At 67.2% G+C, this 108,171-nt stretch carries 103 protein-coding genes, 1 tRNA gene, 1 other RNA gene, 1 pseudogene and 1 riboswitch (1 of these 107 only partly in view); of the genes and pseudogenes, 56 read left to right on the top strand and 50 right to left on the bottom strand.

What is annotated here, in order from left to right; all coding sequences use genetic code 11:
* The 6 genes from ABIC51_RS40850 to ABIC51_RS21230 all read right to left on the bottom strand — a co-directional run.
* On the bottom strand, positions 1-325 hold a 325-nt coding region (locus tag ABIC51_RS40850), incomplete at its 3' end, for a hypothetical protein (RefSeq protein ID WP_502916218.1).
* A gap of 701 nt (positions 326-1,026) precedes the next feature.
* Entirely contained in the window at positions 1,027-2,043 is a 1,017-nt protein-coding gene (locus ABIC51_RS21250; protein ID WP_027786655.1) for a HoxN/HupN/NixA family nickel/cobalt transporter, read from the bottom strand.
* A gap of 162 nt (positions 2,044-2,205) precedes the next feature.
* Positions 2,206-4,317 (bottom strand): elongation factor G, encoded by a 2,112-nt coding sequence (fusA, locus tag ABIC51_RS21245; protein ID WP_027786656.1) that lies wholly within the window; start codon positions 4,315-4,317, stop codon positions 2,206-2,208.
* Positions 4,318-4,600: 283 nt separating this feature from the next.
* The gene (locus ABIC51_RS21240) at positions 4,601-5,101 is read right to left on the bottom strand and encodes a DUF192 domain-containing protein (protein ID WP_175861859.1); all 501 of its coding nucleotides are present in this window, start codon (positions 5,099-5,101) and stop codon (positions 4,601-4,603) included.
* 160 nt (positions 5,102-5,261) lie between these two features.
* The gene (locus ABIC51_RS21235; protein ID WP_011352970.1) at positions 5,262-5,477 is read right to left on the bottom strand and encodes a hypothetical protein; all 216 of its coding nucleotides are present in this window, start codon (positions 5,475-5,477) and stop codon (positions 5,262-5,264) included.
* A 280-nt stretch (positions 5,478-5,757) separates the two neighbouring features.
* Complete coding sequence (locus ABIC51_RS21230) at positions 5,758-6,336, bottom strand: pseudouridine synthase (RefSeq protein ID WP_021163328.1); 579 nt, start codon at positions 6,334-6,336, stop codon at positions 5,758-5,760.
* Positions 6,337-6,613: 277 nt separating this feature from the next.
* On the opposite strand from ABIC51_RS21230, the gene icd reads away from it, so the two are divergent.
* Both icd and ABIC51_RS21220 read left to right on the top strand, forming a co-directional pair.
* Positions 6,614-7,870: an NADP-dependent isocitrate dehydrogenase gene (gene icd, locus ABIC51_RS21225; protein WP_006478026.1), complete on the top strand. Its 1,257-nt coding sequence runs from the start codon at positions 6,614-6,616 to the stop codon at positions 7,868-7,870.
* Between the two features lie 279 nt (positions 7,871-8,149).
* Positions 8,150-10,378, top strand: coding sequence for an NADP-dependent isocitrate dehydrogenase (locus ABIC51_RS21220; protein WP_354006618.1), 2,229 nt, complete (start codon positions 8,150-8,152; stop codon positions 10,376-10,378).
* A 123-nt stretch (positions 10,379-10,501) separates the two neighbouring features.
* Here the strand turns inward: ABIC51_RS21220 and ABIC51_RS21215 are convergent, their stop codons facing one another.
* Entirely contained in the window at positions 10,502-10,726 is a 225-nt protein-coding gene (locus ABIC51_RS21215; protein WP_006490888.1) for a hypothetical protein, read from the bottom strand.
* Between the two features lie 672 nt (positions 10,727-11,398).
* Between ABIC51_RS21215 and ABIC51_RS21210 the strand changes: the two genes are divergently transcribed.
* A complete protein-coding gene (locus ABIC51_RS21210; RefSeq protein ID WP_354006617.1) occupies positions 11,399-13,006 on the top strand; it encodes a multicopper oxidase family protein in 1,608 nt (535 codons plus the stop codon).
* A gap of 182 nt (positions 13,007-13,188) precedes the next feature.
* Here ABIC51_RS21210 and ABIC51_RS21205 read toward each other — a convergent pair whose 3' ends face one another.
* Positions 13,189-13,392 carry a cold-shock protein gene (locus ABIC51_RS21205; RefSeq protein WP_006488945.1) on the bottom strand — a complete coding sequence of 68 codons (204 nt, stop codon included), beginning with the start codon at positions 13,390-13,392 and terminating at the stop codon, positions 13,189-13,191.
* 545 nt (positions 13,393-13,937) lie between these two features.
* On the opposite strand from ABIC51_RS21205, the gene clpS reads away from it, so the two are divergent.
* From clpS to ABIC51_RS21185, 4 genes are all read left to right on the top strand, one after another.
* Positions 13,938-14,252 (top strand): ATP-dependent Clp protease adapter ClpS, encoded by a 315-nt coding sequence (clpS, locus tag ABIC51_RS21200; protein ID WP_006398529.1) that lies wholly within the window; start codon positions 13,938-13,940, stop codon positions 14,250-14,252.
* Entirely contained in the window at positions 14,249-16,549 is a 2,301-nt protein-coding gene (gene clpA / locus ABIC51_RS21195) for an ATP-dependent Clp protease ATP-binding subunit ClpA (protein ID WP_027786662.1), read from the top strand. The genes clpS and clpA overlap by 4 nt, the downstream gene beginning before the upstream one ends.
* Before the next feature lie 103 nt (positions 16,550-16,652).
* A complete protein-coding gene (locus ABIC51_RS21190; protein WP_027786663.1) occupies positions 16,653-18,032 on the top strand; it encodes an amino acid permease in 1,380 nt (459 codons plus the stop codon).
* A gap of 138 nt (positions 18,033-18,170) precedes the next feature.
* Positions 18,171-18,941, top strand: coding sequence for a COG4705 family protein (locus ABIC51_RS21185; protein ID WP_146253559.1), 771 nt, complete (start codon positions 18,171-18,173; stop codon positions 18,939-18,941).
* A gap of 51 nt (positions 18,942-18,992) precedes the next feature.
* On the opposite strand, the gene dut is transcribed toward ABIC51_RS21185, so the two are convergent.
* From dut to ABIC51_RS21160, 5 genes are all read right to left on the bottom strand, one after another.
* On the bottom strand, positions 18,993-19,439 hold the full coding sequence (gene dut, locus ABIC51_RS21180; protein WP_021160741.1) for a dUTP diphosphatase: 447 nt from the start codon (positions 19,437-19,439) through the stop codon (positions 18,993-18,995).
* A 52-nt stretch (positions 19,440-19,491) separates the two neighbouring features.
* Positions 19,492-20,703 carry a bifunctional phosphopantothenoylcysteine decarboxylase/phosphopantothenate--cysteine ligase CoaBC gene (gene coaBC / locus ABIC51_RS21175; RefSeq protein WP_027786665.1) on the bottom strand — a complete coding sequence of 404 codons (1,212 nt, stop codon included), beginning with the start codon at positions 20,701-20,703 and terminating at the stop codon, positions 19,492-19,494.
* Positions 20,704-20,770: 67 nt separating this feature from the next.
* A complete protein-coding gene (gene lspA / locus ABIC51_RS21170; protein ID WP_021160743.1) occupies positions 20,771-21,271 on the bottom strand; it encodes a signal peptidase II in 501 nt (166 codons plus the stop codon).
* Between the two features lie 2 nt (positions 21,272-21,273).
* Positions 21,274-24,111 (bottom strand): isoleucine--tRNA ligase, encoded by a 2,838-nt coding sequence (gene ileS, locus ABIC51_RS21165; RefSeq protein ID WP_354006616.1) that lies wholly within the window; start codon positions 24,109-24,111, stop codon positions 21,274-21,276.
* A gap of 102 nt (positions 24,112-24,213) precedes the next feature.
* A complete protein-coding gene (locus ABIC51_RS21160; protein ID WP_059686577.1) occupies positions 24,214-25,206 on the bottom strand; it encodes a bifunctional riboflavin kinase/FAD synthetase in 993 nt (330 codons plus the stop codon).
* Positions 25,207-25,328: 122 nt separating this feature from the next.
* Between ABIC51_RS21160 and purN the strand changes: the two genes are divergently transcribed.
* The 7 genes from purN to nadC all read left to right on the top strand — a co-directional run bounded on the left by purN (position 25,329) and on the right by nadC (position 32,466).
* The gene (gene purN, locus ABIC51_RS21155) at positions 25,329-25,991 is read left to right on the top strand and encodes a phosphoribosylglycinamide formyltransferase (RefSeq protein WP_021160746.1); all 663 of its coding nucleotides are present in this window, start codon (positions 25,329-25,331) and stop codon (positions 25,989-25,991) included.
* Positions 25,988-27,253: an RsmB/NOP family class I SAM-dependent RNA methyltransferase gene (locus ABIC51_RS21150; protein WP_021160747.1), complete on the top strand. Its 1,266-nt coding sequence runs from the start codon at positions 25,988-25,990 to the stop codon at positions 27,251-27,253. Before purN ends, ABIC51_RS21150 begins: the two co-directional genes overlap by 4 nt.
* Before the next feature lie 18 nt (positions 27,254-27,271).
* Positions 27,272-28,636 carry a mechanosensitive ion channel family protein gene (locus tag ABIC51_RS21145; protein ID WP_060206965.1) on the top strand — a complete coding sequence of 455 codons (1,365 nt, stop codon included), beginning with the start codon at positions 27,272-27,274 and terminating at the stop codon, positions 28,634-28,636.
* A 221-nt stretch (positions 28,637-28,857) separates the two neighbouring features.
* Positions 28,858-30,051: a DesA family fatty acid desaturase gene (locus ABIC51_RS21140; RefSeq protein WP_027786669.1), complete on the top strand. Its 1,194-nt coding sequence runs from the start codon at positions 28,858-28,860 to the stop codon at positions 30,049-30,051.
* A 179-nt stretch (positions 30,052-30,230) separates the two neighbouring features.
* Positions 30,231-30,416, top strand: a complete 186-nt coding sequence (locus ABIC51_RS21135) for a hypothetical protein (RefSeq protein ID WP_354006615.1) — start codon at positions 30,231-30,233, stop codon at positions 30,414-30,416.
* Positions 30,417-30,448: 32 nt separating this feature from the next.
* Complete coding sequence (gene nadA, locus ABIC51_RS21130) at positions 30,449-31,585, top strand: quinolinate synthase NadA (protein ID WP_354006614.1); 1,137 nt, start codon at positions 30,449-30,451, stop codon at positions 31,583-31,585.
* Entirely contained in the window at positions 31,582-32,466 is an 885-nt protein-coding gene (gene nadC / locus ABIC51_RS21125; RefSeq protein WP_354006613.1) for a carboxylating nicotinate-nucleotide diphosphorylase, read from the top strand. Before nadA ends, nadC begins: the two co-directional genes overlap by 4 nt.
* Before the next feature lie 90 nt (positions 32,467-32,556).
* Here the strand turns inward: nadC and nadB are convergent, their stop codons facing one another.
* The 4 genes from nadB to radC form a co-directional block, all read right to left on the bottom strand.
* Entirely contained in the window at positions 32,557-34,143 is a 1,587-nt protein-coding gene (gene nadB / locus ABIC51_RS21120; RefSeq protein WP_059697749.1) for an L-aspartate oxidase, read from the bottom strand.
* A 160-nt stretch (positions 34,144-34,303) separates the two neighbouring features.
* Positions 34,304-34,471, bottom strand: coding sequence for a 50S ribosomal protein L33 (gene rpmG, locus ABIC51_RS21115; protein WP_006478046.1), 168 nt, complete (start codon positions 34,469-34,471; stop codon positions 34,304-34,306).
* Positions 34,472-34,488: 17 nt separating this feature from the next.
* Complete coding sequence (rpmB, locus tag ABIC51_RS21110) at positions 34,489-34,722, bottom strand: 50S ribosomal protein L28 (RefSeq protein WP_004186391.1); 234 nt, start codon at positions 34,720-34,722, stop codon at positions 34,489-34,491.
* Positions 34,723-34,959: 237 nt separating this feature from the next.
* Positions 34,960-35,733 carry a RadC family protein gene (radC, locus tag ABIC51_RS21105; RefSeq protein WP_027786672.1) on the bottom strand — a complete coding sequence of 258 codons (774 nt, stop codon included), beginning with the start codon at positions 35,731-35,733 and terminating at the stop codon, positions 34,960-34,962.
* Positions 35,734-35,867: 134 nt separating this feature from the next.
* On the opposite strand from radC, the gene ABIC51_RS21100 reads away from it, so the two are divergent.
* From ABIC51_RS21100 to ABIC51_RS21065, 8 genes are all read left to right on the top strand, one after another.
* Positions 35,868-36,323, top strand: coding sequence for an FKBP-type peptidyl-prolyl cis-trans isomerase (locus ABIC51_RS21100; RefSeq protein WP_027786673.1), 456 nt, complete (start codon positions 35,868-35,870; stop codon positions 36,321-36,323).
* A 2-nt stretch (positions 36,324-36,325) separates the two neighbouring features.
* Positions 36,326-37,306 carry a 4-hydroxy-3-methylbut-2-enyl diphosphate reductase gene (ispH, locus tag ABIC51_RS21095; protein ID WP_021160756.1) on the top strand — a complete coding sequence of 327 codons (981 nt, stop codon included), beginning with the start codon at positions 36,326-36,328 and terminating at the stop codon, positions 37,304-37,306.
* Between the two features lie 204 nt (positions 37,307-37,510).
* On the top strand, positions 37,511-38,254 hold the full coding sequence (locus ABIC51_RS21090) for an amino acid-binding protein (RefSeq protein ID WP_226127842.1): 744 nt from the start codon (positions 37,511-37,513) through the stop codon (positions 38,252-38,254).
* A 211-nt stretch (positions 38,255-38,465) separates the two neighbouring features.
* Entirely contained in the window at positions 38,466-39,416 is a 951-nt protein-coding gene (locus tag ABIC51_RS21085) for a branched-chain amino acid ABC transporter permease (protein WP_006478051.1), read from the top strand.
* 18 nt (positions 39,417-39,434) lie between these two features.
* Positions 39,435-40,604 (top strand): ABC transporter permease subunit, encoded by a 1,170-nt coding sequence (locus ABIC51_RS21080; RefSeq protein WP_027786675.1) that lies wholly within the window; start codon positions 39,435-39,437, stop codon positions 40,602-40,604.
* A 24-nt stretch (positions 40,605-40,628) separates the two neighbouring features.
* Entirely contained in the window at positions 40,629-41,405 is a 777-nt protein-coding gene (locus ABIC51_RS21075; protein ID WP_021160760.1) for an ABC transporter ATP-binding protein, read from the top strand.
* The gene (locus ABIC51_RS21070; protein ID WP_027786676.1) at positions 41,405-42,121 is read left to right on the top strand and encodes an ABC transporter ATP-binding protein; all 717 of its coding nucleotides are present in this window, start codon (positions 41,405-41,407) and stop codon (positions 42,119-42,121) included. Before ABIC51_RS21075 ends, ABIC51_RS21070 begins: the two co-directional genes overlap by 1 nt.
* 316 nt (positions 42,122-42,437) lie before the next feature.
* On the top strand, positions 42,438-43,109 hold the full coding sequence (locus ABIC51_RS21065; RefSeq protein WP_059686583.1) for a DUF2278 family protein: 672 nt from the start codon (positions 42,438-42,440) through the stop codon (positions 43,107-43,109).
* 24 nt (positions 43,110-43,133) lie between these two features.
* Here ABIC51_RS21065 and ABIC51_RS21060 read toward each other — a convergent pair whose 3' ends face one another.
* The 3 genes from ABIC51_RS21060 to ABIC51_RS21050 all read right to left on the bottom strand — a co-directional run bounded on the left by ABIC51_RS21060 (position 43,134) and on the right by ABIC51_RS21050 (position 46,112).
* Positions 43,134-43,589, bottom strand: coding sequence for a GNAT family acetyltransferase (locus ABIC51_RS21060; protein ID WP_027786678.1), 456 nt, complete (start codon positions 43,587-43,589; stop codon positions 43,134-43,136).
* 13 nt (positions 43,590-43,602) lie between these two features.
* Positions 43,603-44,787 carry an acetylornithine transaminase gene (locus tag ABIC51_RS21055; RefSeq protein ID WP_027786679.1) on the bottom strand — a complete coding sequence of 395 codons (1,185 nt, stop codon included), beginning with the start codon at positions 44,785-44,787 and terminating at the stop codon, positions 43,603-43,605.
* A gap of 293 nt (positions 44,788-45,080) precedes the next feature.
* Positions 45,081-46,112: a CDP-6-deoxy-delta-3,4-glucoseen reductase gene (locus ABIC51_RS21050; RefSeq protein ID WP_021160764.1), complete on the bottom strand. Its 1,032-nt coding sequence runs from the start codon at positions 46,110-46,112 to the stop codon at positions 45,081-45,083.
* Between the two features lie 107 nt (positions 46,113-46,219).
* On the opposite strand from ABIC51_RS21050, the gene ABIC51_RS21045 reads away from it, so the two are divergent.
* Positions 46,220-47,257, top strand: a complete 1,038-nt coding sequence (locus ABIC51_RS21045; protein WP_059686585.1) for an NAD-dependent epimerase/dehydratase family protein — start codon at positions 46,220-46,222, stop codon at positions 47,255-47,257.
* Here the strand turns inward: ABIC51_RS21045 and ABIC51_RS21040 are convergent.
* Entirely contained in the window at positions 47,240-47,428 is a 189-nt protein-coding gene (locus ABIC51_RS21040; RefSeq protein ID WP_027786681.1) for a hypothetical protein, read from the bottom strand. The genes ABIC51_RS21045 and ABIC51_RS21040 overlap by 18 nt on opposite strands.
* Before the next feature lie 105 nt (positions 47,429-47,533).
* On the bottom strand, positions 47,534-48,250 hold the full coding sequence (locus ABIC51_RS21035; protein WP_027786682.1) for a pseudouridine synthase: 717 nt from the start codon (positions 48,248-48,250) through the stop codon (positions 47,534-47,536).
* Between the two features lie 114 nt (positions 48,251-48,364).
* Here ABIC51_RS21035 and copC point away from each other — a divergent pair, with 114 nt between their 5' ends.
* The 4 genes from copC (at position 48,365) to ABIC51_RS21015 (ending at position 51,408) form a co-directional block, all read left to right on the top strand.
* On the top strand, positions 48,365-48,739 hold the full coding sequence (gene copC / locus ABIC51_RS21030) for a copper homeostasis periplasmic binding protein CopC (RefSeq protein WP_146253563.1): 375 nt from the start codon (positions 48,365-48,367) through the stop codon (positions 48,737-48,739).
* A 68-nt stretch (positions 48,740-48,807) separates the two neighbouring features.
* Positions 48,808-49,308 (top strand): DinB family protein, encoded by a 501-nt coding sequence (locus ABIC51_RS21025; protein WP_027786684.1) that lies wholly within the window; start codon positions 48,808-48,810, stop codon positions 49,306-49,308.
* A 179-nt stretch (positions 49,309-49,487) separates the two neighbouring features.
* On the top strand, positions 49,488-50,261 hold the full coding sequence (locus tag ABIC51_RS21020; protein ID WP_021160770.1) for an SDR family oxidoreductase: 774 nt from the start codon (positions 49,488-49,490) through the stop codon (positions 50,259-50,261).
* Positions 50,262-50,460: 199 nt separating this feature from the next.
* On the top strand, positions 50,461-51,408 hold the full coding sequence (locus ABIC51_RS21015; RefSeq protein ID WP_060195209.1) for a LysR family transcriptional regulator: 948 nt from the start codon (positions 50,461-50,463) through the stop codon (positions 51,406-51,408).
* 38 nt (positions 51,409-51,446) lie between these two features.
* Here the strand turns inward: ABIC51_RS21015 and ABIC51_RS21010 are convergent, their stop codons facing one another.
* Entirely contained in the window at positions 51,447-52,343 is an 897-nt protein-coding gene (locus ABIC51_RS21010) for a LysR family transcriptional regulator (RefSeq protein WP_175898217.1), read from the bottom strand.
* 106 nt (positions 52,344-52,449) lie between these two features.
* On the opposite strand from ABIC51_RS21010, the pseudogene ABIC51_RS21005 reads away from it, so the two are divergent.
* Positions 52,450-53,340: pseudogene (locus tag ABIC51_RS21005) on the top strand (alpha/beta fold hydrolase).
* A gap of 37 nt (positions 53,341-53,377) precedes the next feature.
* On the opposite strand, the gene ABIC51_RS21000 reads toward ABIC51_RS21005, so the two are convergent.
* Together ABIC51_RS21000 and ABIC51_RS20995 are read right to left on the bottom strand one after the other, a co-directional pair.
* Positions 53,378-54,277 carry an SDR family oxidoreductase gene (locus ABIC51_RS21000; RefSeq protein ID WP_119336926.1) on the bottom strand — a complete coding sequence of 300 codons (900 nt, stop codon included), beginning with the start codon at positions 54,275-54,277 and terminating at the stop codon, positions 53,378-53,380.
* A 39-nt stretch (positions 54,278-54,316) separates the two neighbouring features.
* Positions 54,317-55,054, bottom strand: a complete 738-nt coding sequence (locus ABIC51_RS20995; protein WP_060206978.1) for an SDR family oxidoreductase — start codon at positions 55,052-55,054, stop codon at positions 54,317-54,319.
* A 117-nt stretch (positions 55,055-55,171) separates the two neighbouring features.
* Between ABIC51_RS20995 and ABIC51_RS20990 the strand changes: the two genes are divergently transcribed.
* Positions 55,172-56,074, top strand: a complete 903-nt coding sequence (locus tag ABIC51_RS20990) for a LysR family transcriptional regulator (protein ID WP_027786691.1) — start codon at positions 55,172-55,174, stop codon at positions 56,072-56,074.
* A 36-nt stretch (positions 56,075-56,110) separates the two neighbouring features.
* On the opposite strand, the gene ABIC51_RS20985 is transcribed toward ABIC51_RS20990, so the two are convergent.
* The 4 genes from ABIC51_RS20985 to ABIC51_RS20970 form a co-directional block, all read right to left on the bottom strand.
* On the bottom strand, positions 56,111-56,278 hold the full coding sequence (locus ABIC51_RS20985) for a hypothetical protein (protein WP_175898218.1): 168 nt from the start codon (positions 56,276-56,278) through the stop codon (positions 56,111-56,113).
* 147 nt (positions 56,279-56,425) lie between these two features.
* Positions 56,426-56,510 (bottom strand) — tRNA-Leu (locus ABIC51_RS20980).
* A 96-nt stretch (positions 56,511-56,606) separates the two neighbouring features.
* Entirely contained in the window at positions 56,607-57,764 is a 1,158-nt protein-coding gene (locus ABIC51_RS20975; protein ID WP_175898226.1) for an ABC transporter substrate-binding protein, read from the bottom strand.
* A 70-nt stretch (positions 57,765-57,834) separates the two neighbouring features.
* Entirely contained in the window at positions 57,835-58,776 is a 942-nt protein-coding gene (locus tag ABIC51_RS20970) for a CysB family HTH-type transcriptional regulator (RefSeq protein WP_014896306.1), read from the bottom strand.
* A 214-nt stretch (positions 58,777-58,990) separates the two neighbouring features.
* Here ABIC51_RS20970 and ABIC51_RS20965 point away from each other — a divergent pair, with 214 nt between their 5' ends.
* The 6 genes from ABIC51_RS20965 to cobA all read left to right on the top strand — a co-directional run bounded on the left by ABIC51_RS20965 (position 58,991) and on the right by cobA (position 65,207).
* A complete protein-coding gene (locus tag ABIC51_RS20965; protein ID WP_027786705.1) occupies positions 58,991-60,670 on the top strand; it encodes a nitrite/sulfite reductase in 1,680 nt (559 codons plus the stop codon).
* Between the two features lie 25 nt (positions 60,671-60,695).
* Complete coding sequence (locus tag ABIC51_RS20960) at positions 60,696-61,247, top strand: DUF934 domain-containing protein (protein ID WP_027786706.1); 552 nt, start codon at positions 60,696-60,698, stop codon at positions 61,245-61,247.
* A complete protein-coding gene (locus ABIC51_RS20955; RefSeq protein WP_027786707.1) occupies positions 61,244-61,993 on the top strand; it encodes a phosphoadenylyl-sulfate reductase in 750 nt (249 codons plus the stop codon). The genes ABIC51_RS20960 and ABIC51_RS20955 overlap by 4 nt, the downstream gene beginning before the upstream one ends.
* A gap of 76 nt (positions 61,994-62,069) precedes the next feature.
* Positions 62,070-63,032: a sulfate adenylyltransferase subunit CysD gene (gene cysD / locus ABIC51_RS20950; protein ID WP_027786708.1), complete on the top strand. Its 963-nt coding sequence runs from the start codon at positions 62,070-62,072 to the stop codon at positions 63,030-63,032.
* A 22-nt stretch (positions 63,033-63,054) separates the two neighbouring features.
* A complete protein-coding gene (locus tag ABIC51_RS20945; protein ID WP_027786709.1) occupies positions 63,055-64,371 on the top strand; it encodes a sulfate adenylyltransferase subunit 1 in 1,317 nt (438 codons plus the stop codon).
* Between the two features lie 86 nt (positions 64,372-64,457).
* Complete coding sequence (gene cobA, locus ABIC51_RS20940) at positions 64,458-65,207, top strand: uroporphyrinogen-III C-methyltransferase (RefSeq protein WP_027786710.1); 750 nt, start codon at positions 64,458-64,460, stop codon at positions 65,205-65,207.
* A 103-nt stretch (positions 65,208-65,310) separates the two neighbouring features.
* Here cobA and ABIC51_RS20935 read toward each other — a convergent pair whose 3' ends face one another.
* The 3 genes from ABIC51_RS20935 to lptF are packed head-to-tail and all read right to left on the bottom strand — an operon-like array spanning position 65,311 to position 67,965.
* Complete coding sequence (locus ABIC51_RS20935; protein WP_048022584.1) at positions 65,311-65,694, bottom strand: sirohydrochlorin chelatase; 384 nt, start codon at positions 65,692-65,694, stop codon at positions 65,311-65,313.
* Positions 65,695-65,721: 27 nt separating this feature from the next.
* Positions 65,722-66,870, bottom strand: a complete 1,149-nt coding sequence (gene lptG / locus ABIC51_RS20930) for an LPS export ABC transporter permease LptG (protein ID WP_027786712.1) — start codon at positions 66,868-66,870, stop codon at positions 65,722-65,724.
* Positions 66,871-66,873: 3 nt separating this feature from the next.
* Positions 66,874-67,965: an LPS export ABC transporter permease LptF gene (gene lptF, locus ABIC51_RS20925; protein ID WP_175898227.1), complete on the bottom strand. Its 1,092-nt coding sequence runs from the start codon at positions 67,963-67,965 to the stop codon at positions 66,874-66,876.
* 122 nt (positions 67,966-68,087) lie between these two features.
* Between lptF and ABIC51_RS20920 the strand changes: the two genes are divergently transcribed.
* The 3 genes from ABIC51_RS20920 to ABIC51_RS20910 are packed head-to-tail and all read left to right on the top strand — an operon-like array spanning position 68,088 to position 70,858.
* Positions 68,088-69,599 carry a leucyl aminopeptidase gene (locus tag ABIC51_RS20920; RefSeq protein WP_021160786.1) on the top strand — a complete coding sequence of 504 codons (1,512 nt, stop codon included), beginning with the start codon at positions 68,088-68,090 and terminating at the stop codon, positions 69,597-69,599.
* Between the two features lie 34 nt (positions 69,600-69,633).
* Complete coding sequence (locus ABIC51_RS20915) at positions 69,634-70,050, top strand: DNA polymerase III subunit chi (protein WP_021160787.1); 417 nt, start codon at positions 69,634-69,636, stop codon at positions 70,048-70,050.
* A 25-nt stretch (positions 70,051-70,075) separates the two neighbouring features.
* The gene (locus ABIC51_RS20910; RefSeq protein WP_175898228.1) at positions 70,076-70,858 is read left to right on the top strand and encodes a DUF2486 family protein; all 783 of its coding nucleotides are present in this window, start codon (positions 70,076-70,078) and stop codon (positions 70,856-70,858) included.
* Between the two features lie 141 nt (positions 70,859-70,999).
* On the opposite strand, the gene ABIC51_RS20905 is transcribed toward ABIC51_RS20910, so the two are convergent.
* Both ABIC51_RS20905 and ilvD read right to left on the bottom strand, forming a co-directional pair.
* Positions 71,000-71,326: a c-type cytochrome gene (locus ABIC51_RS20905; RefSeq protein WP_027786715.1), complete on the bottom strand. Its 327-nt coding sequence runs from the start codon at positions 71,324-71,326 to the stop codon at positions 71,000-71,002.
* A gap of 127 nt (positions 71,327-71,453) precedes the next feature.
* Positions 71,454-73,127, bottom strand: a complete 1,674-nt coding sequence (ilvD, locus tag ABIC51_RS20900) for a dihydroxy-acid dehydratase (protein WP_060359502.1) — start codon at positions 73,125-73,127, stop codon at positions 71,454-71,456.
* Positions 73,128-73,262: 135 nt separating this feature from the next.
* On the opposite strand from ilvD, the gene ABIC51_RS20895 reads away from it, so the two are divergent.
* Together ABIC51_RS20895 and lgt are read left to right on the top strand one after the other, a co-directional pair.
* Positions 73,263-74,177 (top strand): LysR family transcriptional regulator, encoded by a 915-nt coding sequence (locus tag ABIC51_RS20895; protein WP_027786717.1) that lies wholly within the window; start codon positions 73,263-73,265, stop codon positions 74,175-74,177.
* A gap of 89 nt (positions 74,178-74,266) precedes the next feature.
* Entirely contained in the window at positions 74,267-75,157 is an 891-nt protein-coding gene (lgt, locus tag ABIC51_RS20890) for a prolipoprotein diacylglyceryl transferase (protein WP_060359501.1), read from the top strand.
* A gap of 109 nt (positions 75,158-75,266) precedes the next feature.
* On the opposite strand, the gene ABIC51_RS20885 is transcribed toward lgt, so the two are convergent.
* From ABIC51_RS20885 to ABIC51_RS20865, 5 genes are all read right to left on the bottom strand, one after another.
* Positions 75,267-76,007: an SIMPL domain-containing protein gene (locus ABIC51_RS20885; protein WP_048022579.1), complete on the bottom strand. Its 741-nt coding sequence runs from the start codon at positions 76,005-76,007 to the stop codon at positions 75,267-75,269.
* A 180-nt stretch (positions 76,008-76,187) separates the two neighbouring features.
* A complete protein-coding gene (locus ABIC51_RS20880) occupies positions 76,188-76,649 on the bottom strand; it encodes an EVE domain-containing protein (RefSeq protein ID WP_021160795.1) in 462 nt (153 codons plus the stop codon).
* Between the two features lie 71 nt (positions 76,650-76,720).
* Positions 76,721-76,902, bottom strand: a non-coding RNA gene (gene ssrS, locus ABIC51_RS20875) — 6S RNA.
* A gap of 81 nt (positions 76,903-76,983) precedes the next feature.
* Positions 76,984-77,298, bottom strand: a complete 315-nt coding sequence (locus ABIC51_RS20870) for a cell division protein ZapA (RefSeq protein WP_011352906.1) — start codon at positions 77,296-77,298, stop codon at positions 76,984-76,986.
* Positions 77,295-77,645, bottom strand: a complete 351-nt coding sequence (locus tag ABIC51_RS20865; protein WP_021160796.1) for a hypothetical protein — start codon at positions 77,643-77,645, stop codon at positions 77,295-77,297. The genes ABIC51_RS20870 and ABIC51_RS20865 overlap by 4 nt, the downstream gene beginning before the upstream one ends.
* Before the next feature lie 154 nt (positions 77,646-77,799).
* A riboswitch (cobalamin riboswitch) is annotated at positions 77,800-78,053 on the top strand.
* A 283-nt stretch (positions 78,054-78,336) separates the two neighbouring features.
* Between ABIC51_RS20865 and ABIC51_RS20860 the strand changes: the two genes are divergently transcribed.
* The 5 genes from ABIC51_RS20860 to cobC are packed head-to-tail and all read left to right on the top strand — an operon-like array spanning position 78,337 to position 82,590.
* Positions 78,337-79,335 carry a FecCD family ABC transporter permease gene (locus tag ABIC51_RS20860; RefSeq protein ID WP_146253570.1) on the top strand — a complete coding sequence of 333 codons (999 nt, stop codon included), beginning with the start codon at positions 78,337-78,339 and terminating at the stop codon, positions 79,333-79,335.
* Entirely contained in the window at positions 79,332-80,147 is an 816-nt protein-coding gene (locus tag ABIC51_RS20855; protein WP_027786721.1) for an ABC transporter ATP-binding protein, read from the top strand. Before ABIC51_RS20860 ends, ABIC51_RS20855 begins: the two co-directional genes overlap by 4 nt.
* Positions 80,148-80,199: 52 nt before the next feature.
* Positions 80,200-81,255 (top strand): nicotinate-nucleotide--dimethylbenzimidazole phosphoribosyltransferase, encoded by a 1,056-nt coding sequence (cobT, locus tag ABIC51_RS20850; protein ID WP_027786722.1) that lies wholly within the window; start codon positions 80,200-80,202, stop codon positions 81,253-81,255.
* A complete protein-coding gene (locus ABIC51_RS20845; RefSeq protein WP_042975792.1) occupies positions 81,245-82,021 on the top strand; it encodes an adenosylcobinamide-GDP ribazoletransferase in 777 nt (258 codons plus the stop codon). The genes cobT and ABIC51_RS20845 overlap by 11 nt, the downstream gene beginning before the upstream one ends.
* Complete coding sequence (gene cobC / locus ABIC51_RS20840; RefSeq protein ID WP_175898229.1) at positions 82,006-82,590, top strand: alpha-ribazole phosphatase; 585 nt, start codon at positions 82,006-82,008, stop codon at positions 82,588-82,590. The genes ABIC51_RS20845 and cobC overlap by 16 nt, the downstream gene beginning before the upstream one ends.
* Positions 82,591-82,682: 92 nt before the next feature.
* On the opposite strand, the gene ABIC51_RS20835 is transcribed toward cobC, so the two are convergent.
* Genes ABIC51_RS20835 through cobU form a run of 4 tightly spaced genes read right to left on the bottom strand, consistent with a single transcriptional unit; the run spans position 82,683 to position 86,101 of the window.
* Positions 82,683-83,600 carry a cobalamin-binding protein gene (locus tag ABIC51_RS20835; RefSeq protein WP_175898230.1) on the bottom strand — a complete coding sequence of 306 codons (918 nt, stop codon included), beginning with the start codon at positions 83,598-83,600 and terminating at the stop codon, positions 82,683-82,685.
* The gene (gene cobD / locus ABIC51_RS20830) at positions 83,597-84,616 is read right to left on the bottom strand and encodes a threonine-phosphate decarboxylase CobD (RefSeq protein WP_175810172.1); all 1,020 of its coding nucleotides are present in this window, start codon (positions 84,614-84,616) and stop codon (positions 83,597-83,599) included. Before cobD ends, ABIC51_RS20835 begins: the two co-directional genes overlap by 4 nt.
* Positions 84,609-85,553, bottom strand: coding sequence for an adenosylcobinamide-phosphate synthase CbiB (cbiB, locus tag ABIC51_RS20825; RefSeq protein WP_175855079.1), 945 nt, complete (start codon positions 85,551-85,553; stop codon positions 84,609-84,611). The genes cobD and cbiB overlap by 8 nt, the downstream gene beginning before the upstream one ends.
* Positions 85,547-86,101, bottom strand: a complete 555-nt coding sequence (gene cobU / locus ABIC51_RS20820; RefSeq protein WP_027786728.1) for a bifunctional adenosylcobinamide kinase/adenosylcobinamide-phosphate guanylyltransferase — start codon at positions 86,099-86,101, stop codon at positions 85,547-85,549. Before cobU ends, cbiB begins: the two co-directional genes overlap by 7 nt.
* A gap of 74 nt (positions 86,102-86,175) precedes the next feature.
* Between cobU and ABIC51_RS20815 the strand changes: the two genes are divergently transcribed.
* The 4 genes from ABIC51_RS20815 to ABIC51_RS20800 all read left to right on the top strand — a co-directional run bounded on the left by ABIC51_RS20815 (position 86,176) and on the right by ABIC51_RS20800 (position 89,286).
* Entirely contained in the window at positions 86,176-87,696 is a 1,521-nt protein-coding gene (locus tag ABIC51_RS20815; RefSeq protein WP_175898231.1) for a cobyric acid synthase, read from the top strand.
* Between the two features lie 81 nt (positions 87,697-87,777).
* Positions 87,778-87,918, top strand: a complete 141-nt coding sequence (locus ABIC51_RS20810) for a hypothetical protein (RefSeq protein WP_166741928.1) — start codon at positions 87,778-87,780, stop codon at positions 87,916-87,918.
* 149 nt (positions 87,919-88,067) lie between these two features.
* Positions 88,068-88,481: a DoxX family protein gene (locus ABIC51_RS20805; RefSeq protein WP_027786730.1), complete on the top strand. Its 414-nt coding sequence runs from the start codon at positions 88,068-88,070 to the stop codon at positions 88,479-88,481.
* A 136-nt stretch (positions 88,482-88,617) separates the two neighbouring features.
* Positions 88,618-89,286: a ParA family protein gene (locus ABIC51_RS20800; protein WP_175898232.1), complete on the top strand. Its 669-nt coding sequence runs from the start codon at positions 88,618-88,620 to the stop codon at positions 89,284-89,286.
* 143 nt (positions 89,287-89,429) lie between these two features.
* Here ABIC51_RS20800 and panD read toward each other — a convergent pair whose 3' ends face one another.
* The 4 genes from panD to ABIC51_RS20780 all read right to left on the bottom strand — a co-directional run bounded on the left by panD (position 89,430) and on the right by ABIC51_RS20780 (position 92,039).
* Complete coding sequence (gene panD, locus ABIC51_RS20795; protein WP_021164250.1) at positions 89,430-89,816, bottom strand: aspartate 1-decarboxylase; 387 nt, start codon at positions 89,814-89,816, stop codon at positions 89,430-89,432.
* Between the two features lie 44 nt (positions 89,817-89,860).
* Entirely contained in the window at positions 89,861-90,700 is an 840-nt protein-coding gene (panC, locus tag ABIC51_RS20790; RefSeq protein ID WP_175898233.1) for a pantoate--beta-alanine ligase, read from the bottom strand.
* Positions 90,701-90,973: 273 nt separating this feature from the next.
* On the bottom strand, positions 90,974-91,846 hold the full coding sequence (locus ABIC51_RS20785; RefSeq protein ID WP_021164248.1) for a segregation and condensation protein A: 873 nt from the start codon (positions 91,844-91,846) through the stop codon (positions 90,974-90,976).
* A gap of 4 nt (positions 91,847-91,850) precedes the next feature.
* Positions 91,851-92,039, bottom strand: coding sequence for a DUF3460 family protein (locus tag ABIC51_RS20780; protein WP_006478107.1), 189 nt, complete (start codon positions 92,037-92,039; stop codon positions 91,851-91,853).
* A gap of 266 nt (positions 92,040-92,305) precedes the next feature.
* Here ABIC51_RS20780 and ABIC51_RS20775 point away from each other — a divergent pair, with 266 nt between their 5' ends.
* Together ABIC51_RS20775 and ABIC51_RS20770 are read left to right on the top strand one after the other, a co-directional pair.
* The gene (locus ABIC51_RS20775; protein WP_060083238.1) at positions 92,306-94,120 is read left to right on the top strand and encodes an autotransporter assembly complex protein TamA; all 1,815 of its coding nucleotides are present in this window, start codon (positions 92,306-92,308) and stop codon (positions 94,118-94,120) included.
* Positions 94,121-94,145: 25 nt separating this feature from the next.
* Positions 94,146-98,237: a translocation/assembly module TamB domain-containing protein gene (locus ABIC51_RS20770; RefSeq protein WP_354006612.1), complete on the top strand. Its 4,092-nt coding sequence runs from the start codon at positions 94,146-94,148 to the stop codon at positions 98,235-98,237.
* Between the two features lie 67 nt (positions 98,238-98,304).
* Here the strand turns inward: ABIC51_RS20770 and metG are convergent, their stop codons facing one another.
* Both metG and ABIC51_RS20760 read right to left on the bottom strand, forming a co-directional pair.
* Positions 98,305-100,458: a methionine--tRNA ligase gene (metG, locus tag ABIC51_RS20765; protein ID WP_048022566.1), complete on the bottom strand. Its 2,154-nt coding sequence runs from the start codon at positions 100,456-100,458 to the stop codon at positions 98,305-98,307.
* A gap of 376 nt (positions 100,459-100,834) precedes the next feature.
* On the bottom strand, positions 100,835-101,479 hold the full coding sequence (locus tag ABIC51_RS20760; protein ID WP_021163796.1) for a YiaD family glycine zipper/OmpA-like lipoprotein: 645 nt from the start codon (positions 101,477-101,479) through the stop codon (positions 100,835-100,837).
* A gap of 351 nt (positions 101,480-101,830) precedes the next feature.
* On the opposite strand from ABIC51_RS20760, the gene apbC reads away from it, so the two are divergent.
* From apbC to ABIC51_RS20735, 5 genes are all read left to right on the top strand, one after another.
* The gene (apbC, locus tag ABIC51_RS20755) at positions 101,831-102,922 is read left to right on the top strand and encodes an iron-sulfur cluster carrier protein ApbC (protein ID WP_175898235.1); all 1,092 of its coding nucleotides are present in this window, start codon (positions 101,831-101,833) and stop codon (positions 102,920-102,922) included.
* A 133-nt stretch (positions 102,923-103,055) separates the two neighbouring features.
* Positions 103,056-103,592: a superoxide dismutase [Cu-Zn] gene (sodC, locus tag ABIC51_RS20750; RefSeq protein WP_027786736.1), complete on the top strand. Its 537-nt coding sequence runs from the start codon at positions 103,056-103,058 to the stop codon at positions 103,590-103,592.
* A 112-nt stretch (positions 103,593-103,704) separates the two neighbouring features.
* On the top strand, positions 103,705-104,274 hold the full coding sequence (gene dcd / locus ABIC51_RS20745; protein WP_006398615.1) for a dCTP deaminase: 570 nt from the start codon (positions 103,705-103,707) through the stop codon (positions 104,272-104,274).
* Between the two features lie 81 nt (positions 104,275-104,355).
* Positions 104,356-106,635: an arginine/lysine/ornithine decarboxylase gene (locus ABIC51_RS20740; protein ID WP_021163792.1), complete on the top strand. Its 2,280-nt coding sequence runs from the start codon at positions 104,356-104,358 to the stop codon at positions 106,633-106,635.
* Positions 106,635-107,462, top strand: coding sequence for a lysozyme inhibitor LprI family protein (locus tag ABIC51_RS20735; protein ID WP_059590462.1), 828 nt, complete (start codon positions 106,635-106,637; stop codon positions 107,460-107,462). The genes ABIC51_RS20740 and ABIC51_RS20735 overlap by 1 nt, the downstream gene beginning before the upstream one ends.
* An 82-nt stretch (positions 107,463-107,544) precedes the next feature.
* Here the strand turns inward: ABIC51_RS20735 and ABIC51_RS20730 are convergent, their stop codons facing one another.
* Positions 107,545-108,171 carry the 3' portion of an HAD family hydrolase gene (locus ABIC51_RS20730; RefSeq protein ID WP_124815311.1) on the bottom strand. Its footprint extends 57 nt past the window's final position, so the window shows 627 of its 684 coding nt (coding positions 58-684); its start codon lies beyond the right edge, outside the window — the gene reads right to left on this strand; its stop codon occupies positions 107,545-107,547.

Below are 108,171 nucleotides of genomic sequence, written 5' to 3'. Positions count from 1 at the left end.
GAAGAACCGCCGCCGGAAGAACCGCCGCCGGAAGAACCGCCGCCGGAAGAACCGCCGCCGGAAGAACCGCCGCCGGAAGAACCGCCGCCGGAAGAACCGCCGCCGGAAGAGCCACCACCGGAAGAGCCACCGCTGGAAGAACCCCCGCCGGAAGAACCAGCACCGGAAGAACCACCACCGGAAGAACCACCACCGGAAGAACCACCACCGGAAGAACCACCACCGGAAGAACCACCGCCGGAAGACCCACCGCCGGAAGAGCCACCGCCGGAAGAACCCCCACCGGAAGACCCTCCCGAACCACCGTTACCAGACGCGTTGCCACCGCGGCCCGAGCCACCCGTACCGCTCGTACCGCTGGATGTTCCGCTCGTCGTTCCGCCGACGCCGGCAGGTCCGACGGTACCGTTCCCGTTGTTGCCGCTGCCGCCGCCATTGCCATTTCCGCTACCGGGGCTGCTGCCGCTGCCATTGCCGGTCGCACCAGCGCCATTCCCGCCGGCGCGCCCACCGGCGAAGACGTGCACCGAGCACGCAGCCGGATTCGCTGCGCACGGCGAAGCGTCGTCGACCAGCATCATGACGGCGTCCGCGCCGGCAACGGCATCGGGCGCGGAGTCCGGTGTCGCGTCCTGTGCGACGGCATACGAGCAGCAGCACGCGAACGCGGCTGCGGCGAACAAGGTTGCGCGATGGCACCGTCCCGTCGTGCGGAACGGTCGTTTCGTCTTGAGCATCATGGCCTCCCCATGCGCGCGATGCCTCGTCGCCGCGCGGCAATCTACGTGTAGTGCAGGGGGCCGGTAAAGGTTCGTAGTCCTGTCGGCAGCCGATCGCCTTCGGGCCGGCGCTGGACGCCAGCCTCGATCGCGGAGCGGCATGCGGGCCCGCCGTGCGAAGCCCTATCTGCCAGATCCGTGCCATCGGCCGCTTGAGCCCGTGGCTCAAGGCGCGCGCAGCGCGCGACGGCGCATGCAACGTCTTTGGTAGGAGTTTTGTTTCCGGAATGAAACGTCTGAGCTAAGTTCAGCGCGCGGGCGCATCGGCCGCGCGCTGCCAGCGGTGGAACAGGATCGATGCGATCCAGCAGACGAGGAACAGGGCGACGATGCCGTAGCCAATCGAGCCGAAGCGCTCGCCGACCGCATCGAGCGCGTCGCGCACGGGGCCCGTCAGCGACAGCTTATCGGCCAGCAGGCCGGCTGCCTCGATCCCGCCGATCGCCAGCGCGACGGCCGCCGACACGAACGTGATGCTCGCGTTGTAGAGCAGCTTGCGCTGCGGATCGTCCATCGCCCAGCCATACGCGTGAATCATCAGCACGTTATCGGTCGAGTCGATCAGCGTCATGCCGGCGGTGAAAAGCGCGGGAAACAGCATGACCGTATAGACCGGCAGCCCCTGGCTCGCCTGTGTGGCCGCGATCGCGAGCAGGCCGATTTCGGTTGCAGTATCGAAACCGAGCCCGAACAGCACGCCGACCGGATACATGTGCCAGCTCTTCGACACGAACCGGAACAGCGGACGCAGCAGCCGGGACACGAGCCCGGCCGGGCGGTGTACATGCGCCGCATCGTGCGCGTGCCCATGCCCGTGCGCGCCGCGATAGCGCCGCCACACGTCGCGCAGGATCGCCAGGTTCACGCACGCGAGCACGAGCAGGAAGGTGGCCGACACCGCCGTGCCGATCGTGCCGCCGATCTCGCGGAACGCATCGAACCGGTCGCGCAGCGCGAATGCCGTCAGCGCGATGCCGAGCGTCGCGGCGATCACGATCGTCGAATGGCCGAGCGAGAAGAACAGCCCGACGCTCACCGGACGCTGGCCGTCCTGCATCAGCTTGCGCGTCGCAACGTCGATCGCGGCGATGTGATCGGCGTCGACCGCGTGACGCAGCCCGAGCCCGTAAGCGATCGCCGCGGTGCCGAGCAGCAGCGGATGATCGCGCAACACGGCGAGCGCCCACAGCCAGACGGCGGCGTTCGCGGCGATCAGGCCGGCATAGAGGATCAGCAGGCGGCGCAGGGCAGGGGTGGGCGGCATCGGGACGTTCCATCTGACGATTCGCGCTGCATTGTGGCACGCGAAAAAAATACCGGTCGTGCCGATCAAAAAAGCCGCGTGCACGGTGTGCACGAATGAAAAAAGGCCCGTCCGGTTCCGGACGGGCCTTGCTGCGTGCGACAGCGCGAGATCGCGCCGCGCTTACTTCACTTTCGCGCTGATCACGCCTTCCGATACGTTGGCCGGCGTTTCCGCGTACTGCTTGAACTCCATCGTGTAGGTCGCGCGGCCCTGCGTGGCCGAACGCAGCGACGTCGAATAGCCGAACATCTCCGCGAGCGGCACCTCGGCGCGCACGAGCTTGCCGCCGCCGCCCGCGATGTCTTCCATCCCCTGCACGATGCCGCGACGGCTCGACAGGTCGCCCATCACGTTGCCCATGAACTCCTCGGGCGTCTCGACCTCGACCGCCATCATCGGCTCGAGCAGCACCGGCTTCGCGCGGCGCATCGCTTCCTTGAACGCCATCGAGCCGGCCATCCGGAACGCGTTTTCGTTCGAGTCGACGTCGTGGTACGAGCCGAACGTCAGGTGCACCTTCACGTCGACGACCGGGTAGCCCGCGAGCACGCCGCTCTTCAGCGTTTCGGTGATGCCCTTGTCGACGGCCGGGATGAATTCACGCGGAATCACGCCGCCCTTGATCTCGTCGAGGAACTCGTAGCCCTTGCCGGGGTTCGGCTCGAGCGTGATCACCGCATGGCCGTACTGACCGCGGCCACCCGACTGCTTGACGAACTTGCCCTCGACGTCGGACGCCGTCGTGCGCACCGTCTCGCGATACGCGACCTGCGGCTTGCCGACCGTCGCTTCGACGCCGAATTCACGCTTCATCCGGTCGACCAGGATTTCGAGGTGAAGCTCGCCCATCCCTGAAATGATCGTCTGGCCGGACTCTTCGTCGGTCTGCACGCGGAACGACGGATCTTCCTGCGCGAGACGGTTCAGCGCGAGGCCCATCTTTTCCTGGTCGGCCTTCGTCTTCGGCTCGACGGCCTGCGAGATCACCGGTTCCGGGAATTCCATCTTCTCGAGGATGATCGGCTTCGCCGGATCGCACAGCGTGTCGCCGGTGGTCGCTTCCTTCAGGCCGACGGCCGCCGCGATGTCGCCCGCGCGCACTTCCTTGATTTCCTTGCGCTCGTTCGCGTGCATCTGCAGGATCCGGCCGAGCCGTTCCTTCTTGTCCTTGGTCGCGTTCAGCACCGTGTCGCCCGATTCGACGACGCCCGAATACACACGGAAGAAGATCAGCTGGCCGACGAACGGGTCGGTCATGATCTTGAACGCGAGCGACGAGAACGGCTCGTCGTCGCTCGGATGACGTTCCGCCGGCTTTTCCGGATCGTGGAAGTCGTGGCCGAGGATCGCGGGCACGTCGACGGGCGACGGCAGGTAGTCGATCACCGCGTCGAGCATCGCCTGCACGCCCTTATTCTTGAACGCGCTGCCGCACAGCATCGGCACGATCTCGTTCGCGATCGTGCGCTTGCGCAGCGCGGCCTTGATCTCGTCCTCGGTCAGCGATTCATGGTCGTGCAGGTACTTCTCGAGCAGTTCCTCGCTCGCTTCCGCCGCGGCCTCGACCATCTTCTCGCGCCATTCGTGCGCGAGCTCGACGAGGTTCGCGGGGATGTCCTCGTACGTGAACTTCACGCCCTGGCTTTCGTCGTCCCACACGATCGCCTTCATCTTCACGAGGTCGACGACGCCCTGGAAATGATCCTCCGCGCCGATCGGAATCTGGATCGGCACGGCGACGCCTTTCAGGCGCTCGCCGATCTGCCGCTGCACGCGGAAGAAATCGGCGCCGATGCGGTCCATCTTGTTGACGAACGCGATGCGCGGCACCTTGTACTTGTTGGCCTGGCGCCAGACGGTTTCGGACTGCGGCTGCACGCCGCCGACCGAGTCGTAGACCATGCACGCGCCGTCGAGCACGCGCATCGAGCGCTCGACTTCAATCGTGAAGTCGACGTGCCCGGGCGTGTCGATGATGTTGATCCGGTGCTCCGGATAGTTGCCGGCCATGCCCTTCCAGAAGGCCGTGGTCGCGGCCGACGTGATCGTGATGCCGCGTTCCTGCTCCTGCTCCATCCAGTCCATCGTGGCCGCGCCGTCGTGCACTTCACCGATCTTGTGGCTCACGCCGGTGTAAAACAGGATGCGCTCGGTCGTCGTGGTCTTGCCGGCATCGATGTGAGCACTGATCCCGATATTGCGATAGCGCTCGATGGGGGTTTTGCGGGGCACGTGAACCTCCTTAGGTTCGGATCGTAAGCGGGCCGGCTGGGCCGGCCCGGGCTGGACTAGCGAGATTTAAAGGATAGCGCTTGTCCGTGGCTTTTGCAGATGCGGGCAGTGTTGGCCGAATCAAGGCGGGCGCCGCCGCCGGCAGGCGAAAAAAAAGCCGGCGCGCAACGGGCGGCCGGCTTGGGTCGGTACGCGGCGCGGCGCGGCGCGGCGCGGCGTGACGTGACGTGACGTGACGTGACGTGACGCGGGGCGGGGCGGGTCGGCGGCGCGGCGATATCCGTTACTGGGCTTGCGGCAGCCCTTCGAGCTTCATCCCGGGCTTGATGCCCTTCGCCGCGAACCAGCCCTTGCTCATTTCGAGAGCATAGACGCCGTTGTTGCGCGGGCAGTGGTTGTCGGTCGTCTCGGCCTTCATCTCGTCGATGTCGGTGATCGTGCCGTCCGCGCGGATGAACGCGATCGACAGCGGGATCAGCGTGTTCTTCATCCAGAAGCAGTGCACCGCGTTCTCGTTGAACACGAACAGCATGCCTTCGTTCGGCGCGAGCTGCGAACGGTACATCAGCCCCTGTTCGCGGTCGGGGTCGTTCGCGGCGACGGCCGCGTCGATCACGTACATGCCGGCGCGCAGCTTCACGCGCGGGAATTCGCTCGGCTGCTTGGCGCCGGGCGGTACTTGCGCGCTGGCGGCCTGCATGCCGAGCGCGAGGACGGCGAGCGCGGCGGGAAACACGGCGGCGCGCGCAAGGCGGCCGAGCGACGAGCGCAGGGGGAATTGCACAGCAAGGCTCCTATCTGGAAAACAAGACCCGCATGGTACGCGATGCGCGCCGGCGGGCACATAAAAGAAAAAGGCAGATCGCCTCGCGGTGATCTGCCTTTCAACGCCGTAAGAACGGCAAGACTGCGTGTTCTTGACTGCGTTATTACAGCAAGCTTACTTAGTTCGAAGCAGCTGCCGGTGCTGCTGCGTCGCTTGCTGCAGCCTTCTTCGATGCCTTGTGGTGCTTCTTGGCTGCGTGGTGCTTCTTAGCAGCGTGCTTAGCCGGTGCCGAAGCAGCTTCAGCAGCAGCCGGAGCAGCTTCCGGAGCCGATGCTTGTGCGAAAGCAGCCGTTGCGAAGAGGCCAGCGACCAGAGCGGCGATCAGTTTGTTCATGTTGTGTTCCTCAGCTTTAGTTAATTAACCAAATGACCCGGCAATAGGAGTCATGTCGTCTAACGGTGCCATCCACCTTTCGGTTGACAGACGCTTCGAGAAATTTCTCATTGCGCTGCGGGCGCCGAATCGTATTCGATAAAAACGTCGCTTTCGTGACGCAAACACGGTTCGGCTGCCAATGCCGGATAGCTAAGGTTGGCATCTGCGTGGTTTAACGCGCGATCTTCGCGGGCGGTTGACGAAAAAGATGACGAAAAATTCGCCCGTCCCGAATTCGTCATCCGGCGGGCGCGAAACCGTCCCACGGCGCGCGCGGCGGCAGCGCGATTGTTTCTCCCGGTGCAATGTCGAGTGCGAATATATCCAGTGCACCGATGCCGACGCGTACCAGGCGCAACGTCGGGAAGCCGACGGCCGCCGTCATCCGGCGCACCTGCCGGTTCTTGCCTTCGGTGATCGCGAGTTCGATCCATGTCGTCGGGATCGCGGCGCGGTAGCGGATCGGCGGGTTGCGCGGCCACAGCGCGTCGGGCGGTTCGATGAATTCGGCGCGGCATGGCCGCGTCACGTAGTCGCCGAGGTCGACGCCGCGCGCGAGCGCCTTCAGGTCGGCGGCGCCCGGCGCGCCCTCGACCTGTGCCCAGTAGCGCTTCACGAGCTTGTGGCGCGGCTCGGCGATGCGCGCCTGCAGCGCGCCGTCGTCGGTGAGCAGCAGCAACCCCTCGCTGTCCGCGTCGAGCCGGCCGGCCGCGTAGACGCCGGGCGTTTTTACCCAGTCGCCGAGCGACGGGCGCGTCTCGTGCGCGGAAAACTGGCAAATCGTGCCGAACGGCTTGTTGAGGGCGATCAGGTTCATGGCGGGTCGTCCACCCGGCGCGCCGCGGGAGGCGGGGGCGGGCGGTCTATGGCAAATGGCGGAATCTTAATGCATAATACGGAACGCCAAGTCCTCTGTCTTATATAAGACATAAGTGGGGTCTTGATACGCAGTGCCGCGCTTCATGCCGAAGTGCCCGGTTGGGGCGCTAGAATAGCGGCTCGCTGTTGCCGTCACGGGGTGGCCATGCCGCGCCCCCGCCGCGCGCGCAGCTTCGACCAGCATCACCTGCTCAGCCACGTCACTGGAGTCGATCATGCCGTATCAGCACATCAAGGTTCCGGAAGGCGGTGACAAGATCACCGTCAACAAGGACTTCTCGCTCAACGTTTCCGATCAGCCGATCATTCCCTATATCGAAGGCGACGGTACGGGCTTCGATATCACGCCGGTCATGATCAAGGTTGTCGACGCGGCGGTCGCGCATGCCTACAAGGGCAAGCGCAAGATCCACTGGATGGAGATCTTCGCGGGCGAGAAGGCGACGAAGGTGTACGGCCCGGACGTGTGGCTCCCGGACGAAACGCTGCAGGTGCTCAAGGAATACGTGGTGTCGATCAAGGGGCCGCTCACGACCCCGGTCGGCGGCGGCATCCGTTCGCTGAACGTCGCGCTGCGCCAGGAACTCGACCTGTACGTGTGTCTGCGCCCGGTGCAGTACTTCAAGGGCGTGCCGTCGCCGGTGCGCGAGCCGCAAAAGATCGACATGGTGATCTTCCGCGAGAACTCGGAAGACATCTACGCGGGCATCGAATGGGCCGCGGGCTCCGAGCAGGCGAAGAAGGTCATCAAGTTCCTGCAGGACGAGATGGGCGTGAAGAAGATCCGCTTCCCGGAAACCTCGGGGATCGGCGTCAAGCCCGTGTCGACCGAAGGCACCGAGCGTCTCGTGCGCAAGGCGATCCAGTACGCGATCGACAACGATCGCAAGTCGGTCACGCTGGTGCACAAGGGCAACATCATGAAGTTCACGGAAGGCCTGTTCCGTGACGCCGGCTACGCGCTGGCGCAGAAGGAATTCGGCGGCGAGCTGATCGACGGCGGCCCGTGGATGCGCGTGAAGAACCCGAAGACGGGCAACGAGATCGTCATCAAGGATTCGATCGCCGATGCGTTCCTGCAGCAGATCCTGCTGCGCCCGGCCGAATACGACGTGATCGCCACGCTGAACCTGAACGGCGACTACATCTCCGACGCACTGGCCGCGCAGGTCGGCGGCATCGGGATCGCGCCGGGCGCGAACCTGTCGGATTCGGTCGCGATGTTCGAGGCGACGCACGGCACGGCACCGAAGTACGCGGGCAAGGATTACGTGAACCCGGGTTCCGAGATCCTGTCGGCGGAAATGATGCTGCGCCACCTCGGCTGGACGGAAGCAGCCGACACGATCATCGCCGCGATGGAGAAGTCGATCCTGCAGAAGCGCGTCACGTACGACTTCGCGCGCCTGATGGAAGGTGCGACGCAGGTGTCGTGCTCGGGCTTCGGTGAAGTGCTGATCGAGAACATGTAAGTCCCCTTCCGGGGTGGGCCGGCAGGTGCCGGCCGCCCCGGCGCTGACTGCCGGCGCCGGAGCGTTTCGTGGATGGCAGGTTTGTTGGCAGGGCGGTCCGGCAAGCGGGCCGCGGCGCCGCGATGCGGCCCGGAGGCCCTGCAAGGTAGAACATGACGGCCCTTGCAACACCACCGCCCGGCTGAGCCGGCGCGCCCCTTTCGCGACCGACCCGGTCGCTCCCCGCCGGTTACCGCCGGCGCTCCTCAGTCCAAATTTTCACGTAGCAACGCATCGACCATGTCCACTTCGCCCAAGATCATCTACACCCTCACCGACGAAGCGCCCGCGCTCGCGACCTATTCGCTGCTGCCGATCGTCAAGGCCTTCACGCGTTCGTCCGGCGTCGCCGTCGAAACGCGCGACATCTCGCTCGCCGGCCGCATCGTCGCGGCATTCGCAGACGTCCTGCCGCCCGAGCAGAAGGGTTCCGACGATCTGGCCGAACTGGGCCAGCTCACGCTGAAGCCGGAAGCGAACATCATCAAGCTGCCGAACATCAGCGCATCGGTGCCGCAGCTCAAGGCCGCGATCGCCGAACTGCAGGCGCAGGGCTACACGCTGCCGGCCTATCCGGAAGATCCGTCGACGGACGAAGAGAAGGCCGTCAAGGCCCGCTACGACAAGATCAAGGGCAGCGCGGTGAACCCGGTGCTGCGCGAAGGCAACTCCGACCGCCGCGCGCCGCTGTCGGTCAAGAACTACGCACGCAAGCATCCGCACAAGATGGGCGCGTGGAAAGCCACGTCGAAGGCGCACGTCGCGCACATGAGCGAAGGCGACTTCTACGGCAGCGAGAAGTCGGCGCTGATCGCCGAAGCCGGCAGCGTGAAGATCGAACTCACGACGACCGACGGCGCGAAGAAGGTGCTGAAGGAAAAGACGGCCGTGAAGGCGGGTGAAGTCATCGACGCATCGGTGATGAGCCGCAACGCGCTGCGCAGCTTCATCGAAGCGCAGATCGCCGACGCGAAGGCGCAGGACGTGCTGTTCTCGGTGCACCTGAAGGCGACCATGATGAAGGTCTCGGACCCGATCCTGTTCGGTCACTTCGTGTCGGTGTTCTACCGCGACGCGCTTGCGAAACACGCGGACGTGCTGGCGCAGGCCGGCTTCAACCCGAACAACGGGATCGGCGACCTGTACGCGCGCCTGAAGGACCTGCCGGCCGACACGCGCGAAGCGATCGAAGCCGACATCAAGGCCGAATACGCGGTGCGTCCGCGCCTTGCGATGGTCAACTCGGACAAGGGCATCACGAACCTGCACGTGCCGAGCGACGTGATCGTCGACGCATCGATGCCGGCGATGATCCGCGATTCGGGCGGCATGTGGGGCCCGGACGGCCAGCTGTACGACGCGAAGGCCGTGATTCCGGATCGTTGCTACGCCGGTGTCTACCAGGCCGTGATCGAGGACTGCAAGCAGCACGGCGCGTTCGATCCGGTCACGATGGGCAGCGTGCCGAACGTGGGCCTGATGGCGCAGGCGGCTGAAGAATACGGTTCGCACGACAAGACGTTCCTGATCCCGGCGGATGGCGTCGTGCGCGTCACCGACGAAGCGGGCAACGTGCTGCTCGAGCATGCGGTGGAGTCGGGCGACATCTGGCGCATGTGCCAGACGAAGGACGCACCGGTGCAGGACTGGGTCAAGCTCGCGGTCAACCGCGCGCGCGCGACCGGCGCACCGGCCGTGTTCTGGCTCGATCCGGCACGCGCGCACGACGCGCAGATCATCGCGAAGGTCGAGCGTTACCTGAAGGACCACGACACGAACGGCCTCGACATCCGCGTGATGACGCCGGTCGACGCGACGCGCTTCTCGCTCGAGCGCATCCGTGCGGGCAAGGACACGATCTCGGTCACCGGCAACGTGCTGCGCGACTACCTGACCGACCTGTTCCCGATCATGGAACTCGGCACCAGCGCGAAGATGCTGTCGATCGTGCCGCTGATGGCCGGCGGCGGGATGTTCGAAACGGGTGCGGGCGGCTCCGCGCCGAAGCACGTGCAGCAGTTCGTCGAGGAAGGCTTCCTGCGCTGGGATTCGCTCGGCGAATTCCTCGCGCTCGCGGCATCGCTCGAACACCTCGGCAACGCGTACCAGAACCCGAAGGCGCTCGTGCTCGCGAAGACGCTCGACCAGGCGACCGGCAAGTTCCTGGACGAGAACAAGTCGCCGGCGCGCAAGGTCGGCGGCCTCGACAACCGCGGCAGCCACTTCTACCTGTGCCTGTACTGGGCGCAGGCGCTGGCCGAGCAGACCGAGGACGCGGCGCTGAAGGTGCAGTTCGAAGGCGTGGCGAAGTCGTTGTCCGACAACGAAGCGCGCATTCTGGAAGAGCTGGCTGCCGCGCAGGGCAAGGCGCAGGCCATCGGCGGCTACTATCGTCCGAACGTCGACCTGACGAGCCAGGCGATGCGCCCGAGCGCGACGCTGAACGCCATCGTCGACGCGGTTGCCTGACGCGGGCCGCGCGATCGCGCGAGTTGAAGCAAGTGACGGCGGGGCGGGCCTGGCTGCCCCCCGCCCGTTACAAGAAAAAAACGCCCCGGTCGCCCGGGGCGTTTTTTGTTGCAGGCTTGCCATTCAGACGTGAACGATTTCCCATTCGGCGATTTCGTGCGGCACTTCGAGCGTTGCCGTGTCCAGTTCGGACAGTTGCTCGCAGTCGCCGCGGGAGATGTGGTCGGCCGCCACTTCGGGGCACGAGAATGCGCCGAGCAGGGCGTTGCCGAACGTCGCTTCCCAGCCACCGTTACCCGGCAGGATGTAGAACGACCCGAGCGCTGAACCAAAGCGAAATCCCTTCATTTCCGTTCTCCCTTTCTGATCACAAGCGATTCTGTTGTGCCGCCTGCCGGTTCGACCGGCTGTGGCCCGACTGGCTGCTTGCGCCGCGTTCCTTATCGAACGTCGTGGCGAAGCGTCAGTGCATGGGACAAAGTCTACGTCCGCGACCCGGTTGGATGGTGCATGTCGAACGGCTCCACTAAACAAAAATTCTCTTTCAAAAACAAATATTTGCATTCGTCGTTTTGTATTGCGGAACGTTTTTCGGCATCGCGAAACGGGAAATTTGTGCCCTGCACCACGAATTTTTACAACGCAGAGAGTTGTTCCGCATCGTGAAATATTGGCGGGTTTGCGAACCGGCGACGCGGCCGGTGCTGGGGCGTGGCTGAACGGCAGGCGCCGGGCGGCCGCCTGGAGACTGCATGGGGCGGGCGGCCTGTGGTGCTGGGGGAGCGAGTGAAGGGCTGCGGATCGCCGATCGACGATGCCGGTCGATGCGTGCTGAATCCAGCGCGGCGTTGTCGAGTCTGCGGCGTATCGCCGCCCGTCCGGCGGCAACGCGTCTCGATATGAGCCTGCGGTTATGATGACGCGGGCATCAGGATTGGCGTCGCGCATCGGCGCTTCAGCCGGCCGGCGCGGGCGTCGCGGCGGCCGTGCGACGCGTTATGGATAACGAGGAACGATTTGATGATACGGAGAACCTTCCTGTCGCGCGCCATCGGTATCGCGGCCGCGTCGCTGTTCGCCCGCGCGGCGTGGGCGCAGCATGCCGGTCACGCCGGCATGGCCGGCATGGACTCGATGGACGACATGCCTGGCATGTCGGACATGTCAGGAATGGCGGGTCACGGGCAGCACGGCAAGTCCGCGCCGGCCGCGCTCGCTGCCGCCGACGCGCTGCCGGCCGGCGCGCCGCTCGCGGCGCTGCGTACGCTCGCGAACGAAAGCCGCGATCCCGGCACGTTCCGGGCCACGCTGGTGGCCCAGCCGGTGGCGCGCCCGATGCTGCACGGTGCGCGGCCGACCACGTTCTGGCAGTTCGGCGCGGGCACGCAGGGCCCAGTCGTTGGTCCGCTGATCGACGTGTGCGAGGGCGACACGGTCGAGATCAAGTTCGTGAACAAGCTGCCGCAACCGTCGACGATCCACTGGCACGGCCTGCCGGTGCCGCCCGACCAGGACGGCAACCCGTCCGATCCCGTCGCGCCCGGCGCGTCGCGCGTGTACCGCTTCACGCTGCCGAAGGGGAGCGCCGGTACCTACTGGTACCACCCGCACCCGCACATGATGACGGCCGAGCAGGTGTTTCGCGGGCTCGCCGGCCCGTTCGTCGTGCGCGCCGCGGACGATCCGCTGGCGGGCTGGCCCGAGCGCAACCTGTTCGTGTCGGACCTGAAGCTTGCGCGCGACGGCACGATTGCACCGAACGACATGATGGACTGGATGAACGGCCGCGAAGGCCAGTTCGTGCTGGTCAACGGCGCGCGCCGGCCGCGGATCGATGTTGCGGGCGACGAGCGCTGGCGCGTGTGGAATGCGTGCAGCGCGCGCTACTTGCGGGTCGCGTTCGACGACGGCCGTGCATTCGAGCACGCTGGCACCGACGGCGGGCTGTTCGACGCGCCGCGCCGTGTCACGTCGCTGCTGATCGCGCCGGGCGAACGTGCGGAGCTGCTGGTGCGCGCCGGCGATCGCGCGTCGCGCGCGGTGCTGCAGGCGGCCGAATACGACCGCCGCAAGATGTCGATGTCGCACGATGACGGGCACGGCAGCCTGCCGGCCGATCCGGCACTGGCGCTGGCCGACGTCGCGTTTTCGCCGGCCACCGCGCGCGTGCTGCCGACGACATTGCGTGCGGTGCCGTCGTTGGGCGAGCCGGTTGCGCACAAGGAGGTCGCGTTCGGCGAGGAGATGGATATGGACGCGATGATGAAGGGGGGCGCGCACGGCCGCCCGGCGGGCATGCGCTTCACGATCAACGGCGACACCTACGCGCCGCACCGTGCAACGCTGACGAGCCGCGCTGGCGACGTCGAGCGCTGGACGATCCGCAACGGCACTGACATGGATCACCCGTTCCACCTGCACGGCACGCAGTTCCAGGTGATCGAACGGGCATCGGGCGGTTCACGTACGAGCGAACCGTTCCGTGCATGGCGCGATACCGTGAACGTGCGCAGCGGCGAAACCGTGACGATTCTCGTCACGCAAGACATGCGCGGAGAGCGCATGTTTCATTGCCACATTCTCGAACACGAGGATCTCGGCATGATGGGTACGCTGAAGGTCGTGTAACGAAGTGACGATTATGTTTCACGTGCCGGATGAGTATCCGATCTGCGTGTGTGACAAGACAATACGTGTTCAATTATCGGGATTGAACGAAAAGGCCGGCCAATCGATAATCGATTGGCCGGCCTCGAAAAAAAAGAAACCCGGCGCAATGCGCCGGGTTTCTTCGTCTGATATCCGGTGCCTTATACGGCCTGGATGTTCGACGCTTGCTTGCCCTTCGGCCCTTGGACGACGTCAAAGCTCACCTTCTGGCCTTCCTTCAGCGTCTTGAAGCCATTCATGGTGATAGCCGAGAAGTGCGCAAACAGATCCTCACCGCCCTCATCGGGAGTGATGAAACCGAAGCCCTTCGCGTCGTTGAACCACTTAACGATACCAGTTGCCATTTCCTACTTCCCCTGTCACACAGTCGCTGCTACTTACCACGAGCACGCTCGAAAAGCTAAACGACCGGAAAATGCAGCCGTTCCCCCCTCACAAGCTCACCTCGGCCTCTTTCAACTTGCCGACCGGCAAATTGAAAAAAGTGCCAGCTTGATTGTTGGCGCTCTTTATTGGAGTGTCAAGTGGAATTTTTAGACGTTTAGAGGGACGTTGTAAAGAACCCATTTTCAGGGTTTTTCCGGCTTTGCTTGGCGGCACGCGGCCAAGCGCGAGGACTTGAAAAGCCGCATAATCGGCTCATATACCAGGCTCGAGTGACACGCGTTCGAGTCGTCCCGGCTTGTGGGATACTGGATGCGGACACGACGTTCCGGTGCGGTTCCCCCTGACGGTTCGTGTTCCGCGCCACGCGTGAAAGCCGGCACCGCAGCCGGCTTTCGTATGGCACGAAGAAGATTGCGTGTTCCGGGATTCCGGGGAGGGCGCCGGCCGGTCGGTCGGGTAATGGCAGGATTGCGGGCCTGTCCGAGTTGTTTAGAATGGGTGTATGGCGATTATCCCGGACAAGCAGGACAGCACCGTCCTGGAACGCAAGCAGCAGAAGCTCAAGCCGCCTTCGATGTACAAGGTGGTGCTGCTGAACGACGACTTCACGCCGATGGAATTCGTCGTGATGGTGGTCCAGGAGTATTTCAAGAAGGATCGCGAGACGGCCACGCAGATCATGCTGAAGGTCCATCGCGAAGGGCGAGGGGTTTGTGGGGTCTATACGCGGGACATCGCGTCGACCAAGGTTGAGCAAGTCGTTACCCATGCGCGGCAGGCCGGGCATCCGCTGCAGTGCGTGATGGAGGAAGCATGATTGCCCAGGAATTGGAAGTCAGCCTGCACATGGCGTTCATGGAAGCACGCCAGGCGCGCCATGAGTTCATAACGGTCGAGCATTTGCTGCTGGCCCTGCTGGATAATCCGACGGCAGCCGAGGTGTTGCGCGCGTGCGCGGCCAACATCGAGGACTTGCGTCAGAACCTGCGCAATTTCATCCACGACAACACACCTACCGTCCCGGGTACCGACGATGTCGATACCCAGCCGACGCTCGGTTTCCAGCGCGTGATCCAGCGCGCGATCATGCACGTCCAGTCGACGTCGAACGGCAAGAAGGAAGTCACCGGTGCTAACGTGCTGGTCGCGATCTTCGGCGAGAAGGATTCGCATGCCGTCTACTACCTGCAGCAGCAGGGCGTCACGCGCCTGGACGTCGTGAACTTCATTTCGCACGGCATCGCGAAGACCAACGGCGGCGAAGCCGCGAAGTCGGCCGACGCGAGCGCGGAAAGCGAAGACGCGAACGCGCAGAAGGAAACGCCGCTCGCGCAATTCACGCAGAACCTGAACCAGATGGCGAAGGACGGCCGCATCGATCCGCTGATCGGTCGCGAGCCCGAAGTCGAGCGCGTGGTCCAGGTGCTGTGCCGTCGCCGCAAGAACAATCCGCTGCTCGTCGGCGAGGCCGGCGTCGGCAAGACTGCGATCGCGGAAGGGCTCGCCTATCGCATCACGCGTGGCGAAGTGCCGGACATTCTCGCGAACGCGCAGGTCTATTCGCTCGACATGGGCGCGCTGCTCGCCGGCACCAAGTACCGCGGCGATTTCGAGCAACGTCTGAAGACGGTGCTGAAGGAGCTGAAGGAGCGTCCGCACGCGATCCTGTTCATCGACGAAATTCATACGCTGATCGGCGCGGGCGCCGCGTCGGGCGGCACGCTCGACGCGTCGAACCTGCTGAAGCCGGCGCTGTCGTCGGGCACGCTCAAGTGCATCGGCGCGACCACGTTCACCGAATATCGCGGCATCTTCGAGAAGGATGCGGCGCTGTCGCGGCGCTTCCAGAAGGTCGACGTGAGCGAGCCGACCGTCGAGCAGACGGTCGCGATCCTGCGCGGGCTGAAGTCGCGCTTCGAGGAGCATCACGGCGTCAAGTATTCGTCGGGCGCACTGTCGGCCGCGGCCGAACTGTCGGCGCGCTTCATTACCGACCGTCACCTGCCGGACAAGGCGATCGACGTGATCGACGAGGCAGGCGCCGCCCAGCGCATCCTGCCGAAGTCGAAGCAGAAGAAGACGATCGGCAAGAGCGAGATCGAGGAAATCATCTCGAAGATCGCGCGCGTGCCGCCGCAGAGCGTGTCGCAGGACGATCGCAGCAAGCTGCAGACGCTCGACCGCGACCTGAAGAGCGTCGTGTTCGGCCAGGATCCGGCGATCGATGCGCTCGCGGCCTCGATCAAGATGGCACGCGCGGGCCTCGGCAAGATGGACAAGCCGATCGGCGCGTTCCTGTTCTCCGGCCCGACGGGTGTCGGCAAGACCGAAGTGGCGCGCCAGCTCGCGTTCACGCTCGGCATCGAGCTGATCCGCTTCGACATGTCGGAATACATGGAGCGTCACGCGGTGAGCCGCCTGATCGGCGCGCCGCCGGGCTACGTCGGGTTCGACCAGGGCGGCTTGCTGACCGAAGCCGTCACGAAGAAGCCGCACTGCGTGCTGCTGCTCGACGAAATCGAGAAGGCGCATCCGGACATCTTCAACGTGCTGCTGCAGGTGATGGACCACGGCACGCTGACGGACAACAACGGCCGCAAGGCGGATTTCCGCAACGTCATCATCATCATGACGACGAACGCGGGCGCCGAGTCGATGCAGAAGGCGACGATCGGCTTCACGACGCGCCGCGAGACGGGCGACGAGATGACCGACATCAAGCGCCTGTTCACGCCGGAGTTCCGCAACCGCCTGGATTCGATCATCAGCTTCCGCTCGCTCGATGAGGAAATCATCATGCGCGTGGTCGACAAGTTCCTGATCCAGCTCGAGGAACAGCTGCACGAGAAGAAGGTCGACGCGCTCTTCACCGACGCGTTGCGCAAGCATCTCGCGAAGCACGGCTTCGACCCGCTGATGGGCGCGCGGCCGATGCAGCGGCTGATCCAGGACACGATCCGGCGCGCGCTGGCCGACGAGCTGCTGTTCGGCAAGCTCGTCAACGGCGGCCACGTGACGGTCGATGTCGACGAAAACGACAAGGTGCAGTTGTCGTTCGACAAGCTGGCGAATCCGCCGCACAAGCCGAACGAAGAGACGGTCGAAGTCGAGTAAGCGATAATTCGTTGTTCATGCGAACGGCGCGGGAAGTTCTCCGCGCCGTTTCGTTTTATCCGGCGCCGGCGGCGCAATGGTGGTGCAGGGGAGTGGCAAGGCAGTGACACAACAACAACGGTCGTTCGACAACATCGTCGCGCGCGAACAAGGGTTGCGCCATGCGCTGACGTCGGGGCAGATGGCGATGATCGCGATCGGCGGCGCGATCGGCACGGGCCTGTTCCTCGGCAGCGGGTTCGCGATCGGGCTCGCCGGCCCGAGCGTGCTGGTCTCGTATGCGATCGGCGCGCTGATCGCGCTGCTGCTGATGGGCGCGCTCGCGGAAATGACGGTCGCGCATCCGACCGCCGGCTCGTTCGGCGCGTATGCCGAGCACTACGTCGGCCCCCTCGCCGGCTTCCTGGTGCGCTATGCGTACTGGTTCGCGGTGGTGTTCGCGATCGGTACCGAGATCAGCGCGATCGCCGTGTTCATGAAGTACTGGTTCCCGGCCGTGCCCGGCTGGTACTGGGTGATCGGCTTCTCCGCGCTGCTGATCGCCGTGAATCTCGCGAGCGTCACGCTGTACGGCACGGTCGAATACGCATTCTCGCTGCTGAAGATCGCGGCGATCGTCGTGTTCATCGTGCTCGGCGCGTATCTCGTGTGGTCGGCGCCGGTCGCATCCGGCATCGGTTTCGCCAACTACACCGCGCACGGCGGCTTCATGCCGAAGGGGCCGTGGGGCACCTGGGTCGCGGTGATCGTCGCGATCTTCAGCTACATGAGCATCGAAGCCGTCGCGATCGCGGCCGGCGAGGCACGCGATCCGCAGCACGCGGTCACGCGCGCATTCCGCTCGACCGTGTTCCGGCTCGTCCTGTTCTATCTGCTGACGCTGTCGCTGATGCTCGCAATCGTGCCGTGGACGCAGGCCGGCACCGACGAAAGCCCGTTCGTGAAGGTGATGGCCGCGACCCACGTGCCGTACGCGGCGGGCGTGATCAACTTCGTGTTGCTGATCGCGGCGCTGTCGGCGATGAACAGCCAGCTTTACGTGACGACGCGGATGATGTTCAGCCTGTCGCGCGCGCGGCTCGCGCCCGCGGTGTTCGGCCGGCTCGGCACGAACGGCGTGCCGCGCGCGGCGCTGTGGATCTCGACCAGCGGCGTCGCGGTCGCGGCCGTGCTGGTCGCGCTCGCGCCCGACACCGCGTTCACGGTGATGATGGCGATCGCGATGTTCGGCGCGCTGTTCACGTGGCTGATGATCTTCGTCACGCACCTGCGCTTCCGTTCGCGGTATCGCGGCCCCGCGCTCGCGTTCCGGATGTGGGGGCACCCGTTCGGCAGCCTGCTCGGTGCGGGGCTCGTCGCGGCGATCCTGTTCACGACCGCGTTCACGCGCGAATTCCGGATGACGATGGTGGTCGGCGTCGTGTTCGTCGTGCTGCTCACGCTCGCGTACGCGCTGCATTACCGGCACGAACACGCTCGTTGACGGTGCCGGCGCGGCCGCCCGCGCCGTTTTTTCCGGTCGCTAAGGTTCCGTTAAGCCCGCGGCGACTACATTCGATCCTGCCTGCAAGGCGGGCGCGGCATGCGCCGGCTCGCCGCTTTCCTGCAAAAAAGGGTGCGAATGAACAAACTTCCCGAAATCACGCTCGCGTTCTGGATCATGAAGATCTGCGCGACGACACTCGGCGAAACCGGCGGCGACCTGTTGTCGATGACGCTGAACGTCGGCTATGCGGCGAGCTCGATCCTGCTGTTCGGTTTCTTTCTCGTGACGCTGGGTGCGCAGCTCAGGACGACGCGTTATCGCCCGGCGATCTACTGGGCCGTGATCGTCGCGACGAGCACGGCCGGCACGACGATGTCCGATTTCATGGATCGCACGCTCGGCCTCGGCTATGCGGCCGGCTCGTCGATCCTGGTCGCGATCCTGCTGGCCATCTTCGCCGTGTGGCGCCTCAGCGGCGAATCGCTGTCGGTCGACCTGATCCGCACGCGCAAGGTCGAGCTGCTGTACTGGATCGCGATCCTGTTCTCGAACACGCTGGGCACCGCGCTCGGCGACTTCCTCGCGGACAGCTCGGGGCTCGGTTTCGGCGGCGGCGCGCTGCTGATCGGCGGGTTGCTCGCGGCGATCGTGCTTGCGCACTATTTCACGCGGATCTCGGGCGTGCTGCTGTTCTGGGCCGCGTTCGTGCTCACGCGGCCGTTCGGTGCGACGGTCGGCGATCTGCTGACGAAGCCGGTTGCGAAGGGTGGCCTCGCGCTCGGAACGGTTGGTTCGTCGGCGGTGCTGCTCGGCGTGCTGGTCGCACTGGTGATCTACGCGATCGTCGCCCAGGCGCGGCAGCGCGACCTCGCGCCCGCGCGGATCGCGCAACCCGTCGAAGAGTGACGCCGACGGAAAGGAAAAAGGGGCCGTGAGGCCCCTTTGTCATTGCGCCGTTCAGTGCCGCCCGGTGCTGCCGAAGCCGCCCTCGCCGCGATCGCTTTCCGCGAAGTCGTCGACGATGTTGAACTGCGCCTGCACGACCGGCACGATCACGAGCTGGGCGAGCCGTTCGAACGGATTCAGCACGAACTCGGTCTGGCCGCGGTTCCACGTCGAGACCATCAACTGGCCCTGGTAGTCGGAATCGATCAGGCCGACGAGGTTGCCGAGCACGATGCCGTGCTTGTGGCCGAGGCCCGAGCGCGGCAGGATCAGCGCTGCGTAGCCCGGATCGGCGAGGTGGATCGCGAGGCCCGTCGGCACGAGCGTCGTTTCGCCCGGCTGGAGCGTCACCGGCGCGTCGAGGCACGCACGCAGGTCGAGGCCCGCGCTGCCGGTGGTCGCGTAGGCGGGCAGGTAGTCGCGCATGCGCGCGTCGAGAATCTTCAGGTCGAGTTTCATGCGGTCGTCGGGTGAGGCGGGAAGGGCGCGGCGGCGGCCGCCGCGCGGGAGATCAGATCAGGCGGTTGTCGGGTAGGCGTTTCGCGATTTCCGCGACGAGCGTGTGCGCGAGTTCGTCTTTCGGTGCGCGCGGCAGGCGCGTGAGGCCGGTGGCCTCGAACAGCACGACTTCGTTGTCGTCGCGGCCGAACGTCAGCGGGCCGAGGTTGCCGACGAGCAGCGGCACGTTCTTGCGTTTGCGCTTCTCGTCGCCGTGCACGTCGAGGTCGCCGCTTTCGGCTGCGAACCCGACGCAGTACGGCGGATCGGGCAGCGCCGCGACGGACGCGAGGATGTCCGGGTTCTCGACGAACGCGAGTGCGGGCATCTTGCGGTCGGCCGTCTTCTTCATCTTGTGCTCGGCCGGCTGGGCGACGCGCCAGTCGGCGACCGCGGCCACCGCGATGAAGATGTCGGCGTCGTTCACGGCATGCATCACCGCGTCGTACATCTGCTGGGCCGTCTGCACGTCCTGCCGGTAGACGCCCCACGGCGTGTCGAGCGCGACCGGCCCCGCGACGAGATGCACGTCGGCGCCGGCCTGCTGCGCGGCGCGCGCGAGCGCGAAGCCCATCTTGCCGCTCGAGCGGTTCGTGAGGCCGCGTACCGGGTCGAGCGGTTCGAACGTCGGGCCGGCCGTGATCAGCACGCGCCGGTGCGCGAGCACCTTCGGCGCGAAGTGCGCGACGATCGCTTCATAGATCGCCTCGGGCTCGAGCATGCGGCCGTCGCCGACTTCGCCGCACGCCTGCGCACCCGAATCCGGGCCGAGCACCGACACGCCGTCCGCGCGCAGTTGCGCGGCGTTGCGTTGCGTGGCCGGGTTCTGCCACATCTGGCGGTTCATCGCGGGGACGACGAGCAGTGGGCAATCGCGCGCGACGCACAGCGTCGACAGCAGGTCGTCCGCGAACCCGTGCGCGAGCTTCGCGAGGAAATCCGTCGACGCGGGCGCGATCACGATCGCGTCGGCTTCGCGCGACAGGTCGATGTGCGCCATGTTGTTGTCGATGCGCGCGTCCCACTGGCTCGTATAGACGGGCCGGCCCGACAGCGCCTGCATCGTGACGGGCGTGATGAACTGGGTGGCGGCTTCGGTCATCGCGACCTGCACGGTCGCGCCTGCCTTCACGAGCAGCCGCGTGAGCTCGGCGATCTTGTAGCAGGCGATGCCGCCCGTCAGGCCGAGAACGAGGTGTTTTCCTGCGAGTTCTGCTTGTGCCAACTCAGGCCTCCAAGGGTCGAACGGAACGGCCGGCGCGAAGCCGGCCGTCGACGCCGAGTATGCGCGCTTAGCGCGAGCCGCGCACGCGACGCAGTTCGTCGTAGATCAGCAGCACCGCGCCGATCGTGATCGCGGAATCGGCGAGGTTGAACGCCGGGAAGTGCCAGGCGCCGAGGTGGAAATCGAGGAAGTCGATCACGTGGCCGTAGACGAGCCGGTCGATCACGTTGCCGAGCGCGCCGCCGAGGATCAGCGCGAGCGACACGCTGAACAGCCGCTGGTGGCCGTGGCGCTTCAGCAGGAAGCAGATCACGAGCGTCGCGCCGATGCCGAGCGCGGTGAACGCCCAGCGCTGCCAGCCGCTCGCGGTCGACAGGAAGCCGAACGCGGCGCCGCGGTTGTACACCAGCACGAGGTTGAAGAACGACGTCAGCGCATGCTGCGCGCCGTACACGAACGTTTTCAGGATCGCGATCTTCGACAGCTGGTCGAACAGGATCACGATCAGCGAAATGCCGAGCCAGGGCGCAAGCGCGCCGCTGGCCGGTTTCGAGAGGGTTTTCGCCATATTCAAGCAGCGCTCCGGATTTCGCCGTTTTCGAACAGGTTGGAGAAGCAGCGGCCGCACAGCGTCGGGTGATCGGCGTGCGCGCCGACATCTTCGCGGTAGTGCCAGCAGCGTTCGCACTTCTGGTACTTCGACGCTGCGACGTCGACGCTTTCCTGCGCTTCGTCGTCGACCTTGACGACCGTCGCGGCCGACGTGATCAGCACGAACTTGAGATCATCGCCGAGGCTCGTGAGCGCGTCGTAGCGTGCGCCGCTCGCATGCACGGCGACTTCGGCCTGCAGCGACGAACCGATGCGGTTCGCGGTGCGCGCTTCCTCGAGCGCCTTCGTCACGTTGCCGCGCACATCGCGCAGCAGCGCCCACTTCTCGATCAGCGCGGCCGAGCCGGCGACTTCCGGATACGCGTAGTAGGTTTCCGTGAAGATCGTGTCGCTGGCCGGCTGGAACACCTTCCACGCTTCTTCCGCCGTGAACGACAGGAACGGCGCGAGCACGCGCAGCAGGCCGTGCGTGAGGTGGTACAGCGCGGTCTGCGCGGAGCGGCGCGCGCGCGAATCGGCCGCGCTCGTGTACAGGCGGTCCTTCAGCACGTCGAGGTAGAAGCCGCCGAGATCTTCCGAGCAGTACGTCTGCAGCTTCGCGACGACCGGGTGGAATTCGTACTTCTCGTAGTGGCCGAGCAGTTCCGTCTGCAGTTGCTGCGAGAACGCGACCGCATAACGGTCGATCTCGAGCCATTCGTCGACGGGCACCGCGTGCTGCGCGAAGTCGAAGTCCGACAGGTTCGCGAGCAGGAAGCGCAGCGTGTTGCGGATGCGGCGGTAGCCTTCGGTCACGCGCTTCAGGATTTCCTCGGAGATCGCGAGCTCGCCCGAATAGTCGGTCGATGCGATCCACAGGCGGATGATTTCCGCGCCGAGGCGGTTCGCGACTTCATGCGGATCGATGCCGTTGCCGAGCGACTTGCTCATCTTGCGGCCTTCGCCGTCGACCGTGAAGCCGTGCGTGAGCAGGCCCTTGTACGGCGCGCGGCCGTCGATCATCGATGCGGTCAAGAGCGACGAGTGGAACCAGCCGCGGTGCTGGTCCGAGCCTTCGAGGTAGAGGTCGGCCGGGAACTGCAGCTGATCCTTGTGCGAGCCGCGCAGCACGTGCCAGTGCGTCGTGCCCGAGTCGAACCACACGTCGAGCGTGTCGCGGTTCTTTTCGTACAGGTTCGCGTCGTCGCCGATCAGCTCGCGCGGGTCGAGCGTCTGCCAGGCCTCGATACCCGACTGCTCGACGCGCTTCGCGACTTCCTCGAGCAGCTCGAGCGTGCGCGGGTGCAGCTCGCCGGTTTCCTTGTGCACGAAGAACGCCATCGGCACGCCCCATTGGCGCTGGCGCGACAGCGTCCAGTCGGGACGGTTCGCGATCATGCTGAACAGGCGCTGCTTGCCCCACGACGGGTAGAACGCGGTGGCGTCGATGCCTTCGAGCGCGGTTTCGCGCAGCGTCTTGCCGCCGTCGCGCGGCGTCACGTCCATGCCGGCGAACCACTGCGACGTCGCGCGGTAAATGATCGCCGTCTTGTGACGCCAGCAGTGCATGTAGCTGTGCTTGTAGTGCTCGCTGCGCAGCAGCGAGCCGGCCTCGCGCAGCGCGTCGACGACCTTCGGGTTCGCGTCCCAGATCGACAGGCCGCCGAACAGCGGCAGCGATTCGATGTAACGACCGTCGCCCATCACCGGGTTGATGATGTCCGAGTCGGTCATCCCGTGCGCCTTGCACGACTGGAAGTCCTCGATGCCGTACGCGGGCGACGAGTGCACGACGCCGGTACCGGTGTCGGTCGTCACGTAGTCGCCGAGGTAGACGGGCGCGGTGCGCTTGTAGCCGGGGTGGGCCGATGCGAGCGGGTGGTGGAAGCGCAGGTTCGCGAGCTTCACGCCCGGCGCGGTCGCGACGACGCGGCCGGTCAGCTTGAAGTCGGTCATGCAGGCTTCGACACGTTCTTCCGCGATGATCAGCAGCCCGCGCTCGGTGTCGACCAGCGCGTAGACGATTTCCGGATGGAGGTTCAGCGCCTGGTTCGCGGGGATCGTCCACGGCGTGGTGGTCCAGATCACGATGCCGCCCTCGGCGCGCGGCAGCGCCGGCAGGCCGAACGCCTGCGCGGTCTTTTCCGGTTCCGCGAACGCGAACATCACGTCGATCGTCGGGTCGGTGCGGTCCTTGTACTCGACTTCCGCTTCCGCGAGCGCCGAGCCGCAGTCGAAGCACCAGTTCACCGGCTTCAGCCCGCGATACACGTAGCCCTTTTCGATGATCTTGCCGAGCGCGCGGATCTCTTCCGCCTCGTTGACGAAGTTCATCGTCTTGTACGGATTGGCCCAGTCGCCGAGCACGCCGAGACGCTTGAAGCCGACCTTCTGCTTCTCGATCTGCTCGGTCGCGTACGCGCGCGCCTTGCTCATCACTTCGGCCGCCGGCAGCGACTTGCCGAACTGCTTCTCGATCTGGATCTCGATCGGCATCCCGTGGCAATCCCAGCCGGGCACGTACGGCGCGTCGAAGCCGGCCATGTTGCGCGACTTGACGACGATGTCCTTCAGGATCTTGTTGACGGCGTGGCCGAGGTGGATGTCGCCGTTCGCATACGGCGGGCCGTCGTGCAGGATGAACTTCGGCCGGCCCTTTCTGGCCGCGCGGATCTTCTCGTAGAGGCCGCGCTCTTCCCATTCCTTGACCCACTGCGGCTCGCGCTTGGGCAGGTCGCCGCGCATCGGGAACGGCGTGTCGAGCAGGTTGACCGGATACTTGGCCTGCGGTTTCGAATCGGCTTTCTTGTTGCTCATGATGGGATCGCTATCTAAATCGGGAGACGCGCGAGCGTCGTGAATCGGGGATGCGCGCGAGTGAGCGGCGCGAGGGTGCGGCGCCAGGCGCCGCCGTCCGGATCAGCTAATTCGGTCGGTGGCCGACGTCGAGAAGCCCGTGGCGCGGCTGCCCGGCGCACGGTCGCGCTCGATGAAGTACGCGCGCGCATTCGCGACGTCCAGCGCGATCGCGCGCGACAGCGCCTCGAGATCGTCGAATTTCGCCTCGTCGCGCAGCTTCTTCAGGAATTCGACGCGGATGAGTTTGCCGTACGCGTCGCCGTGCCAGTCGAGCAGGTGGACCTCGAGCAGCACGCGGCCGGAATCGTCGACGGTCGGGCGCAGCCCGAGGCTCGCGACGCCCGGCAGCGGGGTGGGGCCGAGGCCGTGCACCTGCACGACGAAGATGCCCGCGAGCGCCGGACGCTTGTGCGCGATCGGGAGGTTCAGCGTCGGGAAGCCGAGGTCGCGGCCGAGCTTCAGCCCGTGCGCGACGTGGCCGCTGATCGCATAGCCGTGGCCGAGCGCCTGCGCGGCCGCGTCGAGATCGCCCGCGGCGAGCGCGGCGCGCACGCCCGAGCTGGAGATGCGCGTGCCGTCGCTGCCCGCGACCGTACCCATTTGCTCGACCTCGAAGCCGTACTGTTCGCCAGCTGCCTTCAGCGTGTCGAAGGTGCCCGCGCGCTTCGCGCCGTAGCAGAAATCGTCGCCGACCATCATCCAGCGCGTGTGCAGCCCGCCGACCAGCGTGCGTTCGACGAACGCCTGCGGCGACTGGCTCGCGAACGTGTGATTGAAGTGCTCGACGACGACGCGGTCGACACCGTGGTCGCGCAGCGCCTCGAGCTTGTCGCGCAGCATCGCGATGCGCGGCGGCGCGCCGGCGGGATTGAAGAATTCTCGCGGGTGCGGCTCGAACGTCATCACGCACACGGGCAGGCCGCGCGCGTCCGCTGCCGCGCGCACGCGCGCGAGCAGGGCCTGGTGGCCGCGATGGACACCGTCGAAGTTGCCGATCGTCAGCGCGCACGGGGCGCGGCTCTCGGCGTTGGGCAGGCCGCGGAAGACTTTCACGATAGCGGATGCAGCGTCGGGGAATGGGCGGTGGGATGCCGCAAAGCAGAAGATTATAAACGTTCGGGCGGGCCGGCGGCCGAGAAGGCGGGAAAGGCGGGGGCGAATGGTAAAATTCGCGGATGAAAAAACTCGTGATCCTGATTTCCGGTCGCGGCAGCAACATGGAGGCCATCGTCCGCGCGTGCGCGCAGGAACGCTGGCCGGCCGAGATTGCCGCCGTGATCGCCAACCGGCCCGACGCGGCCGGACTGGCTTTTGCCGCGTCGCACGGGGTGGCGACGGCGGTGGTCGACCACCGCTCGTTCGACGGCCGCGACAGCTTCGACGCGGCGCTCGCCGCCGAGATCGACCGGTTCGCGCCCGATCTTGTCGTCCTCGCCGGCTTCATGCGCATCCTCACGCCCGCATTCGTCAGACGATACGAAGGCCGGTTGCTGAACATCCATCCGTCGCTGCTGCCGAGCTTCAAGGGCATCCACACGCATCAGCAGGCGCTCGACGCGGGTGTCGCGCTGCATGGCGCGAGCGTCCATTTCGTCATCCCCGAGCTCGACAGCGGCGCGATCGTCGCGCAGGGCGCGGTGCCCGTGCGCGCGGGCGACGACGCGGCGGCGCTCGCGCAGCGCGTGCTGGCGGTCGAGCATGTGCTGTATCCGCGCGCGGTGCGCTGGTTCATCGAGGGCCGTTTGCGCCTCGAGAACGGCCGCGCAGTGGTGGCGCCGGAAGAGGCGCGCTGGATTTTCGCGGATCAACCGCATACCGAAACGAGTGAGGGCGTATGAAGCTGCACGGATTCCTGATCGGCCAGACCGAGACTTTGCTGGCCGAGGTGCTGAAGTTCGCCGGCCCCGCCGACGCGACGACGAGCCGGTTCTTCCGCGCGCACCCGAAGCTCGGGCACGCGGAGCGCGGCGTGATCGCCGAGGCGGTGTTCGCGGTGCTGCGCCGGAAAATGGAGTTTTCGCACCTCGCCGAGAGCGGCACCGGTACGCCGGCACGACGCCTCACGCTGCTCGGCCTGATGCAGACGGTCGGCCGCAATGCGCTGAAGCCGTTCCTGTCGGACACCGAGTCGGCCTGGCTCGAGCACGTGTCGAAAATCGACCCGGCGAGCCTGCCCGTGCGCATTCGCACGAACCTGCCCGACTGGATTCACCAGGCGCTGTCGGCCCGTTTCGACGCCGACGAGCTCGCGCAGCTTGCCGCCGCGCTGAACTATCCGGCGCCGCTCGACTTGCGCGCCAACGCGCAGAAGGCGAGCCGCGACCAGGTCATCGACGGGCTGCGCGCGAGCGGCATCGACGCGGGCGCGACGCCGTTCGCACCGTTCGGCGTGCGCGTGGTCGGCAAGCCGGCGCTGACGCGCCTGAAGCTGTTCGAGGAAGGCGCGATCGAGGTGCAGGACGAAGGCAGCCAGCTGCTGTGTTCGCTGGTCGCGCCGCGCCGCGGCGAGATGGTTGTCGATTTCTGCGCGGGCGCGGGCGGCAAGACGCTCGCGCTGGGCGCGATGATGCGCTCGACCGGACGCCTCTATGCGTTCGACGTGTCGGAGAAGCGCCTCGCGAAGCTGAAGCCGCGCCTCGCACGCAGCGGGCTGTCGAACGTGAACCCGGTGCTGATCGACAGCGAGCACGATGCGAAGATCAAGCGGCTCGCCGGCAAGATCGACCGCGTGCTGGTCGACGCGCCGTGCAGCGGCCTCGGCACGCTGCGCCGCAATCCGGACCTGAAGTGGCGCCAGACGCGCACCGCGATCGATGAACTCACGCCGAAGCAGGCGTCGATCCTCGCGAGCGCCGCGCGCCTGGTGAAGAAGGGCGGCCGGCTCGTCTACGCTACCTGCAGCGTGCTCGACGCCGAGAACGAACGCATCGTCGAGCAGTTCCTGGCCGACCATCCCGAGTTCGTGCTGGTGCCGGCGCAGAAGGTGCTGGATGACCAGCGCATCGCGCTCGAGACCGGCGACTACCTGTCGTTGTGGCCGCACCGTCACGCAACCGACGGTTTCTTCGCCGCCGTCCTCGAACGGCGCGCTGCGCAGTAACGACCGCCCGGACTGACGATGGAAAATCTGCAGAGCCGCCTGCTGTCGCATCGGCTGGAATCGGTCATTCGCGACTTCCACCAGCCGGTGATGATCTGGCAGGCGGCGATCCTCGTCGGCGCGCTGTGTTTCGCATGGGTGACCGCGCGCTTCGTGCACGGCCGCATCGATGCACGCCGCCGGGCGGCCGGCCGCGCACCCGGCGCGGGCGCGCAAAGCCTGAAGCGCGCGCTGTTCCCGTTGTTCGGCAGCGTCTTCGTCGGCGCCGCGCAGCTCGCGTTCGACCCGTTCATGTCGACGTCGCTGCTGTCGCTGGCGCTCGTGCCGCTGTTCGGCATCGGGCTGATCTACGTGCTGTTCTTTTTTGCGCGGCGCGTGTTCGCGCGCGACGGCCACACGCATGCGTGGCTGTCGATCGTCGAGAAGATCGTGTCGACCGTCGTGTGGGCCGCGATGGTGCTGACCGTGCTGGGCATTCAGCGCGACGTGCTGGGCTGGCTCGACAGCGTGCAGTTCCGCGTCGCCAACGCGCACCTCACGCTGCTGTCGGTGATTTCCGGCGCGCTGTGGGTATGCGTGACGCTGATGGTCGCGATGTGGCTGGGCTCGGTGCTCGAGGATCGCCTCACGCGCGCAAGCACGCTCGACGCGAACCTGAAGGTCGTGCTGTCGCGGGTCGGCCGCGCGCTGCTGGTATTCGCGGCGATCCTGATCGGGCTGTCGCTGGTCGGCATCGACGTGACGGTGCTCGGCGTGTTCGGCGGCGCGGTGGGTGTCGGCCTCGGTTTCGGGCTGCAGAAGATCGCCAGCAACTACGTGTCGGGCTTCATCATCCTGCTCGACCGCTCGCTGCGGCTCGGCGACGCGATCAGCGTCGGCGGGCTGCAGGGCGTCGTCACGCAGATTCGCACGCGCTACACGGTCGTGCGCGGCCTCGACGGCAACGAGACGCTGATTCCGAACGAGAAGCTGATCACCGACGTCGTGCAGAACCAGTCGTCGTACCTGACGCGCGGCTACGCGAAGGTTGCGGTGCAGGTCGCGTACACCAGCGATGTCGAGCACGCGCTCGTGTTGCTCGCCGATGCGGCCAGGGATGTGCCGCGCGTGCTGGCGGAGCCGGCTCCGACCCCGTATCTGGTGAGTTTCGGTGCGGACGGGATCGACCTGGAGCTCGGTTTCTGGATCGAGGATTCGGCGAAAGGCACGTCCGGCGTGCGTTCGACCGTGAACCGCAATATCTGGCGGCTGTTCAGCGAGCACGGGATTTCGATCCCGTTCCCGCAGCGCGAAGTGCGGGTCGTGGGGCTGCCCGACGGCTTTTCTGCCGCCGGCGTGGCGGCCGGCAACGGCGCGGCGGACGGGCGGGCGCCGGCTGCGTAGCGCAAGCCGGTCGCCAAATGTATCGGCCCCGCGGTCGGAACCGGATCGCGCGCCGTTCCAAGTCCGCCCATGGACTGCGCCTGTTGCGTCAGGGCAAGAAAATGTTCATTTTTTACAAAGACTTGGAACGGTTGAAGTAAAATTCTGGTCTACACGCGGTATGCTTTCATTTTTCTGACGCTTGGCGCGGGCCGGCGTCGCTCTCATCACGGGTAACTGCCTTGTTGAATTCCCTGCTCGATTTTCTTTCCCACGGGCTCCTGCATTTTTCGTGGTGGCAGGTCGCGCTGTTCGCGCTCGCCGTCACGCACGTCACGATTATCGGCGTGACGGTCTACCTGCACCGCTGCCAGGCGCATCGCGCACTCGAGCTGCATCCGATCGCGAGCCACTTCTTCCGCCTCTGGCTGTGGATGACGACCGGCATGCTGACGGGCCAGTGGGCCGCGATTCACCGCAAGCACCATGCGAAGTGCGAGACCGAGGAAGATCCGCACAGCCCGCAGACGCGCGGCATCTGGAAGGTGTTCCTTGAGGGCGCCGAGCTGTACCGCGCGGAAGCGAAGAATGAAGAGACGATGCGCAAGTTCAGCCACGGCACGCCGAACGACTGGATCGAACGCAACATCTACTCGAAGTACCCGATCCTCGGCGTGAGCCTGATGATGGTGATCGACGTCGCGCTGTTCGGCGTGCTCGGCCTGACCGTCTGGGCCGTGCAGATGGTCTGGATTCCGTTCTGGGCGGCTGGCGTCGTCAACGGCTTCGGTCACTTCTGGGGTTATCGCAACTTCAACTCGGCCGACGCGAGCACGAACCTGTTCCCGTGGGGCATCGTGATCGGCGGCGAAGAGCTGCACAACAACCACCACACGTTCGCGACGTCGGCGAAGCTGTCGAACAAGTGGTACGAGTTCGACATCGGCTGGATGTACATCCGCATCATGTCGGCATTCGGTCTCGCGAAGGTGAAGAAGGTCGCACCGACGCCGCGTCTGAACAAGCCGAAGACGGTGCTCGACCAGGAAACGCTGCAGGCCGTGCTGTCGAACCGCTACGAAGTGATGGCGCGCTACGGCAAGGCCGTGAAGCGCGCATACCGCCAGGAGCTCGCGCACCTGAAGGAAATCGGCGGCGAGAAGTACCAGCTGATGCGCGGTGCGCGCAAGTGGTTCCACAAGGATGCCGACGGCCTCGACGAGCCGCAGAAGAAGCTGCTGCCGGAAATCTTCGCGAACAGCCAGAAGCTGCACACGTACTTCCAGCTCCGCCAGGATCTGGCCGCGATCTGGGATCGTTCGACCGCGTCGCGCGAACAGCTTCTCGCACAATTGCAGGATTGGTGCCATCGCGCAGAACAAAGCGGCATCAAGGCGCTGCAGGAATTCGCGACGCGCCTGCGCCGCTACGCCTGATTCGAAATCGATTAGAATCTAAGGACGTCAAAAACCCCGCGTTGGCGGGGTTTTTTATTTGGGCTTCCGGTTTTTGAAGGTGATCGGCAGGGCCGGATTTGTATGAGGCTTGGGGCAGCGGCGAATGGTTGCCCCGGGGCGAGCACAGGGGTGAGGCCGGAGGGGGCGCCAAGGCGCTGATGCTGGTCGACCGCGAAGCATGGATCGAAGTAAGCGCCAAAGCACTAACTTGGATCGACCGCGAAGCATGGATCGAAGTAAGCGCTAAAGCACTAACTTGGATCGACTGCGAAGCATGGATCGAAGTAAGCGCCAAAGCGCTAACTTGGATCGACCGCGAAGCATGGGATCCAAGTAAGCGCTAAAGCGCTAACTTGGATCGACAGGAGATATGGAGATGCAATCGACGATCAAACCCGTCGAATACGATCGGCCCGTCGCAGCAGGGACCGTGTGCGGCGTGGGGCAGGCATGGGCCAAGGTGCCCGACGCACCGTCCGCCGAAGAGCGCGCTGCACTGAAGGCACGTATCAAGGCGCTGCTCGTGCGTGAAAAGGCCGTCCTGGTCGCGCACTACTACGTCGACGCCGAATTGCAGGAACTGGCCGACGAAACGGGCGGCTGTGTCGCCGACTCGCTCGAAATGGCCCGCTTCGGCCGCGATCACGACGCGCAGACGCTGGTCGTCGCCGGCGTGCGCTTCATGGGCGAAACCGCGAAGATCCTGAGCCCGAACAAGCGGATCCTGATGCCCGACCTCGATGCGACCTGCTCGCTCGACCTCGGCTGCCCGGCCGACGAATTCTCGGCGTTCTGCGATGCGCATCCCGACCGTACCGTCGTCGTCTACGCGAATACCAGCGCCGCCGTGAAGGCGCGCGCGGACTGGATGGTCACGTCGTCGATCGGCCTCGAGATCGTGTCCGACCTGCATGCGCGCGGCGAGAAGATCATCTGGGCACCGGATCGCCATCTCGGCAGCTACATCCAGAAGAAAACCGGCGCGGACATGCTGTTGTGGCAAGGCTCGTGCCTCGTCCACGACGAGTTCAAGGGCATCGAACTCGACCTGCTGCGCGCCGAGTATCCGGACGCGAAGGTGCTCGTCCACCCCGAATCGCCGGAAAATGTCGTCGCACAGGCGGACGTCGTAGGCTCGACGACGCAATTGATCGACGCAGCCGTGAAGTTCGACGCGACGCGCTTCATCGTCGCGACCGATCTCGGCATCCTGCACAAGATGCAGCTTGCGGCGCCCGGCAAGACCTTCATCGCCGCACCGACGGCCGGCAACAGCGCAACCTGCAAGAGCTGCGCACATTGCCCGTGGATGGCGATGAACGGCCTCGCGAACCTCGCCGACGTGCTCGAACGCGGTCACAACGAGATCTTCGTCGATCCCGCGATCGGCGAGCGTGCACGTCTGCCGATCGACCGGATGCTCGATTTCGCAGCGGCGCACAAGAAGCGCGTGCAGGCGAGCGGCGATCTGCAGCGCGACCAGCAACTGTTTGCGAACGTGGGGGCTGCATGACGAACGCAGCCGTATCCCCGCTGTTCGACGTCGTCCGCGAGCAATACGGCGCGGCATTCGACGATGCGATCGCGCGCAACGTGGCCGATGCGATCGCGGAAGACGTCGGCGCGGGCGACCAGACCGGGCGGCTCGTGCCGGCCGACGGGCGTCGCCGGGCGCGCATCATCGTGCGCGAGGACGCCGTGCTGTGCGGTGTACCGTGGTTCGAGGCCGTGATTGCACGAATCGATCCGGCGATCGTCGTGCAATGGCGCTATCGCGAAGGCGACCGGATGACGCCCGATTCGACCGTCTGCGAACTCGAAGGGCCGGCGCGTGCACTGCTGACGGCCGAGCGCAACGGACTGAACTTCCTGCAATTGCTGTCGGGTGTCGCGACTGCGACGCGTCGTTACGTCGAGCGCGTCGAAGGCACGCGCGCGAAGATCCTCGACACGCGCAAGACGCTGCCGGGCCTGCGGCTCGCGCAGAAATACGCTGTGCGTGTCGGCGGCGGCGAGAACCAGCGTCTCGCGCTGTATGACGGCATCCTGATCAAGGAGAACCACATCGCAGCGGCAGGCGGTGTCGGCGAGGCACTCGACGCGGCGTTCGCGCTGGAGTCGGGCGTGCCCGTGCAGGTCGAAGTCGAGACGCTCGCGCAACTCGATACGGCGCTCGCGCATCGCGCGCAGTCGGTGCTGCTCGACAACTTCACGCTCGACATGATGCGTGAAGCGGTGCGTGTCGCGAACGGCAAGGCTGTGCTCGAAGTGTCGGGCGGCGTCAATTTCGATACGGTGCGTGCGTTCGCGGAAACGGGTGTCGACCGTATCTCGATCGGCGCGCTGACGAAGGACGTGCGCGCGACGGACTATTCGATGCGTATCGTTGACTGACCGCGCGACATACCGTCTGACAAAAAAAGCCGCTGGCGCGCAAACGCCAGCGGCTTTTTTCGTGGGCCGCAGCCGGGAACGGTGTGGCGGTCAGCGGCGCGAGCGGGGCGTGAGCACGCTCGGCAGCGCCTTCGGCAGCGTGTGCGGCCAGTCGCGGCTGTAGTGCAGCCCGCGGCTTTCGCGGCGCGAGTACGCGCTTTTCACGATCAGTGTCGCCACGTCGACGAGATTGCGCAGTTCGAGCAGGTCGCGCGTCACGCGGAAGTTCGCGTAGTACTCCTGGATCTCGTCGCGCAGCAGCGACAGCCGGTGCTTCGCGCGTTCGAGACGCTTGTCGGTACGCACGATGCCGACGTAGTTCCACATCAGGCGGCGCAGCTCGTCCCAGTTGTGCGCAACGACGACTTCCTCGTCCGCATCCGACACGCGGCTTTCGTCCCACGCGGGCAGCGTGGCAGGCGTTTCGGCATCGAAGCCGGCCGCCTCGATCGCCTCGGCCGCCGCGCGGCCGATCACGAGACATTCGAGCAGCGAGTTGCTCGCGAGCCGGTTCGCACCGTGGAGCCCGGTGTACGACGTTTCGCCGACCGCATACAGGCCCGCGAGATCGGTGCGCCCCGCGAGATCGGTGACGACGCCGCCGCACGTGTAGTGGGCGGCCGGCACGACGGGAATCGGCTGCTTCGCGATATCGATGCCGAATTCGAGGCAGCGCGCGTGGATCGTCGGGAAGTGCTCGCGCAGGAATGCTTCCGGCTGGTGGCTGATGTCGAGATACACGCAGTCGATCCCGCGCTTCTTGATCTCGAAGTCGATCGCGCGTGCGACGATGTCGCGCGGTGCGAGTTCGGCGCGCGGATCGTGCGCGGGCATGAAGCGCGTACCGTCGGGCAGCTTCAGCAGGCCGCCTTCGCCGCGCACGGCTTCCGAGATCAGGAACGACTTTGCATAGGGATGGAACAGGCAGGTCGGGTGGAACTGGATGAATTCCATGTTGGACACGCGGCAGCCCGCGCGCCACGCCATCGCGATGCCGTCGCCGGTCGCGGTGTCGGGGTTCGTCGTGTACAGGTAGACCTTGCCGGCGCCGCCGGTCGCGAGCACCGTATGCGGCGCCTCGATCGTGATCGTGCGGTCGTTGTCGACGTCGAGCGCATACAGGCCGTGACAGCGGCGGCCGGGCAGGCCGAGGCGGTCCGACGTGATCAGGTCGATCGCGTGGTGGTTTTCGAAGAACGTAATGTTCGGATGCTGGCGCGCCCGCGCCGACAGCGTCGCGAGCACCGCGTGGCCGGTCGCGTCGGCCGCGTGGATGATCCGGCGGTGGCTGTGACCGCCTTCGCGCGTGAGGTGGAAGCCGAGCTCGGCTGCGTCGTCCTTCGTGAACGGCACGCCCTGGGAGATCAGCCATTCGATCGCTTCGCGGCCGTGCTCGACGATGTAGCGCGTCGCGCCTTCGTCGCACAGCCCGCCGCCGGCGACCAGCGTGTCGTCGACGTGGTTCTCGATGCTGTCCGCCGAATCGAGGACGGCCGCGATGCCGCCTTGCGCGTTATCGCTTGCCCCCTCCATCATCGAACGTTTCGCGATCAGCGCGACACGTCGCGTGCTGGCCAGGTTGAGTGCGACCGACAGCCCTGCCAGGCCGCTGCCGACGATCGCCACGTCGAATTTCATGCTGCATCTCCATCGTTACGCTTTTGATCTTGTGCGTTCCGGCGGCCGCAGCCGCGGAAAGGGGAGAGCATACCGCGTCGCGCCGGAGCGTGCGCGCAAAACAAAAAGCCCCGCATGTGCGGGGCTTTTCGGTCGCCGTCAGGCTGGCAGAAACCGGAGATTACTTGATCTTGGTTTCTTTGTATTCCACATGCTTGCGGACGACGGGATCGAACTTCTTGATCGCCATCTTTTCCGGCATGTTGCGCTTGTTCTTCGTGGTCGTGTAGAAGTGACCCGTACCAGCGGTCGACTCGAGCTTGATCTTGTCGCGTGCGCCTTTTGCCATGATTGTGCTCCTTGGGCTTAGGCTTCGCCGCGTGCGCGCAGGTCAGCGAGCACGGAATCGATGCCGTTCTTGTCGATCAGGCGCAGGCCGGCGTTCGAGACGCGCAGGCGCACCCAGCGGTTTTCGCTCTCCACCCAGAACCGGCGGTTTTGCAGGTTCGGCAGGAAGCGGCGCTTCGTCTTGTTGTTGGCGTGGGAAACGTTGTTGCCGCTCATCGGCGCTTTCCCAGTTACTTGGCATACGCGTGCCATGAGAGCACTCCTAATACGCTAAATTCGGGGTTCGATCGCCGATGAAGGTTCCATCGTACCGCCACGTGATCCATGGCTGCACTCAGAACGCCGAAGCCCTTACAGACAAGGCCCTTCGATGGCTAGAACTGGTTGGAAAAAAGACAGACGGCGATTCTAGCAGAAAAAGTTCAGAAAAATCAAACCTAATTTCGCATCGCCGTTGCGGCGCCCTTAGGCGGGCCGCAACGGCACAGTCTACAGCCAACCGGCCCGTGCGAACGAAAAAGTATCACTGGTGCCGATGACGACGTGATCGAGCAGCTGAACGTCGACGAGCGCGAGCGCGTCGTGCAGCACGCGGGTCAGGCGCCGATCCTCCGCGCTCGGCTGTACCGCGCCGGACGGATGGTTGTGCGCGACGATCAGCGCCGCGGCGTTGTGCACCATCGCGCGGCGCACGATCTCGCGCGGGTAGACGGCCATGCGCGTCAGCGAGCCGCGCGTGATTTCCTCGGTGTCGATCAGGCCATGGCGCGCGTCGAGGTAGACCGCGGCGAACACTTCGTGCGGGCGCGCACCGATCTTCATCCGCAGATAGTCCTCGACCGCGCCGGGCGAATCGATCAGCCTCTTCTCGCGCGCTTTCTCCTTCAGCACGCGCCGCGCGATCTCGGTGACCGCAACCAGCCGCGCGGAGCGCGCGGGGCCGATGCCGGGGTGCGCCTCGAAATCGTCGGCGGTTGCCTCGAGCAGCCCGCGCAACGTCTTGAACTGCCCGACCAGCGCGCGGGCCGTGACGAACACGTCGTGCCCCGGCTTGCCGGTGCCGAGCAGCAGGGCGATCAGTTCGTCGTCGGTCAGCGCGGCCGACCCGCGCTCCAGCAATCGCTCGCGCGGCCGCTCGGGCCGCCAGTCGCGCGGGCGGCGCTTGCGCCGGCGGATCGGGAGGCCGCGGCCGGGCGGAGCGGCAGGCAGATCGGCGGTGTCGCGGCATTCGACGGGCGGCGGGGTGAGGCAGGGTGACAGCATGCTCGAACTCCATTGGCGGCGGGCGGTGTGCGCGACGTCGTCGCACTTTCCGCCTTGCGCGCTCAGGTGACTTACAATATTGGCTTTGCGCCGGGCCTTTCGGCCGTATCGGGCGCCGACCGAACGAGTAATTCATGAGCCTCATCGATCTATCCGAAGTGAAGCCCGGTTCCCACGTCACGTTGCATTACCGGCTGGCACTGGCCGACGGCGCCGACATCGTCAACACCTTCACCGACAAGCCGGCCACGCTGCTGCTCGGCGCGGGGCAACTGGCGCCGTCGCTGGAACAGATTCTGATCGGGCTCAGGGTCGGCGACCATTCGACTTTTCAGCTAACGCCCGAACAGGGGTTCGGTCCCCGCAATCCCGACATGCTCCAGCGCGTCACGCTGTCGACGCTGCGCGAGAACGGGATGGTCGGCGACGATTTCACGCCGGGCGAACTGATCGAGTTCAATGCGCCGGACGGCGGCCGGTACGCGGGGGTGCTGAAGGAAGTCAGCGAGACCTCGGCACTGTTCGACTTCAATCATCCGCTCGCGGGCCAAGCGCTCACGTTCGAAGTGAAAATCATCGGAATCCTGTAATCATGAGCACCACCGATACGCTGTCCGGGCAGACCGTCGCAGCCGACGCCGAAATCCTGCTGGCCCAGCCGCGCGGTTTCTGCGCGGGTGTCGATCGCGCGATCGAGATCGTCGAGCGCGCAATCGCGATGCACGGTGCGCCGATCTACGTTCGTCACGAAATCGTCCACAACAAGTACGTGGTCGAGGATCTGAAGAAGAAAGGCGCGATCTTCGTCGAGGAACTCGAGGAAGTGCCGGCCGGCAATACCGTGATCTTCAGTGCGCACGGCGTGTCGAAGGCCGTGCGCGACGAGGCCGACGTGCGCGGGTTGCGCATTTACGACGCAACCTGCCCGCTCGTCACGAAGGTGCACGTCGAAGTGGCGAAGATGCGCCAGGACGGCGTCGACATCGTGATGATCGGCCACAAGGGCCATCCGGAAGTCGAAGGTACGATGGGTCAGGTCGAGCGCGGCATGCATCTCGTCGAGAGCGTCGAGGACGTGCAGAAGCTCGAGCTCGCCGATCCCGAGCGCATCGCGCTCGTCACGCAGACGACGCTGTCCGTCGACGATGCAGCCGAGATCATCGGCGCGTTGAAGGCCAAGTATCCGAAAATCCGCGAGCCGAAGAAGCAGGACATCTGCTACGCGACGCAGAACCGCCAGGACGCAGTGAAGTTCATGGCGCCGCAGTGCGACGTCGTGATCGTCGTCGGCAGCCCGAACAGCTCGAATTCGAGCCGCCTGCGCGAAGTGGCCGAGAAGCGCGGCGTGGACGCTTATATGGTCGATGCACCCGACCAGATCGACCCGGCATGGGTCGCGGGCAAGCGCCGCATCGGCGTGACGGCCGGCGCGTCGGCACCCGAAGTGCTCGCCCAGGCCGTGATCGCGCGCCTGCGCGAGCTCGGTGTGCGCAACGTCCGCGCGCTCGAAGGCATCGAGGAAAACGTGTCGTTTCCGCTGCCGCGCGGGTTGAACCTGCCGCCCGCCGCCTGATTGACGCAGCGCACCTGCGGACACACCGAAGCGCGCCTCCCGGCGCGCTTTTTTTTACCCGTCGGAATTGCAATCGCAACCATTCTCCGCATTCATGGTGCAACCGGGTTGCTCCTGTCGTTTTCAAGCGTCTCTCAAAATTGGTTGCAATGCAGGAAAACCCCATCGAATCAGGATTATTGGCGTCCTATAAATGGAGTTACAATGCGCCCGTTTTCAGGCCTGAATGGCTTTGAAATCGGGTTTTGGCAAGGCGCGGGAGACCATTCGATGCATGTGAAGTTGGCTTACGCCGTGTCCGTCGCCGCACCGGTTGCAATGCTTGCCGGCTGCAGCAAAAAGAGCGACGGCGGGGCGGGGAGGGAGGCTGCGGTGTTCGCGGCACCGCCGGCCAGCGGCGTGCGCGTCGCCGGAACCGTTCGTGCGGCACCGTTCGCGTGCCGCATCGGGCAATTGGGCAAGGACAAGGAAAACGGGGCACGTTTGGCGATCGAGGAAATCAACGCGCTTGGCCTGGCGAACGGTCAGGCAGCGGGCACGCAGGTTGCAATGCAGCAAGCCGCCGGTCGTGGCGTGACAGCGACCGTGCGCGCCGATCGACGCAGGCCGGCCATGGTGCCCGGCGCTGTGGGCAGCGTGCCGATGTCGCCGGCCCCCTTTCATTTCGATTCGACGAAACAGCGCGTTGCCGCGAGCAATGGTGTCGCGGCGCGCGGCCTGATTCGTACGATGGATTCCGACGCAGTCCTGACGAATGTCGGGCGCGGCGTTCGCGGTGCCTCGCGGGGCGGCGCGATACGGAATCCGATCTGCCCGGATGCGGGGCTCGCCTCGCACCGGACGGGAAAAGGCACGGATGCCGGGCAACCGGACGATGGCCGTCTCGGCATGCTGCCCTACGACTTCAAGGAGGCCACGAACACCGTCCTCGATGTCGTGACGATTTAGCGACGGGACTCATGACGGCACCGGAACAGTGCGGTGCCGTTTCTGTATCCGCTCCGGCGGCAAGTCCGGCCGTACAGGCCGGGCGGCGCGCGCCGGGACGATCCACCCTTACCGGTATCGACTAGTACCCGCAGTGTCGCCGAGAAGGCGCGATTCCTCGCTTACCCGCGGGGCGCACCGTCCTCCGGCAGCACGGGCCAAGGAGCTTTAAATGGATATTTTCGTCCAGCAGGTTCTCAACGGGCTGGTGCTCGGCAGTGTCTACGCCATCATCGCGTTGGGCTACACGATGGTGTACGGCATTCTCGGCATCATCAACTTCGCGCACGGCGACGTGCTGATGATCGGCGCGATGGTCGCCTTGTCGGCCATCACCGTGCTGCAGAACCATTTCCCCGGACTCGGCAACGTCGCGACGCTGACGATCGGCCTGGGCATCGCCGCCGTCGTCTGTGCGTTCGTCGGCTTCACGATCGAGCGGGTCGCATACCGGCCGCTGCGCCGCGCACCGCGCCTCGCCCCGCTGATCACCGCGATCGGCGTGTCGATCCTGCTGCAGACCGCCGCGATGATCATCTGGTCGCGCAACCCGCTGCCGTTCCCCCAATTGCTGCCGACCGATCCGATCAACGTGATCAAGGCGACCGACACGACGCCCGGCGCCGTGATCTCGGTTACTGAAATCGTGATCATCGCGGTGGCGTTTATCGTGATGGGCGGCCTGCTGCTGCTCGTGCACAAGACCAAGCTCGGCCGCGCGATGCGCGCGATCGCCGAAAGCCCGAACACCGCGAGCCTGATGGGCGTGAACCCGAACTTCGTGATCTCGGCGACGTTCATGATCGGCTCCGCGCTTGCCGCGCTGGCCGGCGTGATGATCGCGTCCGAATACGGCAACGTGCACTTCTACATGGGCTTCATCCCCGGCATGAAGGCATTCACGGCCGCGGTGCTGGGCGGGATCGGCAACCTCGGCGGCGCAATGGTCGGCGGCGTGCTGCTCGGCCTGATCGAGCAGCTCGGGGCCGGCTACATCGGCAACCTCACGGGCGGTGTTTTCGGCAGTAACTACCAGGACGTGTTCGCCTTCGTCGTGCTGATCATCGTGCTGGTGTTCCGTCCGTCCGGCCTGTTGGGCGAACGTGTCGCGGATCGCGCGTAACGGAAGGGAGCAAACAACATGACATCCATTCAACCGATTGAATCCTCGACGTCGCTCGTCGAAGAGCGCAACACCGCCAAGACCGTCATCATCGGCATCCTGACCGCTGCGTTCGTGATCGCCGCGCCGATCATCATCGGCTCGGCCGGCGGCAACTACTGGGTCCGCGTGCTCGACTTCGCGATGCTGTACGTGATGCTCGCGCTGGGCCTGAACGTGGTGGTCGGCTTCGCCGGCCTGCTCGACCTCGGCTACATCGCGTTCTACGCGGTGGGCGCGTATACGGCGGCATTGCTGAGCTCGCCGCACCTGACCTCGCAGTTCGAGTGGATCGCGGCGCTCGCGCCGAACGGCCTGCACATCCCGTTCCTGATCATCGTGCCGATCGCGATGGCGCTGGCGGCGACCTTCGGGATCCTGCTCGGCGCGCCGACGCTGCGCCTGCGCGGCGACTACCTGGCGATCGTGACGTTGGGCTTCGGTGAAATCGTCCGGATCTTCATGAACAACCTCGACCGTCCGGTGAACATCACCAACGGCCCGAAGGGGATCACGGGTATCGATCCGGTGCACGTCGGCGGCTTCAACCTGTCGCAGACGCACTCGCTGTTCGGCCTGCAGCTGCCGTCGGTCTACATGTACTACTACCTGTTCGTGCTGTGCTCGCTGCTGGTGATCTGGGTGTGTACGCGTCTGCAGCACTCGCGTATCGGCCGTGCCTGGGCAGCCATCCGCGAAGATGAAATCGCGGCGAAGGCGATGGGCATCAACACCCGCAACGTGAAGCTGCTTGCGTTCGCGATGGGCGCGTCGTTCGGCGGCCTGTCGGGCGCGATGTTCGGTGCGTTCCAGGGCTTCGTGTCGCCCGAGTCGTTCACGTTCTGGGAATCGATCGTGGTGCTCGCCTGCGTGGTGCTCGGCGGCATGGGCCACATCCCGGGCGTGATCCTGGGCGCGGTGCTGCTCGCGATCTTCCCGGAATTCCTGCGCTCGACGATGAGCCCGCTGCAGCACGCGCTGTTCGGTCACGACGTCGTCGATACGGAAGTGATCCGTCAGGCGCTGTACGGCCTCGCGATGGTGGTCATCATGCTGTACCGCTCGGAAGGCCTGTGGCCCGCGCCGAAGCATGAGGACAAGATCGCGAAACTGGCGAAGCGCAACAGCAAGAAGCCGGTGCGCGCTTAACCTACGGACACAGGGGATATACACATGAGCGACAAGCAAATCCGACTGTCCGTCAAGGGCGTGAACAAGCGCTTCGGTGGCCTGCAGGCGCTGTCCGACGTCGGCCTCGAGATCAAGGAAGGCGAGATCTACGGGCTGATCGGCCCGAACGGCGCCGGCAAGACGACGTTCTTCAACGTGATCACGGGCCTCTACACGCCGGACTCCGGCGAGTTCAAGCTCGACGGCTCGGAATACAAGCCGACCGCGGTGCATCAGGTCGCGAAGACGGGCATCGCGCGCACGTTCCAGAACATCCGCCTGTTCGGCGGGATGACGGCCCTCGAGAACGTGATGGTGGGCCGCCACGTGCGTACCAAGCACGGGCTGCTCGGCGCGGTGTTCCAGACGCCGGCCGAACGCCAGGAAGAGCGCGAGATCAAGGAACGCGCGATCGAGCTGCTCGAATACGTCGGTGTGCTGCAGTACGCCGACTACACGTCGCGCAACCTCTCGTACGGCCACCAGCGCCGTCTCGAGATCGCGCGCGCGCTGGCGACCGACCCGAAGCTGCTCGCGCTCGACGAGCCGGCGGCCGGGATGAACGCGACCGAAAAGGTCGAACTCACGCGCCTGCTCGACAAGATCCGCTCGGACGGCCGCACGATTCTGCTGATCGAGCACGACGTGAAGCTCGTGATGGGGTTGTGCAACCGGATGACGGTGCTCGATTACGGCAAGGTGATCGCCGAGGGTCTGCCGCAGGACGTGCAGAAGAATCCGAAGGTGATTGAGGCATATCTCGGCGCAGGGGTGCACTGATGGCAGCGGCAATGTTGAAAATCAAGGGCTTGCAGGTCAACTACGGCGGCATCCAGGCCGTCAAGGGCGTTGACATGGAAGTCCGTCAGGGCGAGCTCGTGACGCTGATCGGCGCGAACGGCGCAGGCAAGACCACGACGATGAAGGCGATCACGGGTCTCAAGCCGTATTCGGCGGGCGACATCGAGTACGACGGCAAGTCGATCAAGGGCGTGCCGACCCACGAGCTGCTCAAGCGCGGCCTCGCGATGGTGCCGGAAGGCCGCGGGATCTTCGCGCGGATGTCGATTGTCGAGAACATGCAGATGGGTGCGTACCTGCGCAACGACACCGAGCAGATCAAGAAGGACGTCGACCGCATGTTCGGCTTCTTCCCGCGTCTGAAGGAGCGTGCGACGCAGCTCGCGGGCACGCTGTCGGGCGGCGAGCAGCAGATGCTGGCGATGTCGCGCGCGATCCTGTCGAAGCCGAAGCTGCTGCTGCTCGACGAGCCGTCGATGGGCCTGTCGCCGATCATGGTCGAGAAGATCTTCGAAGTGGTGCGCGAGATCTCGAAGGAGGGCATCACGGTGCTGCTCGTCGAGCAGAACGCACGCCTCGCGCTGCAGGCGGCCGACCGCGGCTACGTGATGGATTCGGGGACGGTCACGATGGAAGGCGATGCGAAGCAGATGCTCGACGATCCGAAGGTGCGTGCCGCGTATCTCGGTGAATGAGTGAGTGAATGAGCGGGCCCGGTGGCGCGCGACGGCAGGTGCCGGGCGCGTCGCACACGGGCTGTCGAAAGGCTGTCACGGGATGCCGTGACAGCCTTTTTTTCGTGTCATGCGATCCGGGGCGAACTTGTGCGTGCGGGCGCGACTCCATTCGACTGTTGCGCTGAGCACGCGACGCGGGAACGATGGGGCAGGGCCGCCCGAAGCCGGTCGCCCGACGCCGGTCGCCCGAAGCCGGTCGCCCGAAGCCGGTCGCCTGCAAACCGACACACGGGCCGTGTAGCATCGACGGCCCATCGGGACACGGAGAGCACGCATGAGTCTGGACTACGGTTTCGTGAAGGCGAAGGTGACATCGGTGGCGAAGCTGAAGGGCTCGCCGCACGGCAGCGAGATCCAGTATCACATCCACCTGACGCTGGCGTTGCCGGGCGGCAACTGGGACGTCGCGATCAACGTCGGCACCAGCGACGCGGACGACTTGCTGAACTACAAGCTCGTCTACGATTTCCACCACCCGATCACGCAGACGCTCGCGGCCGCGGCCGAAGGCTATACCGACCTGACGGGGCAGGCCGCATTGCCCGCGCTCGACTACCTGCGCAGCGACATCCTGAACGAAACGGGAGCGTGGCGCGCGAGCGCCGTGATGGACGGCACGGAGAATCCGGAGCCGATCCCGTCGCTGCTGCGGCTCGTGAACGCCGCGCAGTCGCAGGGGCTCGACGTCGTCGTGTTCGGCCGCTCGTATGCCGAAGGCAACGGCATCCACGACACGCACATGAACCAGGGGTCGACGGGCTCGAACTACGTGCACCGTGCGGGCGACGACCACAACGACCACAACGACATCTGGCAGGACGGCGCGCTGATCGTGCGCGTGAGCGACACGCAGTGGGCCGCATATTTCGCCGCGTTCGAGCAGCAGGCCGTGCCGACCGACGCGCTCGGCAATCCGCTGCCGGGCGCGGGGCCGATCACGCGCTGAGATCGCCGGCGGCCGGCGTTCGCGTCATGCGGCCGGCAGCGTCTTGCCGAACGAGATGCGTTCCTCGACGCGGTAGCCGAGCGCCGCGTAGAAGCGGCACGCATCGTCGTTGCCCGGCAGCACCTGCAGGTTGATCTTCAGGCAGCCGCGCGCGGCGAGCGCGCGTTCCGCATGTGCGATCAGCGCGCGGCCGATGCCGAGCCGCCGCGCGTCGTTCGATACGCCGAACGAGTAGAGCCAGCCGCGATGTCCGTCGAAACCCGCCATCAGCGTGCCGACGACGCGTGCGCCGCTGGTCGCGACGAAAAACAGCTCCGGCTGCGTCGCGAGCTTCAGCTCGATCGATCGCATCGGATCGCGGTGCGGCGGCGCACCGGCTTCGTCGTACTGCGGGAACGCGTCGCGCCATACCGCGAGCACGGCATCGGTGTCGGCGCGTTCGAACGGGCGGATTGCGACAGCATCGGCGGCGGCATCCATCGGCGGGCTCTCCTCAGAGCGTGTCGAGAACCGACCGCAGCATCGCCATCATCTGGTCGATCTCTTCGGTCGTCACGTTCAGTGCGGGCATGAAGCGCAGCAGGTTCGGCCGCGCGGCGTTCAGCAGCAGGCCGTCGGGCTGCATGTCGCGTGCCTTCTCGACGATCTGCGGGCCGATGTCCTTGCCGAGCAGCAGCGCGCGCAGCAGGCCTTCGCCGCGTTCGCCTTCGAAACCGCGCTCTTCCGACAGCTCGAGCAGCTTGCGCTTCAGGTATTCGCTGCGCGCGCGCACGCCTTCGAGGAAGCCGGGCGCGACGAGCTGCGAGATCACCGAATAGCCGACCGCCGTCATCAGCGGGTTGCCGTTGTACGTGCCGCCCTGGTCGCCGGCCTCGAACACCGCGACCTCGGCCTTCGACAGCAGCGCGCCGAGCGGGGCGCCGCCGCCGATGCCTTTCGCGAGCGTCATGACGTCCGGCTCGATGCCGGACAGCTCGTACGCGAACAGCGTGCCCGCGCGGCCGCAGCCGCTTTGCACCTCGTCGACGATCAGCAGCAGGTTGTGCTGCTTCGTCAGCGCGCGCAGCGCCTGCATGAATTCGCGCGTCGCCGGAATCACGCCGCCTTCACCCTGGATCGGCTCGAGCATCACCGCGACGGTCTTGTCGGTGATCAGCCTCTCGACCGAGTTGATGTCGTTGAGCTCGGCCTTCGGGAAGCCCGGCACCTGCGGTGCGTAGATCGTGTCCCAGCCCGGCTTGCCGCTGGCCGACATCGTCGCGAGCGTGCGGCCGTGGAAGCTGTGGTCGAACGTGATGATCTCGTAGGCGCCGTTCTTGAACTTGCGGCCCCACTTGCGCGCGAGCTTGATCGCGCCTTCGTTTGCCTCCGCGCCGCTGTTCGTGAAGAACACCTTGTCGAACACGCTGTGCTGCGTGAGCAGGCCCGCGAGCTTCGCCATCGGTTCGTTGTAGAACGCGGGCGACGGGTTCAGCAGCTTTTCCGCCTGGGTCTTCAGCGCTTCGACGATGCCGTCGTTGCAGTGGCCGAGGCTGTTGACGGCCCAGCCCTGGATGAAGTCCAGATAGCGCTTGCCCGTGTGATCGTAGAGCCACGAACCCTTGCCGTGCGTAAACACGATGTCGGGGCGGTTCGTGATGTACATCAGCGAGTCGATCGGATAATCGTTCAGGGGCATGGCAGCAGACTCCAGCGGGCGTTGAAAGGGAAACAGGCAATAAAAAAGCCACGGAAGGCCGTGGCTGGTGGGTCGAACAGCTTGTGCGTAACCGGTGAGGCGGTGTGGGGGTTACGCGCGAGTCCGTGACGAGCCTGCGGCATCCGGGCGGAGCGGCGAGCGGCGACGTCGAAGGGCGGACAGGAAGCAGTTCATGTGCGCAAGCATAAGGCATCCCGCGCCTCACTGTAAACCGCCGCGATGCCACGGATGTGACATCGCGGTGCGCAACGCGGGACGCGGGTGCGCGGGTGTCAGACCGGATGCGCGAGATCGGCGGCGCTCGTGAACGAGTCGGCGTAGAACTCGTCGGCCGGCAGCGCGTGGTGCTGCGTGAAGTCGCGTTGCGCGGATTCGACCATCACCGGCGCGCCGCACGCGTACACCTGGTAGCCCGACAGGTCGGGCAGATCCTCGATCACCGCGCGATGGACGAAGCCGGTGCGGCCCGTCCACTGGTCGCCGGCGTCCGGCTCGGAGAGCACCGGCACGTACTTGAAATTCGGGATCTCGCGTGCCCACTGCTCGGCGAGCTCGTCGAGGTAGATGTCCTTCTTGCGGCGCGCGCCCCAGTAGAGCGTCATCGGGCGCGTGATGCCCGTGTGCTTCACGTGCTCGATGATCGCCTTGATCGGTGCGAAGCCCGTACCCGATGCGAGCAGCACGATCGGCTTGTCGGAATCCTCGCGCAGGAAGAACGTGCCGAGCGGGCCCTCGAAGCGCAGGATGTCGCGCTCCTTCATCGCGCCGAACACGTGATCGGTGAACTTGCCGCCCGGCATGTGGCGGATGTGCAGCTCGATCGGGCCTTCCTCGTGCGGCGCGTTCGCCATCGAGTAGCTGCGGCGCGAGCCGTCCTTCAGGATGAACTCGACGTACTGGCCCGCGAGATACTGCAGGCGTTCGTTGGCGGGCAACTGCAGCTTCACGACCATCACGTCGTCGGCCTTGCGTTCGAGCGCGGCGATCCGGCACGGCAGCTTCTTGACCTGCACGCCGTCGACGCCGGCGATTTCGCGCACATCGATTTCGAGATCGCACTGCGCCTTCGAGCAGCACAGCAGCGCGAGGCCGCGCGTGCGCTCGTCGTTGGACAGCGCCGACGCGGCGTGCGGGCCCTGTTCGATCTGGCCCGACACGATCTGGCCCTTGCAGGAGCCGCACGCGCCGTTCTTGCAGCCGTACGGCAGATGGACGTTCTGGCGCAGCGCAGCCGCCAGCACGGTTTCATCCGACTCGACCTGGAATTGCCGGCCGCTTTGCTTGAGAGTGACGTTGAATGCCATAGAACCAAACTAGAACAAAATGTGGGGACCGTGCATGTCGAGCACGGCAGCTACAATGCAAGCCCGTTGCGCGTCGCGCAACGGTGGCTACTGATTTCGCAACCAACATGATCGCGACTCGAATCCTGCGCCGGCCGCGCGCATTGATCGTCGGCTGCGGCGACGTCGGCATGCGCTGCGTTGCGCAATGGCGCGACACGCATCGCAACCTGCGGATCTTCGCGCTGACGAGCCACCCGGCCCGCCGCGACGAACTGCGTGCCGCGGGCGCGACGCCGATCGTCGGCGACCTCGATCGCCGGGCGACGCTCGGCCGCCTCGCGGGTCTGGCCCGCACGATCCTGCATCTCGCGCCGCCGCAATCCGACGGCCGCGACGACCGGCGCACGCGTGCGCTGATCGCCGCAACGACCGTGCCCGCGCGTCGTCCATCGACTCCGCCGGCACCGGCGGTCGGCCGGCTCCGAACGCTGCGCACCGCTGCACGGCAGGCCGGCGCACCCGTTCGGGGAGCGCGTATTGTACCCGACGGCCTTCGCGCGCCGAGGCTCGTCTACGCGAGCACGACGGGCGTATACGGCGACTGCGGCGGCGCGCGCATCGACGAGACGCAGCCCTTGCGTCCCGCGAATCCGCGCGCGTTCCGACGCGTGTCGGCCGAGCGGCAACTGCGCGCGGCGACGGTGCGCGGCGTGCTGTCCGCGCGCATCGTGCGCATTCCGGGCATCTACGCGGCGAACCGCCTGCCGGTCGCACGGCTCGAGCGCGGCACGCCGGCACTCGAGCCGGCCGACGACGTCTACACGAACCACATCCACGCGGACGATCTCGCGGCGATCCTGCGCCGCGCGGCCGAACGCGGCAAGCCGGCGCGCGCCGTGCACGCGTCGGACGACAGCGAACTGCGGATGGGGGAGTATTTCGACCGGGTCGCGCAGGCGCTGGGCCTGCCGAGGCCGCCACGCGTCAGCCGCGCGGACGCCGAGCGTCAGCTCGAGCCGACCCTGCTGTCGTTCATGCGCGAGTCGCGGCGCCTGTCCAACGCACGGCTCAAGGCCGAATTGTGCGTGACGTTGCGGTATCCGACCGTAGACGATTTCCTTCAAACGCTCGCGCCGGGCAGCGCGTCAGGTCAGCGCCGGTAATGCCTCGATCAGAAGGAAGCACAACAGCGCGCCGATCAGCGCGCCAATCAGGTTCGGATGATATTTGTGCTTCAGGTGCATCGCGGCCAGCAGGCCGCCGATCACGATGACACCGATGACCGCGAACGCGATCATCATGTACGACAGTTCGAAAGTATGGTTGATGTTCATGATGTCTCCCCTGCATCGCTGCTCGTACAGCTTGTCATTTCAGTATAGCGGGGGAACATGCGGCAGGGATGCGGCCGGACGTCGAACGGTCGTGCGGATTTTCCCTTACAGGGTTTCGACGGAATTGCGCAGCGCTGAAAGGTCGGCGTCATCGAGCCAGCGCCACGCACCCGGTGCGAGATCGCCCGGCAGCGCGAAGCCGCCGATGCTTTCGCGATGCAGCGCTTCGACGCGATTGCTCGCCGCCGCGACCATGCGCTTGACCTGGTGATACTTGCCTTCGAGGACGGTCAGCGCGAGCGCGTGCGGTGCGCGCGCGTCGGCGGCGACCGCCGCGATCGGCTTCGGCTCGCCGTGCAGCTGCACGCCGGTGCGCAGCGCATTCAGCTGCGCATCGTCGAGCGGGTGGCGCACGGTCGCCACATAGGTCTTCGGCACCTTGCGCTTCGGCGACGTGTACGCGTGCACGAACTGGCCGTCGTCCGACAGCAGCAGCAGGCCCGTCGTGTCCTGGTCGAGACGTCCGACGCACTGCACGCCGCGCGCGACGAGCGGTGCGGGCAGCAGGCTGAACACGCTCGCGTGGTGTTGCGGATCGCGCGAACACTCGTAGCCGGCCGGCTTGTTGAGCGCGAGATACGCGCGCGCGTGGAACGGCCACGCCGTATCGTCGACCGAGAACACAAGGCCGTCGGTATCGAACGCGGCGTCGGGGTCGGCCGCGCGCGCGCCCGCCACGCTGACGCGGCCCGCTTCGATCAGGCCGCGGCACTGGCGGCGCGAGCCGAAGCCCTGGGTGTAGAGAATGCTTTCGAGATCCATAGCGCGCGCATTCTATCAAGCGGCGGCGCGCGGCCGGCGTGAACCCGCATGCGCTGGTAAGCTGCCGGTACGCCGCGCGGGGCGCGGCGCCCGTTCATTCTTCACGGAAAGTCCATGCCTTTCGCTTCGTTCCCGTTCGGCCGCAAGGCTGCCGCCGTCATCCTCGCCGCAACCGTCTCGTCGGTTGCGTTCGCGCACGCGCATCTCGCGAAGAGCGACCCGGCGGCGGGCGCGGCGGTGGCCGCCGCACCGGCTGCCGTCACGATCGACTTCACCGAGCCGCTGGAGCCGGCGTTCAGCTCGATCGTCGTCGTCGACGGCAACGGCAAGACGGTGTCGGACGGCCGTGCGCGCGTCGACGCGTCGAACCGCAAGCGGATGACGGTGCCGCTCACGGCGGTCGGCACGGGCGCCTATACGGTGAAATGGGTAGCCGTCGCGACCGACGGGCACCGCACGCAGGGCGCGTACGGCTTCAGCGTGAAGTGACGTGACGCAACGGCGGCGGCAGGCCCGTGCCAGGGCTGCCGTCGCCTCCATTCGACAGGGAGTCCCGCATGAATCCGACGACGCTCGACGCACTTGCCGATTTTCCCCGTCAGCTCGAAGCTCATTTCGCGGCCGTCCCCGACGGCTACGCGCGCTGGACGCCCGACGATTGGGCCGGAATCCCGAGCGAGCACTTTTCGCCGCTCGGACAGCTCTGCCACGTGCGCGACATCGAGACCGACGGTTATCACGTGCGGCTGCGGCGGATGCTCGAGGAAGACCGGCCGCTGCTCGTGTCGATCGATGGCGACGCGCTCGCGATCGAGCGCCGCTACAACGACGCGTATGCGTCCGACGTGCTCGCGGCGATCCGCGAAGCACGGCGCGAGACGCTGGACCTCGTGTCGCGCCTCACGCCCGAGCAGCTCGCACGCACCGGGGCGTTCGACGGTTACGGCTCGCTGACCGTGCGCGGGCTCGTCCACTACCTGTGCAGCCACGACCAGCAGCATCTGGCCGGCATGCAATGGCTGCTCGGCAAGATCGACGCGGCGCTGTACGCGCGCTGAGCCGGCCGGCATCCGCGGAATCGATCGGTGATTCCGGAAATCTTGTCGGTGCGGCAGGCCACATTACCTTTCGGCGATTGGATCGATTTTCTGGATAATCCATCCAGCCGCGACCGGCTGACCGGTGCGTCGCGCGTGCCTACACTCCAGGATTCGTTCATCGAGAAAAGGAGTCCACCGTGGCAATTCATACGCTCGCAGACAAGGTCGTCCTGATCGCCGGCGGCGCAAAGAATCTCGGCGGCCTGATCGCCCGGGATTTGGCGAGCCACGGCGCGAAGGCAGTGGCAATTCACTACAACAGCGCCGCATCGCAGGCACAGGCCGAGGAGACGGCCGCCGCGGTGCGCGCGGCCGGCGCGGAGGCTGCCACGTTCCAGGGCGACCTGACGACGGCCGCCGCGGTCGAGAAGCTGTTCGACGACGCGAAACAGCGCTTCGGCAAGATCGACATCGCGATCAACACGGTCGGCAAGGTGCTGAAGAAGCCGTTCACCGAGATCAGCGAGGCCGAGTACGACGAGATGTTCGCGGTCAACAGCAAGTCGGCGTTCTTCTTCATCAAGGAAGCGGGGCGGCACCTCGAGGATCACGGCAAGCTCGTCACGCTCGTGACGTCGCTGCTCGGCGCGTTCACGCCATTCTATGCGGCGTACGAAGGATCGAAGGCGCCGGTCGAGCATTTCACGCGTGCGGCGTCGAAGGAATACGGCGCGCGCGGGATCTCGGTGACGGCCGTCGGGCCGGGTCCGATGGACACGCCGTTCTTCTATCCGGCCGAGGGCGCCGATGCGGTCGCGTATCACAAGACGGCGGCCGCGCTGTCGCCGTTCAGCAAGACGGGCCTGACCGACATCGAGGACGTCGTGCCGTTCATTCGCCATCTCGTCACCGACGGCTGGTGGATCACGGGCCAGACGATCCTGATCAACGGCGGCTATACGACCAAGTAATCGACCAAGTAATCGTTCGGGCAACGCGCCGCTTCGGCGGACGTCGCGGGGTGCGGCGTGCACCGCAATGGCGCGTTTGCGTGGACAATGGACGGGCGCGCGGCCTCGCGGCTGCGCGCCCGTTTTTCTGTGCCGCCGGATCTTGCCGCGACGCGCGACATCCGGCGGCGACGCGCTTCCGAACCTATGCTCCCCGCCGATGGACAAGCTGGATCAGGTCAGAATCTTCCTGCAGGTTGCCGAGATGGGCAGCTTCATCAAGGCCGCGCACGCGCTCGACGTGCCGCGCGCGACCGTGTCGGCGGCCGTCCAGCAGCTCGAGACGGGGCTCGGCACGCGCCTCCTGCATCGCACGACGCGCCAGGTGCAGCTGACGGCCGACGGCGCGTTGCTGCTCGAACGCGGCCGGCGCCTGCTCGCGGAAGCCGACGAACTCGACCGCCTGTTCCGCCGCCGCGACCGCGACGTGATCGGCCGGCTGAACGTCGACGTGCCGAGCCGGATCGCGCGCCGCATGGTGGCGCCCGCGCTGCCGTCGCTGTTTCGCCGTTACCCGAAGCTGCAACTGTCGCTCGGCTCGACGGATCGGTCGATCGACCTGGTGCAGGAGGGTGTCGACTGCGCGATCCGCGTCGGGCGGCTCGCGGACAGCAGTCTCGTCGTGCGGCCGCTCGGGCAGTTCACGCTGATCAACTGCGCGAGCCCCGACTACCTGCGCGAATGCGGCGTGCCCGAGCATCCGGACGCGCTCGCGCACGGACACTGGGCGATCGGCTATGCGTCGCCGACGACCGGGCGTGAACTCGACTGGGAATACTGCTCGGACGGCCAGCGGTACACCCTCACGCTGCCGAGCCGCGTGATCGTCAACAACGCCGAAACCTATATCGCCAGCTGCATCGCCGGGATGGGGCTGATCCAGATTCCGCGCTTCGATGTCGAGCATCTGCTCGACAGCGGGGCGCTGGTCGAGGTGATGCCGGGCCATCGGGCCGCGCCGATGGACGTGTCGGCCGTGTATCCGCACCGGCGCCATCGTTCGCGCCGGCTCAATGCATTCGTCGAGTGGTTCGGCGAGCTGATGGCGAGCGCGCTGACGAGAGGTGGCGAGGGCGGAGAGGGCCGGGAGGACGGAGAGGGCGACTGACCGGCGCGCGGTTCGCGTCGCGTGCCGCCGCGCCGGGTTCAGCCGGGCGGCGCCGCGAACCGCCGGTTGCGCCCGGTATCCCGCACCGCATCGATCAACGCCGCCCCCGCGCCGTCCGGTTTTGCCGCGAACGCGTAGAAGCGTGCGGCCGGCAACGCCGGCAGACCGTCTTGCGGCCCGCATTCGCGCAAGCCGTCGCGCAGCTGGCTGCGCGCCAGCGCGGTGACCGCGAAGCCGGCGAGCGCGGCGGACACGCAGCCGGCCATGCTGCCGCTCTCGAACAGCACGCGAAACGGGCGCAGCGCGGCGGCGAGTGCCGCGACGGCGGCTTCGCGATAAACGCACGGCTGCGGAAACAGCGCGAGCGGCACCTCACCTTCGGCGTCGAGCGTGCGATCCGACGCGAACGCCCACACGAGCGGCTCTTCCCACAGCAGTTCGCCCGGCGTGTCGACCTGCCGGCACTGCTTGCCGAACACGACGTCGAGCCGGCCGAGCGTCTGCTCGCGCAGCAGCGACGCGGTGATGCCGACCTTCAGTTCGATCGACGTGCGCGGGTGGCGGTCGCGAAACGTGCGCAGCACGTGCGGCAGCCACGCGCCCGCGAAATCCTCCGACGCGCCGACCCGCAGCGGCCCGTGCGCCGGCGCGCCGCGCAGCCTCGCGCGCACTTCGCGCTCCATGTCGACGATGTTGCGCGCGTACGCGTACAGCGTGTCGCCGGCCGGCGTGAGCGCGATGCGGCGCGTGGTGCGCGCGAGCAGCACCGTGCCGGCCGCCTGTTCGAGCCGCTTGATGTGGCCGCTGACCGCCGACGGTGTCAACGCAAGTCGTTCCGCGGCCGGCGCGAACCCGCGGCTGTCGACGACTTCGAGGAAGGTGCGCAGCAGCGTGATGTCGAGCGCGGTCGACGCGGGATCGGTCAGCGGTTCCATGGTTCGATTCAACACAATACGCGGAGAGTGAACAATGATACTCCGCGAATCGTGATGAACGGCCGGCCTACCATCGTGCACTCGGATCGACCCAACGGAGTGCACGATGACGACCTACGCGCATGCGACGACCGCGTCGCTGGATATTGCCTATCTCGAATGGAACCCGCGCGGCGAGCGCGTGGCGGTACTGCTGCACGGCTGGCCGGACAGCCCGATCGGCTGGGACGCCGTGGCGGCGACCCTTGCCGCGCGCGGCTACCGCGTGCTCGCGCCCGCGCTGCGCGGCTTTGCGCCCACGCGCTTTCGCGACGCATCGGTGCCGCGCAGCGGCCAGCTCGCGGCGCTCGGACGAGATGTGCTCGACTTCGTCGATGCACTCGGTATCGAGCGGCCCGTGCTGGTCGGGCACGACTGGGGCGCCCGGGCGGCCGCGAACGCGTGCGGGCTGCGCGATGACGCCGCATCGCATCTCGTGATGCTGTCGGTCGGATACGGCACCAACGACCCCGGGCAGCCGCTGTCGCTGCAGCAGGCGCGCAATTACTGGTATCACTGGTTCATGGCGACGCCGCGCGGCGAGCAGGCGTTGCGCGACGATCGCCGCGCGTTTGCCCGTCTGATGTGGGACACGTGGTCGCCACCGGGCTGGTATCGCGACGGCGATTTCGAGGCGGCGGCAGACGCGTTCGACGGGCCCGACTGGATCGACGTCGTCCTGCATTCCTATCGGCATCGGTGGGGATTCGCGCCGGGCACGCCGGCCCATGCCGGTGACGATGCGCGCCTGAATCCCGCGCCGGTGCTGGCATTGCCGACGCTGGTGCTGCACGGCGGCGCGGATACCTGCAATCATCCGGACAGCTCGGCCGGGCGTGAGCGCTTCTTCACGGGCCGCTACGCGCGGTAGGTGCTGGACGGCGTCGGCCACTTTCCGCAGCGCGAGGCGCCGGCGGCGGTTGCGGAAGCGATCCTCGGGTTCTGCGAGCCGCGCTGATGCGTGCCGCCGCGCCCGGCGCCGGGCACGCACCGGATCAACTGCCGACGCGGGCGGCCAGCAGGTCGGCGAGGCCGATGTTCCTGAACATCTCGCGGCGGACGCGATCGCCGACGCGGAACACTTCCTCCGCGCCGTCCTGCGACGGATCGACGAATACGCGGTACGGACGCTTGCCGGCGGGTGCGGCGACGATGTCGGCAATCGCCGTCGCGACGGTGCCGGCATCGGCGTCTGCCGGTTCGAGCGCGGCGAGGCCTTGCAGTGCCTGCCCGGCGACGCCCGCATAGGGGCCGTCGTCGTAGGCGGCCTGCACGGCCGCATCGGCCGGCTTGCCCGCGTGGGCGAAGTGATTCGTGCCCTGGGTGAAGGCGCCCGGCACGACGATCGACGTCTCGATACCCCAGCGGGCGAGTTCGGCGGCATAGGACACCGCGAGCGAGTCCATTGCGGCCTTCGCGGCGAAGTAAGGGGCAAGAAACGGCGGCGTACCGCCGCGTGCGGACGACGACGACACCCAGACGAGCAAGCCGCGGCCCTGACGGCGCAGGTGCGGCAGCGCCGCGCGGTTGACGCGCTGGGTCGACACGACGTTGATGTCGTAGAGCTGGGCGATCTGCTCGGGCGTGAACGCTTCGGCCGCACCGAACACCATGTGGCCGGCATTGTGGACGATGATGTCCAGGCGGCCGTTGTCCGCGATCACGCGATCGATGGCGGCACCGACGGACGCGTCGTCGCCGACGTCGAGCTCGACGGTGCGCAGGTCGACCCCGTGCTCCTGCGCGTAGGCGGCAATGGCGGCGACGCGCGGCGCGTTGCGGCCGGTGCTTTCGCGCATCGACGCGTAGACGGTATGGCCGGCGCGGGCGAGCGCCTGGGCCGTCAGCAGGCCGAAGCCGCTGGACGCACCCGTGACGAGAATGACTTCCTTCATGATCGATCTCCGGTAAGCGGGGGCGACGCGGGCGGCCCGTCAGCACATGCCGCCGTTGGCGCGCAGGATCTGGCCGTTGATCCACGCGCCGTCGGGGCCGGCGAGGAATGCGACGACGCGCGCGATGTCGTCGGGCTGGCCGAGCCGCTCGAGCGGGTTCAGCTTCGCGAGCCGATCGACGAGTTCGGGGCTCTTGCCCTGCAGGAACAACTCGGTCGCGACCGGTCCTGGCGCGACGGCATTCACGCGGACGCCGCGCCCGCGCATTTCCTGCGCGAGCACCTGCGTCAGGCTTTCGACTGCCGCCTTGCTGGCGACGTACACGCCGTAAGTCGGCATGCGCATGCCGATCACGCTGGTCGACAGGTTGATGATGCGTCCCCCGTCGCGCACCCGCCTGGCCGCTTCGCGGCATACGTTGAACGTGCCTTTCACGTTGGTGGCGATCGTTTCGTCGAAGAGCGCATCGTCGCAGTCGGCGATGGTCGCCAGCTTCATCACGCCCGCGGAATTGACCACGACATCCACGCCGCCGAATGCAGCTTGCGCGGCGTCGAACAGCGCGGCCACGGCCGCCGGGTCGGCGACGTTCGCCTGCACCGCGACGGCATGGCCGCCGTCGGCGACGATCGCGTCGACCACTTCGCGGGCCGGGCCGGCGCTCCCGGCATAGTTGACGATGACCCGGAAGCCGTCCCGGGCGAGCTGGCGCGCGATTTCCGCGCCGATGCCGCGCGATGAACCCGTGACGAGGGCGACCTGTTCCGATGTGCTCATGTCCTGCTCCTTGGTTCGTGAGTGCCGAGCGATCCGGCGACAGGACTAATGTAGGCTTCCTCGGTCAATAAAAATAATGAATAATGAGAAGATCAAGAATGACTAAAAGTATGTCTTATGGCATTCGACAGCAGGCTTTTGAGCGGGATCGGCGTACTTTCGGCGGTGATCGAGGCCGGCACCTTCGCGCGGGCCGGCGAAGCGATGGGATTGACGCAGCCGGCGGTGAGCCGTGCCGTCGCCCGGCTGGAAGAGCGCGTCGGCATCCGGATCTTCAACCGCACGGCGCGCGCGATCACGCTGACCGACGAGGGCCGGCGTTTCTATGAGGCGGTCGCGCCGCTGCTGGCCGGCATCGAGGAGGCGGCGATCGACGCCGGCCAGTCGAAGGCGCGTGTCAGGGGGCGGCTGCGCGTCAATGTCGACGCGACCTTCGGCCACTACGTGCTGGCGCCGAAGATGGCCGGGTTTCTCGAGCGCTTCCCCGACCTGTCCGTCGAGATCAGCGTGCGCGACCGGATGGGCGACCTCGTCGCCGACGGGTTCGACGTGGCCGTGCGATTCGGCATTCCGGAACCATCGTCGTATCGTGCGCGGCTGCTGCTGGAAACGCGCGTGCTCACCTGCGCGTCGACAGCCTATGTCGCGCGTCATGGCGAACCGCGGCATCCGCGCGACCTCGCGGACGGGCACCGTTGCGTGCTGATCCGCGACCCGGTGACGGGGCGGCCGTTCGAATGGGAATTCCATCGCGGCAAGGAAGTGGTGCCGTTCGATGCCGCCGGCCGGCTGATGGTCAACGATACGGGCATGCTGCTCGGTGCGTGCCTGGGCGGCGCGGGGATTGCGCAATTGCTGGAACTCTATGCGCGGGACATCCTGGCTGAAGGGCGGCTGGTGCTGCTGTTGCCGGAATGGGCGGACGAGACGTTTCCGCTCTACGCGTATCACCATGCGTCAAACCTCGTCTCGGCGAAGGTGAGGGTGTTTCTCGACTTCGTTCGCGAACTGATGGCCTGAGCGCGAGACGCGGCCGGCGGCAGGACGGCCGGCGCTTCATTCGGTGCGATGCGGGATGTTGTCCGGGAACGGATACGGTGCGTGCGGGCCCGGCCAGTCAGGCACCGGCGGCGCGGTCAGGACGTCGCATCCGCCCAGCACGAACACGAGCGCCACGGCGAGCACGCGGCGGCGGAGCGGGGATGAAATCGTGCGCATGGACATGGCGTGCCTCCGTGCCGCGCATCCTCATGATGCTTGGACTGTTGTGCGAGGGTACGCGTTGCGGCGCGTGCGGCAAAAACAAAAAACCCGCGAAGCGGCGAGCTTGCGCGGGTTTCGACAGATGCAGCGCACGACGCTGCGAAATACTGGTGCCCAGGGCCGGAATCGAACCGGCACGCCTTGCGGCGGGGGATTTTGAGTCCCCTGCGTCTACCAATTTCACCACCTGGGCTTGATCCTGGCCGCGCATGCGATTGTGCGCGGCGAAACGCGGATTATGTCCGAAATCCCGGCGCCGGGCAAGCTGCCCCGGTGCCGGTCGTGCACGTCACTGGCTCAGGTAGACGAACTGGCCCTGCTTGACGATCCCCATCACGCTCGCGCGCTGATCGAGCCCCACATGATCCTTGTCGCTGGTATTGACGACGCCGTTCGGCACGACGAGCTCGTGCGCGCGTTCCAGTTCGCGCCGCAGCGCCGCACGGAACGCGGGCGTGCCGGGCTGAGCGGCCTTCAGCGCGCGGCCGACCGCATCGGCAAGGCGCGGGTACACGCCCGCCGCGTCGCCCGCGAACTGCGTGACCGTGCCGGCGCCGTATTTCGCCTCGTACGCGTCGACGAACGCGAGCGCGGCCTTGCGGGCCGGATGATCGGCCGGCAGCGTGCGCGCGACGACCACCGGCTGGGTCGGGAACAGCGTCCCGTCGACGTCCTTGCCGCCGAGCTTGATGAATTCCGGCGTCGCGATCCCGTGCGTCTGGTAGACCGGGCCCTTGTAGCCGCGCTCGATCAGCGTGCGCTGCGGCAGCACGGCCGGCGTGCCCGAGCCCGCGATCAGGATCGCGTCGGGTTTCGCCGCGATCAGCTTTAATGCCTGACCCGTGACGCTCGCGTCGGTGCGGTTGTAGCGCTCGGTCGCGACGACGCGGATCTTGCGCAGGTCCGCGAAGCGCGTGAACTCGTTCAGCCAGCTGTCGCCGTAGCTGTCCGCGAAGCCGATGAAACCGACCGTCTTCACGCCGTGGTTGGCCATGTAGCGCGTCATCACGTCGGCCATCGCGCGGTCGCTCTGCGCCATCTTGAACGCCCAGGTCCGCGCGCCTTCCTGCGGCTCGACGATCGCGCCGGAGCCGACCAGCGTGATCATCGGCGTCTGCCCGGCCGCGACCGCGTCGAGCGCCGCGAGTGCGGCCGGCGTGATGTTCGGCCCGACCACGACGTCGACGTGATCCTCGTCGACCAGCTTGCGGATGTTGCGCACCGCGGTGCCCGGGTCGGATGCATCGTCGAGCACCGTCACCTGCACCGGCTCCCCGGCGATCGTCTTCGGCCACATCAGGATGGCGTTCTTGCTCGTGATGCCGATCGCGGCGGCCGGGCCGGTCGACGACAGGTCGACGCCGACCTTCAGGTCGGCATGGGCGGCGGCACAGGCGAGCGCGAGCGCGCCGGCGGCGGCGCGGCGCAACAGGGCGGGAAGCGTCATGCGGGATTCTCCGTCGGGCAACGAAAAGGGGCGCGGTTCAGATTCGCGCCCCTGTGTTTATACAGGCCGGTCAAAGCTCGTACGATTCGGATTCGCCCTTGAGCGCCTGTTCGATCAGCTTGCGGTTCAGCGTCGGCGACAGCAGTTCGACGAGCGTATACACATAGCTGCGCAGGTAGGCGCCCTGCTTGAGCGCGACACGCGTCACGTTGCTGCCGAACAGGTGGCCGACCGGGATCAGCCGCAGGTTGCGGTCGCGCTCGGGATTGAACGCGATGTCGGCCATGATCCCGACGCCCAGGCCGAGCTCGACGTAGGTCTTGATCACGTCGGCGTCGATCGCCTCGAGCACGATGTCCGGCGACAGCCCGCGCAGCGCGAACGCATGGTTGATCTTCTTGCGGCCCGCGAACGCGTCGTCGTACGTGATCAACGGGTACTGGGCGAGATCGTCGAGCGTGACCGGCTTGCGTTCGAGCAACGGGTGGTCGGCCGGCACGACGGCCGCGTGATGCCACTGGAAGCAGGGCAGCGACACGAGCTCCTTGTAGTCGGAGATCGCCTCGGTCGCGATCGCGAGATCGGCCTGGTCGTGGATCACCATCTCGGCTACCTGCGTCGGGCTGCCTTGCAGGATCGACAGGTGCACCTTCGGAAAGCGCTTCTTGAATTCGGCGATCGCGGCCGGCAGCGAGTAGCGGGCCTGCGTGTGGGTCGCGGCGATGGTCAGGTTGCCCTGATCCTGTGCAGCGTAATCTTTCCCGACCCTTTTAAGGCTTTCAACCTCCTGAAGAATCCGCTCGACCGACGCGAGGATGATCCTGCCCGGCTCGGTGAGCGAGCGCACGCGCTTGCCGTGCCGCGTGAAGATCTCCACGCCGAGCTCGTCCTCGAGCTCGATGATCGCCTTCGATACCCCCGGTTGCGACGTGTAGAGCGCCTTGGCGGCCTCGGTGAGGTTGAAATTCTGCCGGACGGCCTCGCGCACGAAGCGAAATTGGTGCAGGTTCATTTATAACCCTTCCGCATATCAACAGAATTTTTTAGTCGTTTGAAATATAAGGCGAGTTTATTACGATTCACCGGAGTTTTTCAAATATGGATATCTGTTTTCGTCATTAGCAATCCAGCCGCCAGCGGTTGGGGGCGGTGACGGCGGAACGGAGATTCGGGCGCGACGTGGCTAGGACGTCGCGCGGTCACCACGAAAACCCTGGGGTCCCCGAATGTATCAGTACGACCAATACGACCAGACGATCGTCGACGAGCGTGTCGCGCAGTACCGCGATCAGGTGCGCCGCCGGCTGTCGGGCGAGTTGAGCGAAGAAGAATTTCGTCCGCTGCGCCTGCAGAACGGCCTGTACATGCAGCGCCACGCGTACATGCACCGCATCGCGATTCCGTACGGCAACCTGCGCAGCGACCAGCTCCGGATGCTGGCGCGCATCGCCCGCGAACACGACCGCGGCTACGGCCACTTCTCGACCCGCTCGAACATCCAGTTCAACTGGATCCAGCTCGAGGAAACGCCCGAGATCCTCGCGAAGCTCGCGTCGGTGCAGATGCACGGCATCCAGACGTCGGGCAACTGCATCCGCAACATCACGGCCGACCAGTTCGCCGGCGTCGCCCAGGACGAAGAGATCGATCCGCGCCCGTGGTCGGAAATCCTGCGCCAGTGGTCGACGTTCCATCCCGAATTCGCGTGGCTGCCGCGCAAGTTCAAGATCGCGGTGTCGGGCTCGAAGGACGACCGCGCGGCCGTGCAGATTCACGACCTCGGCGTGTACCTGAAGAAGAACGCGCAGGGCGAAGTGGTCGCGAGCATCCTCGCGGGCGGCGGCCTCGGCCGTACGCCGATCATCGGCGCGGTGATCAAGGAAGACCTGCCGTGGCAGCACCTGCTGACCTACTGCGAAGCCGTGCTGCGCGTGTACAACCGCTACGGCCGCCGCGACAACCTGTACAAGGCGCGCATCAAGATCCTCGTGAAGGCGCTGTCGCCCGCGAAGTTCGCGCAGCAGGTCGAGGAAGAGTGGCAGCACCTGAAGGACGGCCCGTCGACGCTCACGCAGGCGGAAGTCGATCGCGTGTCGCAGTACTTCCAGCCGCCCGTCTACGAGAAGCTGGCCGATACCGATGCATCGTTCGAACAGCACCTGCTCGAGAACAAGGCGTTCGCGCGCTGGGTCGAGCGTAACGTCGCACCGCACAAGGTGGCCGGCTATGCCGCCGTCACGCTGTCGCTGAAGGATCACCGCATCGCGCCGGGCGATGCGACCGACCAGCAGATGGACCTGGTGGCCGACTGGGCCGACGCCTATTCGTTCGGCGAGCTGCGCGTGTCGCACGAGCAGAACCTGATTCTCGCGAACGTGAAAAAGCGCGACCTGTTCGAGGTCTGGGAAAAGGCGAAGGCGGCCGGTTTTGCGACGCCGAACATCGGCCTGCTGACCGACATCATCGCGTGCCCGGGCGGCGACTTCTGCTCGCTCGCGAACGCGAAGTCGATCCCGATCGCGCTGGCGATCCAGCAGCGTTTCGACGATCTGGACTACGTGTACGACCTCGGCGACCTGTCGCTGAACATTTCCGGTTGCATGAACTCGTGCGGTCACCACCACGTCGGCAACATCGGCATCCTCGGCGTCGACAAGGACGGCGCCGAGTGGTACCAGGTGTCGCTCGGCGGCGAGCAGGGCACGGGCCGCAACGGCGCGCGCCTCGGCCGCGTGATCGGGCCGTCGTTCTCGGCGGAGGAAGTGCCCGACGTGATCGCGAAGCTGATCGACACGTTCGTCGAATCGCGCGTCGACGGCGAGCGCTTCGTTGACACGTACGACCGCATCGGCATCGCGCCGTTCAAGGAGCGCGTGTATGCGGCGCGCCAGGCAGTGAACGCGTAACCAACCGGGTAGAAGGAATTAGCAGATGGCTTCGATTATCAAGAACCGCGCAGTGATCGACGATGCATGGCAGGTCGTGCGCGCGGCGGAAGACGGTGCACTGCCCGCGGTCGACGCGTTGCCGGCCGGCAAGGTGCTGGTGCCGTTCGCGTTGTGGCAAGCCGAGCGCGCGGCGCTCGTCGCCGCGAAGACGAAGGACGAGCTCGGCGTGTGGCTCGCACCGGACAGCGAGCCGGCCGATCTCGTGGCCGACTTCGGCGCGATTTCGCTGGTCGCCGTCGACTTCCCGCGCTTCGCGGACGGTCGCGGCTACAGCATCGCGCGCCTGCTGCGCGAGCGCCACGGCTGGACGGGCGAACTGCGCGCGATCGGCGACGTGCTGCGCGACCAGTTGCTGTACATGTCGCGTTGCGGCTTCGACGCATTCGCGGTGCGCGCCGACAAGGACATCCACGACGCGCTGAACGCGTTCACGGAATTCACGCAGCGTTATCAGGGCGCGTTCGACCAGCCCGAACCGCTGTTCCGCCGCCGTGCCGCGGCGGCCGGCGTGGCGCAAGCGAAGGTGGGCGCATGAGCACCGCCGCCGCCACCGCGCTGAGCCCGGAACTCGCCGCGAAGGTCGAGCGCCTCGACGCGCTGCTCGCGCAGATCGGTGCGCGTCACGAGAAGGTGAAGTTCGCGAGCAGTCTCGCGGCGGAAGACATGCTGCTGACGCACGCGATCCTGTCGAAGGGCGTCCGGATCGGCATCTTCTCGCTGAACACGGGCCGCCTGCACGCGGAAACGCTCGGCATGATCGACCGCGTGCGCGAGCGCTACGGCTACGAGATCGAGCAGTTTCACCCGCAGCAGGACGCGGTCGACCAGTACGTCGCCGAGCACGGCCTGAACGCGTTCTACGAAAGCGTCGAGCTGCGCAAGTCGTGCTGCCACATCCGCAAGGTCGAGCCGCTGAATCGCGCGCTGGCCGACGTCGGGGCATGGGTCACGGGCCAGCGCCGCGAGCAGTCGGTCACGCGTGCCGAGCTGCACGAGGAAGAGCAGGACGAAGCGCGCGGGATCGCGAAGTACAACCCGCTCGCCGACTGGACGGAAAGCGACGTGTGGGCGTACCTTAACGCGTTTGACGTGCCGGTGAACCCGCTGCATGCGCGCGGCTATCCGAGCATCGGCTGCGAGCCCTGTACGCGGGCGATCCGCCCCGGCGAGGACAGCCGCGCGGGCCGCTGGTGGTGGGAGTCGCGCGACACGAAGGAATGCGGCCTGCACATCACGATCACGCCGATTCCCGCGGACGCCGTTGCCGGCGCCACGCACTGAAAGCCTGACAAGAAACTGAATATTGCGCCGCCCGCGACAGCGGGCGGCACGAACCCAGAAGAGAAGGACTGAAATCATGAGCACGACGCTCGAGCAATCCGCCTTTGCCCCGCCCGCCGGTGCCGACAAGCGCATGGGCCACCTCGACTGGCTCGAAGCCGAGTCGATCCACATCCTGCGCGAACTGGTCGCCGAATGCAGCAAGCCGGCGCTGTTGTTCTCGGGCGGCAAGGATTCGGTCGTCGTGCTGCATCTGGCACTGAAGGCGTTCGGCCTCGGCGCGAACCGCAAGACGACGCTGCCGTTCCCGCTCGTGCACATCGACACGGGCCACAACTACGAAGAAGTGATCGACTTCCGCGATCGCCGCGCGAAAGAACTCGGCGCCGAGCTGGTCGTCGGTCACGTCGAGGATTCGATCAAGCGCGGCACGGTCGTGCTGCGCCGCGAAACCGATTCGCGCAACGCCGCACAGGCCGTCACGCTGCTCGAGACGATCGAACAGCACGGCTATACGGCGCTGATCGGCGGTGCGCGCCGCGACGAAGAGAAGGCACGCGCGAAGGAACGGATCTTCTCGTTCCGCGACGAATTCGGCCAGTGGGACCCGAAGGCGCAGCGCCCGGAACTGTGGAGCCTGTACAACGCCCGCCTGCACAACGGCGAGCACCTGCGCGTGTTCCCGATCTCGAACTGGACGGAACTCGACGTGTGGCAGTATATCGCGCGCGAGAACCTCGAACTGCCGTCGATCTACTACGCGCACCAGCGCGAGATCGTGCGCCGCAACGGCCTGCTCGTGCCGGTCACGCCGCTCACGCCGATGCGTGACGGCGAGACGAGCGAGCTCGCGCAGGTGCGCTTCCGTACCGTGGGCGACATCAGCTGCACGTGCCCGGTCGAGAGCGACGCGGATGACGTCGAGAAGATCATCGCCGAGACGGCGGTGACCGAGATCACCGAGCGCGGCGCGACCCGGATGGACGACCAGGCCTCCGAGGCCGCGATGGAACAGCGCAAGAAGCAAGGTTATTTCTGAAGCACACGAGGACATTCACATCATGAGCATCATCGAGAACACCGAAGACCTCGGCGTGTTGCGCTTCATCACCGCAGGCAGCGTCGACGACGGCAAGAGCACGCTGATCGGCCGCCTGCTGTACGACAGCAAGGCCGTGCTGTCCGACCAGCTGTCCGCGCTGTCGCGCGCGAAGAACAAGCGCACGGTCGGCGACGAGCTCGACCTCGCGCTCCTGACCGACGGTCTCGAAGCCGAGCGCGAGCAGGGCATCACGATCGACGTCGCGTACCGCTACTTCGCGACCGCGAAGCGCAAGTTCATCATCGCCGATACGCCGGGCCACGAGCAGTACACGCGCAACATGGTGACGGGCGCATCGACCGCGCACGCGGCGATCATCCTGATCGACGCGACGCGCGTGACGGTCGAGAACGGTGTCGCCGACCTGCTGCCGCAGACCAAGCGTCACAGCGCGATCGTCAAGCTGCTCGCGCTGCAGCACGTGATCGTCGCGATCAACAAGATGGACCTCGTCGACTACAGCGAAGCGCGCTTCAACGAGATCCGCGACGCGTACGTCACGCTGGCGAAGCAGCTCGGCCTCACCGACGTGCGCTTCGTGCCGGTGTCGGCGCTGAAGGGCGACAACATCGTCGGCGCGAGCGAACGCATGCCGTGGTACGCGGGCGAACCGCTGCTCGACGTGCTCGAATCGCTGTCGGTCGAGACGCAGGCGCATGACGCGCTGCGCTTCCCGGTGCAGTGGGTTGCGCGCCAGGACGGCAGCTCGGCCGACGATTTCCGCGGCTACATGGGCCGTATCGAGTCGGGCGAAGTGAAGGTCGGTGACGAGATCGCCGTGTTGCCGTCGAACCGCACGGCAACGGTCGCCGAGATCGTCGCGCCGGTGCCGGGCGGCACCGCGTCGGTCGCGCACGCGTTCGCGGGCCAGACCGTGACGATCCGCCTCGCGGAAGACGTCGACGTGTCGCGCGGCGACATGTTCGTCACCTCCGGCGAGCCGGTTGCACCGGCGAAGAAGCTCGAAGCCGATCTGTGCTGGTTCGACGAGACGCCGCTGTCGCCGCAGCGCAAGTACCTGCTGAAGCAGACCACCAGCACGGTGTTCGCGAAGATCGGCGGCGTCAAGCAGGTGCTCGACGTGCACACGCTGTCGCATGCGACCGACCGTCACGACCTGAAGATGAACGACATCGGCCGTGTCGCGCTGACGCTGCAGAAGCCGATCGTCTGCGACACGTATGACGCGCATCCGGGTACCGGCGCGTTCGTGCTGATCGACGAGGCAACGCATCACACGGTCGCCGCGGGCATGATCCGGGCGTTCTCGGCGTAATCGTCAATCTGCGCGGCAAACCGCGCCGCCGCACGGCGGCGCGGGCCGTATGCAAACGTCCGCACGGACGAAGCGAAGCGACAAACATGGGCAAGGTGTATCTGATCGGAGCAGGGCCGGGCGCGGCGGACCTCATCACGGTGCGCGGCGCGCGGCTGCTCGCGCAGGCGGACGTCGTGCTGCACGACGCGCTCGTCGAGCCCGCGATGCTCGACTACGCGCCGAACGCGCACCGGATCGCGGTCGGCAAGCGCTGCGGGCAGCGCTCGACCGCGCAGCACTTCATCAACAAGCAGATCGTCGATGCGGCGCGCGAGCACGCGTGCGTCGTGCGGCTCAAGGGCGGTGACCCGATGCTGTTCGGTCGTGCCGAAGAGGAGATGCGCGCGCTGGAAGCGGCCGGCATCGACTACGAGGTCGTGCCGGGCATCACCGCGGCACTGGCCGGCGCGGCGACGCTGAAGCGTTCGCTGACGCTGCGCGGCGTGTCGCGCAGCGTCGCGTTCGCGACGCACAGCCGCGCGCCGGGCAGCGACGAGATCCGCGAAGCCGCGCGCGCCGATTCGATCGTGTACTACATGGGCCGCGACAGCGCGCCCGGCATCGCGCAGGAGCTGATCGACGCAGGCCGTGCGCCGGCGACGCCCGTGGCGATCGTCGAGGCGTGCAGCACCGCGCGCGAGCGCACGCTGACGCTGACGCTCGCGCAGATGGCGGCGGGCGACGCGCAGGCGTGGCTCGATCCCGCGGAACCGAGCCTGCTGATGATCGGCGATGCGTTCGCCGAGCGCGCCGGACAGGCGAAAGAGGGCGATTCGCTGCGAAATGCGGCCTGAGCGGGGCGGCCTGAGCGGGATCCCGCCGCAGTCCGAAACAAAAAAGCGCCGGCTTCATCAAGCCGGCGCTTTTTTTGTGCACGCTAACCGCTAACCGCGCGGCTTACGCGTTGCCGTCGATCTGGTCGATGCAGTAGCGCGCGATCGCGTCGAGCACGCCGTCGTCTTCGCCGACGGCCGTCGCGCAACGGATCTCGATGCCCGGATGCGCGGCGCGGCACGCATCGACGAGTTGCGGCAGATCGCGGCGGACATGGCCGCCCTGGCCGAAGAACACGGGCACCACGGTGATGTGCGAGCAGCCGGCCGCAACCTGCGCGGCGACCGCGTCACCGAGCGTCGGCGTCATCAGTTCGAGGAACGCGAGCGACACGTGGGCCGCGGGGGAGGCGGCGCCGCGCAGCCGCGCGGCGAGCCGCTCGAACGGCTCGGCCCAGCGCGGGTCGCGGGCGCCGTGGCCAAACAGGACGATGCCGTGCGAACTCATGTCGAAGCCTCCGTCGTGACGCGGCGCTCAGTGCCGGTCGACCCACTTGAGCGCGAACAGGCCGAGCGCGAGATAGATCAGGCCCGGCGTCGCGGCAGTGAGCGGCGCGGGCCACGTGTTCAGCGTGCCGATGTGCGAGAACAGCGTGTTGAGGAGCTGGAAGCTCATGCCGAGCATGATGCCGCCGAACACCTTCACGCCGACCACGCCAGCCCGCGTGTGCAGGTAAGCGAACGGCAGCGACAGCACGAGCATCACGAACACGGCGAACGGATACAGCAGCTTGCGCCACAGTGCGATGTCGTAGCGCTGCGTGTCCTGCTGGTTCTCGCGCAAGTGCTGGATGTAGCGGAACAGGTTGATGAGCGACATGCGCTCCGGCGACACGAGCAGCACCGACAGGATCTGCGGCGTCAGGTCCGAACGCAGCCGGTATTCGGGCAGCGATACCTGCTGCGACCGGTACACCGGGTTGAGCGCGTCGGCCGGCTGGCCGCTGATCGGCTTGATCGGCGTCAGCTCGGTTTCGGAGACGCCCTTCAGCAGCCAGTGGCCGGGCGGCTCGTAGCGTCCCGTTTGCGCGATCCGTACGTTCTGCAGCTGGAATTTCGAGTCGAATTCGTAGATGCGCACGTTGCTGATCGTCGAGTCGGGCGACAGGCTGCCGACGTTGACGAAACGCGTGACCTGCTCGCCGTTTTCGCGGGCCGCGAGCGTGTCCTTCACCCACACGCCCGACTGGAAGTTCGACGATACCGATGCGCCGAGCGCCTGCAGCCGCACGCGCTCGGACAGCTGATCGGCGTACGGGCCGACGAATTCGCCGATCAGGTAGGTGACGATCACGAGCGGAATGCCGATCTTCAGCAGCGAGCGCAGCGCCTGGTTGGTCGCGAGACCCGACACGCGGAAGATCGTGAATTCCGAGTTCGCGGCCATCTGCGCGAACACGTAGATCGCGCTGATCAGCGCGGCGACCGGGATGATCTCGTAGAAGCGCGACGGGGTCTGCAGCGCGACGCGCAGCACCGCGTAGCCGAACTTGTAGTTGCCGTGCCCGACCGAGTTCAGTTCGCTGATCAGGTCGAAGAAGAAGAACAGGCCCGAGAACGCGAACAGGATGAAGACGAACGTGACGTAGATCTGTCGCGCGAAGTACTTTTCATAGAGCCGCATCGATCATGCTCCCGAGCGGCCGAACAGCGCGCGTGTAAACAGCGGACGATTGCGCACGCGCAACCAGAAGATGAACGCGACGATCACGGCGACGACGAGGTGCAGGCCGACCAGGCCGACGCCGAACGACATCTTGCCCTGCTCGATCTGCGCCTGCACGACGTTCAGCAGGTTCGAGTACGTGAGGTAGATCAGCACGGCCATCACGAGGTTGATCGTGCGGCTGCGGCGCGGGTTCTGGTACGACAGCGGAATGCCGAGCACCAGCAGGTTGATCGCGATCAGCGGCAGCCCCGCGCGCCACGCGAATTCCGCGAGGTTGTCGCGCGTCGGGTTGCGCAGCAGGTCCGGTGTCGGCGTGCTGTTCGTGGTCGGCACGTTGGTGACCGGCGTGCTCGTGATCTTCACGCCGTAGCGCTCGAACTCCATGATCTTGAAGTTCGGCTGGCCGGGCGTGCCGTCGTAGCGGCGGCCGTCTTCCAGGACGACGAAGCGGCTGCCGTCGCGCGTTTCCGTGTGACCCGTCTGCGATACGACCACGTTGACCTTGCCGTTCTCGGTCGACGTGACGAACACGTTCTGCACCTTGCTCTGGTCGGGCGTCATCTTCTCGATGAAGAACACGCGGTGGTTCGTGGCCGACTCGCGGAACTGGCCCGGCGCGAGCAGCGAGATCTCGTCGCGTTGCTGGAAGCGTGCCTTGATCATCTTGCTTTGCTGGTTCGACCACGGCCAGCCGACGAACGCGAAGAAGGCGATCAGCAGGATGATCGGCGTGGCGAACACGCCGATCGGCTTGATGAGGCGCGTGAGGCTTACGCCCGATGCGAGCCACACGACCATTTCGGAGTCCCGGTACCACCGGGTCAGCACGAACAGGATCGACACGAACAGCGTGACGACGAGCATCACGGCGAGGTAGCCGATCACGGTGAGGCCGATCAGCACGAGGACGTCCCGCGGATCGATTTCACCGGACGCGGCGTAACCGACGATGCGGATCATCATCGTCGTGAGCATGATCGTGAGCAGCACCATGAACACGGCGCCAGCCGTATACGCAAGCTCGCGCTGGAGGGAGCGTTCGAAGATCATTCTTGATGAGAAGAGGGCGGGAGGCTGCGCACGCGTAGCGGAGCGCTCGCGCCGCCACGGGAAAAATAGCGGATAATTGCGGCTTTCATCCTTAGCCCAGATTTTATCCGAGGACAAGCGCGATGGACTTTAGCATAAAAGGCTGTGATTGGAGCAAAGGCGAGGCGAAGGGGTTCCTGACCGGGAAGTCCGATTGCATCGTGCTCGGCATCTTCGAGGCGCAGACGCTCTCGGGCGCGGCGCTCGACATCGACACGGCCACCAAGGGACTGATTTCGCGCGTGGTGAAGGCCGGCGACATGGACGGCAAGCGCGGCAAGACGCTGTTCCTGCACGAAGTGTCGGGCATCGGCGCGTCGCGCGTGCTGCTCGTCGGCCTCGGCAAGCAGGATGCTTTCAACCAGAAAGCCTATAACGACGCAGCGACGGCCGCGTGGCGCGCGCTGCTGGCGACCAAGGTCGTCCAGGTCACGTTCACGCTCGCGCAACTGCCGGTCGACGAGCGCAGCTCCGACTGGGGCGTGCGCGCGGCGATTCTCGCGCTGCGCAACGAGACCTACCGCTTCACGCAGATGAAGAGCAAGCCGGAACCGGCGTCGCACACGCTCAAGCGCGTCGTGTTCAGCGTCGATCCGTCCGACGAAAAGGCCGCGAAAGTCGCGGTCAAGCAGGCCGTCGCGCTTGCGAACGGGATGGATCTCACCCGCGACCTCGGCAACCTGCCGGGTAACGTCTGCACGCCGACCTACCTCGGCAACACCGCGAAGAAGATCGCGAAGGATTGGGGCCTGAAGGCGGAAGTGCTCGGGCTCAAGCAGATCCAGGCGCTGAAGATGGGCTCGTTCCTGTCGGTCGCGCGGGCGTCGGTCGAGCCGCCGCAGTTCATCGTGCTGCACTACCAGGGCGCCGCCGCGAAGGCCGCGCCGGTCGTGCTGGTCGGCAAGGGCATCACGTTCGACACGGGCGGCATCTCGCTGAAGCCGGGCGAAGGCATGGACGAGATGAAGTACGACATGTGCGGCGCCGGTTCGGTGCTCGGTACGATGCGTGCGGTCGCCGAGATGGGCCTGAAGATCAACGTCGTCGCGATCGTGCCGACCTGCGAGAACATGCCGGGCGGCAACGCGACGAAGCCGGGCGACATCGTCACCAGCATGAAGGGCCTGACGATCGAGGTGCTGAACACCGACGCCGAAGGGCGCCTGATCCTGTGCGACGCGCTCACGTATGCCGAGCGCTTCAAGCCGGCCGCCGTGATCGACGTCGCAACGCTGACGGGCGCGTGCGTGATCGCGCTGGGCGGCCACAACAGCGGCCTGTTCTCGACGAACGACGCGCTCGCGGGCGAACTGCTCGACGCGTCGCGCGAGGCGAACGACCCGGCATGGCGCATGCCGCTCGACGACGAGTACCAGGATCAGCTGAAGTCGAACTTCGCGGATCTCGCGAACATCGGCGGGCGCCCGGCCGGCGCCGTGACCGCCGCGTGCTTCCTGTCGCGCTTCACCGACAGCTATCCGTGGGCCCACCTCGACATCGCGGGCACCGCGTGGAAGGGCGGTGCGGCGAAGGGGGCGACGGGCCGTCCGGTTCCGTTGCTCGCGCAGTTCCTGATCGACCGCGCCGGCCAGTGATGGCGGTGTTGACGACGCTGCGGGTAGGCGGGCAATGACGCGGATCGATTTCCACTCGAACGTCGGCGATTCGCTCGCGTACGCGTGCCGGCTGCTGCGCAAGGCCTACCAGGCCGGGCAGCCGGTCGTCGTGCTCGCCGAGCCCGCGCGCCTGCGCGCGCTCGACGAGCGGCTCTGGACGTTCTCGCCGCTCGATTTCATCCCGCATTGCGGTGTCGACAGCGAGCACGCAGCCGGCACGCCGATCGTGCTGGCCGCAGATCTCGACCGCGCACCGCATCATCACGTGCTGCTGAACCTCGGCGCGGCCGTGCCCGCGCAGTTCGCCCGCTTCGAGCGCCTGCTCGAAGTGGTCGGCAACGCGCCGGACGAGCTGGCCGCGGGCCGCGACCGCTACCGGTTCTACCGCGACCGCGGATACGCGCTGAACAACTACAAGCAGGGCAGCTAGCCGCAACCGTCGACGGAGTGTTCCCGTGACAGAAGCCGATTCATCCTCGATCCCGACGCTGACCGACGTGCTGGTGCCGGGCAAGCCGGTGCCGGCGCGCGCGCCCGCGCCCGACGCTCCGCAGCCGCCCGCCGGCGCGGCGATTCCGGTGCTGACCGACGTGGTCGCGCCACGCACCACGGGTGCGGCGCCGGCCGACTCCATGCCCGACGCACTCGACCCCGATTCCGTCGTGGTCGAACCCGTGCCGACGCCGCACGTGCCGGCGGTCGAACTGCCGGGCGACGAGGCGGTGGCGGCTGCGACTGTCGCCGCCGCCGCGCTTGGCGAGACCGATGCGCCGGCTGAGCCCGGCGCCGCGGAGCACGTGGTTGCCGAAGACTCGGCGGCGATGAGTGCGCCGCTGCGCTCGTCGCTGGCCGACGACGATGTGCTGCCGCACGCGTTCGCCGCGGTGGCGCGTGAGGCGGTCGGGCACGCGCGTGAAGCGCACATGCCGGAGGCCGTCGCAGTGGCCGCAGCGGCCGCCGCGCCGCAGCAGGATGCGCAGGCCGTGGCCGGGCTGACGCCGGAAGATGCCCAGCACATCGCCGAGCGCCTGCGCAATCGCCTGACGAACTATCTGACCGGGGAAGGGCGCGACGCCATCGAGGCCAGTTGTCGCGACGCGCTGCATGAGCATTCGGCCTGGCTGGTCGGCCAGATCACGCGCGAAGTGGCGCTGGCGCTGGAAACCGAGGTGATGGACTGGGTTCGCGACGCGGTCGACGAAGAAATCGCACGCCGCCGCGCCGGTCATGCCGGTTGAGTGCGCGGCCGTTCAGGTGAAAAACGGGGTGCGATTCCAGTAAGGGCCGGCCAAGCGGCCGGCGAGGTGCGGGTCAGCCTCGGCGAGCCTGCCTGCCGGTGGAACCCCGCGCGACGGCGGTTTCCGGCCGTTGCGCCCGGATCAGCGCACCGACAGCGCCCATTGCGCGAGCGTGTGGGCTTCGGCGCTCGTCAGTTGCGTATTGGCGGGCATCGGCACACTGCCCCATACGCCGACGCTGCCTTTCACGATCGATTGGGCGAGGTAATCGACGGCGTCGCCGCGCGCCGCATACTTGCCGGCGATGTCGCGGAACGACGGGCCCATCAGCGGTTTGCCGATCGCGTGGCAGGCCATGCAGTTCTTGCGCTGGGCAAGCGCGAGCCCGTCGGCCTGGTCGGCGCGCGCCGCCGCCCCGCTGCCGATCAGCAGCGTGGCGAGCAGGACGCGCAATATCGAGTGTTTCATGCGGTTCTCCGCCGGCGGGGACGGCCGGCTTCATGACCCGCGCATTATAAAAGCAAAGGGAAAGCGCGTTTTGCGCGTTCCCCCGGCGGCCCTGCTTAACGGGGTCGCATGCGGCGATGCACCCGTGTCAACCCGTGACGGCACCCTGGTTCGCGGGCCGGGCGAGGGCCGCGAATTTCGCGAGCACGCCACGTGTGTAGCGCGGTGCCGGCTGTTGCCACGCGGCGCGGCGGCGCGCGAGTTCCGCGTCGTCCACGTTCAACTGCAGCAGCAGCCGGTGCGCGTCGATCGTGATCGAGTCGCCTTCCTGCACGAGCGCGATCGTGCCGCCGACGAACGCCTCGGGTGCGACATGGCCGACCACCATGCCCCAGGTGCCGCCCGAGAAGCGGCCGTCGGTGATGAAGCCGACCGATTCGCCGAGCCCCTTGCCGATGATCGCGGACGTCGGCGCGAGCATTTCGGGCATGCCGGGGCCGCCCTTCGGGCCGAGATAACGCAGCACGAGGATGTCGCCTGCCTGGATCCGGTCGCCGAGAATCGCATCCATCGCGCTCTGCTCGTCGTCGAACACGCGCGCCGGGCCCGTGATCACGGGGTTCTTCAGGCCGGTGATCTTCGCGACCGCGCCGTCTTCCGCGAGATTGCCTTTCAGGATCGCAAGGTGGCCTTCCTTGTACAGCGCGCGGTCGATCGGGAAGATCACGTCCTGGTCCGCGCGCGGCACGGCGGGCACGTCCTTCAGTTCGTCGGCGATCGTGCGGCCGGTGATCGTCATGCAGTCGCCGTGCAGCAGCCCCGCGTCGAGCAGGATCTTCAGCACCTGCGGAATCCCGCCGGCCCGGTGCAGGTCGGTCGCGACGTACTTCCCCGACGGCTTGAGGTCGCAGATCACGGGCACGCGCTTGCGGATGCGCTCGAAGTCGTCGATCGTCCAGTCGACCTCGGCCGCGTGAGCGATCGCGAGATAGTGCAGCACGGCATTGGTCGAACCGCCCGTCGCCATGATCACCGACACCGCGTTCTCGATCGATTCCTTCGTGATGATGTCGCGCGGCTTCAGGTCGCGCTTCACGGCCTCGACCAGCACGCGCGCCGACTCGGCGGCCGAATCGACTTTCTCCTGGTCGGGGTTGGCCATCGTCGACGAGTACAGCAGCGACATCCCGAGCGCCTCGAACGACGAACTCATCGTGTTCGCGGTGTACATCCCGCCGCACGAACCCGACGTCGGGCATGCGTTCTGCTCGACCCCTTCGAAATCCTCCTGCGACATCCGGCCCGCGGTGAATTCGCCGACGGCCTCGAACGACGAGACGATCGTCAGGTCCCGGCCTTTCCAGTTGCCGGGGCGGATCGTGCCGCCGTACACGTAGATGCCCGGCACGTTCAGGCGCGCGAGCGCGATCATCCCGCCCGGCATGTTCTTGTCGCAACCGCCGACGACGACCACGCCATCCATCCATTGCCCCTGCACGCAGGTCTCGATGCAGTCGGCGATCACCTCGCGCGACACGAGCGAGTACTTCATGCCTTCGGTGCCCATCGACATGCCGTCCGAAATCGTCGGCGTGCCGAAGATCTGCGGGTTCGCATCGGAGGCCTTCACGGCCGCGACGGCTGCATCCGACAGGCGCTGCAGGCCCGAATTGCACGGCGTGATCGTCGAATGGCCGTTCGCGATGCCGATCATCGGCTTGTCGAAATCGTCCTTCTGGTAACCGAGCGCGTAATACATCGAGCGATTCGGCGATCGGGCCACGCCTTGCGTGATGTGCCTCGAGCGGCGGTTGTAAGCCATGGGGGACTCCATCGTTGTCTGGGCGGCGCCGGTGAACGGCGCGCCGGTTCGGATCAGTCAAGCATGGAGTTTCCGGATTGGGATGTCCAATATATTATTTGTCGCCTATTAAGTCGTTTCCTGAATGAAAGACGCATGGCTGATCCGACTCCCGACCTGCGCCAGTGGCGCTATTTCGCGACCGTCGCGGACGAGCGCCATTTCGGCCGCGCGGCCGAACGCCTGTCGATGACGCAGCCGCCGCTGTCGCAGGCGATCCGCGCGCTCGAGGACACGCTCGGGGTCGCGCTGTTCGTGCGCAGCAAGCGTTCGGTGGCGCTGACGGCGGTCGGGGCCGCGCTGTTGCCCGATGTGCGCCGGCTGCTTGCGTCGGCCGATGCGTTGCCGCCGCTGGCGCGACGGCTCGCGCGCGGCGAGGCCGGCTCGTTGTCGCTCGCGTTCGTGTCGACCGCCGATTACGGGCTGCTGCCTTCGCTGCTGCGTGCGTTCGGCGCGCGTTATCCGCAGGTGCGCCTGCAACTCGCGGAGGCGACGAGCGACGTGCAGATCGACGAACTCGTCGCTGGCCGCATCGACGCGGGGCTCGTCATTCCGCCCGTGCCGCCGCGCCACGCGGCCGGGCTGTCGTACCTGCCTGTCCTGCGCGAGCCGCTGGTGATCGCGATGCCGGCGGCCGCGAGCGACGCGCCTGAAGACGAGCCCGTCCATCTCGCGGAAGTCGCCGCGTTGCCGCTCGTGATCTTTCCGCGTCGTTTGGCGCCCGGCTTTTATGACATCATTACGGGCTGCTACGGCGCGGCGGGGGAAACCCCGTGCATCGGCCAGGAGGCGATCCAGATGCAGACGATCGTCAGCCTCGTGTCGGCCGGCATGGGCGTCGCACTGGTGCCGCAATCGCTGCGTAACCTGCGGCGCACCGGCGTGGTCTACCGGCCGCTCGCCGGTCACGCGCCGGTCGTCGAGACGGGCCTCGTGTGGCGTTCCGGCGACGTGAGCCCCGTGCTGGCCGGCTTCCTCGACGTCGTGCGCGCGCAGGGGCTCGCCCCGTGACGTGAACGATGGCGCGCCGGTGCCGTCCAACGCGCGGTGCTGCGCGTGTGCGACGGCCGCACCGCATTCGAAAACTTCTTCGCTAACCCATGATCATTCACCCGAATTTCGACCCCGTTGCGATCCATCTCGGGCCGCTGGCCGTGCGCTGGTACGGGCTCATGTATCTCGTCGGCTTCATCGCGGCGATCGTCGTCGGCCGGATCCGCCTGAAGCTGCCGCACGTCGCGGCGCAGGGCTGGACCGTGAAGGACATCGACGACATGATGTTCTACGGCGTGCTCGGCACCGTGCTCGGCGGCCGCCTCGGCTACGTGCTGTTCTACAAGGCCGATTTCTACTTCTCGCATCCGCTCGACGTGTTCAAGGTGTGGGAGGGCGGCATGTCGTTTCACGGCGGCTTCCTCGGCGTGACGCTCGCGATGGCGCTGTTCGCGTGGCAGCGCAAGCGCCATTGGCTGCAGGTCACCGATTTCGTCGCGCCGATGGTGCCGACGGGGCTCGCGGCCGGGCGGCTCGGCAACTTCATCAACGGTGAACTGTGGGGCCGCGTGACCGATCCGTCCGCACCGTGGGCGATGCTGTTCCCGGGTGCGATGCGCGACGATGCGGCATGGTTGCCGAAGCATCCGGAACTCGTCGAGAAGTGGCATCTCGCCGACGTGTTCATGCAATACCAGATGCTGCCGCGTCATCCTTCGCAGCTCTATGAAATTGCGCTCGAAGGCATCGTGCTGTTCTTCGCGCTGTTCCTCTTCGCGCGCAAGTCGCGGCCGATGGGCGCCGTGTCCGCGCTGTTCCTGATCGGCTACGGCCTCGCGCGCTTCACGGTGGAGTTCGCGCGCGAGCCCGACGACTTCCTCGGCCTGCTCGCGCTCGGCCTGTCGATGGGGCAGTGGCTGTCGCTGCCGATGATCATCGCGGGCATCGCGTTGATGGTCTGGGCGTATCGCCGCCGCGCGGCGAATGCCGTTGCGTGATGTGATGACGATGCACGCGCGATCGGCGCGTGCATCGGGCCACGCATTGAAATGAAAAACGCCGGCCTTCGGGCCGGCGTTTTCATTTCGGACTGCCGCGCGCTGCGCGTTACTTCATCTGCACGGACCCGTTGACGGTGACCGACACGGTGGCCTTGCCGCCTTCGACCGCGATCGGTGCGCTCATCTTCGCGCTGTCCATCGGTGCCGCGGCCATCGCCATCATGCGCGGATACGGCTGCACGTTGCGGCCGCCGCCGACGTTCACGTCGCGGATCGTGTAGCTGCTGTAGCCGAATGCCTTCGCGGCTTCGTCCGCGCGGGCGCGGAACGACTTGATCGCTTCGGTCGTCAGCTTCTGCTCGGCTGCGCGCTGCGCTTCGGGCGACAGCGAGAACTCGACATTGGCGACCTGCATCAGGTTCGACAACTGGCCTGCCAGCTTCGACGCCGCGGCGAAATCGCGCGATTCGAGCGCGACCTCGGTGCGGCCGCGCCATGCGGAAATCTTGCCGTCGCGATCGGTGCTCGGATAGACGGAGAATGCGCCCGTGTGTGCCGTGACGCCCGATACGCTTTTCGCTTGCGACAGGGCGGCGTCGGCGCGCTGGTTCAACTGCGCGGTGAGGCTGCCCGGATCCTTGGCCTGCTGCTCGTAGAACAGCGTGATGTGGATGATGTCCTGCGGCACGTCGGCGCTGGCTTGCGACGACAGCGACAGCACGCCTGCCGGCTCCGGAAAGTGCGGGTTCGCGGCCTGCGCGTGCGCGGCGGGTGACGCGAGCGTCAGCGCGACGGGAACGGCGGCGGCAAGGGCGAGCGACAGCGCGAGTGCGGATTTCTTGGTCATTGTTGGACTCCTTGTGCGAGGGCGCGCACGCGGATCACGCGTGCGCGACGCGGGCGTACCGCGCGACGAAAAAACGACGGCCGGCTCGATCGGCCGGCAGCGGTTGCTTAGGCCGCGCGAAAGTGCCGCGAGTTCCGTGGCGGCGGCGCGTACTGACCAGATTTGACGTTTGGCGTGCGCCTACTTCATCAGCTTTTCGGTGATGAACCGCCATTCGGCGCGCGTGACGGGCGTGATCGACAGCCGGTTGCCGCGTGCGAGCACGCGCATGTCGGCGAGTTCGTCGTGTTCGCGCAGCGCGGCGAGCGGCACGAGCGGCGATTTTTTCACGTAGCGCACGTCGACGAGCAGCCAGCGCGGCGCTTCCCGGGTCGACTTCGGATCGTAATAGGGGCTTTTCGGATCGAACTGCGTGGGGTCGGGGTAGGGCGTCGACGATACTTCGGCGAGGCCCGCGATGCCCGGCTCGGGGCAGCTCGAGTGATAGAACAGCACACCGTCGCCGATCTTCATCGTGTCGCGCATGAAATTGCGCGCCTGATAATTGCGCACGCCGGTCCACGGCAGCGAGCGCTGCGGTGCGTTGGCGAGATCGTCGATGCTTGCTTCGTCCGGTTCGGACTTCATCAGCCAGTATTGCATGGATCGTGATCGACGCAGAAAGAGGCTGCTACAAAAGAAAACGGCACCGGGCTTCGCCCGATGCCGTTGGATAGGCCCCCGCCTTGGCCGCTAGGCCGGCATCCTGAACCTGAGGTTCAGAATTGGTCGCAGTTAGCAGCACTTCGGGTACATCAGACAGAGTGACGCGCGCGCCCGTGCTACAAATTTCCGCAACCGTGCACATGGCATTGGTTCAAGGAATATATGACCTTGGCGAACCAGGCAGGGAAGCTGACTGAACTGTGATTCGATGCGCCAATTTGACCACCGTTGATCGCCGAGATCAAGGGGAATCGACGCATCGATTAAAACGTTACTGCGTCTCGTGCTGTGCGAGCACCGCGCCGAGCTGTTCGTTCATCTGGTGCATTGTACGACGGATTTCCTCCGCCGGAAATGCTTCACCGTGCCGCACGCTCGTTTGCAGCCGCAGCAATTCGGAAGCGAGCGACAGCGCCGCCATCACGGCGATGCGATCGGTGCCGCGTACCGAGCTGTTCGAGCGGATTTTCGACATTTCGGCGTCGACGCGCGCGACCGCTTCGAGCAGTGCCGCTTCGGTCTCGGCCGAGCAGGCGAGCCGATAGGCCTGACCGAGAATCGAGACTTCGATCTGCTTGGTGCTCATGCATGTTCTCCGTGGCTGGCCGCGTCATCGCCATCCGTACGCGCCTGCGCATCCAGCAGGTCGAGCTGGTTGTCGGCTTGCTCCGCACTTTTCGAGCGCGGCAGCTTTTCGAGAATCGCGTTCAGTTTCACCTGGGCGTCGTCGATCTTTGCCGACAGCGTGTCGCGCTCGGCCGCGAGCGCATTGCGTTCGTCGCGCAGTTGCGCGAGTTCCGCGCGGACCGTGTCCGCGTCCGCGCGCAATTGCGCGACCTGCTCCTCGAGCGCGAGCCGTTCCGAGTGATAGCGCTTGTTCAGCGAAATCAGACGGCCAATATTTTGAGATAGGGTTTCGAGTTCGTTGAGCATTTGCTGCGTCCTCTAAAGACCCAGCATTTTAGCGCGGAATAACGCGCAAACCGACATCTGTAACGTTTCCAGTCGTAACACCCCTGCTTCTTGCCGCGAATCAGCGCGTCACGTGCGTGTCCGGATGCTTCCTTGACGCTCGTGCGACCCGCTCCTAAACTGGCGCCGCCTCGGTGCTCGCGCGTGCAACGCGCGGTTAAACGGGAAGCAGGGCGCGGGCTCCGCCAGGAAGCCGCCAACCTGCGCTGCCCCCGCAACGGTAAGCGGCCGCGTTGCATGACGCAGGCCGGCTCGGGCGCGTTCCGCATGCACGTTTCGCATGCGGACGCGGGCCACTGCGCGTTTTCGCGCGGGAAGGCGAGCCGGACCGCCGCCAGCCCGGATACCGGCCGAGGCGGGGAGCCCGCACGGGCTTCGTGACGCGCGGCCTGCGGGGAAGCGGGGCGCGCAGTGCTTCACGGGATTGATCTTCGATGCTGACCCCAATCGTCGGCGGCGCCGATTTCTGCCATCTTGATGACGTTCTCGAACCGGGCGACCACCGGAAGGTCGTCGTGCGCGTCGACCACTTGACCGCAAGGATCACGAGCTTGGGTATGCCTGCAACACGCTGCACTGCGCCGATGTCGCGCCCGGCCCGCAGCGGTAGCGCGCCGATGTGCGCAGTGTCGTCCGTCGCGCGGAGGGCCGCATGAGCGCCGCGCGCGCCACCGCGATCTGGGCCGCATTGGCCGCGGCGGTCGCGTTGCTGTTCGTCGCGTCGCTGTCGATCGGCAGCGTGCCGATGTCGCCGTGGCAGGCGCTCGCGTCGCTCGTGCCGCATGGCGGCGACGCGCTGTTTGCCGACATCGTCCGCACGCTGCGCCTGCCGCGCGCGCTCGCGGGCTTCGCGTGCGGTGCGCTGCTCGCGCTGGCCGGCTCGTTGTTGCAGGTGCTGCTGCGCAACCCGCTCGCCGATCCGTACGTGCTCGGCGTGTCCGGCGGTGCGGCCGGCTTCGCGCTCGTCGCGATGATCGCGGGCGGCGCATGGTGGCTCGTCGATGTGTCGGCGTTCGCCGGCTCGCTCGTGTCGGTCGCGCTCGTGCTCGGACTCGCGCGCCGCGAGTTGGGGCGCGGCGAGGCGCGCGATGCGTCGCCGCGGCTGCTGCTCACGGGCGTCGTGATCGCGGCGGGGTGGGGCGCGCTCGTCACGCTGCTGCTGTCGCTCGCGCCCGATGCGCGGCTGCGCGGCATCATCTTCTGGCTGACGGGCGACCTGAACGGCGTGAGCACACCGTGGTTCGCGTGGGGCGCGCTGCTGCTGGCCGCGTGCATCGCACTGCCGGCCGCGCCGCAACTGAACGTGCTGCTGCGCGGCGATGCGACGGCGCTCGCGCTCGGCGTGCCCGTCGCGCGCCTGCGTGTGCGGATCTATCTCGTCGCGTCGCTGGCCGCCGCGGCCGCAGTGACGACCGCCGGCACGATCGGCTTCGTCGGCCTCGTCGTGCCGCACGCGCTGCGGCTCGCATTCGGCAACGACCAGCGGATGTTGCTGCCGGCCGCGATGCTCGCGGGCGGCGGTGGCGTGATGGCCGCCGACCTGCTCGCACGCACCGCGATCGCGCCCGCGCAACTGCCGGTCGGCGTGATGACCGCGTTGATCGGCGTGCCGGTGTTCCTGTGGATGTTGCTCAGGAGGCCGACGCGATGACCCGTGCCGCATTGCGCGCCAGCGGCGACGAGATGAGCTGCGCGGCCGTCGGCCTGACGCTGAAGGCTGGCGCGCGCACGCTGCTCGACGGCTTCACGCAGGCATTCCGTCCAGGCGAGATCTGGTGCGTCGCCGGGCCGAACGGCGCGGGCAAGACGACGCTGCTGGCGACCCTCGCGGGGCTGCAGCCGCCGGCCGGCGGACACGTCGCGATCGACGGCCGGCCGCTTTCCGCATGGCCGCCCGCGCAGCTCGCGCAGCGCCGCGCGCTGATGCCGCAGCAACTGCACGACGCATTCAGCGCGACCGTGTTCGATACGGTCTTGCTCAACCGCTTTCCGTATCTCGGCGGCTGGGGCTGGGAGCGCGACGGCGACCGCGCGGCCGCGCGCGACGCGCTGGCGACCTTCGACCTGACCGCGCTTGCGTCGCGCGACGTGCTGTCGCTGTCGGGCGGCGAGCGGCAGCGCGTCGCGCTGGCCGCGACGCTGTGTCAGGACGCGCCGTTGATGCTGCTCGACGAACCGCTCGCGCATCTCGACCTCCATCACCAGATCGATTGCCTGACCGCGCTGGCCGCCTGGCTCGACGCGGGCCCGCGCGCGGTGCTGTTCTCGTGCCATGATCTGAACCTCGCGCGGCGTTTCGCGACGCATGCGCTGTTGCTCGACGGCCGTGGCCACGCGTGGGCCGGCCCCGTGCACGACGTGCTGACACCCGAGCGCGCGAGCGACGCGTTCGGTTATCCGCTCGTGCTGATCCGCGAGAACGGCCGCGATGCGCTGCTGCCGGCGTGGCCCGAGCGACAATGACGTTTCCTTTTCCGATGCGCGGTGCACGCCGCGCCCACGACACGGTTTCCCGATGACGACCCCGACCCACTTCCCGCCCGCGATCGCACCGCTCGACGATGCGCTGCGCAAGCGCCTGCAGCATGTGATCGACCACAAGACCAAGCCGCCCGGCAGCCTCGGCCAGCTCGAGGCAGTCGCGCTGCAGGTCGGCCTGATCCAGCACACCGAGCGGCCGGTCGTGCAGCGTCCCGTGATGATCGTGTTCGCCGGCGATCACGGGATTGCCGCCGAAGGCGTGAGCCCCTATCCACAAGCGGTGACCGCGCAGATGGTCGCGAACTTCCTCGCCGGCGGCGCGGCAATCAACGCGTTCTCGGGCGTCTCGCAGAGCACGCTCGAGATCGTCGATGCGGGCGTCGCGTCGCCGCTGCCGCTGTCCGACCGCCTGGTGTCGCTGCCGGTCGCGCGCGGCACGCGCAACTTCGCGACGGAGCCTGCGATGACGCGCGACGAGGCGATGACGGCGCTCGCGGCCGGCGCGGCGCGTGTGCGCCTGCACGCGTCGCTCGGCACGAACGTGATCGGCTTCGGCGAGATGGGGATCGCGAACACGTCGTCGGCCGCGTGCCTGATGAGCCGCCTGCTCGGCGTGCCGATCGACGCGTGCGTCGGGCGCGGCACGGGCCTCGACGACCAGGGCCTCGCGCACAAGCGCGCGGTGCTCGGCCGTGCGCTCGTCAAGCACTCGCACGCGATCGCGCCGCTCGACGTGCTCGCGACGTTCGGCGGCTTCGAGATCGCGATGATGACGGGCGCGTATCTCGCAGCCGCGAGCGAACGGATGACGATCCTCGTCGACGGCTTCATCGCGACGGCCGCATTGCTCGTCGCCGAGCGCATCGCGCCCGGCGTGCGCGACTACTGCGTGTTCTCGCATACGTCGCACGAGGCCGGGCACCGGCGCATGCTCGAGCATTTCGGCGCGAAACCGCTGCTCGCGCTCGACCTGCGGCTCGGCGAAGGCACGGGCGCGGCGCTCGCGCTGCCGCTCGTGCGTGCGGCTGCTGCGTTCCTCACGGAAATGGCGAGCTTCGAATCCGCCGGTGTCGACGATCGTGACGCCTGATCGCGCGCGCGGCGTGCGGGCCGAACTGCGCTACTTCTTCGTCGCGCTCGGCTACTTCACGCGCGTGCCCGTGCCGCGCGCGATCGGCTACGCGGCCGGCGATCTCGACCAGGCCGCGCGATATTTCCCGCTCGTCGGCGCATGCGTCGGCGCGTGGGGCGCGCTCGTGTATCTGGTCGCGCTGCGCGCGTTGCCCGTGTCGATCGCGGTCGGGCTGTCGATGGCCGCCACGCTGCTCGCAACGGGGGCCTTCCACGAGGACGGCCTCGCCGACAGCTGCGATGCGTTCGGCGGCGGCTATACGCGCGACGACGTGCTGCGCATCATGCACGACTCGCGGATCGGCACGTTCGGTGCGGTCGCGCTCGTGATCGCGCTCGGCGTGAAATGGCAGGCGCTTGCGTCGATGCTGCCGTTGCGTGCCGCATGGACGATGATCGCCGCGCACGCGGCGAGCCGCGCGGCGGCCGTGAGCCTGCTGATGACGCTCGACTACGTGCGGCCCGAAGGCAAGGCGAAACCGGTCGCGCAACGGATGGGGGCGCGCGCGGCGTGTGTCGCCGCGCTGTTCGGATTGCCGTGGCTGTTCTGGCCCGACTGGCGCATGGGCGTCGCCGCCTGCGTGGCGCTCGTGCTCGTGCGCGCGTGGGCAGCCCGCTATTTCGTGAAGCGGATCGGCGGTTATACCGGCGACTGTCTCGGCTTCACGCAACAACTGTGCGAACTGGCGATCTATCTCGTGGTGCTCGGATGGACGTCGTCCTGATCCGTCATCCGGCCGTCGGTGTCGAGCCGGGCATCTGCTACGGACGCAGCGACGTGCCGCTCGCCGCGCCGGCCGACGCCGGCGCCCAGGCCGTGCGCGCGCATCTGTCGGTACTCGGCGCGCCGCTTCCCGAACAGGTCTGGACGAGCCCGCTGACGCGCTGCGCGTCGGTTGCCGAGCGGCTCGCGCAGGCATGCGGCGTGCCGCTGCAACGCGAGGCGGACTGGCAGGAAATGAATTTCGGCGCGTGGGAAATGCGGCGCTGGGACGATATCGATCGCGCGGCACTCGATGCGTGGGCGGCCGACCTGATGCATGCGTGCGCGCATGGCGGCGAAAGCGTCGCGCGGTTCGCTGCCCGGGTCGCCCGGCAGGCCGATGCCGTCGCGCGGTTCGACCGGCCGCAATGGGCGGTCACGCATGCGGGCGTGATCCGCGTGTTCGCGGCGCATGTACTGTGCGTGCCGCTCGATACGCTGTTGTCGCGGCCGGTGCCGGCCGGTGGTGTCGTCTGGCTGCGCGCGGATGCCGCCACGGGAACGTGGGAAGTGGTGCACTGGGACGAATAGGCGCACCGGCGTCCGCATCTGGACGACGCGGCGCGCGGTCGATCTGTCTCAAACACCGACAGGTGCGCGACGGGCGCTCAAGCCGCCGGAACTCAGCGCGCCGGCCGCCGCCCACGCGCGGCTTCGAGATCCTCGCACAGCGCGGCCGCGCCCTGCGCGATCCGCGGCGACGGCCGCGTCAGCAGATCGCCGTCGATCGCGAACAGGTTGTTGCGCGCCACCGCCGTCAGCGCGGGCCACGTGCGCCAGCGCGCGAGGCTCGGCAACGGTTCGTCCGTACGCGACGCACCCGCGCTCGTCGTGACGATCGCTTCCGGATTGGCCACGAGCACGGCCTCGTCGGTGACGGTCGGCACGAGCGGCCTGAGCGAGGCGAACACGTTGCGGCCGCCGCACAGCTCGATCACGTCGTTGATCAGGTGCGCGCCATTGAGCGTCATCAGCGGCCGGTCCCAGACCTGGAAGAACATCGTGACGGGCGCCCGCGCGGCATAACGTGCGCGCAGCGCGGCGATGTCGCGCGTATAGGCGGCCGCGGCCGTATCGGCGGCCGGTTGCGTGCCGAGCAGCGTGCCGAGCCGGCGCAGCGACGACGATACGTCGTCGAGGTGCTTCGGTTCGCTGAAGAACAGCGGGATATGCAATGCGCGCAGCGCGTCGGTCTGCCGCTCGGCGTTGCCGTGCCGCCAGACGACGATCAGGTCGGGCTTCAGCGCGGCGATCCGCTCGAGGTCGAGCGCCTTGTTGTCGCCGACGCGCGGTATCGCCCGCGCGGCGGGCGGATAGTCGCTGTACGTGACCGTGCCGACGAGCTTCGCGCCGCCGCCGGCCGCGTAGACGAGCTCGGTCGCGTGCGGCGCGAGGCTGATCACGCGCTGCGCGGGTGCCGGCAGCGTGACGGTGTTGCCGGCGTCGTCGCGCGTCGTGACGTTGGCGTGGACGAGCGGTGCGTGAGCGAGTGCGGTCAGCATCGCGACCGGTGTCAGCCGGTGCAACAGGCGCGGAATCATGCGGATTCCCGTTGCAGCAGCGGCACGCAGTGCGCGAGTGCGTCGCCGAGGCGCTGCCATTCGGCTTCGCTGCCCGGCAGGCCGACGCGTACGCTCGACGGAGTCGGGAAGTACCGCGTCCAGATTCCGCGTGCCGCGAGTGCCGCATGCAGTGCCGCTGCCCGCGGGTCGTCGGTCCAGCTGAAGAGCGGCGTCGCGCGGGCCGCGAAGCCGTGCGCGCGCAGCAGTGCGGCCAGCCGCTCGCCGTCGGCCGCGAGCCGCTCGCGGGCGGCGGCCTGCCATGCGCGATCGGCGAACGCCGCGGCGACCGCATGGCGCGCGGGGCCGCCGACCGTCCAGGCGCCGAGCATGTCGCGCAGCGCGACGATCTGGCCGGGGCACGCGAGCACGAAGCCTGCGCGGATGCCGGCGAGCCCGAAGAACTTGCCGACCGAACGCAGCACGACGAGCCCCGGGCGATCGACCTGCGGCGCGAGCGACTGCGTCGCACCCGTATCGGCGAACGCCTCGTCGACGATCAGCGTGCCGCCGCGCGCCGCCAGTTGCGCATGCCAGCCGAGCAGGCGTTCGGCCGGCACGAATTCGGCGGTCGGATTATTCGGATTCCCGACGATGACGTGGCGCAGCGTCGCAGGCAGCGTATCGGTGCCGACGTCGAGCGCGACGACGCGATGGCCGTGTCGCGCGAAAGCGGGTGCGTATTCGCCGTACGCGAGCGTCGCGACGCCGGCGTCGCCGGCCGGCAGCAGCGCGGGCAATGCGCGGATCGCAGCCTGGCTGCCGGCCACCGGCAGTACGTGCGCGGGATCGGGCGCGTGATAGTACTGCGCGGCGCAGACCGCGAGGCCGTCGCCGTCGTCGGGCAGCCGGCGCCACGCGTCGGCCGGGACGGGCGGCACCGGATAGCCGACCGGATTGATGCCGGTCGACAGGTCGAGCCACGTGTCGTACGGAATGCCGTGGCGGCGTGCGGCTTCGTGCAGGTTGCCGCCGTGCGTGATGCGGGTGTCAGACATGATGGGTGGCCATGACGAGTGCGCCGCTCGCGACCAGCAGCGCGAGCCACAGGGCAAGCGTGCGCGTGACGAGCGACAACGCGGCGACGATATGGACGGCGCTCGCCGTCGCGCCGGTGCCGAGCGCGGGACGATCCTCGATCTCGCCGTGATAGACGGCCGGGCCGCCCAGCTGCACGTTCAGGCTGCCGGCGCCGGCGGCCATCACCGGGCCCGCGTTCGGGCTGTCCCAGTGGCGTGCCTGCGTGCGCCAGCAGCGCCATGCGGCGGCCGTGTCGCCGAGCAGCGCGTAGCTCGCGGCCGTCAGGCGCGCGGGAATCCAGTTGAGCGCGTCGTCGAGGCGCGCGGCGGCCCAGCCGAAGGTCAGGAAGCGCGGCGTGCGGTAGCCCCACATCGCGTCGAGCGTGTTCGCGAGCCGGAACAGCAGCGCGCCGGGGCCGCCTGCGACGACGAACCAGAACAGCGCGCCGAAGATCGCGTCGTTGCCGTTCTCGAGCGCGGATTCGACGGCCGCACGCGACAGCGCGCCTTCGTCCGCGTCGCTCGTGTCGCGCGACACGATGCGCGCGGTGAGCGTGCGGGCGGCGCCGAGGTCGCGTCGCAGCAGCGCCGCGGCGATCGGCGCGACGTGGTCGGCGAGGCTTTTCGCGCCGAGTGCGAACCACAGCAGGGCGATGTGCAGCGCGGCCGCGAGCGGCCATGGCAGCTCGGCCGCGAGCCATGCCGCGACGGCGACCGGCGGCACGACCGCCGCGATCCATGCGGCGACGCCGACCACGCGGCCGCGCCGGCCCGTGTTCAGCGCGCCTTCGATGCGCGCGGCGAGGCGGCCGAACGCGACGAGCGGATGCCAGCCGGCCGGTTCGCCGATCGCGCGGTCGATGATCGCGGCCGCGACCGCGAACATCGCGACTACGGGCAGCGACAGCATCAGCATGACGGCGCTCCCGTCTTGAGGTCGAGCGGCAGCCCGGCGACGAGCAGCGTCACGCGCGTCGCGAGGGCGGCGACACGCTGGTTCAGGCGCCCGAGTTCGTCGACGTAGCGGCGCGTGACCGACCCGAGCGGCACGACGCCGAGCCCGATCTCGTTGCTGACGACGATCACCTTCGCGCGCGCGCCGCGCAACGCGTGCTCGAGCCGGTCGACCTGCGCCGCGTACTGCGCATCGTCGAGCGGTTCGCCGTCGGCCGGGCACAGCAGGTTCGTGAGCCACAGCGTCAGGCAGTCGACGAGCAGGCACGCGTGCGGATCGTCGAGCCGCGCGAGCGTGCCGGCGAGGTCGACGGGTGCGTCGGCGAAGCCCCAGGCGGCCGGCCGGCGCGCGCGGTGGTGCGCGATGCGCTGCGCGAATTCGGCATCGGCGGCGGTTGCGGTGGCGATGTAGGTGACGGGGCGGCCGCTGTCGGCGGCGAGGCGCTCGGCGTGCGCGCTCTTGCCCGAGCGTGCGCCGCCGAGGACGAAGGTGAGGTCGTGCGGAATCATCGCGTGATTGTAACGGCGCGGGCATACCGGCGCGGGGGATAATGCGGGCTTTGCTTCGCGACGACCTTTACACGATGAATGCACCCGAGCCGCGGCCGCGCGGCACGCTGATGATCCAGGGCACGACGTCCGACGCGGGCAAGAGCACGCTGGTCGCGGGCTTGTGCCGGCTGGCGCGCCGCGGCGGCGCGCGCGTTGCGCCGTTCAAGCCGCAGAACATGGCGCTCAACAGCGCGGTGACGGCCGACGGCGGCGAAATCGGCCGCGCGCAGGCACTGCAGGCGCTGGCCGCGGGCGTTGCGCCGCATACGGATTTCAACCCCGTGCTGCTGAAGCCGACGAGCGACCGCGGCGCGCAGGTGATCATTCACGGCAAGGCGCGCATGAACCTCGATGCACGCGCGTATCACGGCTATAAGCCGGTCGCGTTCGAAGCGGTGCTCGAGTCGTACGCGCGCCTGCGCGCCGGCTACGACACGGTGATCGTCGAGGGCGCGGGGAGCCCGGCCGAGATCAACCTGCGCGAAGGCGACATCGCGAACATGGGGTTTGCCGAACGCGTCGACTGCCCGGTCGTGCTCGTCGCCGACATCGACCGCGGCGGCGTGTTCGCGCACCTGGTCGGCACGCTCGCGTGCCTGTCGGACAGCGAGCGCGCACGCGTGCGCGGCTTCGTGATCAACCGCTTCCGCGGCGACGTCAAGCTGCTCGAGCCGGGGCTCGACTGGCTGCGTGCGCAGACGGGCAAGCCCGTGTTCGGCGTGCTGCCGTACCTGCACGGCCTGCTGCTCGACGCCGAGGACATGCTGCCCGCACAGGCGCGCAGTGCCGCCGCACGCGGCGATGCCGGCCTGCTGCGCGTTGTCGTGCCGGCGCTGCCGCGCATCAGCAACCACACCGATTTCGACCCGCTGCGCGCGCATCCGCAGGTCGAATTCACGTACTGGAAGAGCGGTCCCGTCCCGGACGCCGACCTCCTGATCCTGCCCGGTTCGAAGAGCGTGCAGTGCGATCTCGCATGGCTGCGCGACGCGGGCTGGGACACGCTGATCCGTCGCCATCTGCGCTACGGCGGCAAGGTGATCGGCATCTGCGGCGGGATGCAGATGCTCGGCCGCACGCTCGACGATCCGCTCGGCCTCGAAGGGGCGCCCGGCAGCGTGCCGGGGCTCGGGCTGCTCGATTTCGACACGACCCTGCAGCGCGACAAGACGCTGAAGAACGTGACCGGGCATCTCGCGCTGCCGGGCGGGGCGGCCGTGCGCGGCTACGAGATCCACATGGGCGATACGCACGGGCCCGCGCTCGCGTCGCCCGCGCTGACGCTGGCAGCCGACGCCGCACCCGCCGCCTCCGACGCCTCCGACGCCACGCGCCCGGACGGCGCGGTGTCCGCCGATGGCCAGATCCTCGCGACCTACGTGCACGGGCTGTTCGACTCGCCCGACGCATGCGCGGCGCTGCTCGCGTGGGCCGGGCTCGACGGCGCGGCGCGCATCGACTATCCGGCGTTGCGCGAGGCATCGCTCGAGCGGCTGGCCGACTCGTTCGCCGACCATCTCGATCTCGACGCGCTGTACGCCGAGTTTCGTTGACGCGGGCCGGGCCGTGCTCGCTTTTTCCGCCGGATCGCATACAACACAGGAGGGCGGATGTCCGCCTGGAGGAGTGCGACGATGAAGGCTCGATGGTGGTGGAGCGTGCTGCTCGCGGCGCTGCTGGGCGTGTCGGCGGTTGCGCACGCGTGCGATTCGTACGCACCGGGCGGCGGCCAGTCCGGTTCCGGCGACGCCACACAAGGCAAGAGCGGTTACTGAAGCAGGTCGCGGGGCATGATCGGTCATGCCCCTTTTTATGTCCCGATTGATTCCATCCGGGAATCAGTTAAAGCGAATTGGCGCGTTTATCGGTTGAATCGATTCGAATAGAGTGCGATCCATTCACACCACTCACGAAGGAATTCGCCATGAACCCCAATCGCCTCAACGATTTCGCCGCGACCCTGCTGCGCGTCGCGCTCGGCGTACTGTACCTCGCGCACGTCGCGCAGAAGGTGTTCGTCTTCACGCTGCCCGGCACCGCGCAGTTCTTCGCGTCGATCGGCCTGCCGGGCTGGCTCGCGTACCTGACGACGTTCGTCGAACTGGCGGGCGGCCTGGCGCTGCTCGCGGGCTTCCGCGTGCGCGTCGCCGCGCTGGTGCTGCTGCCGTTCATGCTCGGCGCGACCGCCGCGCATCTGCCGAACGGCTGGAGCTTCGCGTCGCCGAACGGCGGCTGGGAATACCCGGCGTTCTGGGCCGTCACGCTCGCCGTGCAGGCGCTGCTGGGCGGCGGCGCGTTCGCGCTCGGCGCACGGGAAGCCGCGGTCCAGCGTGCGTAATGGGTAAATCGGCGTACACGGCGCGGCGCAACCCGTTCCGGTGACACCCCGTTTGCCGATATCATCGCTCCCTGTATCCGCAATCGAGCGGCGCCTGCCCTGCGGCAGGGGCCGCGCGGCTTTTTCGGGGGAATTCATGACGGTGATCGTGGTGGCGAATCCGAAGGGCGGCGTGGGGAAGAGCACGCTGTCCACCAATCTTGCCGGCTATTTCGCGGCGCAGGGCGCGTGGGTCGCGCTTGCCGACCTGGACCGGCAGCAGTCCGCGCATGCGTGGCTCGAGCTTCGGCCGGCCGGACTGCCGGCAATCGAGGCATGGGACCTCGATCCGGACGCGCCGACGAAGCCGCCGCGCGGCCTCGAATATGCGGTGATCGATACGCCGGCCGGGCTGCACGGCAACCGGCTCAACGTCGCGCTGCAACTGGCCGACAAGGTGATCGTGCCGCTGCAGCCGTCGATGTTCGATATTCTGGCCACGCAGCAGTTTCTGGAGCGCCTCGCCGGCGAGAAGGCCGTGCGCAAGGGCAGCGTCGAGGTCGGGATCGTCGGGATGCGGGTCGATGTGCGCACGCGCTCGTCGGACCAGCTTCACCGGTTCGTCGAAGGGCTCGGCCTGCCGGTGCTCGGCTACGTGCGCGACACGCAGAACTACGTGCAGATCGCCGCGCACGGCCTCACGCTGTGGGACGTCGCGAAGAGCCGGGTCGAGAAGGATCTCGAACAGTGGCGGCCGATCGTCGAATGGGCCGAACGCCGCGCGCCGAAGGCCGAGAAGACGGAGAGGGCCGCCAAGGCGTCCTGATCGCGCGGCCGCAGGGCCGGTACGCGGGGAAATGAGAAAGGGCCGGATCCCGTGGCACACGGCATCCGGCCCTTCGACCCTTCGACCGCAAGCGGCACAGCCGCTCCCGCGCGCAGCGGCACGCGGGCGGCCGGTCAGTCAGGTCAGGTCCAGTTCTGCGTCGGCACGTGATCGCGGTGGCCCTTGATCTTGTTGCCGTCGTCGATGAACACGAGCTTCGGCTTCCAGCCGGCCTGAATCTCGGCTTCGTCGACCATCGCGAATGCCGCGATGATCACGAGGTCGCCGAGCTGCGCGCGACGCGCGGCCGAGCCGTTCAGCGAGATCATCCCGCTGCCGCGCTCGCCCTTGATCGCGTACGTCGAGAAACGCTCGCCGTTGTTGATGTTCCAGATGTCGATCCGTTCGTTTTCGATGAGGCCGGCCGCTTCGAGCAGGTCTTCGTCGATCGCGCACGAGCCTTCGTAGTGCAGCTCGCAGTGCGTGACGGCCGCGCGGTGGATCTTCGATTTGAGCATGTGGCGCTGCATGGTGTCTCCGTGATGCGTCGTGAGAGGCGCGGGCGGGCGGCCCGTCAGATTTCCAGGTTGTCGATCAGGCGCGTCGCGCCGAGCTTCGCGGCCGCGAGCACGACGAGCGGCTCGCCGGCTTCGAGTTCGGCGGCGCTCGGTGCGATCAGGTTCGCGCGGCGGCGGATCGCGATGTAGTCGGGCGCCCAGCCGCGCTCGGCCAGGTGCGTGCGCGCGTGATGCTCGAGCTTGCCGAGGTCGCGTTCGCCGCCGAGCACGCTGTCGCGCACGCGCTGCAGCGTTTTCGCGAGTTCGGGCGCTTCCTTGCGCTCGTCGGTCGTCAGGTAGCGGTTGCGCGACGACAGCGCGAGGCCGTCCTCGTCGCGCACGGTTTCGGCCGCGATGATCTCGACCGGCAGCGCGAGCTGCTGGCACATCCGGCGCACGATCATCAGCTGCTGGTAATCCTTCTTGCCGAACACGGCGACGCGCGGCTGCACGCAGGACATCAGCTTCGTGACGACCGTGCACACGCCGGCGAAGAAGCCGGGCCGGAATTCACCCTCGAGAATGCCGCCGAGGTCGTCCGGCGGCAGCACGCGGTATTCCTGCGGTTCCGGGTACATGTCGCGCTCGGTCGGCGCGAACAGCACGTAGACGTTTTCCTGCTGCAGCTTCTCGATATCGTCCCGGAGCGTGCGCGGGTACTTGTCGAAATCCTCGTTCGGGCCGAATTGCAGCCGGTTGACGAAGATGCTCGCCACGACCGGGTCGCCGTGCTGGCGCGCGAGGCGCATCAGCGACAGGTGCCCTTCGTGCAGGTTGCCCATCGTCGGCACGAACGCCGTGCGGTTCTGTCCACGCAACTGGTCGCGCAGTTCCTGGATCGAGCTGATGACTTTCATGATCGGGTAGCGGTTTCCTCGCGCATGCGCGCGTTGGCGCCGCAGCAGCGGCGTCGGGGTCGAAGCGGAGAACGCCGGCGCGCGGGCGGCGCATCGGGCGTCGGCGGATTGTAGAGGATTTGGCCGCCAAACGCATCGAAAAAAGTACGGTCGTTCACTTTTTAATCGGGCGTGCCGGCAGCGGCACGCTCAGTCGCGTCGGGCTGCGGCGAGGCGGCACGTGTGCCGGAATGAATCGGGGGGCGGGAAGGGCGGACGCGGGCGCCAGGCCGGTTACGCGGGCAGGTACGCGAGACGCACGTAGATCGGCGCGAACGGCTCGGCCTGCGTGATCTCGAGGAGCGATTCGCGCGCGAGTTCGAGCATCGCGATGAAATTCACGACGACGACCGGCACGCCGCGCGACGTGTCGAACAGCTCGGCGAATTCCATGAAACGCGCGTTCTGCAGCCGGCGCAGGATCAGGCTCATGTGCTCCCGCACCGACAGCTCCTCGCGGGAGATCTTGTGGTGCTGGACGAGCTTCGCGCGCTTGAGCACGTCGGCCCATGCGGCGCGCAGGTCGTCCGAATTCACGTCGGGGAAGCGCGGCGTGACGCTCTGCTCGATATAGACCTCGGCGCGCAGGAAGTCGCGGCCGAGCTGCGGCAACTGGTCGAGCCGCTGCGCGGCGAGCTTCATCTGCTCGTATTCGAGCAGGCGGCGCACGAGTTCGGCGCGCGGATCCTCGGCTTCCTCGCCGGTGTCGGCCTTCTTGACCGGCAGCAGCATCCGCGACTTGATCTCGATCAGCATCGCGGCCATCAGCAGGTACTCGGCCGCGAGCTCGAGGTTCGACGTGCGGATCTGGTCGACGTAGCCCAGATATTGCGCGGTGACCTGCGCCATCGGGATGTCGAGCACGTTGAAGTTCTGCTTGCGGATCAGGTAGAGCAGCAGGTCGAGCGGGCCTTCGAAGGTCTCGAGGAACACCTCGAGCGCATCGGGCGGGATGTAGAGATCCTGCGGCAGCTTGAACAGCGGCTCGCCGTACAGGCGAGCGAATGCCGCGACACCGTCGACCGTGTCGGGCGTCGAATCGGCGCCCGCGGGCGCGGCGATCGCGTCGTCCTGGCGGGCGGCGCTGGCCTCGTCGGCGGCGCTCACGTCGTCAGAAGTTCTGGTAGTAGACGTACGACGTTTGCTTCACGCGCGATTCCTGCTGCTCGGCGCGCTCTTCGAGGTCGATCGGCTGCTTGTCCCACAGCAGGGAACGGCCCTTGCGCTGCTCTTCCTCGAGCGTCGGCTTCTGTTGCTTGAGCTGGTTCAGGAACTGCGTGACATCGGACTGGTACGGCATGGCTGGATTTTCCGTTTCGGGCGGCGCACGATGCGCCGGATTCACGATGGCGGGATTTTACCGCATCGCGGGAACGGCCGGCGGCAATCGCGCGTCGAATCCGCGGGTTGGCGCGCAGCCGGCGGCCGCAAGCGCACCGCCGGGCATGACGCCGCGGCCACGCGCGCTCGCGCGGCGGTTTACAAACATTAAGCTTTGGCGCCGGCACGCTGTGGTCAAATACAGGGTTTTCCACAAAACCGTGACAACCGAGGGCGAGGTCATATTTGGCGGGGCAGTCGAACCAGCAAGCACATCCGGCACATGACGCGGGCCCGCGCGTGGAACGCAATCGCGCCGGCGCCGCGGCCCGTGCCGCACGGGCGACCCTCGCGGGTTGCCTGGCCGCGTGCTTCGCGCTGCCGGCCCACGCGAAGTACGACGTCGACATCGACGCGCCGCGCTCGGTTCGCAAGCTGCTCAAGACGCACCTCGACATCGCGCGCTTCGCGAAGCGCGACGACATCAGCGACGACCAGTTCGACTTCCTCGTGACGGCCACCCCGCAGCAGGTGCGCGACCTGACCGCGACGGCCGGGTATTTCTCGCCGGTCGTGCGCACCGACGTGCGCACGCGCGACGGCAAGCGCGACGTGCGCATCGCGGTCGATCCGGGCAAGCAGACCGTCGTGTCGAGCGTCGACCTGACCTTCAAGGGGCCCGTCGACACCGAGGATCCGAAGCAGGAAGCCGCGACCCGTTTCGCGTTTTCGCTGAAGCCGGGCGACCCGTTCACGCAGTCCGACTGGGACGGCGCGAAGGGCGCGGCGCTCAGGCAACTGCAGTCGCGTCGTTATCTCGGCGCGAAGATCGCGTCGTCGGAGGCGCGCATCGATCCGCGCACGCAGCGCGCGACGCTCGCGGTCACGTTCGACAGCGGTCCGACGTTCACGATCGGCAAGGTCGACGTCGACGGTGTGCGGCGCTATCCGGAGAAGATCGTCACGAACGTCAATCCGCTGTCGGAAGGCGAGATCTACGACGTGCAGCGGATCACCGAATTGCAGCGGCAGTTGCAGAACACGCCGTACTACGCGAGCGTCGCGATCGACGTCGGCGACGATACGGCGAAGCCCGAGCGCACGCCCGTGCACGTGAAGGTCAGCGAGTTCCCGTACAACAACATCCGCGGCGGCGTCGGCTTCGCGACCGACACCGGGCCGCATGTGCAGGGCTCCTACACGTATCTCGACACGTTCGGCGCCGCGTGGCCGCTGACCGTGTCGGGCCGGCTCGACCAGATCCAGCAATACGGGCAGGTCCAGCTGTCGATGCCGCCGGGCGAGAAGGGTTGGACCAACAGCGTGCTCGCGTCGTACACGAACACCAACGTGTCGGATACGCGCATCTACAGCGCGCGGGTCGGCGTGCAGCGCACGCGCACGGGCCAGTTCATCGACTATTCGTATTCGCTGATGTACTACCAGGACCGGCTCGACCAGAACAGCGCGGGGCCGACCACGAGCCGCGCGCTCGTGCCGCAATGGGCATGGACGCGCCGCAACGTCGACGATCCGCTGTTCCCGCGTTCGGGCAACCTGATCCACGCGGAGGCCGGCTTCGCGGTCAAGGGCGTGCTGACCGACCAGACCTTCATCCGCGGCTACGCGCGCGGCCAGCAGTACCTGCCGGTCGGCAAGCGCGACCTGTTCGTGTTCCGCGCGGAGCTCGGCGGCGTGTTCACGAGCGGCAGCTCGACCGGCGTGCCGGCGTCGCTGCTGTTCCGCGCGGGCGGCTCGAACTCGGTGCGCGGCTACGGTTACCAGAGCATCGGCAACAGCGTCGACGGTTCCGTCCTGCCGACCAAGTACCTGATGACGGGCACCGCCGAATACCAGCACTGGTTCAACCGCGACTGGGGCGCCGCGACGTTCTTCGACATCGGCACGGCCACCGATGCGTGGGGCGAACGCGTGTTCTACCCGGGCGTCGGCGTCGGCGCGCGCTGGCGCAGCCCCGTCGGCCCGATCAACGTCGACGTCGCGTACGGGTTGCGCAACCATAGCGTGCGCCCGTACCTGACGCTCGGCATCGCTTTCTGAACGTACCGCTTCATCGACGAACCGCATGACGAAGGACCCGAACGATACGAACGACACGCCGCCGCCTGGCGATCCGGACACGCCCGGCGGCGCGCCCGACGCGCCGCCGCGCGCGCCGCGCCGCGGGCCCGTCGCGCGCATCGGGCGGTTCGTCGCATGGACGCTCGCGACGGTCGTGCTGCTCGTCGTGCTGGCCGTCGGGCTCGTGCTGGCCGCGGTGACGACCGAGCACGGCACGCGGCTCGCGTGGCAGGTGGCGGAGCGCGTGCTCGGCACGCGGCTCGCGGGCACGCTCGACGGCGGCTCGCTCGCGACCGGCGTGCGGTTGCGCGGGTTCGCCTGGACGAGCCCCGACGGCACCGGTACCGAAATCCGCATCGACCGGCTCGACGGCCGCTGGGCATTGACCCGCGCGCCGTGGCGTCTGTCCATCGCGTATCTTCGCGCCGGCACGATCGACGTGCGGATCCCGCCGGGGCCGTCGACGCCGAGTACGACGCCGCAGGACCTGAGCCTGCCGCTGCAGTTGCGGATCGACGACCTGCGCGTCGATCACCTGGCGATCCACGACGGCGGCTCGACGACGCAGCTCGACCATCTCGCGCTGAACGGCCGCAGCGACGGTCGTCACCATGAACTCGTGCTCGACGGCGTCGATACGCCGTACGGCGCGCTGACCGCGCGCGCGAAACTCGACGGCGTGAAGCCGTTCGCGCTGACGGGGGAGGCCACTTACTCAGGCAAGCTGGCCGACGAACCGGTCGATGCGCGTGCTCGCGTGTCGGGCTCGCTCGAGGCGCTCGTCGCGGAAGTCGACGCGAGCGGGATGAAGCTGAACGGGCGCGCGCACGTCGAGGCCGCGCCGTTCGGCGCGGTGCCGCTCACGCGCGCGTCGCTCGCGTTCGATCACGTGAACCCGCAGGCGCTCGCGCCCGGCGCGCCGGCCGCCGATCTCGCGGTGCGCGCGGAACTCGCACCCGTGACCGCGCCGGCCGGCTCGGCGCCCGCAAAGGGGTTCGCGGTGACGGGCCCGGTGTCGATCGTCAACGCGAAGCCCGGCACGCTCGGCGATCACCTGTTGCCGGTGATCGACGCGCACGCGAACGTGCATCTCGACGCGCACGCGCAGCGGATCGACGCGCTCGCGCTGAAGCTGATCCGTGACGGCAGCGTGACGGGCAACGGCACGCTGACAGGCGGCAAGGGCCGCTTCGACCTGAAGGTCGCGAACCTCGACCTGAACGCCTTCGTCGCCGAGCTGCGGCCGATGCGCCTGGGCGGCCCGCTCGGCGTGACGCTTGCGGCCGGCGTGACGACCGTTGACTTCAACCTGAACGATCCGAAGCTCGCGCTCGGCGCACGCGCGAAGGTTGCGCTGACGCCGCAGCAGACCGTGCTGACCGACGCACGCGTGACGGCGGGCAAGGGCCGCATCGACCTGACGGGCGTGTTCCGCCACGATGCGCATTCGAGCTACGACGCGAAGGCGACGCTGACCGGATTCGATCCGCTGCTGCTCGCCGCGCAGAGCGCGCCGAAGGCCGGCAGCGGCAAGGCGCCTGTCAAGGTCGCGAAGGCGCCGCCCAGGCGCGGCGAGACGCGCGTGTCGGGCACGCTGACGGCGTCGGGCGCATTCGCGCCGCAGGTGTCGACGAAGGCGACCTTCAAGCTCGGCGACAGCCTGTACGACGGCGTGCCGCTGACCGGCGCCGGCGTCGTGCAGCTCGCCGGCTCGCGGATCCTGCCGAGCAACGCGAACCTGTCGATCGCCGGTAATCATGTCGACCTGCGCGGCAGCTTCGGGGCGCCCGGCGACCGGCTGCGCTTCGTCATCGACGCGCCGCAGCTCGACCGGCTCGGCTTCGGCGTGGAAGGGCTCGTGCAGGCGCAGGGCGACCTGACCGGCAGCTTCGCGCACCCGAACGTGACGGCCACCTACAAGGCCGAGCACGTCGTCGTCGGCTCGAACCGGATCGGCGCCGCGCAGGGCCGCGCGGACATCCGCGACGGCGCGCACGGCGCCCTCGTGTTCACGGCCGACGCGACCGACCTCGCGCTCGGTTCGCTGAATCTGAAATCGCTGCGCGCGAACCTCGACGGCACGCGCGCGAAGCACACGCTCGACGCGTCGGCGCTCGGGACGGCCGGCGGCCGCGTGATCGACTTGACGCTCGCGGCGAACGGCGGCGTGGTCGAGAGCCGCGACGGGATGCGCTGGGACGGTACCGTGACGCGGCTCGCGAACCGCGGCACGCCGGCCGTCGCGCTGCAGGCGCCGCTGACCGTATCGGCCGGTGCCGGCCGCGTGACGCTCGGCGCGACGCGGCTCACGCTCGAGGGCGCGGCGATCGACCTGAAGTCGTTCGTGTTCGATCACGGCCAGATGCGCTCGGCGGGCTCAGTGAGCGGCGTGTCGGTCGCGCGTTTCCTCGAGGTCCGCCAGGAGCTGACGGGCCAGCGGCCGCCGGTGCGAACCGACGTCGTGCTCGACGCCGACTGGGATTTCTCGCTCGGCGCGAACTCGACCGGCCATGTGCAGGTGAAGCGGCGGGGCGGCGACGTGACGATCGAGAGCGGGCGCGGCATCGCGTCGCTGGGGCTGACCGACCTGTCCGCGCGCGCGAACTTCACGCCCGGCAATCGGCTCAACGTGACGGCGCTCGCGAAGGCGAACCGGATCGGCACGCTCGATGCGAACGTCACCGTGCCGTTCGCGCTGCGCGACGGCATGTTCGGCGTGGTCGACGATGGCCCGCTGTCGGGCCGCATCGACGTCGACGTCCCGGCGCTGAAGACGACCGGCAACCTGTTCGGGCCGAGCTATCTGCTCGGCGGGCGCGCGGCGCTGAAGCTGACCGTCGCGGGCACGCCGGCGAAGCCGAACCTGTCGGGGATGCTGACGGGCGACGACCTGTCCGCGACGCTCGTCGACCAGGGCGTGCAGCTGAAGGACGGCATCGTGCGCATCAAGCTGTCGGAAAACCTCGTCGAATTCCAGCAGGTCGAGTTCCACGGCGGCGACGGCACGCTGCGCGCACTTGGCCGCGTGCGTCTCGACGGCGAGGCGCCCGACCTGACCGCGAGCATCGTCGCGGACAAGCTCGAGCTGTTCGCGGCGCCGGACCGGAAGCTGTCGCTGTCGGGCAAGGCGACGGTCGCGAACGACGGGCCGCGCGGCGCGCTGTCGATCGACGGCAAGTTCGTCGTCGATCGCGCACTGTTCGACCTGCCCGAGGAGTCGGCGCCGCACCTGTCGGACGACGTGGTGATCGTGCAACCCGACGGCACGGTGCGCGGCGAGACGCCGACCGGCACCGCCGTTGCCAAGCCGAAGCCGGCCGCGGACAAACCGGCGCCGTCGCTCGCGCCGCGCGCGAACATCGATATCGGCCTCGGCAACAACTTCCGCTTCAAGGGGCACGGCGCGGATCTCGGGCTGCGCGGCACGATTACCGTGATGAGCGCGCCGGGCGTGCCGCTGCGCGCGGTCGGCAACGTGCGTGTGACCGAAGGATCGACGTACACGTCGTTCGGCCGCAAGCTCGCGATCGAGAACGGCTTCTTCACCTTCAACGGCCCCGTGTCGAACCCGGGCGTCAACATCCTCGCGATGCGGCGCAACCAGGAAGTCGAGGCCGGCGTGCAGGTCACGGGCACGATCCAGTCGCTGACGGTCAAGCTGGTGTCGGAACCGAACGTCACGGACAACGAAAAGCTGTCGTGGCTGCTGTTCGGGCACGGCACCGACCAGGGCAACAACGTCGGTCAGCAGGGCACGATGACGGCGGCGCTCGGGCTGCTCGGCAGCGTGACCGGCAAGCGCGTCGCGCAGACCTTCGGTCTCGACGAGGTCTCGGTCGGCCGCAGCGAAGTGGGCCTGACGGACCCGCAGGTCGTGCTGGTGTCGAAGGCGATCAACGAGCGGTTCGTGCTCGGCTTCGAGCAGGGGCTGCAGTCGGCGAGCAACGCGTTCAAGGCGACGATCAACCTGACGCGCTTCTGGTCCGTGTCCGCGTACGGCGGCACGTTCCAGGGCGTCGACCTGAACTACACGCGGCGTTTCGACCGGTGGTTCGGCAGCGACGCGGCGCGGGCGCGGCGTGCCGAGCAGCCATGAATGAAAAAGCCCCGCACGAAACGAATCGTGCGGGGCTTTGTTTCGCGCCAGCGGCAGCGCGTTCGGCTTACTTCACGCGCATGCCGGGCTTCGCGCCGCTGTGCGGCTCGAGGATGTAGAGGCCCGGTTCCGCCTTCTCGTCGGTGGCCGACGCGGCGAGCACCATCCCTTCGGACAGGCCGAACTTCATCTTGCGCGGCGCGAGGTTCGCGACCATCACGGTCAGCTTGCCCACGAGCTGCTCGGGCTGGTACGCGGACTTGATGCCCGAGAACACGTTGCGGGTCTTTTCCTCGCCGACGTCGAGCGTGAGCTGCAGCAGCTTGTCCGAACCCTCGACGGCCTGGCACGCGACGATCTTCGCGATGCGCAGGTCGATCTTCGCGAAATCGTCGATCGAGATGGGGGCATCGTCGGCGCCGTTCACGGCGGCCGGCTTCGCGTTCGCCTTGGCGTTCTTCGCCTCCTTGGCGGCGTTCGCGCTCGCGGCGGCCGCGCCGGTGGCCTCGGCCTGCAGCGAATCTCGGTTCGCGGCGAGCAATGCCTCGATCTGCTTCGGGTCGACGCGCGTCATCAGGTGCTGGTACGCCTTGATCGGCTGTTCCGACGACAGCGGCTTCGCGGCATCGGCCCATGCGAGCGGCGCGATCCCGAAGAACGACTCGACGGCCTCGGCCACGCGCGGCATCACCGGCTTCAGCGCGAGCGACAGCAGGCGGAAGGACTCGAGGCTCACGCTGCAGGTTTCGTGCAGCGCGACCGCGTTGGCCGGATCCTTCGCGAGATCCCACGGTTTGGCGCCGTCGACGTACGCGTTCACTTCGTCCGCGAGCTCCATCGTGTGGCGCAGCGCGCGGCCGTACTCGCGTGCTTCGTAGTGCGCGGCGATCCCGGGAATCGCATCGCGCAGCTTCACGACGAGCGGATGGTTCATCGCGCTGTCCTGCACCCGGCCGTCGAAGCGCTTGATCAGGAAGCCTGCCGCGCGGCTCGCGATGTTCACGTACTTGCCGACGAGATCGCTGTTCACGCGCGCCTGGAAATCGTCGAGGTTCAGGTCGATGTCTTCCATCGTCGCGTTCAGCTTCGCGGCGAAGTAGTAGCGCAGCCATTCGGGGTTCAGGCCCGTGTCGATGTAGCTCTGCGCGGTGATGAACGTGCCGCGCGACTTCGACATCTTCGCGCCGTCGACCGTCAGGAAGCCGTGCGCGAACACGTTGGTCGGCGTGCGGTGGCCCGAGAACTCGAGCATCGCGGGCCAGAACAGCGTGTGGAAGTACAGGATGTCCTTGCCGATGAAGTGATACTGCTCGGTGGTCGAGCCCGGGCGGATCCACGCGTCGAAGTCGACGCCGTTGCGGTCGCACAGGTTCTTGAAGCTCGCGTAGTAGCCGACCGGCGCGTCGAGCCACACGTAGAAATACTTGCCGGGCGCGCCCGGGATCTCGAAACCGAAGTACGGCGCGTCACGCGAGATGTCCCAGTCGGCGAGCTTGGCCTCGCCGGCGTCGCCGAGCCATTCGCGCATCTTGTTGGTCGCTTCGGGCTGCGCGAGGCCGCTCACCCATTCGCGCAGGAACGTTTCGCAGCGCGGATCGGACAGGCGGAAGAAGTAGTGCTTCGACGTCTTGCGCACCGGCGTCGCGCCCGACACGACCGAATACGGGTTCAGCAGTTCGGTCGGCAGGTAGGTCGAGCCGCACACTTCGCAGTTGTCGCCGTACTGGTCCTTCGCGTGGCACTTCGGGCACTCGCCCTTGATGAAGCGGTCGGGCAGGAACATTTCCTTGACGGGATCGTACGCCTGCTCGATCTCGCGCTCGGCGATGAAACCGGCTTCCTGCAGCGCGACGTAGATCTTCTCGCTCAGCACGCGGTTCTCGTCCGAATCGGTCGAGTAGAAATTGTCGAACGACACGCCGAAGCTGTCGAAGTCGCGCTTGTGCTCGGTCCACACGCGGTCGATCAGTTGCTTCGGGGTCAGGCCTTCCTTCTCCGCGCGCAGCATGATCGGCGTGCCGTGCGTGTCGTCGGCGCCGATGTAGTAGACCTCATGGCCATGCATTCGCAGCGTCCGCACCCAGATGTCGGTCTGGATGTACTCGACCAGGTGGCCGATGTGGATCTGCCCGTTGGCATAGGGCAGTGCGGACGTAACGAGGATCTGGCGGCCACCTTGCGGCGCCGCAGCCTGCACGGAAGTGAGGTCGGATGCGGACATAGGGTCTGTAGAGGAACGGCGGAAAACGACGGGAAACTGCGATTCTAGCAGGGGCGCGCGCCGGCGACGCGGGCAGGGCGCCGCTGACCGGGCGCCGGAACGGGCGGGGCCGCGCAAGCGGCGTGCCCGGCGGTGACATGCTGCGGCGCAGCACGAATTCTGCGGGCAAAAAAAACCGGGGCGGATACGGCCCCGGAGCAACAACGACAAGAGGAGAATGGTGACGCGCCGGCAACACCAGCCGCGTACCGTAAATACTGACCACGGCCTGCGACAGAAGTTCGAAAATTTTTTCGATTTGTTACCGGCTCCGCCGGAAGTCTTGTCCGGCGGGGCTGCGCGGGCGGCGGGCCCGCGCCTTCCCCTCGTCGTGCGCTTACTGCGCCTGTGCTGCGCGCAGGTAGATTTCGACGCGGCGGTTCTGTGCGCGGCCGGCTTCCGTCGCGTTGTCCGCGATCGGGTTCGACGGGCCCATGCCCTGTGCCGACAGGCGGCCGCCGGCAACGCCGCGCTGCACGAGCGCGTTGACGACGCTCTGCGCACGGTTCTGCGACAGCGTCTGGTTCAGCTGCTGCGAACCCGTGCTGTCCGTGTAGCCGACGATCGATGCCGTCACTTGCGGGTTCTGGTTCAGCGTCGTCGCCAGGTCGTTCAGCAGCGGCGTGAAGGCCGGCGTGATCGCGTACTGGTTCGTCGCGAACGTCACCGAGCTCGGCACGTTCAGCTTCAGCGAGCCGTCCGGCTGCTCGGTCACCTGCGTACCCGTCTTGGCTGCCGACGGCGCGAGCTTGTTCTTGATCGCCTGCCAGTTGTAACCCGTCACGCCGCCGACCAGTGCGCCGACGCCCGCGCCGATCGCCGCGCCCTTGCCGCCGCCCGCCAGCGCGCCGATGCCTGCGCCCAGCGCCGCACCCGTGCCGGTACCGACGGCCGTATTGTTGCCTTGCTGCGTGGCGCAGCCTGCCAGCAGTGCGCCGGCCAATGCGAAGACGGACAGACGGGTCGCGATTTTCATGTTCATCTTGGATTCCTCTCTTGGTTGAACGAGTCGACAACGACGACAACAACAGTTACGGCTCCACGCGCGGGCCGCCCGAAAAAGGAGGACAGGCCTGCGCCAGCGGCAGCCGCCGAGGTGGCCGCATGCCCTGTCCGTCAGCGTGGCTGTTCGGGCAGTGCGACGCGTCAGCCTCTACAATATAGGCGGTTGGTGGCCGATTTGGCCCCATAGCATGCCGCAGGCGAAGAGTGCGCCGGGTCGCGCGTTCGCGCAATGGCGTGCAACAGATTCTTTCACTTTTCCCGATTTTCGCAGCGTAATTTGATATTTTTTGACGTTTGCGCGCGAGAAAAACGTTTTCACGGAGTTTCGATGAGCATTGACCGGGCACAAGTCGACGCCGCTTTGGCGGCTGTCGTCGACCCCAATACCGGCCGTCCGTATGCGGCGAACAAGGGCGTGCGCAACGTCGCGATCGACGGCGACGTCGTGGCGCTCGACGTGGTGCTCGGTTATCCCGCGCGCAGCCAGCACGACGACGTGCGCGCACGCGTCACCGCGGCGCTCCAGGCCGTGCCCGGCGTACGCGACGCGCGCGTCGCCGTGTCGCAGGAGATCGTCGCGCACACGGTGCAGCGTGGCGTGAAACTGCTGCCGAACGTGAAGAACATCGTGGCGGTCGCGTCGGGCAAGGGCGGTGTCGGCAAGAGCACGACGGCCGTCAACCTCGCACTCGCGCTCTCCGCCGAAGGCGCGTCGGTCGGCATTCTCGACGCCGACATCTACGGCCCGTCGCTGCCGACGATGCTCGGCATCCACGGCCAGCGCCCCGAGTCGCCCGACAACCAGTCGATGAATCCGCTCGTCGGCCACGGGCTGCAGGCGAACTCGATCGGCTTCCTGATCGAGGAAGACAACCCGATGGTGTGGCGCGGCCCGATGGCGACCTCCGCGCTCGAGCAACTGCTGCGCCAGACCAACTGGCGCGAGCTCGACTACCTGATCGTCGACATGCCGCCCGGCACGGGCGACATCCAGCTCACGCTCGCGCAGCGCGTGCCGGTCACGGGCGCGGTGATCGTCACGACGCCGCAGGACATCGCGCTGCTCGACGCGAAGAAGGGCCTGAAGATGTTCGAGAAGGTCGGGATTCCGATCCTCGGCATCGTCGAGAACATGAGCATCCACATCTGTTCGAACTGCGGCCACGAAGAACACATCTTCGGCGCCGGCGGGGCCGAGCGGATGGCTAAGGATTACGACGTGAACGTGCTCGGCAGCCTGCCGCTCGACATCGCGATCCGCGAGCGGGCCGACAGCGGCACGCCGACGGTCGCGGCCGATCCCGAAGGCGCGCTGGCCCGTCGTTACCGCGACATCGCGCGCGGCGTCGCACTGGCGATTGCCGAGCGTTCGCGCGACATGACGTCGAAGTTTCCGTCGATCGTTGTTCAAAATACGTAAAACCCTTGCGGGGCGGGGCCTCACGCTGTTTACGGCGCCGCGAGGCGCGGTATCATGGCGACTTTTCCCGGGTCCCTTTACCCGCCCGGCGCGGCCGTCGTGTCAAACGGCCGCCAGCCGGCATGAGGATCGAATGAAACAACGACATCACGGCGTGCGCGCCGGCCGCGTGCGGTACGCGCTGCTGGCCGCCGCCGCGCTGGGCCTGCTGGCCGGCTGCACCTCCTTTTCCTCGTCGCACGAAAAACGGGCCGACGCACAACTGCAGCCGACGGTCGGCTCGCAGGCGCGCGGCGCGGTGACGTTCGTCGAGCGTCCGGACGGCGTTCAGGTCACGTACAACCTGGCCGGCCTTCCGCCCAACAGCGATCACGCGCTACAGGTGCATGAACGCGGCGACTGCAACGCGGGCGACGGCTCGAGCGCCGGCCAGGTGTTCGCGCCGGCCGCCGACCGGCTGCGCGCGGGCGCCCGCGTCGCCGGCGATCTCGGCAACATCCATGCGGACGCGAACGGCGTCGCGGCCGGCTTCATCGTCGCGCCCGATCTGGCCCTCGATGGCGTGCGCTCGGCGATGAACCGCGCGGCGCTGGTGCACCGCGACTCGAGCGATCCCGCGTTTCCGCAGCATGGCGCGGGGCCCGCGCTCGCCTGCGGCGTGATCCGTTGACGGCCGCCGCGTGCGTGCGCCGATGATCGCGTAAAATGTCCGCCTTTCCCGGCCGCCGTCTCGCGCGAGCGGCCCTCCCTGACCGTCACGCAGCGTTTCCAGGCGCCCCGATATGAGTATCAAGTCCGACAAATGGATTCGGCGCATGGCCGAAGAGCACAAGATGATCGAGCCGTTCGTGCCCGATCAGGTTCGCGCGTCCGAGGACGGCCGCCGGATCGTCAGCTACGGCACGTCGAGCTACGGCTACGACATCCGCTGCGCGGACGAATTCAAGATCTTCACGAACATCAACTCGACGATCGTCGATCCGAAGAACTTCGACGAGGGTTCGTTTGTCGATTTCAAGGGCGACGTGTGCATCATCCCGCCGAACTCGTTCGCGCTGGCCCGCACCGTCGAATATTTCCGCATCCCGCGCACCGTGCTCACCGTCTGCCTCGGCAAGTCGACCTATGCGCGCTGCGGGATCATCGTCAACGTGACGCCGTTCGAACCCGAGTGGGAAGGCTACGTCACGCTGGAATTCTCGAACACCACGCCGTTGCCCGCGAAGATCTACGCGAACGAAGGCGTCGCGCAGGTGCTCTTCTTCGAAAGCGACGAAGTGTGCGACGTGTCGTACGCGGATCGCGGCGGCAAGTATCAGGGGCAGCGCGGTGTCACGCTGCCGAAAACCTGATCTGGTTGCATAACGTCTCACCAGTTTCCGGGTGACCGCTGCGCGTGACGCGCCGCGGTCGTTCTTTTTGGAGAATCGCCCATGAAGTTTCGTTTCCCCGTCGTCATCATCGACGAAGATTTCCGCTCTGAGAACATCTCGGGCTCCGGCATCCGGGCGTTGGCCGAAGCGATCGAGAAGGAGGGCGTCGAAGTCCTCGGCCTCACGAGCTACGGCGATCTGACGTCGTTCGCGCAGCAGTCGAGCCGCGCGTCGTGCTTCATCCTGTCGATCGACGACGACGAACTCATGCTCGGCGAAACCGGCCCGGACGGCGAACTGCCCGAACTCGCGACCGCGATCATCGAGCTGCGCGCGTTCGTCACCGAAGTGCGCCGCCGCAACGCGGACATCCCGATCTTCCTGTACGGCGAAACGCGCACGTCGCGCCACCTGCCGAACGACATCCTGCGCGAGCTGCACGGCTTCATCCACATGTTCGAGGACACGCCGGAGTTCGTCGCGCGCCACATCATCCGCGAGGCGAAGGTCTATCTCGACTCGCTCGCGCCGCCGTTCTTCAAGGAACTGGTGAAGTACGCGGACGAAGGCTCGTACTCGTGGCACTGCCCGGGCCACTCGGGCGGCGTCGCGTTCCTGAAGAACCCGCTCGGCCAGATGTTCCACCAGTTCTTCGGCGAGAACATGCTGCGCGCCGACGTCTGCAACGCGGTGGACGAACTCGGCCAGCTGCTCGACCACACGGGCCCGGTCGCCGCGTCCGAGCGCAATGCGGCGCGCATCTTCAGCGCGGACCACCTGTTCTTCGTGACCAACGGCACGTCGACGTCGAACAAGATCGTCTGGCACGCGACGGTCGCGCCCGGCGACATCGTGCTGGTCGACCGCAACTGCCACAAGTCGATCCTGCACGCGATCACGATGACGGGCGCGATTCCGGTGTTCCTCACGCCGACGCGCAACCACTTCGGCATCATCGGGCCGATCCCGCGCGACGAGTTCAAGCCGGAGAACATCCGCAAGAAGATCGAGGCGAACCCGTTCGCGCGCGAGGCGATGCGCCAGAACCCGGACATGAAGCCGCGCATCCTGACGATCACGCAGAGCACGTACGACGGCGTCGTCTACAACGTCGAGATGATCAAGGACCTGCTCGGCGACCTGCTCGACACGCTGCACTTCGACGAAGCGTGGCTGCCGCACGCGACGTTCCACGACTTCTATCGCGACATGCACGCGATCGGCGACGGTCGTCCGCGCACGGGCGCGCTCGTGTTCGCGACGCACTCGACGCACAAGCTGCTCGCGGGCATCTCGCAGGCATCGCAGATCGTCGTGCAGGATTCGGAGAACCGCACGTTCGACAAGCACCGCTTCAACGAGGCGTACCTGATGCACACGTCGACGAGCCCGCAGTACGCGATCATCGCGTCGTGCGACGTCGCGGCCGCGATGATGGAGCCGCCGGGCGGCACCGCGCTCGTCGAGGAATCGATCGCCGAGGCGATCGATTTCCGCCGCGCGATGCGCAAGGTCGACGCCGAATACGGCGACGACTGGTTCTTCAGCGTGTGGGGCCCGGACGAACTGTCGGCAGAAGGCATCGGCTCGCGCGACGACTGGATGCTGAAGCCGAACGACCACTGGCACGGCTTCGGCCCGCTGGCGGAAGGCTTCAACATGCTCGACCCGATCAAGGCGACGATCATCACGCCGGGGCTCGACGTCGACGGCGAGTTCGGCGAGACGGGCATCCCCGCCGCGATCGTCACGAAGTACCTGGCCGAGCACGGGATCATCGTCGAGAAGACCGGCCTGTACTCGTTCTTCATCATGTTCACGATCGGCATCACGAAGGGCCGCTGGAACTCGATGGTGACCGAGCTGCAGCAGTTCAAGGACGACTACGACAACAACCAGCCGCTGTGGCGCGTGCTGCCGGAATTCGTCGCGCAGCATCCGCGCTACGAGCGCGTCGGCCTGCGTGACCTGTGCACGCAGATCCACGACGTGTACCGCGCAAACGACATCGCCCGCCTGACGACCGAGATGTACCTGTCGGACATGGAACCGGCGATGAAGCCGTCGGACGCGTTCGCGAAGCTCGCGCACCGCAAGATCGACCGCGTGCCGCTCGACGAGCTCGAAGGCCGCGTGACGAGCATCCTGCTCACGCCGTACCCGCCGGGCATTCCGCTGCTGATTCCGGGCGAGCGTTTCAACAAGACGATCGTGAACTACCTGCGGTTCGCGCGCGACTTCAACGAGCGCTTCCCGGGCTTCCACACCGACATCCACGGCCTCGTCGCGGAAGAGGTGAACGGCCGCGTCGAGTACTTCGTCGACTGCGTGCGCGACTGATGGCGACGCACGGACGAATCCAGGCGATGCGTGCGGCGGTGGCCGCGCTCGTCGTCTGGGCGGCAGGCGTGTCTGGGCTGGCGGGCATGGGTGTCGCGCACGCGGAAGTCGCGGCGGCCGACCCGATCGACGTCGCGATGCGGCAATGCCTCGCGCGGCGCGACCGGTCTTCGCCGGCCGGCCAGATCCAGTGCATGGGCGAAGCGCAGCAGCAGTGGCAGGCCGTGATGGACGGCGCGTACCAGCGCCTGTTGAAGGATGCGCCGGCCGACGCGAAGCGCGGCTGGCAGGACAGCCAGCGCCGCTGGCTCACGTGGCGCAAGGATGAAGTGCATCTGCTGAAGGCCGTGTACGACACCACGCGCGGCACGTCGTACGCGATGTCGAGTGCCGACCTGCAGCTGCAGCCCGTGCGCGATCGCGCGCTGGCGCTGCGCGGCGCGGCCGATCGCTATGCACCGCCGCCCGCCGCCGTGCCAGTGGCGGCCACGAGCGGCGCGCAGGGCGGCACGAGCGCGGCCCAGGGTGGGGCCCGGCCGAACGGCAAGCCGGCGAACGCGCCGCGCGATCCGGCCGTGCGCCGCGTGCGCCCGTGCGAACAGGACGCCGCGTGCGAGCACGCGCTGTTCGACCTGAACCGCTATTACCAGAAGCTGCGCCGCAAGATGCCTGCGCATTCGGCCGCGACGCTCGTACGCGCGCAGCGCGCGTGGGTCGGGTTCCGCGATGCGACGGCGCCGCTCGTCGGCGAGGACGGCCGCGTCGACCTGATCGGCGCGCGCATCGCGACGATGAAACGGCTGTCGGAGACGGCGGGCAACAAGTAAGCGCAACCGCGATGCCGGTTGTTCGGCGATAGGGCAAAACGGGCACCTTCGGGTGCCCGTTTTGCATTGGGTGGCACGCGATCTAAGCGGGCCGTCGCGTATCGTGCCCGCCGAACCACGACGGCACGAGCGCAAGCGCATCGTCGAGCGAGGCCAGCACGTGCAGGCTCAGCGCGACGATCTCGGGCGTCGGCGCCTTCAGGTCGGGCACCGTGACGACCGATGCGCCCGCGCCGGCGGCCGACTGCGCACCGAAATCGCTGTCCTCGAACGCGACGCATGCGTGCGCCGGCACGCCGAGGCGTTCGGCCGCGAGCCGGTAGACGGCCGGGTCGGGCTTGCCGCGCGCGACTTCGTCGCCGCCCGCGATCGCGCGGAAGAACGGCAGCACGCCGACCGCGTCGAGCCGCGCGCGGATCACCTCGCTCGCGGACGACGACGCGACCGCGCACGGAATGCCGGCTTGCGCGAGCGTGTCGAGCAGCGCGAACGCGCCGGGCTTCAGCGGAAACTTCGGATGCGGTTCGGGCGCCGCAAGCTGCTCGCGCACGCGGGTGCGCACCGCGTCGAACGTATCGGGGTTGCCGATCAGCCGTGCCAGGATCACCTGGCCTTCGGCGAACGAGCGGCCGACGATCTGCAGGTAGTCGGCGGTGGTCAGCGTGACGCCGTGCGCATTCGACACGTCGATCCACGTGTTCATGATGGT

The organism is Burkholderia sp. 572, assembly GCF_040545135.1.
In the GTDB taxonomy this organism is placed as follows: Bacteria; Pseudomonadota; Gammaproteobacteria; order Burkholderiales; family Burkholderiaceae; genus Burkholderia; species Burkholderia cepacia.
This window is presented reverse-complemented; position numbering and strand designations above follow the sequence as displayed.

Excerpts from the sequence above, each read along its gene's own strand:
- ABIC51_RS21250 (WP_027786655.1), bottom strand. The coding sequence starts at position 2,043 with ATGCCGCCCACCCCTGCCCTGCGCCGCCTGCTGATCCTCTATGCCGGC.
- ABIC51_RS21235 (WP_011352970.1), bottom strand. The coding sequence starts at position 5,477 with ATGAACAAACTGATCGCCGCTCTGGTCGCTGGCCTCTTCGCAACGGCT.
- ABIC51_RS21230 (WP_021163328.1), bottom strand. The coding sequence starts at position 6,336 with ATGAACCTGATCGCCCTCAACAAGCCGTTCGGCACGATTTGCCAGTTT.
- icd (WP_006478026.1), top strand. The coding sequence starts at position 6,614 with ATGCCGTATCAGCACATCAAGGTTCCGGAAGGCGGTGACAAGATCACC.
- ABIC51_RS21220 (WP_354006618.1), top strand. The coding sequence starts at position 8,150 with ATGTCCACTTCGCCCAAGATCATCTACACCCTCACCGACGAAGCGCCC.
- ABIC51_RS21215 (WP_006490888.1), bottom strand. The coding sequence starts at position 10,726 with ATGAAGGGATTTCGCTTTGGTTCAGCGCTCGGGTCGTTCTACATCCTG.
- ABIC51_RS21210 (WP_354006617.1), top strand. The coding sequence starts at position 11,399 with ATGATACGGAGAACCTTCCTGTCGCGCGCCATCGGTATCGCGGCCGCG.
- ABIC51_RS21205 (WP_006488945.1), bottom strand. The coding sequence starts at position 13,392 with ATGGCAACTGGTATCGTTAAGTGGTTCAACGACGCGAAGGGCTTCGGT.
- clpS (WP_006398529.1), top strand. The coding sequence starts at position 13,938 with ATGGCGATTATCCCGGACAAGCAGGACAGCACCGTCCTGGAACGCAAG.
- clpA (WP_027786662.1), top strand. The coding sequence starts at position 14,249 with ATGATTGCCCAGGAATTGGAAGTCAGCCTGCACATGGCGTTCATGGAA.
- ABIC51_RS21185 (WP_146253559.1), top strand. The coding sequence starts at position 18,171 with ATGAACAAACTTCCCGAAATCACGCTCGCGTTCTGGATCATGAAGATC.
- dut (WP_021160741.1), bottom strand. The coding sequence starts at position 19,439 with ATGAAACTCGACCTGAAGATTCTCGACGCGCGCATGCGCGACTACCTG.
- lspA (WP_021160743.1), bottom strand. The coding sequence starts at position 21,271 with ATGGCGAAAACCCTCTCGAAACCGGCCAGCGGCGCGCTTGCGCCCTGG.
- ileS (WP_354006616.1), bottom strand. The coding sequence starts at position 24,111 with ATGAGCAACAAGAAAGCCGATTCGAAACCGCAGGCCAAGTATCCGGTC.
- purN (WP_021160746.1), top strand. The coding sequence starts at position 25,329 with ATGAAAAAACTCGTGATCCTGATTTCCGGTCGCGGCAGCAACATGGAG.
- ABIC51_RS21150 (WP_021160747.1), top strand. The coding sequence starts at position 25,988 with ATGAAGCTGCACGGATTCCTGATCGGCCAGACCGAGACTTTGCTGGCC.
- ABIC51_RS21145 (WP_060206965.1), top strand. The coding sequence starts at position 27,272 with ATGGAAAATCTGCAGAGCCGCCTGCTGTCGCATCGGCTGGAATCGGTC.
- ABIC51_RS21135 (WP_354006615.1), top strand. The coding sequence starts at position 30,231 with ATGCTGGTCGACCGCGAAGCATGGATCGAAGTAAGCGCCAAAGCACTA.
- nadA (WP_354006614.1), top strand. The coding sequence starts at position 30,449 with ATGCAATCGACGATCAAACCCGTCGAATACGATCGGCCCGTCGCAGCA.
- nadC (WP_354006613.1), top strand. The coding sequence starts at position 31,582 with ATGACGAACGCAGCCGTATCCCCGCTGTTCGACGTCGTCCGCGAGCAA.
- nadB (WP_059697749.1), bottom strand. The coding sequence starts at position 34,143 with ATGAAATTCGACGTGGCGATCGTCGGCAGCGGCCTGGCAGGGCTGTCG.
- rpmG (WP_006478046.1), bottom strand. The coding sequence starts at position 34,471 with ATGGCAAAAGGCGCACGCGACAAGATCAAGCTCGAGTCGACCGCTGGT.
- rpmB (WP_004186391.1), bottom strand. The coding sequence starts at position 34,722 with ATGGCACGCGTATGCCAAGTAACTGGGAAAGCGCCGATGAGCGGCAAC.
- radC (WP_027786672.1), bottom strand. The coding sequence starts at position 35,733 with ATGCTGTCACCCTGCCTCACCCCGCCGCCCGTCGAATGCCGCGACACC.
- ABIC51_RS21100 (WP_027786673.1), top strand. The coding sequence starts at position 35,868 with ATGAGCCTCATCGATCTATCCGAAGTGAAGCCCGGTTCCCACGTCACG.
- ispH (WP_021160756.1), top strand. The coding sequence starts at position 36,326 with ATGAGCACCACCGATACGCTGTCCGGGCAGACCGTCGCAGCCGACGCC.
- ABIC51_RS21090 (WP_226127842.1), top strand. The coding sequence starts at position 37,511 with ATGCGCCCGTTTTCAGGCCTGAATGGCTTTGAAATCGGGTTTTGGCAA.
- ABIC51_RS21085 (WP_006478051.1), top strand. The coding sequence starts at position 38,466 with ATGGATATTTTCGTCCAGCAGGTTCTCAACGGGCTGGTGCTCGGCAGT.
- ABIC51_RS21080 (WP_027786675.1), top strand. The coding sequence starts at position 39,435 with ATGACATCCATTCAACCGATTGAATCCTCGACGTCGCTCGTCGAAGAG.
- ABIC51_RS21075 (WP_021160760.1), top strand. The coding sequence starts at position 40,629 with ATGAGCGACAAGCAAATCCGACTGTCCGTCAAGGGCGTGAACAAGCGC.
- ABIC51_RS21070 (WP_027786676.1), top strand. The coding sequence starts at position 41,405 with ATGGCAGCGGCAATGTTGAAAATCAAGGGCTTGCAGGTCAACTACGGC.
- ABIC51_RS21065 (WP_059686583.1), top strand. The coding sequence starts at position 42,438 with ATGAGTCTGGACTACGGTTTCGTGAAGGCGAAGGTGACATCGGTGGCG.
- ABIC51_RS21060 (WP_027786678.1), bottom strand. The coding sequence starts at position 43,589 with ATGGATGCCGCCGCCGATGCTGTCGCAATCCGCCCGTTCGAACGCGCC.
- ABIC51_RS21055 (WP_027786679.1), bottom strand. The coding sequence starts at position 44,787 with ATGCCCCTGAACGATTATCCGATCGACTCGCTGATGTACATCACGAAC.
- ABIC51_RS21050 (WP_021160764.1), bottom strand. The coding sequence starts at position 46,112 with ATGGCATTCAACGTCACTCTCAAGCAAAGCGGCCGGCAATTCCAGGTC.
- ABIC51_RS21045 (WP_059686585.1), top strand. The coding sequence starts at position 46,220 with ATGATCGCGACTCGAATCCTGCGCCGGCCGCGCGCATTGATCGTCGGC.
- ABIC51_RS21040 (WP_027786681.1), bottom strand. The coding sequence starts at position 47,428 with ATGAACATCAACCATACTTTCGAACTGTCGTACATGATGATCGCGTTC.
- ABIC51_RS21035 (WP_027786682.1), bottom strand. The coding sequence starts at position 48,250 with ATGGATCTCGAAAGCATTCTCTACACCCAGGGCTTCGGCTCGCGCCGC.
- copC (WP_146253563.1), top strand. The coding sequence starts at position 48,365 with ATGCCTTTCGCTTCGTTCCCGTTCGGCCGCAAGGCTGCCGCCGTCATC.
- ABIC51_RS21025 (WP_027786684.1), top strand. The coding sequence starts at position 48,808 with ATGAATCCGACGACGCTCGACGCACTTGCCGATTTTCCCCGTCAGCTC.
- ABIC51_RS21015 (WP_060195209.1), top strand. The coding sequence starts at position 50,461 with ATGGACAAGCTGGATCAGGTCAGAATCTTCCTGCAGGTTGCCGAGATG.
- ABIC51_RS21010 (WP_175898217.1), bottom strand. The coding sequence starts at position 52,343 with ATGGAACCGCTGACCGATCCCGCGTCGACCGCGCTCGACATCACGCTG.
- ABIC51_RS21000 (WP_119336926.1), bottom strand. The coding sequence starts at position 54,277 with ATGAAGGAAGTCATTCTCGTCACGGGTGCGTCCAGCGGCTTCGGCCTG.
- ABIC51_RS20995 (WP_060206978.1), bottom strand. The coding sequence starts at position 55,054 with ATGAGCACATCGGAACAGGTCGCCCTCGTCACGGGTTCATCGCGCGGC.
- ABIC51_RS20990 (WP_027786691.1), top strand. The coding sequence starts at position 55,172 with ATGGCATTCGACAGCAGGCTTTTGAGCGGGATCGGCGTACTTTCGGCG.
- ABIC51_RS20985 (WP_175898218.1), bottom strand. The coding sequence starts at position 56,278 with ATGTCCATGCGCACGATTTCATCCCCGCTCCGCCGCCGCGTGCTCGCC.
- ABIC51_RS20975 (WP_175898226.1), bottom strand. The coding sequence starts at position 57,764 with ATGACGCTTCCCGCCCTGTTGCGCCGCGCCGCCGCCGGCGCGCTCGCG.
- ABIC51_RS20970 (WP_014896306.1), bottom strand. The coding sequence starts at position 58,776 with ATGAACCTGCACCAATTTCGCTTCGTGCGCGAGGCCGTCCGGCAGAAT.
- ABIC51_RS20965 (WP_027786705.1), top strand. The coding sequence starts at position 58,991 with ATGTATCAGTACGACCAATACGACCAGACGATCGTCGACGAGCGTGTC.
- ABIC51_RS20960 (WP_027786706.1), top strand. The coding sequence starts at position 60,696 with ATGGCTTCGATTATCAAGAACCGCGCAGTGATCGACGATGCATGGCAG.
- ABIC51_RS20955 (WP_027786707.1), top strand. The coding sequence starts at position 61,244 with ATGAGCACCGCCGCCGCCACCGCGCTGAGCCCGGAACTCGCCGCGAAG.
- cysD (WP_027786708.1), top strand. The coding sequence starts at position 62,070 with ATGAGCACGACGCTCGAGCAATCCGCCTTTGCCCCGCCCGCCGGTGCC.
- ABIC51_RS20945 (WP_027786709.1), top strand. The coding sequence starts at position 63,055 with ATGAGCATCATCGAGAACACCGAAGACCTCGGCGTGTTGCGCTTCATC.
- cobA (WP_027786710.1), top strand. The coding sequence starts at position 64,458 with ATGGGCAAGGTGTATCTGATCGGAGCAGGGCCGGGCGCGGCGGACCTC.
- ABIC51_RS20935 (WP_048022584.1), bottom strand. The coding sequence starts at position 65,694 with ATGAGTTCGCACGGCATCGTCCTGTTTGGCCACGGCGCCCGCGACCCG.
- lptG (WP_027786712.1), bottom strand. The coding sequence starts at position 66,870 with ATGCGGCTCTATGAAAAGTACTTCGCGCGACAGATCTACGTCACGTTC.
- lptF (WP_175898227.1), bottom strand. The coding sequence starts at position 67,965 with ATGATCTTCGAACGCTCCCTCCAGCGCGAGCTTGCGTATACGGCTGGC.
- ABIC51_RS20920 (WP_021160786.1), top strand. The coding sequence starts at position 68,088 with ATGGACTTTAGCATAAAAGGCTGTGATTGGAGCAAAGGCGAGGCGAAG.
- ABIC51_RS20915 (WP_021160787.1), top strand. The coding sequence starts at position 69,634 with ATGACGCGGATCGATTTCCACTCGAACGTCGGCGATTCGCTCGCGTAC.
- ABIC51_RS20905 (WP_027786715.1), bottom strand. The coding sequence starts at position 71,326 with ATGAAACACTCGATATTGCGCGTCCTGCTCGCCACGCTGCTGATCGGC.
- ilvD (WP_060359502.1), bottom strand. The coding sequence starts at position 73,127 with ATGGCTTACAACCGCCGCTCGAGGCACATCACGCAAGGCGTGGCCCGA.
- ABIC51_RS20895 (WP_027786717.1), top strand. The coding sequence starts at position 73,263 with ATGGCTGATCCGACTCCCGACCTGCGCCAGTGGCGCTATTTCGCGACC.
- lgt (WP_060359501.1), top strand. The coding sequence starts at position 74,267 with ATGATCATTCACCCGAATTTCGACCCCGTTGCGATCCATCTCGGGCCG.
- ABIC51_RS20885 (WP_048022579.1), bottom strand. The coding sequence starts at position 76,007 with ATGACCAAGAAATCCGCACTCGCGCTGTCGCTCGCCCTTGCCGCCGCC.
- ABIC51_RS20880 (WP_021160795.1), bottom strand. The coding sequence starts at position 76,649 with ATGCAATACTGGCTGATGAAGTCCGAACCGGACGAAGCAAGCATCGAC.
- ABIC51_RS20870 (WP_011352906.1), bottom strand. The coding sequence starts at position 77,298 with ATGAGCACCAAGCAGATCGAAGTCTCGATTCTCGGTCAGGCCTATCGG.
- ABIC51_RS20865 (WP_021160796.1), bottom strand. The coding sequence starts at position 77,645 with ATGCTCAACGAACTCGAAACCCTATCTCAAAATATTGGCCGTCTGATT.
- ABIC51_RS20860 (WP_146253570.1), top strand. The coding sequence starts at position 78,337 with ATGAGCGCCGCGCGCGCCACCGCGATCTGGGCCGCATTGGCCGCGGCG.
- ABIC51_RS20855 (WP_027786721.1), top strand. The coding sequence starts at position 79,332 with ATGACCCGTGCCGCATTGCGCGCCAGCGGCGACGAGATGAGCTGCGCG.
- cobT (WP_027786722.1), top strand. The coding sequence starts at position 80,200 with ATGACGACCCCGACCCACTTCCCGCCCGCGATCGCACCGCTCGACGAT.
- cobC (WP_175898229.1), top strand. The coding sequence starts at position 82,006 with ATGGACGTCGTCCTGATCCGTCATCCGGCCGTCGGTGTCGAGCCGGGC.
- ABIC51_RS20835 (WP_175898230.1), bottom strand. The coding sequence starts at position 83,600 with ATGATTCCGCGCCTGTTGCACCGGCTGACACCGGTCGCGATGCTGACC.
- cobD (WP_175810172.1), bottom strand. The coding sequence starts at position 84,616 with ATGTCTGACACCCGCATCACGCACGGCGGCAACCTGCACGAAGCCGCA.
- cbiB (WP_175855079.1), bottom strand. The coding sequence starts at position 85,553 with ATGCTGATGCTGTCGCTGCCCGTAGTCGCGATGTTCGCGGTCGCGGCC.
- cobU (WP_027786728.1), bottom strand. The coding sequence starts at position 86,101 with ATGATTCCGCACGACCTCACCTTCGTCCTCGGCGGCGCACGCTCGGGC.
- ABIC51_RS20815 (WP_175898231.1), top strand. The coding sequence starts at position 86,176 with ATGAATGCACCCGAGCCGCGGCCGCGCGGCACGCTGATGATCCAGGGC.
- ABIC51_RS20810 (WP_166741928.1), top strand. The coding sequence starts at position 87,778 with ATGAAGGCTCGATGGTGGTGGAGCGTGCTGCTCGCGGCGCTGCTGGGC.
- ABIC51_RS20805 (WP_027786730.1), top strand. The coding sequence starts at position 88,068 with ATGAACCCCAATCGCCTCAACGATTTCGCCGCGACCCTGCTGCGCGTC.
- ABIC51_RS20800 (WP_175898232.1), top strand. The coding sequence starts at position 88,618 with ATGACGGTGATCGTGGTGGCGAATCCGAAGGGCGGCGTGGGGAAGAGC.
- panD (WP_021164250.1), bottom strand. The coding sequence starts at position 89,816 with ATGCAGCGCCACATGCTCAAATCGAAGATCCACCGCGCGGCCGTCACG.
- panC (WP_175898233.1), bottom strand. The coding sequence starts at position 90,700 with ATGAAAGTCATCAGCTCGATCCAGGAACTGCGCGACCAGTTGCGTGGA.
- ABIC51_RS20780 (WP_006478107.1), bottom strand. The coding sequence starts at position 92,039 with ATGCCGTACCAGTCCGATGTCACGCAGTTCCTGAACCAGCTCAAGCAA.
- ABIC51_RS20770 (WP_354006612.1), top strand. The coding sequence starts at position 94,146 with ATGACGAAGGACCCGAACGATACGAACGACACGCCGCCGCCTGGCGAT.
- metG (WP_048022566.1), bottom strand. The coding sequence starts at position 100,458 with ATGTCCGCATCCGACCTCACTTCCGTGCAGGCTGCGGCGCCGCAAGGT.
- ABIC51_RS20760 (WP_021163796.1), bottom strand. The coding sequence starts at position 101,479 with ATGAACATGAAAATCGCGACCCGTCTGTCCGTCTTCGCATTGGCCGGC.
- apbC (WP_175898235.1), top strand. The coding sequence starts at position 101,831 with ATGAGCATTGACCGGGCACAAGTCGACGCCGCTTTGGCGGCTGTCGTC.
- sodC (WP_027786736.1), top strand. The coding sequence starts at position 103,056 with ATGAAACAACGACATCACGGCGTGCGCGCCGGCCGCGTGCGGTACGCG.
- dcd (WP_006398615.1), top strand. The coding sequence starts at position 103,705 with ATGAGTATCAAGTCCGACAAATGGATTCGGCGCATGGCCGAAGAGCAC.
- ABIC51_RS20740 (WP_021163792.1), top strand. The coding sequence starts at position 104,356 with ATGAAGTTTCGTTTCCCCGTCGTCATCATCGACGAAGATTTCCGCTCT.
- ABIC51_RS20735 (WP_059590462.1), top strand. The coding sequence starts at position 106,635 with ATGGCGACGCACGGACGAATCCAGGCGATGCGTGCGGCGGTGGCCGCG.